Origin of the sequence: Rathayibacter sp. AY1F4 (assembly GCF_002931775.1) — a bacterium.
Lineage (GTDB): Bacteria > Actinomycetota > Actinomycetes > Actinomycetales > Microbacteriaceae > Rathayibacter.
Window position 1 is genome coordinate 90,384 of record NZ_PSVE01000002.1, and the last position, 113,425, is coordinate 203,808.

Below are 113,425 nucleotides of genomic sequence, written 5' to 3' on the forward strand. Positions count from 1 at the left end.
TCGGATCGCTCCACAGGGCGTCCACGGGCCCGCTCACACTCCCTCCACAGGGGCGGGTCCCTCCGATCCCACCCAGGAGTAGGGGTCCGAAGCGTTTTCCACAGTTTCCACACGTGTTAACACTGTTAACGCAGTTCTCTCTTTAATGAAGCCTCGACCGGCAACCTCTCCACAGCGGCTCGGGAGTGCTCGGCGGTCCACCCCCTTCCGAGCTCGTCGAGCCCGGCGGGTACGATGGGCGACGGTCTTCGTCCGCGACTCGTCAGGGGTGTACTCGTGAGGTTCCAAGCCAACCGCGATGTCTTCAGCGAGGCGGTGTCCTTCGCGGTCAAGCTGCTTCCGCAGCGCACGACCCTGCCGATCCTCTCCGGAGTCCTCATCGAGGCGACCGCCGAGGGTCTGACGCTGTCCTCCTTCGACTACGAGGTGTCCGCGCAGACGCAGATCGCGGCCGATGTGGAGGAGACGGGGACCGTGCTCGTCTCGGGACGTCTGCTCGCCGACATCGCGAACCGCCTCCCCAACGCTCCCGTGCGCATCGCCACGGAGGAGTCGCGCGTCTCGGTCTCGGCCGGCTCGGCGCACTTCACGCTCCTGCAGATGCCCGTGGAGGAGTACCCGAGCATCCCCGATATCGACGCCTCCACCGGCCTCGTCCCGGCCGACGCCTTCGCGGCCGCCGTCTCGCAGGTGGCGGTCGCCGCCTCCCGTGACGACGTGACCCCCGTCATCACCGGCGTGCAGCTCGAGATCACCGAGAACACGATCGGCCTCGTCGCGACGGACCGCTACCGCGTCGCCGTCCGCGAGATCGACTGGGACAACGGGGACAACCCCGCGCCCACCCAGCCGCTCACCGCCCTCGTGCCCGCGCGCACGCTGCAGGAGGTCGGCAAGACCTTCGGCCACTCCGGCACCGTCTCCGTCGCGATCACCAACCGCGACGAGCGCGAGCTGATCGCCTTCACCGCGGACCGCAAGACCGTCACCTCGCTGCTGATCAAGGGCAACTTCCCGCCCGTGAAGCGCCTCTTCCCCGCCTCCGTCGAGAACTACGCGGTCATGTCGACCAGCGACCTCATCGAGGCCACCCGCCGCGTCTCGCTCGTCCTCGAGCGAGAGGCGGCCCTCCGCTTCAGCTTCAGCAGCGACGGCCTCACCCTCGAGGCCATCGGCTCGGAGCAGGCGCAGGCGTCCGAGAGCATCGACGCGATCGTGACCGGCGACGACGTGGTCGTCTCGCTCAAGCCGCAGTTCCTGCTCGACGGCCTCGCCGCCGTCCACTCGGAGTTCGTGCGCATCGCGTTCACGAAGACCGAGAACCCCAACAAGCCCGGCCCCGTCCTGATCACCGCGCAGACCTCGCGGGAGCAGCCCGGCAGCGACAGCTACCGCTACCTGCTCCAGCCCAACCTGCTGCTGCGCTGACCACTCCCCGGATCGCAGAGCCGCGACCGCCCCGCTCCCGACGAGCGCCCGCCCGCCGGACAACGAATCCAGGAAGGTTCACCATGCACATCGGACTCGTCGGCCTCGGCAAGATGGGCGACAACATGCGCTCCCGCCTCCGCTCCAAGGGGCTCGAGGTCACCGGCTACGACCGCAACCCCGACGTCTCGGACGCGGCCTCTCTCGACGAGATGATCGCCGCACTCCCCTCGCCCCGCATCGTCTGGGTGATGGTGCCGGCCGGCGAGATCACCGACGCGGTCGTCAAGGACCTGTCGGAGAAGCTCAGCGAGGGCGACCTCGTCATCGACGGCGGCAACTCCCGCTTCACCGAGGACTTCAAGCACGACGCGCTGCTGAAGCCCAAGGGCATCCACTACATCGACGCGGGCGTCTCCGGCGGCGTCTGGGGACTCCAGAACGGCTACGGCCTGATGGTCGGCGGCCCGAAGGAGCTCGTCGAGTACGCCATGCCCGTCTTCGACGCGCTGCGCCCGGAGGGCCCCCGCGAGGAGGGCTTCGTCCACGTCGGCGAGGTCGGCGCCGGCCACTACGCGAAGATGGTCCACAACGGCATCGAGTACGCCCTCATGCAGGCGTTCGCCGAGGGCTACGAGCTCCTCGAGACCCGCAGCGACATCATCAAGGACGTCACCGGCACCTTCAAGGCATGGCAGCGCGGCACGGTCGTGCGCTCCTGGCTGCTCGAGCTCCTCGTCCGCGCCCTCGAGCAGGACCCGGACTTCAAGAACATCGAGGGCTACGTGCAGGACTCGGGCGAGGGCCGCTGGACCATCGAGGAGGCCATCAACAACGCCGTCCCGGTGCCCACGATCAGCGCCTCGATCTTCGCCCGCTTCGTCTCCCGCCAGGAGGACTCCCCCGCGATGAAGGCCGTCGCAGCGCTCCGCAACCAGTTCGGCGGGCACTCCGTCAAGGCCGTCGACTGAGTCGGCTGGTGAGGACTGCCTCCGGCAGTCCTCACGGCGGTCGGCTTCCGGAGGGGGGCGCGTTCCGCAGGGCCGGTGACGGACGGCGGACTGCGGCCCGCCGCCCCCGTGAGGCAGGGATGCTCTCACGGGGGCGGCGGGCCTCCGGCCGCCTCTACCTTGCTACCGACGTCGGGCGGCGAGCCTTCGGCCGCCTCTACCTTGCTACCGACGTCGGGCGGCGAGCCTTCGGCCGCCTTCACGGGCGGGGACGGGGCGCCGCCGATCATGGTGAGCGAGTAGTGGCCCCGGAGGGGAGTACCGGGATCCGCGTCCCGGACGGTTCCGCCGCCGTGCCGGTCGAGTAGCCCGCAGGGGTGTGTCGAGACCGGGGCGCAGGCCTGGCCGGCAGGGGGAGAGCGGATCGCAGGCGCCGGGGCGGCCGGACCGGACCGATCGAGACGGGCGAGTAGCCCGCAGGGGTGCAGGGAAGGCCCGCGACGACGGGTGGAGGAGAGGAGCGCGACGTGCAGGTGACGCAGCTGGCGCTCAGCGACTTCCGGAACTACGAGTCGGTCGACGTCGAGCTCGTGCCCGGACCGAACCTCTTCGTCGGCCGCAACGGCCAGGGCAAGACGAACCTCGTCGAATCGCTCGGCTACCTCTCCACCCTGGGCTCGCACCGCGTGTCGAGCGACCAGGCGCTCATCCGTGCCGGCCGGGACAGCGCCGTGGTGCGCGCCCGCCTCCGCAACGGCGAGCGCGACCTGCTGGCCGAGGTGCAGATCAACCGCTCCTCCCCCAACCGCGCGCAGATCAACCGCGGTGGGATCAAGCCGCGCGAGCTCCCCCGCTTCTTCTCCAGCGTCCTCTTCGCCCCGGAGGACCTCCTCCTCATCCGCGGCGACCCGTCGGCCCGCCGCCGCTTCCTCGACCAGCTGGTGATCCTCCGCTCCCCGCGGATGAGCGCCGTCCAGGCCGACTACGAGCGGGTGCTGCGCCAGCGCAACTCGCTGCTCAAGTCCGCACGGGCGAGCGGCGTCCGCGACCCCTCGAAGCTCGGGACCCTCGACATCTGGGACGAGCGCCTGATCGCGCTCGGGACCGAGATCATGCAGTCGCGCCTCACCCTGGTGGAGGAGCTGAGCGGACCGGTGCGCGCCGCGTACGAGGCGGTCGCCGGTGCCGACCAGCGTCCGGTGCTCCGCTCCCGCCTGAGCATCGAGGGCGCGGTCGACGACGACGGCGAGCCCGTGGACCAGCCGGGCGCCGCGTCACCGGCGGCGGGCGAGGGACTGGCGGAGGCGTTCGCGTCCGCGCTGGCCGGGGTGCGACGCCGCGAGCTCGACCGGGGCGTCTCCCTCGTCGGCCCGCACCGCGACGACGTGCAGTTCGAGCTGAACGCGCTGCCGGCCAAGGGCTACGCCAGCCACGGCGAGAGCTGGTCGTTCGCCCTGGCGCTGAAGCTGGGCGCTGCGGAGCTGCTCCGGCGCGACTCCCCCATGGGCGATCCGGTGCTGATGCTCGATGACGTCTTCGCCGAGCTGGACGCGCGCCGGCGCGAGCGCCTCGCCTCGGTGGTCGCCGACTACGAGCAGGTCCTGATCACCGCGGCCGTCTTCGACGACGTCCCGGAGGCGCTGGCCGCGCACACCGTGCGGATCGAGGCCGGCCGGATCGTCGGCACGGGCGCCGCCGCCGCGCCGATCGCCGTGCCGGAGCCGATCGCTCCCGACTCCGCCTCGTCCGATCCGGTGTCCTCCGACTCCCCTCCTCCCGGTCCCGAGTCCTCCCACTCCTCTTCTCCCGATCCGGTCTCGTCCGACTCCCCTTCTCCTGGTGTCGTCTCCTCCGCCGCGGCCTCCTCCTCGGAGACCGCGTTCCCAGCGCCGGCGTCCACAGATCCCGCGTCCCCAGAGCCGCCCGCCCCGTCGGAGCCGTCCGATGGCTGACTCCCCCCGCCGCGGAGCCCCCGCACCCGACTCCGAGGCCGCCCGCGTCTACCGCCACCTCAAGGAGGTGTTCGGCGCCGACGGCCCGCGCCGCATCCGGAAGACCGTCGAGCGTGCCGAGCCCAAGGGCGACGCGATCCCGTTCGGCAAGGGCCGCGACCCGCACGACCTCGGCGACGTCCTCGACTCCCTCACCGTGAAGCTCGGCTGGACGGCGCCGCTGGCGCAGGGCGACCTGATGTCGTCGTGGACGGCGATCGCCGGCGAGGAGACCGCGAAGCACTCGACTCCGGTGGGCGTCGTCGACGGCGTGCTGACGGTCGCGTGCGAGTCCACGGCGTGGTCGACGCAGCTCCGGCTGATGCGGATCGAGATCATGAACCACATCGCGGTGAACTTCCCCGACGCGGGCATCGCGTCGATCCGTTTCCAGGGCCCGGACGTCCCGAACTGGAAAAAGGGTCCCAGGTCGATTCCAGGGCGTGGTCCGCGCGACACCTACGGCTGAGGACGCATTTTCGGTCGACCGCCGATCTTTCGCGCCTCAGATCGCCGTCCAGCGCTTCGGATCGACCCGGCACGCGGTAGAATGGAGGGCCGCCGAACCGCAGTGACGCCGCCGCGCGGGCGATCTCCAGATCACCGTGCGCGTCGCGACGGACCGTCAGAGGAGAACTCCACAGCTATGACTCACGAGCCGAACGACTCCACGTCACCCGCAGCGAACGACCTGGACGCGAACGGCTCAGCAGCCCCCTCCGCTCCGCACGAGAGCATGTCGACCAAGTCGTCCGGCGACTACGGCGCGAACCAGATCCAGGTCCTCGAGGGCCTCGAGGCGGTCCGCAAGCGCCCCGGCATGTACATCGGATCCACGGGTCCGCGCGGTCTGCACCACCTGGTCTACGAGATCGTCGACAACGCCGTCGACGAGGCGCTCGCGGGCTACTGCGACAACATCGAGATCCTGATGCGCGCCGACGGAGGCGTCACCGTCTCCGACAACGGCCGCGGCATCCCGGTCGACATGCACCCGACCGAGGGCATCTCCACGGTCGAGCTGGTCCTCACCGTGCTGCACGCCGGCGGCAAGTTCGGCGGCGGCGGCTACGCGGTCTCCGGCGGCCTGCACGGCGTCGGCTCCTCCGTGGTCAACGCGCTCTCGACGCGCCTCGACGTCGAGGTCAAGCGCCAGGGCGCCGTGTACCGGATGAGCTTCACCGACGGAGTGCCGGACGCCCCGCTCGAGAAGGGCGAGGCCAGCGACGAGACCGGCACGACGATCACCTTCTGGCCCAACGCCGGCATCTTCGAGACGGTCGAGTTCGACTACGAGACCCTGCGCGCGCGCTTCCAGCAGATGGCGTTCCTCAACAAGGGCCTGCGCATCGCGCTGACCGACCAGAACGAGGTCGAGTTCGAGGGGGAGGGCGAGAACGAGACCGAGGGCGACCGGACCGACGTCTTCCACTACGAGAAGGGCCTCGTCGACTACGTCGAGTACATCAACTCGCTGAAGAAGTCGGACCTCGTGCACTCCGAGATCATCGACTTCGAGTCCGAGGACACCGAGCGCCGCATCTCGCTCGAGGTCGCGATGCAGTGGACCACGGCCTACACCGAGAGCGTCCACACCTACGCGAACACCATCAACACCCACGAGGGCGGCACCCACGAGGAGGGCTTCCGCGCCGCGCTGACCACTCTGGTCAACCGCTACGCGCGCGCGAACAACCTGCTCAAGGAGAAGGACGAGAACCTCTCGGGCGACGACATCCGCGAGGGCCTCACCGCCGTCGTGTCGATCAAGCTCGGCGAGCCGCAGTTCGAGGGCCAGACCAAGACGAAGCTCGGCAACACCGAGGCGAAGGCGTTCGTGCAGCGCGTGGCCGGCGAGCAGCTGGCCGACTGGTTCGACCGCAACCCGAGCCAGGCCAAGGACATCATCCGCAAGGCGATCCAGGCGGCCTCGGCCCGCATGGCGGCGCGCAAGGCGCGCGAGACCGCCCGCCGCAAGGGCCTGCTCGAGGGCGGCGGCATGCCGGGCAAGCTCAAGGACTGCCAGTCCAAGGACCCGTCGATCTCCGAGATCTTCATCGTCGAGGGCGACTCGGCGGGCGGATCCGCGGTGCAGGGCCGCAACCCCGAGACGCAGGCGATCCTCCCCCTCCGCGGCAAGATCCTCAACGTCGAGAAGGCGCGGCTCGACCGCGCTCTCGGCAACAACGAGGTCCAGGCGATGATCACGGCGTTCGGCGCCGGCATCGGCGAGGACTTCAACCCCGACAAGGCGCGGTACCACAAGATCATCCTGATGGCCGACGCCGACGTCGACGGCCAGCACATCACGACGCTGCTGCTGACGCTCCTGTTCCGCTACATGCGCCCGCTGATCGACCTCGGCTACGTGTACCTCGCGCAGCCGCCGCTGTACCGCCTCAAGTGGTCGAACTCCCCGCACGAGTACGTCTACAGCGACCGCGAGCGCGACGCACTGATCGCGCACGGCTCGGCGACCAACAAGCGCATGCCCAAGGAGAACGGCATCCAGCGCTACAAGGGCCTCGGCGAGATGGACTACAAGGAGCTGTGGGAGACCACGATGGACCCCGCCACGCGGACCCTCCTCCAGGTCACGCTCGACGACGCGGCCGCGGCCGACGAGATCTTCTCCACCCTCATGGGCGAGGACGTCGAGTCCCGCCGCTCCTTCATCCAGAAGAATGCGAAGGATGTCCGCTTCCTCGACATCTAGTGGTCGAGGAAGCGGACGTCCTTCGAGAGGCGGCGGCCGGGCGGTCCAGCGGTCCGCCCTCGCGACCACCTCGAACACGTGACGGCGGCCCTCGATGGGCCGCATCCTCGACCAGAACGCGACAGAGGCCCTCACCGGCCCGCACACCGACGACACACCTGACACCCAGCGCGACCGCCGCCCCCGCTCCTCCGGGGCACGGACCCACCTGAGAGACCAGAGACCATGGCAGAAGAACCCACCACCCCCACCGGCCCGGACGAGAGCGACGACATCGTCACCGAGACCGGTGTGGTGATCCACGGTCACGACAAGATCGAGCCGGTCGACCTGCAGCTCGAGATGCAGCGCTCCTACCTCGACTACGCGATGAGCGTCATCGTCGGGCGCGCCCTGCCGGAGGTGCGCGACGGCCTGAAGCCCGTGCACCGGCGCGTGATCTACGCCATGTACGACGGCGGCTACCGTCCCGACAAGGCGTTCTCGAAGTGCTCGCGCGTCGTCGGCGACGTGATGGGCCAGTTCCACCCGCACGGCGACTCCGCGATCTACGACGCGCTGGTCCGCCTGGTGCAGCCGTGGAGCCTCCGCTACCCGCTCGCGCTCGGTCAGGGAAACTTCGGCTCCCCCGGCAACGACGGCGCGGCCGCCCCCCGGTACACCGAGACCAAGATGGCGCCGCTCGCGCTCGAGATGGTCCGCGACATCGACAAGAACACCGTCGACTTCCAGGACAACTACGACGGCCGCACGCGCGAGCCGGCGATCCTGCCGGCCCGGTTCCCGAACCTGCTCGTCAACGGCTCCGTCGGCATCGCGGTCGGCATGGCGACCAACATCCCGCCGCACAACCTGCGCGAGGTCGCCGCCGGCGCCAAGTGGGCGCTCGAGAACCCCGACGCGACGCGCGAGGAGCTCCTCGAGGCGCTGCTGCAGCGGATCAAGGGACCCGACTTCCCCACCGGTGCGCAGATCCTCGGCGTCCGCGGCATCCAGGACGCGTACCGCACCGGCCGCGGCTCCATCACGATGCGCGCCGTCGTCTCCATCGAGGAGATCCAGGGCCGCACCTGCCTCGTCGTCACCGAGCTGCCGTACCAGGTGAACCCGGACAACCTGGCGATCAAGATCGCCGAGCTGGTCAAGGACGGGCGCGTCTCGGGCATCGCCGACATCCGCGACGAGACCTCCGGTCGCACCGGCCAGCGCCTCGTCGTCGTCCTCAAGCGCGACGCCGTGGCGAAGGTGGTGCTGAACAACCTCTACAAGCACACGCCGCTGCAGGAGAACTTCGGCGCGAACATGCTCGCGATCGTCGACGGCATCCCGCGCACGCTCTCGCTCGACGGCTTCATCCGCGCGTGGGTCGACCACCAGGTCGAGGTCATCGTGCGCCGCACCCAGTACCTCCTCGATGAGGCGGAGGCGCGGATCCACATCCTGCGCGGCTACCTCAAGGCGCTCGACGCGCTCGACGAGGTCATCGCCCTCATCCGCCGCTCCCCCACCGTGGAGGAGGCGCGCGACGGCCTGATGGAGCTGCTCGACATCGACGAGGTGCAGTCCCGCGCCATCCTCGACATGCAGCTGCGCCGCCTCGCGGCCCTCGAGCGCCAGAAGATCATCGACGAGCACGACCGGATCCAGGCCGAGATCGAGGACTACAAGTCGATCCTCGCGAGCCCCGAGCGCCAGCGCACGATCATCTCGGACGAGCTCGACGAGATCGTCGACCGCTTCGGCGACGACCGCCGCACCGAGATCCTCTTCGGGTTCGACGGCGACATGAGCGTCGAGGACCTGATCCCCGAGGAGGAGATGGTCGTCACCGTCACCCGCGGCGGCTACCTCAAGCGCACCCGGAGCGACTCCTACCGGGCCCAGCACCGCGGCGGCCGCGGCGTGCGCGGCGCGCAGCTGAAGGCCGACGACATCGTCGAGCACTTCTTCGTCACCACCACTCACCACTGGCTGCTGTTCTTCACGAACACCGGCCGCGTGTACCGCGCCAAGACCTACGAGCTGCAGGAGGCCGGCCGCGACGCCAAGGGCCAGCACATCGCGAACCTGCTCGCGCTCGAGCCGGGGGAGCAGATCGCGCAGATCCTCGACATCCGCGACTACGAGGCGGCCCGCTACCTCGTGCTCGCCACGCGCGACGGCCTCGTGAAGAAGACGGCCCTCTCGGAGTACGACACGAACCGCTCCGGCGGCATCATCGCGATCAAGCTGCGCGACGGCGACGAGCTCGTCTCGGCGCTCCTGGTCGAGGAGGACAGCGACGTGCTGCTGGTCTCCCGCAAGGGCATGTCGATCCGCTTCACCGCGTCGGACGAGGCGCTGCGTCCGATGGGCCGCTCCACCTCCGGAGTCCGCGGCATGTCGTTCCGCGGGGAGGACCGCCTCCTCGACGCGAACGTCGTCAGCGACGAGGGCTTCGTGTTCGTGGTCACCGAGGGCGGCTACGCCAAGCGCACCGCCGTCGACCAGTACCGCCTCCAGGGACGAGGCGGGCTGGGCATCAAGGTGGCCAAGCTGGAGGAGAAGCGCGGCGACCTCGTGGGCGCCATCATCACCGGAGAGGACGACGAGGTGCTCGTCGTGCTCGCCAGCGGCAAGGTGGTACGCTCTGCGGTGGCCGAGGTACCGGCCAAGGGTCGCGACACCATGGGAGTCGTCTTCGCACGATTCGCTGAGGACGACCGCATCATCGCACTCGCCAAGAACACCGAACGCAATCTCGACGCCCAGGACGAGGATCCCGACGCCGCGGCGCCGGCCGAGTCCGCTCCGGTGTCGGAGGAGGATGGGTCCGTAGATGAGTAGCACCGTCGCCGAGAAGCTCGCCAGGAAGTCCGCGAAGAGCCCGGCGGCGAAGCAGGTCCGCCTGAAGCTCGTCTACGTCGACTTCTGGTCGGCCGTGAAGCTCTCGTTCCTGCTGGGCCTGACGCTCGCGATCATCACGATCGTCGTCGTCTACCTGGTCTACACGGTCCTGGCCCAGACGGGCGTGTTCGACGAGGTCAACGGCCTCGTGCAGGACATCGCCGGCGCGGAGGCGTTCGACCTCAACACGATCATCTCGCTGCCGCAGGTCATGGGCTTCGCGATCGTCGTCGCGGTGCTGAACACCATCGTCACCACCGCGCTCGGCGCGATCGTGGCGCTGCTGTACAACCTCAGCGTCAAGATCACCGGCGGCCTCCTGGTGGGCTTCACCAACCAGTAGGGCGCATGGTCCGGCCGATTGGGATTCCTGCTCGATGTCGGGTAGAGTCTCCTCTGGCCATTCCGGGGGTATAGCTCAGGCGGTTAGAGCGCTTCACTGATAATGAAGAGGTCCCAGGTTCAAGTCCTGGTACCCCCACCCGGTCCGAACGGCCCGTCACCTCGCGGTGGCGGGCCGTTCGACTCTCGGAGACGGATCGCCCCGTCTCCGGCCCGGGGCCTTAGCTCAGTTGGTAGAGCGCCTGCTTTGCAAGCAGGATGTCAGGAGTTCGAATCTCCTAGGCTCCACACTTCCTCCCCTCTCGCGGGCGCTCCCCCTTCGCCGGCCCTTCCGGTCCACCGTCCGCCATCCGGGGTGGTCCCGCGTGTCGGCACTTCCGTCGGCGCGATCGCCGGAGGGCTCTCCTGTCGCCCGTCGTGCGGTCCCGCGATCGAGGTCGCCGCTCGGACGGCCGAGCCGCCCGCTCAGCGGTCCACGCAGGCGAGGCCGAGGAACTGCTGGACCGAGAGGGTCTCGGACGTGCCGTCGCGGATGTCGCCGACGATGATCTCGCCGACGGAGAGCGTGTCGAACTGCTCGGCCGTGAAGACGACCGGGCGGGCGAGCACGGAGCGGTCGGTCGCGTAGGCGCCCAGCGCGAGGTCGACGCCGAGCGGGAACCGCTCGATCACCGTGTCGGCCGGCCAGACCGTGGATCCGGAGAGGTCGGTCGCGCCCAGCTGCGTGACCGGTGACGGGGAGACCCAGCGGGTGACCCTCCGCAGCCCGTCGCCGATGGTCAGGGGGGCGGAGTCGGAGGCGGCGAGGTCGAGGCCGTCGACGGACCCCGAGCACACGACGACGACGCCGAGGACCTCGCCCCGCTCGCCGCCCCGTCCGAGCCCGACCGCGGCCGTGGTCACCGGCTCCTCGGAGGCGCACCCCGAGAGCGCCAGGCCGCCGAGCAGCACGACGGTGCTCGCGAGCGCGGCGCGACGGTGCATGGGTCCTCCCGCGGCCACCCTACGCGGGCAGGGCGAGGGCCAGAGCGGCGAGAGCCTGCGGGAGGGAGGGGGCGCCCTCCGCTCGGAAGACCACCTCTCCGGCCGTGTCCCGCACGACGACCGTGGGGGTCGAGCGGATGCCGGCGGCCTCGGCCTCGACGGGGTGGAAGGCCACGTCGCGCTCGCGGATCTCGGCGGCGGGGACGAGCTCCGCGGCGCGCTCCAGCACCGAGCGCGCGGCATGGCAGGCGCCGCAGAAGGCGGAGGTGTAGAGCTCGACGATCACGACGAAGGGAACACCGGGGCGCGGCCGGGGATTCCCGGGCACCGTCAGCGGAGGAGCCAGGCCTCGTTCATGGTGAGGGCCGCGTCGACGAGCTCGACGCGCTCCAGCTCCTCGACGTCGCTCAGGGGGAACCAGGCGGCGGCGTCCGTGGAGCCGTCCACCTCGTGCGTGAGCTCGCCGCCCACGATGCGGGCGCGGTAGACGACGCGGATGGCGTGCAGGGGGCCGGCCTCGGGATCGCTGCGGCGGTGCGCGGGGATCACGTGCGAGTCCACGCCGATGAGGGCCTCGAGCTCGGCACGGTAGCCCGTCTCCTCGAAGATCTCGCGGACCGCGGCGTCGGCGGGCGACTCGCCCTCGTCGATCCCGCCGCCCGGAAGCGTCCAGGCCGACCACGGTTCCTGGCTCCAGTGCGCGAGCAGCATCCGCTCACCGTCGATGATCACGCCGTACGCGGCGACCCGGATGTCCACCGCAGAAGCCTAACCCGGGCATGCGAAGGAGCCGGACCCCCTGAGGGACCCGGCTCCAGCGACGAGAACGTCAGGAAGCGGTCGAGGCCGCGTTCTGCGCGGCGCTCTGCGGCTCGTCCTCGGCGACCCACAGCTCGTCGTCGGCGCGGAACGTCTGCCAGACGGCGTAGCCGATGCCGCCGACCGCGACCAGCGCGGCGCCGATCGCGAAGACCGTGCCGACCTTGCTCTTCTTCTTCGGGGGAGTGGTGAGCTCCTCCCAGCGCGCCTTCGAGATCTCGGCGAGCTTCGCGCGGTTCTTCGAGTCCTTGGCGGCCTCGAAGGCGGCGGCGGCCGTGCCGCCCACAGCGGCGAAGGTCGGGACGACCTTGTGCTTGTAGGCGTTGCGGGCCGAGGAGTAGGTGCCCTCGACGGCCGAGACGCCGTTGTCGTAGACCGGCTTGACGCGCGAGTCGTACGTGTCCTTCACGAAGGGGACGAGCTCCTTCTTGGCGTACTTCGACGCGTGGCGGCGGCTCTTCTCGAGCACGGAGGCCGCGTGCGCCAGCACCTCCTGCTGCTCGCCCCAGACCGCCTCGGCGTTCTTGCGAAGACGCTTGAGGTCCTTCTTGTGCTTACGTGACAGACCCATGTTGGTCCTCCATCGGCTACGAGCAGCGAACGCCTCAATACTGCCACTCATCGATCCGCGTCCGCATCGCGCACCCAGCGCATTGACACCGGGCGTTGCAGGGGCCTACAGACGCGCTGTGCGAGAATCCGAGCATGCCTTTGCACACCGCAGTCGCGACGTTCCACACCAACAAGGGCGACATCGTCGTCAACCTCTACGGGAACCACGCTCCCAAGACGGTCCGCAACTTCGTCGGTCTCGCGACCGGCGACATCGAGTGGACCCACCCCGCCACGGGCGCGAAGACGAAGGAGCCGCTCTACAACGGCACCGTCTTCCACCGCATCATCCCCGACTTCATGCTCCAGGGCGGCGACCCGCTCGGCCAGGGCATCGGCGGCCCGGGGTACCAGTTCGACGACGAGATCAACTCGGAGCTCGACTTCACCCAGCCCTACATCCTCGCGATGGCGAACGCCGGCAAGCAGGCGGGCCGCGGCACCAACGGCTCGCAGTTCTTCATCACCGTGGCGCCGACCACCTGGCTCCAGGGCAAGCACACCATCTTCGGCGCCGTCGCCGACGAGGAGTCGAAGAAGCTCGTGCAGTCGCTCTCGGCGGTCCCCACCGACGGCCGTGACAAGCCGCTCGAGGACGTCGTGATCGAGAGCGTCGAGATCACCGAGGTCTGATCGCCTCATCCACCACTCATTCGAGGGCCGGGTCCGTCAGGGCCCGGCCCTCGTTCTCCCCGGAGGCACGTCCGTGACCCAGGTCCCGCCGAGCAGCACCTACTCCTGCTACCGACACCCCGACCGGCAGAGCTTCGTGCGCTGCCAGCGGTGCGGCCGCACCATCTGCGGCGAGTGCCAGACGCCCGCTCCGGTCGGCGTGATCTGCCCGGACGACATGGCGCAGCAGCGCGCCACCGCGCCGCGCACCCGCGGTCCCCTCCTCTCCCGCGTGCGGGCCATGACCCGCGCCGACCAGCCGACGGTGACCTACGCGATCATCGCGCTCTGCATCGTGCTGTGGATCGTCGAGATCCTCCCCTTCGTCGGCGGGCCGGCGGTCAACGCGCTCCTGTACGCCCCCGCCTACACGCTCCCCGGCTTCGGCGCCGGCTTCGAGCCGTGGCGGATGCTCACCTCGGTGTTCCTCCACAGCACGTCGCTCTTCATCGTCATCCCGTTCCACCTGGTGCTGAACATGTACACGCTGTGGGTGTTCGGCATGGTGCTCGAGCGGATGCTGGGCCGCGGGCGCTACCTCACCCTCTTCCTCCTGAGCGGTTTCGCCGGGTCGGTGGGCGTCCTGCTCCTCGCGAACCCGCTGACCCCGGTGATCGGCGCCTCCGGTGCGATCTTCGGGCTGATGGGCGCGTACCTGGTGATCCTCCGGCATCTGGGCGGTCAGGCGTCGCAGCTGCTGGTGCTGGTCGGACTGAACCTCGTCATCGGCTTCCTGCCCGGGATGAACGTGGCGTGGCAGGCGCATGTCGGCGGTCTGGTGGCCGGCGCGCTCATCGGGCTGGTCTTCACGAAGACCCGGCAGCGCGCCCAGCGCCGCACGCAGAACCTCCTCGTCGGGCTCATCGGAGTCGGACTGGTGGCGATCACCGCGGGCGCCTACGTCCTCGGCTGATCCCGTCCCCTTCCGCAGCGGCGGGTCCGGCAGTGCCTCGCGCACTCCCGGGCCCGCCGCTTCGTCGTTCCCGCGGCGACCGTCTCCACCGCTGTCCACAGGTGCTCTCAACAGGTGGGGAGGAAGTTATCCACAGAGTTGTTAACACTGGGGAGAACGTTCCGGGTGTCCTCCTCGGGAGGACGATCCGGGGACGGCGGCGCGTCCGAGGACCGGCGGACTGGTGCGGATCGGGGCCCTCCTCGCCTTGAGCAGGCCAGCGCGGAGGGGACCGCGGAGTTCTCCACAGGAGATTCCACAGCTGGGGATAATTACAGCGGTGTAGTTCTCCGGCGGACGGCCACCAGGGCCGTCGCCTCACGGTCGTCGTCGCGGTGCAGCGAGGTGGCGAACCCGGCCGCCTGGAACGCGGAGGCACTCGCCGCAGCCTGATCCGCGCCGACCTCGATCACGACGACGCCGTGCGGTGCGAGCCACGCCCGCGCCTCCTGAGCGATGCGGCGGTGCAGGGCGAGCCCGTCCGACCCGCCGTCGAGCGTGAGCATCGGCTCGTGCACCCGGGCCTCCGGCGGCATGAGCGCGATCGCCGCGGTGGGGACGTAGGGGGCGTTGACGACGACGACGTCGATCCGCCCGCGCTCACTCCGGGGGAGAGCGTCGAAGAGGTCGCCCTCGTGGACGTCGGCGCGGCCTGCGAGCGTGCGGCGCGCGCAGGCGACGGCGGCGGGGGAGAGGTCGGCCGCGAGCAGGCGGACGTCCGGCCGCTCCTCCGAGATCGACCGGGCGAGGGCGCCGGATCCGCAGCAGAGGTCGAGCACTACGGCGCCGTCCGGGAGGACTTCCAGGGCGCAGTCGACCAGCCACTCGGTGCGGACCCGGGGCACGAAGACGCCGGGTGCGACGGGGACGCGCAGGCCGCGGAAGGCGACCCAGCCGAGGATGTGCTCGAGGGGCTCGCCCGTCTCGCGGCGGCGGAGCAGCAGCTCGAGGTCGGAGGAGGAGCCGGCGGCCTCCTCGAGCAGGCCCGCCTCCTCCTCGGCGAAGACGCAGCCGGCGGCGCGCAGACGCTCCACCGACGACGAACGCCCCGTCGGCGGACCGGACGGGGCGTCGTTCACAACGGGGGGAGGCTCAGCGCCAGCGCGTCGTCATCAGGAAGCCGATGAACGCGATGCCGAAGCCGATCAGGATGTTGAGGTTGCCGAGATCGGGGATCGGCAGGGTGCCCTGGCTCACGTAGAAGACGATGATCCAGGCGAGTCCGAGCAGCATGAAGCCGAACATCACCGGCTTGAACCAGACCGGATTCGGTGCGTTCTCGCCGGTCCGGGCCTCGTCGCGCTCGGGCTTCGGGCTCTTCGTCGCTCGTGCCATGCCGACCACTGTACCGGGCGGAGGCTCCGGGCCGGGAGCGCCGGGGCTGCACGGGTGCTGTGCGGACTCGCGGAGCGGCCGGTGCGGGCGCTCGAGTGGTCCCCTCGGCCCTCCTCAGGCGGCGACTCGGGAGGGCTCTCCACAGGTCCGGATCGTGCGCCACAGCCGGTCACGGCTCGCGCCTAGACTCGTCGCATGACCGCCCAGAACCCCGACGGGGCGGCTCTGCGGCCGCGAGCGAAGCGACGGAGGGCCCGCCCGGTCCGACGACTCTCGTTCTTCGGAGTCGTCGGCGAGCTCCTGATGACCGCCGGCGTCCTGGTCCTGCTCTTCCTGGCCTGGCAGCTCTGGTGGAACGACGCGGTGATCGCGGGCCGGCAGACGACGCAGGCCGCGGAGCTCCGCGAGACCTGGAGCGACTCCTCGCCGGCACCGCAGCCGACCGAGGCCGCCCCGGCGGAGCCGGTCGTCGCGTCGGCCGCCGCCCTCGACACCTCCTTCGGCAACCTCTACATCCCCCGCTACGGCGAGGGGTGGGTGCGCACGATCGCCGAGGGCATCGACGCCGAGAACGTGCTCGACGAGGGGAGCATCGGCCACTACCCCGGGACGCAGATGCCCGGCCAGGCCGGCAACTTCGCGCTCGCCGCGCACCGCAGCGCGTACGGCGGAGGCATGCACCTGATCGACGAGCTCCAGCTCGGCGACCCGATCTACATCGAGACGGCGGACGGCTGGTACACCTACCGCTTCCGCAACCTCGAGTACGTCCAGCCCTCCGACGTCCAGGTGATCGACCCCGTCCCGTGGACTCCGGACGCGGCTCCGACCGACCGCCTGATCACGCTGACGAGCTGCAACCCGCTCTACTCGACGGCCGAGCGGATCATCGCGTACGGCGTCTTCGACTCGTTCCAGCCGCGGTCCGCGGGGGCCCCCGCCGAGATCGCCGCCTCGCTGGCTCAGGAGGGCTGACCGTGTACGCAGCGCTGTGGCGGCTCCTGCCCGGGCCGTGGTGGGTCCGGCTCCTGATCGTCCTCGTCCTCGTCGCGGCGGTCCTGGTGGCGCTCGACGAGTGGGTGTTCCCCTGGGTGCAGTCTCTCGTGCTCGACCGGAACGTGACCGTCGGCTCGTGACCGCCGGCGCGGCCCCGCGGATCCTGGTCGTCGACCACCACGACAGCTTCGTCTTCACGCTCGTCTCGTACCTCCGCGAGCTCGGTGCCGAGGTCGACGTGGTCGAGGGCGACGACCTCGGGAGGGCGGCGCTCCTGGCTCGCGCGGAGGAGGCGGACGGGGTTCTGGTCTCACCGGGGCCGGGTCGCCCCGAGGACGTCCCCGCGTCGACGGCGCTCGTGCAGCGGGCGGAGGCGACCGGGCGGCCGCTGCTCGGAGTCTGCCTCGGCCACCAGGTGCTCGCCCATGCTCTCGGCGCCCGCGTCACGGAGGCGCCGGAGCTGCTGCACGGCCGGACGTCCGCGGTCCTCCACGACGGAGATCCGCTCTTCGACGGCCTGCCCTCCGGATTCGCCGCGATGCGGTACCACTCGCTCGCGGTCGACGGCGAGAGCCTTCCCGAGGAGCTGCGGGTGACGGCGCGGACACCGGAGGGAGTGGTCATGGCCGTCCGGCACCGGAGTGCTCCGCTCGTGGGCGTGCAGTTCCATCCGGAGTCGGTCCTCACCGAGGGCGGGCGGCGCCTTCTCGAGAACTGGCTGCGCGAGGTGAGGCCGGGCGGAGCGTCCGTATCGGCCGACGACACGCCCGGACTCTCGATCCCGGCTCGATGAGGCGGAATTCGCCGGGCTTATCGGGCTCGTTATCGAGTCGAGAGCATGGAGAATGATCAGCGACCACCGTCCCCCGAACGGGGATGCCGCCCTGAGCGCGTTCTCACGCAGAAATCCGCCATCTGACGGCTAAATGACGGCGGGCGGAGGAGAACGCCGTTACAGGGTATGAGCGCGACCTTGTCCACCCCCTTGCGCACCCCCCGATCAGGTGGCGGGTTTTGACGGGCTCCCGGCGGAGGATGCGACCCCTTTTCCCTGCATAATCAGAGGGCGTCGACAGGGGGTCGGCGCCGCAGAAGAGAAGTCCGGGGGGACCTCATGGTCGCATCGATCTCCTGGGCTTTCTCGGGAATCCGAGAACTCGAGAATCTCGGTCCGCGCATCGTCGTCAAACCCGGCACCGTTCCGAGCATCACCGGTTCGGGATTCGGCACCGCCGATCTGAGCGTCGTGCTGATGACGGTCTCGCCGCTGCGCGTCCTCCGCGGGACGTGGCCGGCCGACGACACCTCCTTCCTCACCTTCAGCTTCCTCATCGACGGCTTCGTGCGCATGGTCGCGCCGGACCGAACGGTGCTGCTGCGTCCGGGCTCGATCTCGTACCAGCAGGGGACCACGACGTTCACGACCGAGTCGACGACACCGGCCACGATCCTCCACCTCTCGCTGCGGGCCGACGAGATGCGCCGCTACGGCTTCGACACGTCGGCCCCGGTCTACGCGCTCGATCCCGACGCCCGGTCCACCCGCGCCGCATACGCCTTCACGACCGCCTTCGCCCTCGCGGCGGAGTCCGGGACGGGGCTGCCCGGCGAGGGCGAGGTCACCGGCTTCGCCCACGTGGTCAAGCAGCTCCTCACCAGCGCGTTCCTCGCGGCGGCGTGCTCGCAGCCCGGCACCACGAGCGTGCGCGCCGCCACGCTCGGGCGCGCGCGCACGGTCATCGACCGGACGCACCGCACGCCGCGCTGCACCCCGGAGGCGGTGGCCGACGCGGTCAACGTGTCCACCCGCTCCCTCCAGCGGCTCTTCGAGGACGCGGGCACCACGGTCGCGAGCGAGATCGAGCGCTCCCGCGTCGCCAGCGCCGTGGAGCTCCTGCGCCGCCGCCCGCGGGAGGTCCCGCTCGAGGCGATCGCCGCCGCGTCCGGATTCTCCTCGGCGGACCACCTCCGCCGTGCGCTCAAGCGCCGCGAGGGGCTCACCCCGAGCGACATCCGCGGCAGGATCGCACGCCCCGCCGACGGATCGGCAGCCGGCGAGGTCGTGCGGCTCCAGCCCCCGCTCGCCGACGCTCGCCGGGCGTAGCCGTTCACCCCGGGGCTGTCGGCCTCGTGGAGCATCGAACCCGACGAGCAACGTCCGGACGAGCCCTCTTCGGCGCGCAGAGCAGCGGCCCGGCCTCCACCGGGCGCCGTCAGCCGCAGCCGCAGCCGCAGCGGGCTGCAGGCCGGGTCAGCCCGCGCAGTATCCGAGCTGGACGGTAGATCCCTGCGGGACGTCGCCCGGAGCCAGGGACTGGGTCGTGATGGGCGGGTTCGCCCGGGTCGCGTCGCAGGTCTCGTCCGGGACCTCGACCCCCACGAGCTGCAGCTTCTCGGAAGCGAGGGTGGCCAGCGCGCTGCTGAGGGGCGTCCCGACGAGGTCGGGGAGCGTGACCTGGCCGGAGGAGACGGTGAGGTCGACCGGCGTGCCCGGGGCAACCTGCTGGCCCGCTCCGGGGGAGGCGGAGAGCACGACGTCGCCCGGGACGGTCGGCGAGTTCTCGCGGGTCTGAGAGCCCTCGACGAAGCCGACGGTGGTGAGCGCGTCGATGGCCTCGGCGAGGCTCCGCCCGACGGTGTCCGGCACGGCGACGGGCTGCGGGCCCTGGGACACGACGATGCGGATGACCGTCTCGGGCGCGACGATGGTGCCCGAGCCCGGATCCGTGCGGATCACCTCGCCCTCGGGGACGGTCGAGCTGTACTCCGCGACCTGGCTCGGCACGAGATCGAGCTCGGTCAGGGTCGACTGGGCGCTATCGTAGGTGGTCTCCGTGAGGGTGGGGACCTCGCGCGACTGCGACGGCAGTGTCGACGCGGGCTGGAGCGTCAGCACCCAGATCACGAGCGCGGCGACGATCACGGCCAGCACGACGATCGAGGACCAGATCCAGAGGACCGGCGGGCGGCGCTGGGTGCGGACGATCGAGTTGTCCTCGGCCAGCTGGCGGAGGGCGAGCTCGGAGTCGTTGACTCCGCCCTGGCTGCGGGCCGCGAAGAGCGAGGTGGTCAGCTCGTCGATCGGGCGGTGGTCGGGGAGGCGTCCGGCGGCGGCGTCGCGCAGGTCGTCGCGGAACTCCGCAGCTCCCTGGAAGCGCTCGTAGCGGTCCTTCGACAGTGCGCGGGCGACGACCGCGTCGAGCGCCGGCGTGACGGCCGGGTTGATGGAGCTCGGCGCCGGCGGCGTCTCGCTGACGTGCTGGTAGGCGACTGCCACCGGGGTGTCGCCGCGGAAGGGCGCACGGCCGGTGAGGAGCTCGAAGAGCACGATGCCGGCGGAGTAGAGGTCGCTGCGGGCGTCGACCTGCTCGCCCTTCGCCTGCTCGGGGGAGAAGTAGGCCGCGGTGCCGAGGATCGCCGTGGTCTGAGCGACCGTGGCGGCCGAGTCGGAGACGGCGCGGGCGATCCCGAAGTCCATCACCTTCACCTGGCCCGACGGGGTCAGCATGATGTTGCCGGGCTTGATGTCGCGGTGGACGACGCCTGCGCGGTGCGAGTACTCGAGGGCGGTGAGGATGCCCTCCGTGATGCGGACGGCCTCGTCCACGTCGAGGGGGCCCTCGGCGATCAGGTCCTTGAGGAGGCGGCCCTCGATGTGCTCCATGACGATGAAGGGCCGGCGCGACTCGGCGCCGTTGTCGTCGAGCGAGACCTCCTCGCCGGCATCGAAGACCCGGACGATCGTGGGATGCGACATGCGCGACGCCGACTGCGCCTCCTGGCGGAACCGCAGGCGGAAGGCGGAGTCGGAGGAGAGGGAGAGCTTCAGCTCCTTGATGGCGACGGTGCGGCCGAGCCGGGTGTCGGTGCCGAGGTACACCTCGGACATCCCGCCGCGGCCGAGCCGGGGCCCGACCTGGTACCGTCCCGCGATCAGGCGACCCTCATCCGTCACGCGCACGCTCCCGCCCTGTACTTCCGTGTGGTGCGGCCCCGAGGAGCCACGGCAAGTGTACCTATGGGCCCCTGGTGTTCCGGGCGGGGGCGCGACGCGACGGCCGCGAGGCGCCGGGCCGGAGCGGTGCCCCGGCCCGGCGCGCCGCCGCTACTCGGAGGGGGTGGGCGTCGAGGTGGCCTTCGAGGTGGGGGTCGGCGCCGGGGTCGGAGCCGGCTCCTCGACGGTGACGGAGAGGGTGGGCGAGGCCGCCGACTCCGACTCGCCGCAGAGCACGGTGTACGTGACGTCGATCGTGCCGGCCGTGGTGCCGGCCTGGATCGTCGCGGTCGTCGAGTTCGACGGGTTGGTGCTCGTCACGCTCGCGCCCTCACCGGTCGCGGTCACCCGGTAACCGCTCACGGAGGTTCCGCTCGGGCACTGGTTGTAGTTGCTCCAGGTGACGTTGAACGTCGCGCCCGCCTCGACGCTGGAGGCGGCGGGGGTGACGGTCGGCACGGCGGTCGGCGCGTCCGGGGTCGCGACCTCGGTGAAGACGGAGACCTCGATGGTCGTGCCCTTCACCACGTTCGCGGTGGGGTTCACGTCCTCGACGAGTCCGACCTGCTCGGCGGTGGGGGCGCTCGGGCCGTCCGCGCGGCGGACGCCCATGCCCAGGGCCTCGAGCTCGGTCTCGACGTCGTCGAAGGAGCGCCCGACGTAGTCGGCCTTGTCGATGACGACCGTGTTCGAGGTCGGCGTCGGCGTGGGGCTCGGAGTCTCGGACGGCGTCGGCGACGGGGCCGTGCTGGTCGTCGCGGTGGGGGAGGCGGCCGGGTCGCTGCTCCCGCCGGTCGTCAGGGCGAAGATGGTGCCCGCGATGACGACGGCGAGGATCACGATGAGGGCGATCAGCGGCCAGGTCCACGGGCTGCGCCTGCGCGGCTCCTCGGCCGGCTCGAGCGGCTCCTCGATCGGCACGAACGGAGCGGCGGCCGCGGCCGCGGCCGCGCCGGAGGGCAGCACCGTGGTCGCCTGCGTCGCGCCCTGGTTGGAGGGGAGGACCGTGGTCGCCTGCGTCGCGGGAAGGTCGCTGAGGACCGCGGGTACGGCCAGCGCCGCTCCGCGCACGTCGCCCGAGCGCAGCGCCTGGGCCGCCCGCGCGAGGTGCGCGGCGGTGGCGGGGCGGTCGGCCGGCTTCTTGGCGATGCAGGAGTAGACGAGGTTGCGCACCGGCTCCGCGACGGTGACCGGCAGCTCCGGCGGGGTGTCGTTGATCTGCGCCATCGCGATGGCGACCTGCGACTCGCCCGTGAAGGGGCGGCGCCCGGCCAGGCACTCGTACGCGACGATGCCCAGCGAGTAGATGTCGGTGGCGGGGGAGGCGGGCTGGCCGCTCGCCTGCTCCGGGGACAGGTACTGGACCGTGCCCATGACCTGGCCGGTCGCCGTCAGCGGGACCTGGTCGGCGATGCGCGCGATGCCGAAGTCGGTGATCTTGACGCGGCCGTCCGGCGTGATGAGCAGGTTGCCCGGCTTCACGTCGCGGTGCACGAGGCCCGCGGCGTGCGCGGCGTGCAGGGCGAGCGCGGTCTGCGCGACGATGTCGAGGACCTTGTCGGTCGAGAGGACGCGCTCGCGCTCGAGGACGGTCGAGAGCGCCTCGCCGGGGACGAGCTCCATGACCAGGTAGGCCGAGCCGTCCTCCTCGCCGTAGTCGTAGACGTTGGCGATGCCCTCGTGGTTGACCAGCGCCGCGTGGCGGGCCTCGGCGCGGAAGCGCTCGAGGAAGCCGGGGTCGCCGAGGTACTCGTCCTTCAGGATCTTGATCGCGATGGTGCGGCCGATGACGAGATCTGTCGCCTGCCACACCTCTCCCATGCCGCCGATGGCGATCCGGGACTGCAGCTCGTAGCGTCCCCCGAAGGTGAGGCCTGTCGTGGGTCTCATTTGTTCAGCACCGCCTCTAGTACCTGTTGTCCGATGGGTGCGGCGATCAGGTTGCCGTACCCGGTCTGGCCGAGCCCTCCACCGTTCTCCACGAGCACGGTGATGGCGTACTGCGGGTCGTCCGCGGGCGCGAAGCCGGTGAACCAGAGGGTGTACGGGTCGTCCCCGCCGTTCTCGGCGGTACCGGTCTTACCGGCCACAGTGACGCCCCCTATTGTTGCATTCGTCGCCGCGCCGCCCTGGACGCTGGCGACCATCATCGCCTTGACGGCGTCCGCGGTCTGCGTGCTCACGGCCCGGCCGAGCGACTTCTCCTGGAACTGCTGCAGCACGCTGAGGTCCTGCGAGCGGATCGAGTCGACCAGGTTCGGCTGCATCACCTCGCCGCCGTTCGCGATCGCCGCGGAGACCATGGCGATCTGCAGCGGCGTCGCGCGCACCTCGTACTGCCCGAAGGCGGTGAGGGCCGTCTGGGCGTCGTCCGTCTTCGTCGGGTAGGTGCTCGCCTCGACCGACATCGGGATCTCGAGCTCGGTGTCGAAGCCGAACTTCTCGGCCTGCGAGCGGATCGCGTCCGCTCCCAGCTGCACGCCCATCTCGGCCATCGGGACGTTGCAGGAGAGCGAGACGGCGGTGGCCAGCGTGACCGTCTCTCCGGAGCCGCAGAGACCGCCTCCGGAGTTGATCACCTGCGACGAGGAGCCGGGCAGCGTGTAGGACTCGACGTTGGGGAAGCTCGAGTCGGCCGTGAAACGGCCGGACTCGAGGGCGGCCGAGGCCACGACGAGCTTGAAGACGGAGCCGGGCGGATTGAGCGAGCCGCCGATCGCCCGGTTCACGAGGGGCTCGGAGGAGTCGTCGTTCAGCGCCCGGTAGGCGGCGAGGACGTCGTCGGTGTCGTGGGAGGCGAGCGCGGTGGGATCGAAGGCGGGCTTCGAGACCATCGCGAGGATGCGGCCGGTGGCCGGCTCCGTCACGACGACGGCCCCCGTGTAGTCGCCGAGCGCGTCGAAGGCGGCCTGCTGGGCGACCGGGTCGATCGAGAGCTCGACCGACGCGCCCTTCGGGTCCTGGCCCGTGACGAGGTTGTTGATCTCGTCGAAGAACTGCGAGTTCGAGGTGCCCGAGAGGTAGTCGTTGAGCGTGCGCTCGATGCCGGTGGTGCCCTGGTTCAGGGTGAAGTAGCCGGTCACGGCGGAGTAGAGCGGGCCGTTCGCGTACTGCCGCTGGAACTTGTAGAGGTCGTCCGACGGCGTCGAGGAGGCGATCGGCTGACCGCCGGCGAGGATCGCACCGCGCTCTGTCGAGAAGCTCTCGTAGAGGGTCCGCGTGTTGCGGCCGTCCTCGTCGAGGGAGTCGGCCTGGATCACCTGGATGGTGGTGGTGGAGAGGAAGAGGGCCACGAACATCGTCAGCACGACGAGGCTCACCCGTTTGAGTTCTCGGTTCATCGACGGATCACACCACCAGACGAGGCTGACTGCGGACTGTGTCGGACAGGCGCAGCAGCACCGCCACGATCATCCAGTTCGCCACGAGGGAGGAGCCGCCGGCGGCGAGGAACGGCGTGGTCAGGCCGGTCAGCGGGATGACGCGGGTGACGCCTCCGATGACGATGAAGCACTGCAGGGCGATCACGAACGAGAGGCCGACTCCCAGGAGGCGCCCGAAGTCGTCCTGCCCGGCGAAGCCGATGCGGAACCCGCGCGAGACCAGCAGGAGGTAGAGGCCGAAGATCGCGAAGAGCCCGGCGAGGCCCAGCTCCTCGCCGAGGCTGGCGATGATGTAGTCGGACTGCGGGACCGGCGTGAGATCCGGCATCCCCTGGCCGAGGCCCGTGCCGAGCAGCCCGCCGTGCGCGAGGCCGAAGAGGCCCTGCACGAGCTGGTAGCTGCCGCCCGGATCCGCCCCGTAGCGCTCGGCGCTGAAGGGCTCGAGCCAGTTGGCGAAGCGGTTGCCCACGTAGTCGAGCGTCTGGCTCGCCAGCAGCGCGCCGCCGAGGAACAGGCCGACGCCGATGAGGACCCAGCTGGTGCGGCCGGTCGCGACGTAGAGCATGACCAGGAACAGGCCGAAGTAGAGCAGAGCCGTCCCCAGGTCGCGCTGGAAGACGATGACGCCCATCGTGACCGCCCAGACCACCAGGATCGGGCCGAGGTCGCGCAGGCGCGGGAAGCGCATCCCGAGGACGGTGCGGCCCACCATCGAGAGGGAGTCGCGGTTGCGCACGAGGTAGCCGGCGAAGAAGACCGCGAGGGCGATCTTGGCGATCTCGCCGGGCTGGAAGCTCGCCACGTCGCCGATCCCGATCCAGACGCGCGCGCCGCTGACCTCGCGGCCGATGAAGGGCAGGAGCGGCAGCAGGAGCAGCACGATCGCCGCGAACCCGGCGACGTAGGTGTAGCGGAACAGCACGCGGTGGTTGCGGATGACCAGCAGCACCACGATCGCCGCCACGACGGCCAGGGCGCTCCAGAAGATCTGCCGCACCGCCACCGACTCCCAGCCGGTCGCGCCGTCGGCGATGTCGATCCGGTAGATCTCGGCGACGCCCAGGCCGTTCAGCACGGTGGCGATCGGGAGGAGGAAGGGGTCGGCCGCGGGGGCCGCGAAGCGCAGCACGACGTGCACGGCGAGCACGAGCGCCGAGAGGCCGGCGCCCAGCGAGACCAGCGTGGTGTCGATCGAGCCGAGGGCGCCGAGCTGCACGAGCACGATCGCGCCGGCGTCGATGAGGCATGCGCCGATCAGGAGCAGGAGCTCGAGATTGCGCAGCTTCTGGCGGAAGAAGCCCTGCCGCTCGGGGGCGGGGCGGGCGGTGGCCGTGGCGGCGTCCGTCATGGTGCTCCGTTCGCGTCCGTGAGGCGCTCGACGATGTCGACCGCGCCGGCGTAGGAGTCGGCGCTGATCGTCTGCTCCAGCTGCTCGACGTCGTAGGCGCGGAGGGAGTCGAGCGGGATGCCCGTGTCCTCCTTCACCTCCGAGAGCGAGAGCGGGCCGACCGACTGCTGGATGCCCTGGTAGATGATCACGGTGTCCCCGTCGGTGCCGACGTAGAAGCGCGACTGCGTCCAGTCGTAGGCGAAGAGGATCCCGAGGAATCCGATGATGAGCACGAGGGACAGGCCGACGAGCCAGGTGATGCGGCGGCGCAGGTGCCGGCGGCGGTCCTCCTCGATCAGCTCGTCGAGGTAGTCCTCGGACGCGGGCTCGAAGTGGGTGGGGCCCTGCGCGGCGGGAGCCCGGGTGTGCAGGCGGAGGCCGGGGATCCGGACGCGGTTCTGCGAGTCGTCGGTGCTGAAGGGCGTGGGCGCGGCGGCCGATCCGACGACCACCGGCTCCTCCACGGGGGCGAGGATGCGCGCGGTGTCGCCCGCCCCGGGGATGTCGAGGACGACGACGGTGACGTTGTCCGGGGCGCCGTGCGAGAGGCTGTCGCGGATCAGGCGGTCGGCCACCTGCTGGGCGGTCTCGTCGCGGCTGAGCTCCTTGAGGATCTCGTCGTGCGGGACGACGCCGGAGAGGCCGTCGGAGCAGATCAGCCAGCGGTCGTGCGGCTCGGTCTCGAGCGTGAGCGTGTCGATCTCGGGGTTGGTGTGCACGTCGCCGAGGACCCGCATCAGGACGGAGCGGCGCGGATGCGTCATCGCCTCCTCCTCCGTGATGCGGCCGGAGTCGACGAGGCGCTGCACGAAAGTGTGGTCGGTCGTGACCTGCTCGAGCCGGCCGTCGCGGAGGACGTAGATGCGGGAGTCGCCGATGTGCGCGATCGCCACCGACTCGCCGACGCGGGCGATCGCGCTGACGGTGGTGCCCATGCCGGTGAGCTCGGGGTGGTCGACGACGGCGTCGGCCAGCAGGGTGTTGGCCGCCAGCAGGGTGCGCTTGAGCTCGTCCTCGGCCTCGTAGGTGGAGGCGTAGACGCGGTCCGCCTCCGCGATGCGCTTGATCGCGATGGAGGAGGCGACGTCGCCGCCCGCGTGGCCGCCCATGCCGTCGGCGACGACGAAGAGCTGCCGGCCCGCGTAGCCGGAGTCCTGGTTGTTCGAGCGGATCCTGCCGACGTGCGAGACGGCGGCGCTCTCGCGCACCGCGCCGTGGCCGGAGCCGCTCTCCGGAGTGGGGGCCACGCGCTACGACCGCCGCAGTTCGAAGGTGGTGGTGCCGACCTTCACGGGCGTGTCCAGCGGCACCTTGGTGGGCGCGCCGACACGGCGGCCGTCGAGGAAGGTGCCGTTGGTGGAGTCGAGGTCCTGGATCATCCACTCGTCGTTCCAGAGGAGCAGGCGCGCGTGGTGGGTCGAGGTGTAGTCGTCGCGGATGACCAGCGTCGACTCGGCGGAGCGGCCGATCGTCAGCGGGTCGCCGGTCAGCTCGAGCTCGGTGCCCCGCTTGGGGCCCGAGGTGATCACGAGGCGCTGCGCCGTGTGGACCGTGGCGGCACCTCCCTGCTCGGCGCGCTCGGCGGCGGCCTCGCGGCTCCTCCGGGCCGAGGGGGCCGATGGGGAGGCGGGCTGCGCGGGCGCGGGAGCCGGGGCGGCCGCAGCGACCACGGGCTGGGCCGCCGTCACGAACGGGGCCTCGGGGGACGCGGCCTGCGCGCCGGGCGGCAGCTTGCGCACGCGCTGCCCGAACAGGTCGGAGCGCAGCGCGTAGACGATGCCGAACACGAAGAACCACAGCAGCGCGAGGAACGCGATGCGCAGGAGGAAGAGAGTGAGCTCGCTCATAGCCGGTCGTCCCAGAATCCCTCGGAGCCGCGTCCGGCTGCCCTGCCGGACGACGGGCGGTCGGTGCGTGCGGGCGCGGAGCCCTGCACGACGCGGTAGACGATCGAGGTGCGCCCGATCGTGATGGTCTGCTCGGGGGCCAGGGGCGCCTGCGTGACGGGCCGGCCGTCGAGCTTGGAGCCGTTCGTGGACCCGAGGTCGTGCACCTGGGCGCGGGAGCCGTCCCAGAGGATCTCGACGTGCTTGCGGGACGTGCCCGAGTCGTCGACGGTGATGTCGGCGTCGCTGCCGCGGCCGATGACGGTGCGCGCCTTCGTGATCGGGTGGCGCCGGCCGTCGATGTCGAGGACGGGCGTGTAGGCGACGGTGCCCTTCACGCTGCGGGAGTCGACCTCGACCATGCCGTCGCTGAGCGCCGGATCGACGGCGAGCGAGATGTCGATCGGGCCGGGGAAGCGGAAGCCCTGCTTGGTGGCGTGCTCGGTGGCGACCGTGGTGAGCTCGTCGATCAGGGTGGCGCCGAGGCGCTGCATCCGGTCGAGGTCGGTCGCGGACATCCGCAGGACCAGGCTGTTGGGGACGAGGATGCGGTCGCGGCTGACCACGGCGGCGGAGGTGTCGAGCTCCCGGCGGAGGGCGGAGGCGAGCTCGACCGGCTGCAGACCCGACTTGAAGGTCCGCGCGAACGCGCCGTTGACGACGCGCTCGAGTCCCTTCTCGAAGTTGTCCAGTATGCCCACAGTCTTCCGATCTTCCGGTTCTTCGCCTTCTCGGCGGTCGCGCACGGATCGAGATGTCTGCGCGCCCGTCGCCGCTTCCTCTTCTTGGTCTGCGCCGCGCACGGCTACGGGCATGTTACTGGGATGGTCTGGATGCGCGATCCTCCGCGGTGGTTTCGCGGCCGGAGTGCCGTGTGCGCGCTCTCACCGGGGCGGCCCGGTGGCGGCTCCCGGGGGAGCGACGGCCCGGGGCGGCGGGTGCCGGTTCGGCTCGGAGGCCGGGGGATGCTACGATTTCTCGTCGGCGCTTCGGTGCCGCTGGTGAGCGCGAGTGGCGGAATAGGCAGACGCGCACGGTTCAGGTCCGTGTGCCCGAAAGGGCGTGGGGGTTCAACTCCCCCCTCGCGCACCAGAATTCATGAGAACCGGAGTTCATGAGAACCGGGTTCGAGAGAACCGGAGAGAAGCCCCCGATCGGATGTCCGGTCGGGGGCTTCTCCCGTTCCCGGGTGCGGGGCGCCGCGGGGCGGGCTCCTGTCGTGTCGTTCTCGCGGACGGCGTCCCGCGGAGGCGCGGTGTTCACCGGGAGGTCGGCGGGAGGTCGTCCGTCGCGGGCACGCTCGCGGGGTGATCGCCCTCCGTGCCGACGTGTCCGCCCTCGATCCGCGGGCGCTGCCCGAGCTGCTCCGACGTCTCCGCCGGCACCGGAGCGTGCAGGTGGGGGAGTGCCAGTGGATCACGGTGCTGCCCGGATCGGGCCCGGTGCTGCTGACGGCGGGCGACCGGCTCGTGCTCGACCTGCTGATCGAGCGGCGCGCGCTGCTCCCCGTGGTGATCGACGCGCTCGAGGCGGAGCTGCGCAGCGGCGGCTTCCGCGAGCGGATCGCGCTGCGCTGGAGCACGCCGGACACGGTGCCCGTGCCGCTGCGCTGACGAGCCGCGGTCAGCGGCGGGTGAGCTCCACGACCGGGATGGTGCGGGTGGTGCGCTTCTCGTAGTCGAGGAAGCCGGCGGAGGCGGTGGTGAAGCGGGCCCAGCCTGCGTCGCGCTCCTCCCCGGCGAGGACGCGCGCCCGGACGTCGACGGTGCCGTCGTCGGGGGTCTCGATCGCCAGGTCCGGGTGGGCGATCATGTTGTGGAACCAGGCGGGGTGCTTCGGCGCACCGGCGGCGGACGCGGCGAGCAGCCAGACGTCCTCGGAGGGGTGCAGCGCCATCAGCGGAGTCACGCGCTCCTCACCGGAGCGGGCGCCGCGGTGGTGCACCAGCACGAGGCTCCTCCCGAAGCCGCCCGTGGTCACGGTCCCGCCGTTCGCGCGGAACTCCTCGATGATCGTGTCGTTCCAGTCGGCCATGCTCGTCCTCCTCGACGCGGTGCCGGCACTCGAGTGCCGGGGTCAGGCGCGGGCGCCCAGAGCGTCCTCGCGGCTGCTGCTCCCACCCGGCGGCTGCGCGCCCCCGGTGACGGCGGCGGGATCCGCCAGCGCCCGCCGCCAGGGTAGCTCCGCGGCGCCGACGAGTTCCAGCCTCGAGCGCAGGGCGGCTCGCTCGATCCGCACGCCGCGCGCGAGGTCGCTCAGGGCCCGGGCGGAGACGCGGGCGGCGAGGCGCTCGCGGTCGACGGTGAGCAGCGAGCCGAGGAAGCCGCCGAGCACGACCGCGGTGGGGTTGAAGAGGTTGATGTAGGTGGACAGGCCCTCCGAGAGCAGGTCGACCTGGCGGGCGACCTCGCCGAGGACGGCGGGGTCGCGGGAGGTGCCCAGGGCGATGTCGAGCTCGTCCTGGTCGAGGACGCGGGCGCCGAGGACGTCGAGGAGGGAGCGCATCCGGACCTCGGCCTCCAGGCAGCCGCGCCGGCCGCAGCCGCAGAGGCGGCCGTTCGTGGCGACGAGGGTGTGGCCCAGCTCGGCCGCGAACCCCGAGGAGCCCTGGAGCGGGACGCCGCCGATGATGACTCCTCCGCCGATGCCGCCCGCGCCGCCGGTGACGTAGACGACGTCGGCCACGCCGTGCGCGGCTCCGAAGAGGGACTCGCCGATGGCGCCGAGGGTCGCGTCGTTGCCGACGGCGACCGGGAGGTCGAGGGCGCGGCTCAGCTGGGTGGCGAGGTCGACGTCGCGCCAGCCCAGGTGCGGGGCGCGGTGGACGAAGCCGGAGTCGGCCTGGACGAGGCCGGGGACGGCGACGCCCGCGCCGACCAGCGTGCGCAGCGACTCCCGCTCGGAGCGGAAGCCCTCGACGATGCCGGTGACGACGCGGACCACCGTGGCCGGGCTCGCGGGCTTGGGGGTGTCGAAGCGGACGCGGCGCAGCAGCTCGCCGTGCAGCCCGACGAGGCCGACGATGATCGCATCGGTGTCGAGGTGGACGCCCACGGCCGCGAACCGGTCGCCGGGGACGACGGTGGCGCTGGGGCGGCCGATGCGGCCGTCCGGCGCGGTGGTCTCCTCCGCCACCCAGCCGAGCTCGCTCAGCTCGCCGACCAGGTTCGCGACGGCGGAGCGGTTCAGCCCGGTGAGGCGGCCGAGCTCGGCGCGGCTGGTGGGACCGGAGCGGTGCACCAGCGTCGCGAGGCTCGCGAGGTTCGTGCGGCGCAGCAGCGCGTTGCTGGAGGCTCCGACTGCTCCTGCCATGATCGCCTGCCTGTCGCTGGACCCCGACGGGTCTCGGATGCACTCGGGCGCGGCTCCCCCGAGGAGAAGCCGCGCCCGAGAACTGTAGAAGAGAAGGACGAGGAGCGCCGCTGGGCGGCGCCCGGCGTTCGCCTAGCGGCCGCCGGCGCGGCGCTTGTTGAAGATGTCGAACGCCACCGCGAGCAGGAGCACGAAGCCCTTGATCGCCATCTGCCAGGCCGCGTCGACCGAGAGGATGGAGAGGCCCATGTTGAGCACGCCCATCACGAGTCCGCCGATGACGGCTCCGACGACGGTGCCGACACCTCCCTGGACGGCGGCGCCGCCGATGAAGACCGCGGCGATCGCGTCCAGCTCGTAGTTCTGTCCGGCCGAGGCGACCGCACCGCCGGCGCGGGCGGTGCTGACGATGCCCGCGACTCCGGCCAGTGCGCCCATGTTGACGAAGATGAAGAAGTTCACCCACTTCGTCTTGACGCCGGACATCATCGCGGCGAACAGGTTGCCGCCCATCGCGTAGATGTGGCGGCCGAAGACCGTCCGGCCGAGCACGAAGCTGTAGGCGAGGATCAGCACGGCGAGCACGATCAGGATGATCGGGGTTCCGCTGTAGCCGGCGAGCAGCCAGGAGAGGGCCATGATCGCGATGACGGCGATGGCCGACTTCGCGACCAGCGAGCCGATGGGCTCGCGGGGCAGCTCGAGGCGGCGGAGGGTCGCGCGGCTGCGGAGCTGCTGGGCCACGAGGACGACGCAGACGATCAGGCCGAGGACCAGGGTGAGCGCGTCGCGCCCGGCGATGCCGCCGAGGACGCCCGGCAGCCAGCCGGCGCCGATCGCGGTGAACTCGGTGGGGAGGCCGTTGATCGTTCCGCCGGTGAGGAGGACGAGGGTGAAGCCGCGGAAGATCAGCATGCCCGCGAGGGTCACGATGAACGCCGGTATGCCGACGAAGGCGACCCAGAAGCCCTGCCATGCTCCGACGGCGGCGCCGGTGACGAGGGCGACGACGACGGCCGCCCACCAGGGCAGGCCCCAGTTGTTCATCGCGATCGCCGAGATGGCGCCGACCATCGCCACGACCGAGCCGACCGAGAGGTCGATGTGGCCGGCGATGATGACCATCACCATGCCGATCGCGAGGATCAGCACGTAGGCGTTCTGCTGGATCAGGTTGTTGACGTTGCCGGGCAGGAGCAGGCGCCCGCCGGTCAGCACCTGGAAGAGCAGGATGATGATGGCCAGCGCGGCGAGGATGCCGTACTGCCGGAGGTTGATGTTCAGCCGGCGCGAGCGCTTGGGCGGGGTGGAGGGCGTGTTGGCGGGCGTGTCCGCCGGCGCTGTGGTGGTCGTGGCGCTCATCGGGCCTGTTCCTTTCCGGCGGTCATGTAGTGCATGAGGTGCTCCTGGGTGGCGTCGGCGCGATCGATCTCGCCCGTGATCCGTCCCTCGGAGATGGTGTAGATGCGGTCGGCGAGGCCGATCAGCTCGGGCAGCTCGGACGAGATGACGACGACCGCCTTGCCCTGGGCCGCGAGCTCGTTGATGATCCCGTAGATCTCGTACTTGGCTCCCACGTCGATGCCGCGGGTGGGCTCGTCGAGGATCAGCACGTCGGGACCGGAGAAGATCCACTTCGAGAGGACGACCTTCTGCTGGTTGCCGCCGGAGAGCTTCCCCGTGACGGCCGAGACGGTCGGCGCCTTGATGTTCATCTTCGATCGGTACGAGTCGGCGACCTTGTACTCGCGGTGCTTGTCGATCACGCCGAGCCGGGCCAGGCGCGAGAGCGCGGCGGCCGAGACGTTGACGGTGATGTCGCCGATGAGGTTGAGCCCGTAGCGCTTGCGGTCCTCGGTCGCGTAGGCGAGGCCGTTGCGGATCGCCTCGTCGACGGTGCGGGTCTGGATCTCCTCGCCGTCCTTGTAGACGCGGCCGGAGATCCCGGTGCCGTAGCTCCTCCCGAAGATGCTCATCGCGAGCTCGGTGCGTCCGGCGCCCATCAGGCCCGCGAAGCCGACGATCTCGCCGGCGCGGACGGTGAAGGAGGCATCGTCGACGACCACGCGATTGATGTCGACGGGGTGGTGGACCGTCCAGTTCTCGACGCGCAGCTTCTCCTCGCCGATCTGCGGGTCGCGCGGCGGGAACATGCTGTTGAGGTCGCGGCCGACCATCGCGCGGATGATCCGGCTCTCGGACGCCTCCTCGCCGGCCATCGGGAAGCTCTCGATGGTGCGGCCGTCGCGGATGATCGTGACGGTGTCCGCGATGGCGCGGATCTCCTTCAGCTTGTGGCTGATGATGATGCAGGTGATGCCCTGCTTGCGGAGCTGGTCGATCAGGCCGAGCAGGTGGTCGCTGTCCTCGTCGTTGAGGGCGGCGGTGGGCTCGTCGAGGATGAGGAGCTTCACCTCCTTGGCGAGGGCCTTGGCGATCTCGACGAGCTGCTGCTTGCCGACGCCGAGCTCGAGGATCTTGGTCGCGGGGCTCTCGGCGAGGCCGACGCGGGCGAGCAGCTTGGCCGCCTCCGCGTTGGTCGCGTTCCAGTTGATGACGCCGCGGGTCGACTTCTCGTTGCCGAGGAAGATGTTCTCGGCGATGGAGAGGTAGGGGCTGAGGGCGAGCTCCTGGTGGATGATCACGATGCCGTCGGCCTCGCTGTCGTTGATCGACCGGTACTGCGCCTCCTCGCCCTCGAACTCGATGGTGCCCTCGAAGCTGCCGTACGGGTACACGCCGGAGAGGACTTTCATCAGGGTCGACTTGCCGGCGCCGTTCTCGCCGCAGATGGCGTGGACCTCGCCGGGCTGGACCGAGAGCGAGACGCCGTCGAGGGCGCGGACGCCGCCGCCGAACTCCTTGACGATGTCGCGCATGATGAGGATGGGACTGGCCAACAGGGCCTCACTTCGTTGGGGGGGAGTGGTGTGCGGACGGGGAGGCGGGGGCGGGGAGGATCGCTCCTCCCCGCCCCCGCCCGACGGATCAGAGTCCGACGTCGCCGGCCTTGAGGAAGCCGGAGTCGACGAGGACCGACTGCACGTCGTCCTTCGTGACGACCTGCGGCTCCAGCAGGTAGGACGGGACGACCTTCTCGCCGTTGTCGTAGGTCTCGGTGTCGTTGACCTCGGGCTCCTCGCCCGCGACGATCGACTGCACCATCTGGAAGACGCGGTCGCCGAGGGTGCGGGTGTCCTTCCAGACCGTCATGGACTGCTCGTCGGCGAGGATCGCCTTGACGTTGGCCTTGTCGGCGTCCTGGCCGGTGATGACCGGGTAGTCGGCGCCGGGGGTGTAGCCGGCCGACTTCAGCGAGGCCTCGATGCCGATCGCCAGGCTGTCGTTGGGGGAGAGCACGACGTCGACCTTCTGGCCGCCGGTGTAGAAGGAGGAGAGGCGGTTGTCCATCTCGGACTGCGCCTTGTCGGAGGCCCAGCCCTGGATGCCGATCGAGGCCCAGTCGTCGTCCGACGCGGGCGACTTGCCCGACGGGACGGTGAGCTTGCCGCTCTCGATGTAGGGCTGCAGGACGTCCCACGCGCCGGAGAAGAAGAACTTCGCGTTGTTGTCGTCGGGGCTGCCGGCGAAGGGCTCGAGGGTGAAGGGGCCCGCGGCGTTCTTCAGGTCGAGGGTCGACTCGATGTACTGGCCCTGGAGCTGGCCGACCTTGTAGTTGTCGAAGGTCGCGTAGTAGTCGACGTCCGCGGTGCCGTTGATGAGACGGTCGTAGGCGATGACGGTGGCGTTCTGCTTCTTCGCCTCGGCGAGGACGGGCGCGAGCGCCTCGCCGTCGATCGCGGCGATGACCAGGATCTTGGAGCCGCCGGCGATCTGGTTCTGGATCTGCGAGATCTGCTGATCGGTCTTGTTGTCGGCGTACTGGAGGTCGACGGTGCAGCCGTCGCCCTCGAGCTGCGACTGGAGGCCTTCTCCGTCGTTGATCCAGCGCTCGAGGCTGCGCGTGGGCATCGAGATGCCGACGGTGCAGTCGCCTTCCGCGCCGGCGCCGGCAGCGGCGCCTCCGGAGTTGGCGGGGCTCGCGGAACAGGCCGCGAGGCCGAGGGAGATGATGCCGGCGGCGGCCAGCGTGGTGATGCCGCGGGAGAACTTCATGGAGTGCATTCCTCTCTGAAAGCAGTGTCCGAGGGAGAGGACGACAAGAGGCGTGCACGTGTGGCGCACGTCGTCGTGTCGTCGCCCGGGAGGGCGGGAGAGCCCCGAGGGGCTTTGTCCACGGAGAGAACATATTCCTTCGATCGGGGGGAGTAAAGCGCGGGCGGCGAATTTGTCCAGGCGATGCCGAAATGTGATCTTCGGGACGCCGATCCCCGCCGTTGCTGCGGGAGAACGCTCTCACCGCTCGGCTCCCGCCCGGCTCGCGCCCCTCCGCCGGGCGCCCGTCGCCGTCCGCGTGAGGGAAACGCGAGGACTCCGGGCCGGGCCGTAGGGGAACCGTGAGGACCGCTCTGAGGGGCCCCCGCGAGGTGTTGCATCGCTTCCTGTGCCGCTTCCCGGCAGGCGTCCGGTCCCGGGCGTCGTCCGCTCCCCGGATGGAGTCCTCCGTGCTCGACCTCGCCTACCTCCTCGGCGTGCTCGCCCTCTTCTCGCTCATCGCTCTCGCCGCGAAGGGGGTCGAGCGGCTGGGCGGACCGCCCCCCTCGGCGACCCGCGGGACCCGCGAGAAGGAGGCGGGCCGGTGATCGTCTTCGACGCCCTCGCGGCCGTGCTGGCGCTCGCCGCCGTCGTCTACCTCGTCGCGGCCCTGATCCGACCGGAGCGCTTCTGATGGATCCGCTCCTCGCCGTCCTCCAGGTCGCGACCGTCGGCCTGGCCGTCGCCCTCCTCCACCGCCCCCTCGGCGACCACATGTTCCGCGTCTACACCTCGACGCGCGATCTCGCCCTCGAGCGCGGCGTCTACCGCCTCATCGGGGTCGACTCCGCGGGCGAGCAGAGCTGGCGCGCCTACCTCCGGGCGGTGCTGGCCTTCTCTCTCGTCGGCGTGATCTTGCTCTACGGGATGCAGCGCCTCCAGGCGGTCCTGCCCGGCTCCCTCGGCCTGCCCGCGGTGCCGGAGGGGCTGGCGTTCAACACCGCAGTCTCGTTCGTCACCAACACCAACTGGCAGTCCTACTCCCCGGAGGCGACCCTCGGCTTCGCGGTGCAGCTCGGCGGCCTCGCCGTGCAGAACTTCGTCTCGGCGGCCGTGGGCCTTGCCGTGGCGGTGGCGCTGATCCGCGGATTCGCGCGCCGCTCCTCCGGAACGCTCGGCAACTTCTGGGTCGACCTCGTGCGCGGCACACTGCGCCTCCTGCTGCCCCTCGCGGTGGTGGCGGCGGTCGTGATGATCGCGGGCGGCGTGATCCAGAACCTGAACGGCCCGCTGACGGTGACCACGCTCACCGGCGGCGAGCAGAGCATCCCGGGCGGCGCGGTGGCCTCGCAGGAGGCGATCAAGCTGCTCGGCACCAACGGCGGCGGCTACTTCAACGCCAACTCCGCGCATCCGTTCGAGAACCCCTCGGCGTGGGTGTCGCTGCTGCAGATCGTGCTGATCCTCGCGATCCCGTTCTCGCTGCCGCGCACCTTCGGCCGGATGGTCGGCGACGTGCGGCAGGGGCGCGCGATCCTCGCGGCGATGGCGACGATCTTCGTCGTGTCGCTCGCGGCCCTCACCGCGCTGGAGGCGGCGGGCGGCGGATCCGCGGCGCAGGCCGCCGGAGCCGCGATGGAGGGCAAGGAGACGCGCTTCGGCATCGCCGGCTCCGCCCTCTACGCGACCGCCTCGACGCTCACCTCGACCGGCGCCGTCAACGCGATGCACGACTCCTTCACCGCGCTCGGCGGCATGCTGCCGATGCTCAACATGATGCTCGGCGAGGTCGCCCCCGGCGGCGTCGGCTCGGGCCTCTACGGGATGCTCGTGCTCGCGGTGCTGGCCGTGTTCGTCGGCGGGCTGCTGGTCGGCCGGACGCCCGAGTACCTGGGCAAGAAGCTCGGCCCGCGCGAGATCAAGCTCGCGAGCCTCTACATCCTCGTGACGCCGACGCTCGTGCTGGCAGGCACGGCCCTGAGCTTCGCGATCCCGGCGGTGCGGGAGGACGTGGAGAGCACGTCGATCCTGAACCCCGGGCTGCACGGGCTCTCGGAGGTGCTCTACGCCTTCACCTCCGCGTCCAACAACAACGGCTCGGCGTTCGCGGGGCTGACAGCGAACACGCCCTGGCTCAACACGGCGCTCGGCGTCGCGATGCTCCTCGGCCGCTTCCTCCCGATCCTGCTGGTGCTCGCCCTGGCCGGCTCGCTCGCGGCGCAGTCGCCGGTGCCCTCCAGCGCCGGCACGCTGCCCACCCACCGGCCGCAGTTCGTCGGCCTCCTCGTGGGCGTCACGGTCGTCGTGACCGCGCTCACCTACTTCCCCGTACTCGCGCTGGGCCCCCTGGCGGAAGGACTGCGACTCCGATGACCACTGCACTCACCGAGGCCCCCGCGGAACCCGCGCGCCCCACCCGCGCCGCCCTCGGGCCGCGCCAGCTCGCCGCTGCCCTCCCCGGAGCGCTGCGCAAGCTCGATCCGCGCCTGATGTGGCGCAACCCCGTGATGTTCATCGTCGAGGTCGGCGCCGTGCTGACCACGGTGCTGGCGATCGCCGAGCCGTTCCTCGGCGGGCCGGAGGAGTCGGGCGGATCGACGGTGCCCGTCACCTTCACGGCCGGCATCGCGATCTGGCTCTGGCTCACCGTGGTGTTCGCGAACCTCGCGGAGTCGGTGGCCGAGGGCCGCGGCAAGGCCCAGGCCGAGAGCCTGCGCGCCACCCGCACCAGCACTCCGGCCCGGCGCGTGGTCGACTACGACCCCGCGGACCCCTCCGCCCTGTCGGCCCGCCTGGTCGAGGTCTCCTCGGCCGAGCTGCAGCTGGGCGACGTGGTCGTGGCGGAGGCGGGCGACCTCGTCCCCGGCGACGGCGACATCGTCTGGGGCATCGCCTCCATCGACGAGTCGGCGATCACCGGAGAGTCGGCGCCGGTCGTCCGCGAGAGCGGAGGCGACCGCAGCGCGGTGACGGGCGGCACGCGAGTGCTCTCGGACCGGATCGTGGTGCGGATCACCTCCCGGCCGGGCGAGACCTTCGTCGACCGGATGATCGGCCTGGTCGAGGGCGCGTCGCGGCAGAAGACGCCGAACGAGATCGCGCTCGACATCCTCCTGGCGAGCCTCTCGATCGTGTTCGTCGTGGTCGTGCTGACCCTCAACCCGATCGCCTCGTTCGCGGGAGCCTCCGTGAGCGTCCCGGTGCTGGTCGCCCTGCTCGTCTGCCTCATCCCGACCACCATCGGCGCCCTCCTCTCGGCCATCGGCATCGCCGGCATGGACCGCCTCGTGCAGCGCAACGTGCTCGCGATGTCCGGCCGGGCCGTGGAGGCGGCGGGCGACGTCACGACGCTCCTGCTCGACAAGACGGGGACGATCACCTACGGCAACCGCCGTGCGGTGGCGTTCCTCCCCCTCGACGGAGTGGCGCAGGCCGCCCTCGTCGACGCGGCCGCCTCCTCCTCGCTCAGCGACCCGACGCCCGAGGGGAAGTCGATCGTCGACCTCGCGGGCGACTCGGGCCGCCCCGCCGTCGAGCCCGCTCAGGCCGCCGTGGTGCCCTTCACCGCGCAGACCCGGATGAGCGGGCTCGACCTCCCCGACGGCTCCTCCATCCGCAAGGGCGCCGGCTCGGCCGTGCGTGCCTGGGTGGAGGAGGAGGGACCGCTGCCGTCCGCGGTCGCGGCGCGCCTCATGGTGCTCGTCGACGGCGTCTCGGAGAGCGGCGGCACGCCCCTGGTCGTCGCGGTGAAGGACGCCCACGGCGCCCGCCTGCTCGGCGTCGTGCACCTGAAGGACGTGGTGAAGGACGGGCTCGCCGAGCGCTTCTCGGAGCTGCGCGCGATGGGCATCCGCACCGTGATGATCACGGGCGACAACCCGCTGACCGCGAAGGCGATCGCGGCGGAGGCGGGAGTCGACGACTACCTCGCCGAGGCGACCCCCGAGGACAAGCTCGCCCTGATCCGGCGCGAGCAGGAGGGCGGCGCGCTGGTCGCGATGACCGGCGACGGCACCAACGACGCCCCGGCCCTCGCGCAGGCCGACGTGGGCGTGGCGATGAACACCGGCACCTCGGCGGCGAAGGAGGCGGGCAACATGGTCGACCTCGACTCCGACCCCACCAAGCTCATCGACATCGTGCGGATCGGCAAGCAGCTGCTGATCACCCGCGGCGCGCTCACCACGTTCTCGATCGCGAACGACGTGGCGAAGTACTTCGCGATCATCCCGGCGATGTTCGCGGGGGTCTTCCCCGGGCTCGCGGTGCTGAACGTGATGCAGCTGCACTCGCCGGCCTCGGCGATCCTCTCGGCGATCGTGTTCAACGCGCTGGTGATCGTCGTGCTGATCCCGCTCGCGCTGCGGGGAGTGGCGTACCGCCCGGTCGCCGCCTCGCGCATCCTCAGCCGCAACCTCCTGGTCTACGGGCTGGGCGGAGTGATCGCTCCGTTCCTCGGGATCAAGCTCGTCGACCTCATCGTCGCCGCGATCCCCGGCTTCTGACCCGCCCGACCCGACCACCGAAGACAGAGAGAAGAGACCATGTTCCGTCCCTACGGTGTCGCGCTGCGCGCGATGATCGTGCTCACCGTGCTGCTGGGAGCGGCGTACCCGCTCGCGGTGCTCGGGATCGGGCAGCTCGCCCTGCCCGCCCAGGCGAACGGCTCGCTGCTGCGCCAGGACGGCGCGGTGATCGGCTCGTCGCTCATCGGCCAGTCGTTCACCGACGCCGACGGAGCGCCCCTGCCGGAGTGGTTCCAGTCGCGTCCCTCCGCCGCGGGCTACGACGCCGCGGCCTCGACCGGCAGCAACCTCGGCCCCGAGAACGCCGACCTGGTCGCGTCCGTCGAGGAGCGCCGGGCCGCGATCGCCGCCTTCGAGGGCGTCGACCCGGCCGCTGTGCCGGCCGATGCGCTGACCACCTCCGCCTCGGGGCTCGACCCCGCGATCAGCCCCGCCTACGCGCAGCTGCAGGCGCCCCGCGTCGCCGCTGCCCGCGGGCTCGACGTGAGTACCGTGCGCGCGCTGGTCGACGAGCACACCGCGGGCCGCGAGCTCGGGTACCTCGGCGAGCCGACGGTGGACGTGCTCGAGCTCAACGCCGCTCTCGCACGGTTGTGACCGCTCCGGTGGCCCCTCCGGCTCGTAGAATCGCGATCGGCTCGTCGGGACCGTCCGGTCGAGCGGATCGACGCCGGTCCCGCGAGCCCGGGACGCCCCGGAGCCGCGAGCACGAGGGGAGGCCGGGAGCATGACGAAGGGCCGCCTGCGCGTGCTCCTCGGAGCCGCGCCCGGAGTGGGCAAGACCTACACGATGCTCGAGGAGGGCCGCCGGCTCGCCGCCGAGGGCCGCGACGTCGTGGTGGCCGTGGTCGAGACGCACGGCCGCTCCGCCACCGCCGCGATGGTCGAGGGGCTGGAGGTCGTGCCGAGGAGGGCCGTCGAGCACCGCGGCGTGCTGCTCGACGAGATGGACCTCGACGCGGTGCTCGCCCGCCGGCCCGAGGTCGCGCTGGTCGACGAGCTCGCGCACACCAACGCCCCCGGCTCCCGGCATGAGAAGCGCTGGGAGGACGTGCGGACGCTCCTCGACGCCGGCATCACCGTCTTCTCGACCGTGAACATCCAGCACATCGAGTCGCTCAACGACGTGGTGCACGCGATCACCGGAGCGCCGCAGCGCGAGACGATCCCGGACGCGGTCCTCCGCGCCGCCGATCAGATCGAGGTCGTCGACCTGGCGCCCCAGGCGCTGCGCGACCGCCTCGCCGACGGCCGCGTCTACCCGCCCGAGCGCATCGACGCGGCGCTCTCCAACTACTTCCGGCTCGGCAACCTGACCGCCCTGCGCGAGCTCGCGCTGCTCTGGCTCGCCGACGAGGTCGACAGCGCGCTCCGCGACTACCGCGTCGAGCACGGCATCGACAGCACCTGGGAGGCGCGCGAGCGCGTGGTCGTGACCCTCACCGGCGGGCCGGAGGGGGAGACCCTGCTGCGGCGCGGCGCGCGGATCGCGGCCCGCGCCTCCGGGGGCGACCTGCTCGCCGTGCACGTGGTGACCCCCGACGGCCTCCGCACTCCCCGGCCGCACGTGCTCGAGGCGCAGCGGGTGCTGGTCGAGAAGCTCGGCGGCAGCTACCACCAGGTGGTCGGCGAGGACGTGCCGCGCACGCTGGTCGAGTTCGCCCGCTCGGTGAACGCGACGCAGCTGGTGATCGGCGTGAGCAGGCGGAGCCGCCTCGCCTCGGCGCTGACGCCCGGCACCGCGTCGACGGTGATCCGCGAGTCCGGCAACATCGACGTGCACATCGTCAGCCACTCCGCCGCCGGGCGCACCGCGGTGCTGCCGAGGCTCGACGGGGCCCTGACGCTGCGGCGCCGCCTCCTGGGACTGGCACTCGCCCTCGTGGGCGGCCCGCTGGTGACCTGGCTGCTCTCGAGCCTCCGCAGCGACGAGTCGATCACGAGCGACGTGCTCTCGTACCAGCTGCTGGTGGTGGTCGTCGCGCTGGTCGGCGGGCTCTGGCCGGCCCTCTTCGCGGCCGTGCTCTCGGGGCTGACCCTCGACTTCTTCTTCGTCGATCCGCTCTACACGATCACCGTCGACGAGCCTCTGCACGCGCTCGCGCTGGTGCTCTACGTGCTGAACGCGGCGCTCGTCAGCGCCGTGGTCGACCGCGCGGCCCGGCGGGCGCGGGCCGCCAAGCGGTCGGGGGCGGAGTCGGAGCTGCTGGCGACGATCGCCGGTGGCGTGATCCGCGGGCAGGGGGCGCTGCAGGCGATCCTCGAGCGCTCGCGCGAGGCGTTCGGGCTGACCGGCGTGCGGCTGCTGCGCGGCGGCGAGCTCGTCGCGGCCGACGGCGAGCCGCAGCCGGACGGCGATCCCGCGCGCATCGCGGTGGGCGAGGGCGCGGTGCTCGAGCTGCACGGCCGCGAGCTGGAGGGGAGCGAGCGGCGGCTGCTCCAGGTCGTCGCCGCCCAGCTGGACTCGGTGCTCGAGAACGCGGCTCTCAGCGAGACGGCCAGCTCCCTCGCTCCGCTGGCCGAGACCGACCGGGTGCGCAGCGCCCTGCTGTCGGCCGTCAGCCACGACCTGCGCCGGCCCCTCGCCGCGGCCACCGCGGCGGTCAGCGGTCTGCGCTCGCCCGAGGTGGTCTGGAGCGAGCGCGACCGGGAGGAGCTGCTCGCCACCGCCGACGAGAGCCTCACCGTGCTCGCCGCGCTGGTCACCGACCTGCTGGACGTGACGCGGCTGGAGGCGGGGGCGCTCGCCGTGGCGCTCGCTCCGCTCGACGCCGCCGACGTGGTGCTCCCCGCGCTCGACGAGCTCGGGCTCGGTCCCGGCGAGGTCGACCTCGACCTCGATCCGGAGGGCCCGGCGCTGCTCGCCGACGCCGTGCTGCTGCAGCGCGTCGTGGTCAACCTGCTCGCGAACGCCGTCCGCTACGCGCCGCCCGGGACCCGGGTGCGCGTGGCCGCCAGCGCCTTCGGCGGGAGCGCGCAGCTGCGGATCGTCGACCACGGCCCCGGGGTGCCCGAGGAGCGCCGCGCGGAGATCTTCGTGCCGTTCCAGCGACTCGGCGACGACGACAACCTGACGGGCCTGGGCCTCGGCCTCGCGCTCTCGAAGGGGTTCACGGAGGGGATGGGCGGCACGCTCGAGACGGAGGACACTCCGGGGGGCGGGCTGACGATGGTGGTGACGCTGCCGCTGGCGAAGGAGACTGCTGCCGCTGCTCCTGCGGCTCACGTCGCTCCTGCCGCCCCGCACGACGGCGGGTCGGGCGCCGCCCCGCACGAGGACTCCGGAGGAGCCGCATGAAGATCCTGATCGCCGACGACGACCCGCAGATCCTGCGCGCCCTGCGCATCACGCTCACCGCCCGCGGATACGACGTGGTGACGGCCGGCGACGGCACCGAGGCGATCAACCGCGCGGTGGACGAGCATCCGGACCTCTACATGATCGACCTCGGCATGCCCCGGCTCGACGGGGTCGAGGTCATCCACGGACTGCGCGGCTGGACGAGCGCGCCGATCCTGGTGGTGTCGGGGCGGACGGGCGCGGCCGACAAGGTGGGCGCGCTCGACGCCGGCGCGGACGACTACGTCACCAAGCCGTTCTCGATGGACGAGGTGCTCGCGCGCATCCGGGCCCTCTCGCGGCGGGTGCAGCCGGCCGACGGCGAGCCGCTGGTTGTGATCGGCGAGGTGACCGTGGACCTGGTGGCCAAGAGCGCGACGCGGGACGGCGTCTCCGTGCGGCTCACCCCGACCGAGTGGCAGGTGCTCGAGATCCTCATCCGCAACGCGGGCAAGCTGGTGACCCGCCGCTCGCTGCTGGCCGAGATCTGGGGCCCCGCGCACGTCACCGACACCGGCTACCTGCGCCTCTACCTCGCGCAGCTGCGCAAGAAGCTCGAGCCCGACCCCGCGCATCCGCGGCACCTGCTGACCGAGGCGGGCATGGGCTACCGCTTCGTGCCCTGACCGGCCTGTGCTCGGCGGGGGGAACCCCGGACCGTCGAGGGAGCCCGCTGGTCGTGGCTCCCGCGACGGTCCGGGATCGCCTCGGCGGAGGGGGGCAGGTCACCAGTCGTGGACGGTGCCGTCGGCGAGTCGGTTGAAGGGCAGGTACGCGCGCACGTAGGGGTACTTCCCGGCGGCGTCGACGTCGAGCTCCACGCCCAGACCGGGGGCGTCGCCCGGGTGCAGCCGTCCCTCGCTCCAGGTGAACGACTGCTGGAAGACGCTGTCGGTCCGCTCGCCGTGCTTCATGTACTCCTGGATCCCGAAGTTGTGGATCGCCAGGCCCAGGTGCATCGCGGCCGCCATTCCCACCGGGGAGACGTCGGTGGGTCCGTGCATCCCGGACTTGATCTGGTACTGCGCGGCGTGGTCGAGGATCCTCCGGAGGTGGGAGACGCCTCCGGTGTGCGTGACCGCGCTCCGGATGTAGTCGATCAGCTGCTCGCGGATGAGGAGCTGGTAGTCCCAGACGGTGTTGAAGACCTCGCCGATCGCCAGGGGCGTGGTGGTGTGCTGCCGGACGAGGCGGAGGGCCTCCTGGTTCTCGGCGGGCGTGCAGTCCTCGAGCCAGAAGAGGTCGTACGGCTCGAGGGACTTGCCGAGGGCCGCGGCCTGGATCGGCGTCATCCGGTGGTGGCCGTCGTGGAGGAGGGGGAGCTCCGGCCCGAACTCGTTGCGGACGGCCTCGAAGACGCGGGGGACGTGGCGCAGGTAGGCGCGCGTGTCCCAGTCCTCCTCGGTCGGCAGGCCGCCGCGCTGCGCCGGCTCGTGGTCGTAGCGCACGCCGGCGTTGCCCTCGAGGACGGCGTTGGAGGCGATGCCGTAGATCGAGGTCAGCCCCGGCACCGCGGTCTGCACGCGGATCGCGCGGTACCCCTGCTCCTGGTGCTCGCGGATGCTGTCGAACAGCTCCGCGTCCGTCCGCCCGGACGCGTGGCCGTAGGCGAGCAGGCCGGTGCGGGACGCGCCTCCGAGCAGCTGGTAGAGCGGCATGCCCGCGGCCTTGCCCTTGATGTCCCAGAGGGCGGTGTCGACCGCCGCGATCGCCGCCATCGTGACCGGCCCGCGGCGCCAGTAGGACGACCGGTAGAGGAACTGCCAGGTGTCCTCGATGCGCGAGGCGTCGCGACCGAGGAGCAGCGGCACGACGTGGTCGGCGAGATAGGAGACCACGGCGAGCTCGCGGCCGTTGAGGGTCGCGTCGCCGAGGCCGGTCAGCCCGTCGTCGGTCGTGAGCTTGAGGGTGACGAAGTTGCGGTCGGGACTGGTGACGACGACCTCGGCCTTGTCGATCTTCATGGGATGCCTTTCGTGGTGGGGGATCGGGTCAGGGGTTCCGGCCGGGAGCGCGGTCCATCGAGAACGCGGCGGTCGAGAGGCCGGGCGCCACGGGCGCGGCCTGCCCCGTGCTCTCGCGGCGCTCGGCTATCTCGGCGACGATCTGCGCGTGCCGGCGGTCGGTCAGCGGGTAGAACGCCATGATCAGCACCGCGAGCAGGGCCGCGACGGCCGGGATGAGGCCGGCGGCGGCGCGGATGCCCCACTCGGCGTGCTCGCTCTGCTCCGCGGCCCCGGCCACGTAGCCGCCCCAGGCCAGCGCGTACGCGGCGAGGGCGCCTCCGACCGCCTGGCCGGTCTTGCGGGTGAAGGAGAACAGGGCGTAGATCGTGCCCTCGGAGCGGATGCCGGTCTTCCACTCCCCGTACTCGACGGTGTCGGCCTCGATCGCCCAGACGAGCATGTTGACGAGCTGGATGCCGACGTAGGCGAGGACCAGTCCGCCGAAGCCGACCGCCACCGCGTCGCCCGGAGCGAGGAAGACGACCGTTCCGCCGCTGATCATGACCGCGACTCCGGCCATGTAGGCGTTGCGCTTGCCGAACCGCCGCACGATCGTCGGGACGAGGGCGGCCAGGCCGAAGGTCAGGGCGAGCTGGATGAGCGACATCGCGGCGTAGAGCTGGACCGATCCGAGCACGTCGCGCAGGTAGTAGAGCTGCACGGTCTGGAGCGCGAGCGTCCCGGTGAGGAACAGGAACGAGCTGAGGCAGAGGAAGAGCAGCGGCCGGTTGGAGCGGAGGGTCGTCATGCTCTGACGGAACGTGACGTGCGCGACGTCGCGCTGGACGCGCTCCTTCGCGGTCAGGATCGTGAAGAGGTAGAGCGCGGAGCCGACGACGACGAAGCTCAGCGTGACGATCGAGAAGAGCGACTGCAGATCGGCGCCGGGGACGACCAGCGGGGCCATGAAGGTGCCGAGCCCGGCCCCCACGATCGCGCCGCCGATGGCGCGGGCGCTGGCGAGCTTCGCGCGCTCGGTGCCGACCTGCGTCATCGCTCCGGCGAGCGAGCCGTAGGGGATGTTGACGAGGCTGTAGGCGAGGCCGAGCGCGGCGTAGCTCAGGTAGGCGTAGAGCAGGGTTCCGCTCTCGCCGATCTGCGGGACGGAGAAGGTCGCGGCGGAGAGCAGCAGGAGCGGGACCGACCCGAACATCAGGAAGGGCCGGAACTTGCCGAAGCGCCTGCTGTAGGTGCGGTCCACGACCCGGCCGGCGAAGACGTCGGCGAACGCGTCGAAGATCCGCACGACGAGCAGCAGCGTGCCCGCCGCGGCCGCGGAGATCCCGGCGACGTCGGTGTAGTAGACGAGCAGGAACATCGTGGCGGTGGTGAAGGCGAGGTTGTTCGCCGTGTCGCCGGCGCCGTAGCCCACGATGCTCAGCTTCGAGAGCTTCTCAGCGGCGGGCGCTCCGGGCGCGGTGGTGAGGGGGGTCATGCGGGCTCCTTTACCCGGGCGCGGACCCGTCGGGATCCGCGCCGCGTCGAGACGGTGCGAGGGTGGCAATCGGTTGCCGACGGCGCCGGAAGGCGCCGCGCGGAGAGGCGGGGTGGAGGTCTAGGCCGCCTGAGCGGCGACCGCGGCGACGAGGGCCGGGTCGTCGGCGAGGCGCGGGTCGACGAGCCGCAGCAGCGCCTCGACGGGCCGGGCGGAGCCGAGGGCGCGGTCGAGGGCGTGGCGCTGCGCGTCGGGCAGGCGCTCACCCTGGAGCAGCAGTGCGATCCAGTCGGCGACGGCACGGAGGGAGGCGGCTCCGCCGTGTCCGCCCGCGCGCTCGGCGAGGAGCACGGGCGCGATCCGGATGCGGAGCTTGGCGGTCGCGTCGGCGCCGATCTGCTCGAGCCGGTGCTCGATCCGGGGGTTGCCGAAGCGCCCGAGGAGGGCGGCGCAGTAGGCGTCCGCGTCGAGACCGGCGGGGAGGCCGGCCGCCGCCTCCGCCCAGAACGCCTCGACGGCACTCCGGCAGGCGGGGTCGGCGATCGCCTCCGCGACGGTGGCGAGACCCCGCCGGCGGCCGGTGGCGGCGAGGAGCGTGTGCGCGCCGTTGAGGAGTCGCAGCTTGCGCCGCTCGAAGGGCTCGATGTCGTCCACGAAGCGGGCTCCGGCGCGCTCCCAGGCGGGCCGGCCGGCGGGGAAGCCGCCGCAGAGGACCCAGTCGCGGAACGGCTCGGTCACGACGGACGCGGCGTCGCTGATGCCGGTGAGCTCGGCCGCCGCCTCCCGGTCCGCCGCCGTGGTGGCCGGGGTGATCCGGTCGACGGAGGTCGACACGAACGAGACGGTGCTGTCGATCCAGTCGGCGAGCGACGGGTCGAGCCGCTCGGCGAGCAGGAGCAGTCCACGGCGCACGAGAGGGCCGCTGCCGGAGAGGTTGTCGCAGGGGACGACGGCGAGCGGGCCGGAGCCGGCGTCGCGCCGGGCGGTGAGGCCGAGGAGGAGGCGGCCGAGCGCGGTCGTCGGCGCTCCTCCCGATCGGAGGGCGGCGAGATCGCTCCGGACGGCGGGGTCGTCCAGGTCGGGGCCGCCGTCCGCGGCGAGACGGTACCCGGCCTCCGTGATCGTCAGCGTGACGATCGCCGTCGCAGGAGCCGCGACGAGCTCGACGAGACGCGCGACGTCCGCGCCGTCGACCGCCTCGACGATGCTGCCCACGACCGTCGCCGAGTCGCCCTCCGGTCCGCGCTCGATCAGCGTGAACAGGCCGTCCTGCGCGGTGAGCTCCTCGGCCGCGCGGGGGCTCCGGCCGGTGAATGCGGCGATGCCCCACTCGTGGTCGTCGTCGACGGCGTGCGTGTACCAGGCCTGATGCGCTCGGTGGAAGGCGCCGAGGCCGAGGTGGACGATGCGGACGGGAGCCGCCGGCAGGCCCGTGGATGCGCGATCGAGTGAGCCTCCTCCGCCGTGCCCGCTCACAGCTTGAAGACCTTCCGCGGCTGGGCGTCGACGAGGTCCAGGATGACGGCGCTCGCCGTCTCGGAGTCGATGCGCCCCTCGGCGACCAGGCGCGCGAGGAACGCGGCGTCCAGCCTCCGCGCCATGTCGTGACGGGCCGGGATGGAGAGGAACGCGCGGGTGTCGTCGATGAAGCCGGAGCTCCGCGAGAAGCCGGCGGTCTCCGTCACGGCGGCGCGGAAGCGCAGCACCGCGTCGGGCGCGTCGAGGAACCACCACGGCGCTCCGAGGAACACCGACGGGTAGTAGCCGGCGAGGGGAGCGAGCTCGCGCGAGTGGGTGCTCTCGTCGATCCCGAAGAGGACGAGGTGGAAGCCCGGTGCGTTGCCGAGCTCCTGCAGCAGCGGGCGGAGGGGCTCGGCGAACCGGGTCGCGACGGGGATGTCGTGGCCGGTGTCGGGACCGAAGCGCTCGAAGGTCGGCCGATCGTGGTTGCGCAGCACGCCGGCGTGGACGGTCATCACCAGGCCGTCGTCGAGGCTCATGCGGGCGGACTGCAGCAGCAGGTGGGCGGCGAGGACGCGGCTGCCCTCGGCGTCGATCGTGCCGGCGCGGGCGCGGGCGAAGAGGGACTGCGCCTCGGCGGGATCGAGGTCGACGGTCAGCGGCTCCAGCACTCCGTGGTCGGCGGAGACGGCGCCGTGGTCGAGGAAGTACCGGCGCCGGGCGCGGAGGGCCTCGAGGAATCCGGGGAAGCTGGACTCCTTCGTTCCGGTGGCGGCGGCCAGGGCGGCGACGCGCTCGGGCCAACCGGGGGTGGAGGGATCGAGGTAGGCGTCGGGGCGGAAGGTCGGCAGCACGCGGCCCGGGAACGCCGGATCCTCCGCCAGCGCCCGGTGGACGGCCAGGTCGTCCAGCGGATCGTCGGTCGTCGCCAGCACCTCGATCCCGAACCGCTCGAAGAGCGCCCGCGGGCGGAAGGCGTCGGACGCCAGCCGGGCCCCGATCGCCGCGAAGAGGGCGTCGGCGGTGGAGGCGTCGGGCTGCTCGGTGATGCCGAACTGCTCGGCGAGGATCGACTGGAGCCAGTAGCCCGAGGCGGTTCCCGCGAAGATCCGCCAGTGCGCGCAGAACGTGCGCCACACCTCCTCCGGGCCGGCGAGGCGCTCGCCTCCCGGGATGCCGAGATCGCCCAGGTCGATCCCGGCGGAGTGGAGCAGCCGGGTGACGTAGTGGTCGTGCCGGAGGAAGAGCTCGGCCGCGTCGGCGAAGGGGCGGTCCTCGAGCAGGAGGCGCGGATCCACGTGCCCGTGCGGGGAGAGGATCGGCAGGGCGGCGACGCTCGCGTGGAGGTCGCGGGCGATCGCCCGGGTCGTCGGGTCGATCGGCAGGAGTCGGTCGGGATCGTTCAGCAGCTTCGTCGGCACGGGGCCATCCAAGTATGGGTACAGAGGAGTGTCAACCGATTGCCACGGCTGGCGCACCGGTTGGCACGCCGGGGCGCGGACCGGGGTCAGGAGTCGCGGCGGGGTCCCGTCGAGGCGCGCGGGACGAACTCCGTCGGCAGGTCGTCGGCCCGCTCCGGAGGCTCCTCGTCGCCGAGCACCCGGCGGACCGCCCGTTCGCCCATCCGGCCCAGCGGTGCGCTGATGGTCGACAGCGGCGGCGAGGTGAAGTCGCTGCCGAAGATGTCGTCGAAGCCGATGATGCTGAGCTGCTCCGGGATCGCGACGCCCGACTCCTGAGCCGCCCGCATCAGTCCGATGGCGACCAGGTCGTTGTAGGCGATCACCGCGCCGACGCCGGAGGCGGTCACCCTCGCGAGCGCGCTCCTCCCGCCCTCGAGGGTCGAGACGCCCGGCCCGATCTCGACGACCGTCATGCCCCGCTGCGGAGCGCGGTCGAGGAGGAGCTCCCATCGCGCGGCGCTCATCCACGAGTCGGGCGGACCGGCGATGAAGGCGAGGGAGCGGTGGCCGAGGGCCGCGAGGTGGTCGAGCGCGGCGTCGATCCCGGAGGCGAGATCGGGCACGATCCCCGCGACGCCGGGGACCACGCGGTTGAGGACGACGACGGGGATGCGCTCGGCCAGCGCGATGATCTCCTCGTCGCTGAGGCGGGTGCTGACGAGGACAAGCCCGTCGGTGGAGGCGGCGATGCGGTCGGCCGCCTCGGCCTCGCGCTCCCCGGACTCCTGCGACTCGGCGAGGATCATCGTGAAGCCGCGGAGCGACGCCGCCCGCTCCGCTCCGCGCACGGCGGGGAAGAAGGCCGGGTTGGTGATGTCGGCCACCAGCAGCCCGAGGGTCGAGGTGCGGCCCGTCGGCAGCGCGCGCGCCATCGGGTTGAGCCGGTAGCCCAGCTCCTTCGCGGCGGTGCGGATCCGCTGCTCGGTCGCGGCGTTCAGCCGTCCGGGCGTGCTCAGCCCGCGGGAGACGGTGGAGGGGGCGACGCCGGCGAGTCGGGCGACGTCGTAGATCGTCGTCGCGGAGCGGCCGCGGCGTCTCGCGGCGGAGGGGCCGGTGGGCGCGTCTTCGCTGGGCACGATCGCGGTCTTCTCTCGAGGGGCACGGCGGCGGACGGGGCGCCGTCCGCCGCCCATGCTGCCACAGGGCCGAGAAGCCCGCCCGGCCCGTCGCTCGCGTCCGGGTCGGGCCGGATCGGGGAGCCCGCGCTCCGGGAGGCCGCCGTCGCCGGTCGGCCGCCCACCGCTCCGGCCCCTCCAGCGCGGGTCCGCGCGGCTCCGCCCCGTCAGCTCCGCTCCGGGAACGCCCCCTCCTCGCGGATCCGCTCGTTGAGCGCCGCCAGGAACACGCCCTCGTCGAGGTCGAGCGGTACCTCGCGTCCCGTCCAGCTCGAGTAGTGGATGGCGTTGGCGAGCCGGACCCCGAGGATCCCCTCCGCCCCGGGTGCGAGCAGCGGCGTGCCGTGCAGGATGCTGTCCGCGAAGTCCTGCAGGACGGCCGTGTGCTGCTCGCCCCAGACCGACGCCGACTCGATCCGCTCCGTCGTGGAGAGGCCCGCGGTGTCGTAGCGACCGCTGAGCAGGAGGCCCACGTCCTCGGCGCTGAGGGCGGCGCTGACCTCGCGCTCGGGGGCGTTCAGCCGGGTGATCGTCGCGACCCGGGAGTCGTCGACGACGATCCGGCCGCGGTCGCCGACGATCTCGAGGCGGTCGGTGCCGATCGGGTCGTGCGTCGTGGTGACCAGCACTCCGGTCGTGCCCCCGCCGAAATCGGCGAGCACCGTCACCTCGTCCTCCACCGCGATGTCGCGGCACCGCCCGTAGCCGGCCTTCGCGACCACCGACTCCGGCACTCCGCACAGCCACTGCCACAGGTCGAGCTGGTGGGGCGCCTGGTTGACCAGGACGCCTCCGCCCTCGCCTCCCCACGTCGCACGCCACTCGCTCTGGTCGAAGTAGGCCTGCGGCCGCCACCAGGTCGTGATGATCCAGTTCGAGCGCAGGATCCGGCCGATCCCGCCCTCGTCGACGACCTCCTTGAGCCGGCGGTAGAGCGGGTTCGCCCGCTGGTTGAACATGATCGCGAAGCGCTGACCGGGACGGGCGGCGGCGGCCTCGTTCAGCTCCGCGACCTGCGCGGCGTAGACACCCGCCGGCTTGTCGACCAGCACGTGCAGCCCGTGCTCGAGAGCGTCGATGCCGATCCCGGGGTGGAGGTAGTGCGGAGTGCAGACGACGACGGCGTCGACCTCTCCGCTCGCGAGGAGGGAGCGGTGGTCGGCGTGGAAGGACGCTCCGGGTGCGAGCGCGGCGGCCGCCGCCTCCCGGGCGGGGTCGACGTCGGCGACGGCGGTGACGACGAGGTCGCGCACCCTGCCGTCGGCGAGGAAGCGGGCGTAGGAGGAGCCCTGGGCGCCGAATCCGATGATGCCGAGGCGGACGGTGGTCATGGGAGGAGTCCTTCGTTCGGGGTGGAGTGGGGGATCCGCGCGGGCGCGCTCGGGGCGTAGGCGGTCTGGACGATCGCGAGCGACCTCGCCGCCTCGCGGGGCGAGATCCAGAAGGGCTCGTCCTCGCCGAGGCGGGCGTAGAAGTCGTGCACGAGCAGCTCGTGCGAGGCGCCCCAGTACGAGCGCCCGCCGGATCGGCGCTCCGTGTCCGGGACGACCTCGACGGATCCGTCGTCGCGCCGCACGGTGAGGGCACCGCGCAGCGAGACGGTGGCGCGCTCGGTGCGCAGGCGGAGCTCGACCGGCTCGTCCCACGCGTTCGCCACGGTCGCGTAGAGGACGCTGCGCGCGCCGGAGGCGTGGGTGAGCACCAGGTCGGCGGTGTCCTCGACCTCGATCGGAAGCAGGCGCGTGGAGGCGGAGCCGCTCACCGCGACCACCTCGCCGAGGAGCCACTGCAGGAGGTCGATGGTGTGGGTCGCCTGGTTCATCAGCATCCCGCCGCCGCCCTCGGCCCGCATCCCGCGCCAGGGGCGGTCGAGGTAGTAGCCGGGAGTGCGGTGCCAGAGCACGGTCGCGGCCGCACCCGTCACGGCGCCCAGGGAGCCGGACGCCAGCAGCTCGCGGAGGCGCTGCACGGGCGGGTTGTAGCGGTTCTGGAAGCAGACGCCGATGCGCGCCCCGCCCCGCTCGGCCGCGGCGATCACCTGCTCGCCCTCGGTGACGGAGGAGGCGAGCGGCTTCTCGAGGAGCACCGCGACGCCGCGGTCCAGGGCCGCGACCGCCAGCGCGGCGTGCGTGCTGTGCGGAGTGCAGACGTGCACGACGTCGGGGCGGACGGAGTCGAGCATCCGGACCGCCTCGGGGAAGCCCGGCACCGCGTGCCTCTCGGCGGCCGCGGCGAGCCGGCCCGGGTCGGTGTCGCAGACCGCCACCAGCTCCGCGCCGGGCGCCGTGCCGATCGCCGCGAGGTGGACGGAGGAGATGTCGCCGCAGCCGATCACCGCCGCGCGGACGGTCATCGCAGGTCGATCCCGAGCGAGGAGGCGAGCCCCCGGAAGGCCCGAGCGGCCACCCCGAACGACTCGGGGCCGGAGAATCCGCCGAGGGCGTCCGTGATCGCGAGGTGCGGCTCCAGCGAGGCGACGCCCGTCCAGCCGTCGTCGCGCAGGGCGGTGAGCGTCTCGCGCAGCTGGCCGTCGCCCTCGCCGGCGGGCACCACGGTGCCGGTCGCGGCCACCGCGTCCTTCACCTGCAGGTAGTCGACGTAGGGCCGCAGCGCCGTCCAGCCGTCGTCGAAGGGCCGCACCCCGCACTGCACGAAGTTCGCGTTGTCCCAGGCGAGGCGCAGGGCGGGCGAGCCGACGGACTCGACCAGATCGAGGATCCGCTCGGGGACGTCGCCGTAGATGTCCTTCTCGTTCTCGTGCAGCAGCACCACGCCCTCGCGCTCGGCGCGATCGGCGAGCCTGCGCATGCGCAGCAGGACGTCGTCGCGGATGCTCTCGACCGGCACTCCCTCGCCCCGGTAGAACGAGAAGACGCGGATGCTCGGCGTGCCGAGGGCGTGCGCGGCGCGGATGACGCGGTCGAGGCGGGCGACCTCGAGCTCGGGATCGAGGGCGACGTCGACCTTGCCGATGGGCGAGGCGACGGCCGAGACGGACTGGCCGCCGCGCTCGAGCACGGCGGCCAGGCGGGCGAGGCGCTCGTCGTCGAGGTCGACGACGTTCCGGCCCCAGGCGCTGCGCACCTCGATGCTGTGCGCGCCGAGCGCTCGGAGAACGGCCACCTGGACGACCGGGTCGGGGTCGATCTCGTCGCCGAAGCCGGAGAGGGTCCAGGGGGCGGATGCGGGGGTGGCTGGTGCGGTCGTCGCGGGTGCGGTGGTCACGGTTCGTGCCTCGTTCTCGTCGTCGGGAACCGGCGGGCAGGAGAGCCGCCGTGCCACGACCATACGCGTATTGGCAACCGATTGACAAGATCGGGGCGCGCACCTAGCGTCGGTCGCGTTCCGGGCCGCGATGTCGGCCCTCCACCTCGAACGGGAGGACCGCCGTGACCAGGATCGGTGTGCAGGCGATGATGCTGAAGGACGCGTTCGCCACGGCGGGAGCGTTCGAGACGCTCCGGGAGGTCCGCGCGATCGGCTACCGCTCCGTCGAGCTCTCGCAGATCCCGCTGACGGCGTCCACGACGGCCGGGCTCCAGCGGGCGCGGGACGAGCTCGGCGTGGAGGTCGCCGCGATCTCGGCGGGACTGGCGCCCGGCGACTCCCCCGGACCCGCGCTCGAGAGCGACCTCGCCGCGGTCGTCGCGGACGCCCGCGCCCTGGGGACCCGCACGGTCCGGATCGGGATGCTCCCCGCCTCCGCCGCGGCCTCGCCGGCGGCGCTGCTCGACTTCTCCGACCGCTGCCAGGTCGCGGCCTCGAGGCTCCGCGACGACGGACTGCGGCTGCTGCTCCACAACCACCACGTCGAGTTCGCACGGCACGACGGCCGGCTCCTGCTCGACGTCGTCGCCGAGCGGGCGCCGCTCCTGGGGCTCGAGCTCGACGTGCACTGGGTGCAGCGGGGCGGACTCGATCCGGTGACGACGCTGCGCAGGTACGGCGACCGCGTCGCCCTGGTGCACCTGAAGGACTACCGCGTCGGGCCCCCCGCCGACCTGTCCGGCGGCTGGTCCGTGCAGGAGTTCACCTCGAACGTGCAGTTCGCCGAGGTGGGGGAGGGCAACCTCGACTTCCCCGCGATCGTCGCGACGAGCCTCGCGCTCGGTGTCGAGCACCTCCTGGTCGAGCAGGACGAGCGCTACGGGTCCAGCGCGCTCGAGTGCCTGCGGACCTCCCACGCGAACCTCGTCGCGATGGGCTTCGGCGACCTGTTCTGAGGAGCGGTCGGGGCTCCTCCCCAGGGGTCGGCGCGAGACGTTGTCCACCGATCCGCCAGGCGGGTCCCCGCCGCGCCGGCCGGGACGGCACGCTCGACCCGTCGACGGAGGAGGTGGGGGCGGTGGTCGTTCCGGACAGCGTGCTCGGCGTGATGGCGCTCGTCGCGCTGGTGGTGCCGGGGGTGCTCTACGCCGCGGTGCGGGTCTGGGCCGCGGGGTTCCGCTGGACGGACCACACGGTCTCCGCGCGCCTGTTCGAGGCGGTCCTGGTGAGCGTCGCGCTGGACGCGGCGTACCTCGTCGTGGCGGGCGAGGAGCTGATGCGCCTCGCGGCCGATCCGCGTGCGGCGGTGCTGCAGGAGCCGGAGGCCGTGGGGTGGTGGGTCCTCCTGCTCGGAGTGCTCGTGCCGGCGGCGCTGGGCTCGGCGCTGCACGTGCGGCTGCGGTGGTGGCGTCCGCCGTGGCGGGTGCTCCGGAGGCGTGGGCTCGGCTGGGTGCGGGTGCCGGCGGGGCGGGCGACGGCCTACGAGAGCGTCCCGACGGCGTGGGACAAGGTGGCGCCGAGGATGAGGGAGACGTGGGTGCGCGTGCAGCTGCCGGACGGTCGACGGGTCGGCGGGTGGATCTCGGTGGCCAGTTTCGCGTCCACCTACCCCCGATCTCGCGACATCTACATCGAGGAGCAGTTCGAGGTGCTCCCCGACGGCGCCTTCGGTGCGAGAGTGGAGGGGACCCGCGGGGTATGGCTCTCCGTGCCCGACCAGTCCGTGGTCGAGTGGACCGAGGACCCCGCTCCGCCCGCCGAGGAGGAGGAACGATGACCGAGAAGACGACGGCGAACTACGGCTCGATGGCCCGAGGCCACCCGCCCGCCTACGGGCGCCCTGCTCCGGCCACCCCTCCGTCCGGCCGGTCGGGGATCTACGTCCCGCCCGCGCATCCCGGCGCCGCCCCCGAGAAGAAGTAGCGGCGTCCGCCTCGCTCAGCGCAGCGGAGGACAATGGAGGGACCCCCAGCGAAGGAGACCACCGTGGATCAGCCGCGCATGAACGTCGAGTCGTTCAACCTCGACCACCGCACCGTCGCCGCGCCGTACGTGCGCCTCGCCGATGCGAAGACGCTTCCCGGAGGCGACCACCTCGTCAAGTACGACGTGCGCTTCACGCAGCCCAACCGCGGGCACCTCGAGATGCCCACCGTGCACTCGCTCGAGCACCTGTTCGCCGAGAAGTCCCGCAACCACTCCGACCGCGTGATCGACTTCTCGCCGATGGGCTGCCAGACCGGCTTCTACCTCCTCCTCTCGGGGGAGCCCGAGCTCTCCGAGGTGCTCGGCCTGGTCGAGGCGACGCTCCAGGACATCACCGAGGCCGACGAGGTCCCGGCGGCCAACGAGACCCAGTGCGGCTGGGGCGCCAACCACTCCCTCGAGGGGGCGCAGGAGGCGGCGCGCACGTTCCTCGCGCACCGCTCGGAGTGGGAGACGGTCACCGCGTGAGCACGGCGATCGTCCTCGTCGCGATGGACGAGGAGGCCGTGCCGTTCCTCGCCGCCGCGACCAGCGCCTCCGAGCCTCGCGCCGTCGGCAACGCGCTGCAGTGGGAGCTCGAGCTCGACTCCCGCGCGGTGCTGCTCGTCCGCACCGGCATCGGTCTCGTCAACGCGTCCGGCGGTCTCACCGCGGCGATCCTGCGGGAGGCCGGCGAGCGGCCGCTCGTGGTGAGCGCGGGGACCGCCGGCGGCCTGGGCGCCGACGTCCGCGTGGGCGAGGTCGTGATCGGCACCGAGCACGTGCAGACCGACGCCGATGCGCGGGCGTTCGGCTACGCGCTCGGGCAGGTCCCGGGGATGCCCGCCCGCTACTCCGGGGACGACGCGGCGCTCGCCGCGGAGCTCGAGCTGCCCGAGGGGCCGCCGGTGCGCCGCGGCCTGATCGTCTCGAGCGACGTCTTCGTCTCCAGCGCCCATGTGGACCGCGTGAGGAGCGACTTCCCCGGCGCGCTCGCCACCGACATGGAGTCGGTCGCACTCGCGCAGACGGCGCACGTGCACGGGCTGCCGTTCGTCTCGGTCCGCGGGATCTCGGACCTCTGCGCCCCCGGCGAGTTCGAGGCGCACGTCGACGACGCGGCCGACCGCTCCGTCGCCGTGGTGCGGGCGCTGCTCGTCGGGCTCGGCGACCGGGACTGACGGACGGGCGGCCCTCCGCGACAGCGCGGGAGGGCCGCCCCGAGGGGTCAGTCGTTGCCGACGTGCTGGTCGCCGGCCTCCTGGGCCTTGTCGACCTGGCCGGCGAACTTCCCGCCGGTCGCGGAGTCGGCGGCGTCGCCCGCCGTGTCGAGTCCCTTGTCGGTCAGCTCCTCGCCCTTGTCGCTGCTCAGGGCGTTCTTCGCCTTGTCCGCGAGTCCTCCGAGATCCACCATGGGGTCGTTCCTTCCGTCGATGAGCGCCCGTCGAGCAACGGGCCGTCGCCAGTCTCCGCCGCTCGGCGAGGGTCTGCGCGGGGGTTGCGGCTCGCAGCCGCCCCGAGGACGATGCACCGGCACCCGGCCCGCCCCATCAGCCCGCTGCGCCGAGCCCCGTCACCGCACCGGCGATCGCCGTCGTCTCCTCGCCGTCCGGCCAGCGCAGCCGCACGCCCGGCTCCGTGACGACGCTGCCCACCGCGGCCGTCGCGGTCCAGGGCGTGCCCATCCGCGACTCCCCCCGCCGGTCGGCGGTGATCATCGCGAAGCCGGGGAAGCAGCCGAGCCAGTCGGCGGTGCCGGCCGCCTCGGGGACGGGGACCGCCGCGAGGTCGATCACCGCTCCTCCTCCGCTGGCCTCGGCGAGCATGCCGACCGTCCCCACCAGCCCGGCCATGCTCACGTCCTTCGCCGCCCTCGGCCGCGCGAGTCCGACGGAGGCCGCCATCGCCCGGAGCTCCTCCGCGCGCCGGGACGACGTCGAGTCCCACTGGGCGCCCGCGAAGCCGGGTCGCCAGCCGCCGCCGAGGTCGGCCGTCAGCGAGAGCTCGTCGCCCGGAGCGGCAGCGCCCGGCACCGGCGCCGCGGCACGGCCGAGACCGGTCACGCTCAGCGCCGCCGGCACTCCGAGCTGCGTGTGCCCGCCGAGCACGGGGACGCCCCAGGCGGCGGATGCGGCCCGCAGACCGCTCACGATGCGCGCGGCGGCGGCGGCGTCGCGAGCGCCGATCGCGTCCATCAGCCCGATGCCGGTCGCGCCCATCGCGGTGAGGTCGTTGACGTTGACCAGCACGGAGCACCAGCCCGCCCACTCCGGGTGGCGCTCCACCATGGACGGGACGATCGCGTCGCAGACGGCGACCAGGTCGCTGCCCGGGACCGGTGCTCCGTCGTCGCCGACGAAGCCCGCCCCACCGAGGCCCCCCTCGGCCGCCAGCGGAGCCAGCAGGGCGCCGAGGGCCGCCTTGGCCGCGGTCGCCGCCCGGTCGAGCCGGTCGATCGGCCAGCGCATCCGGGCGTGCTCGACTCCGGCGACGGTGCTCGTGCCGATTCTCCGCCAGCCGAGCCGCCGGAACAGCACCTCGTTGCGCAGCTGCACCGAGGCCTCGAAGCGGAGCACCCCGCGCGCCTCCGCCTCGGCGCAGGCCGCGCGCACGAGGGCGGCGCCGATCCCGGAGCCGCCCCGCGCCTCGCGCGCCACCACCAGGCGGCTGCCGGTCCACCAGCCCAGATCGCGTCCGCCGCCCACAGGCGCGAGCCGGACCCCGCCGAGCACCGCGCCGTCCGGCGCCACCGCGACGAGCACCACCGAGCGCGGATCGTCGTCGGCGTCGTCGTGGTCGTCGCCCGCGAACAGCCCCTGCTCGGAGACGAAGACCTCGCGCCGCAGGGCCCGGTGGGCGGCGAGCTCGCGCTCCTCCGCCCGCACCACCGTGAACGCGGGCGCGACCCGCACGCCCTCGAGGATCGAGAGCTCCACCATCAGGCGCCGGCCGTCTTCAGGACGCCGCACGCCCCGCACGCCGCGCAGCCCGCGCTCTGGCCGCTGCTCAGCATCCCGGCCTCGATCAGGAGCGCGGCGACCTCGGCGCTGACCCGCTCCAGCAGCGACCCGGCCGGCGGGAGCACGTGGTCGACCTCGGTCGCCAGGGTCCCGCGCAGCGGACGGAAGGGCACCACGAAGGGGTAGACCCCCATCCCGATCAGCTCGCGAGCGCTCGCGACCAGCTCGTCCGGGTCCTCGCCGAGGCCCACCAGGAGGTAGGTCGAGACCTGGTTGCGGCCGAAGATCCGCACCGCCTCGCGCCACGCCCAGCGGTACTCGTCCAGGCTCACCCGCGCCTTGCCCGGGGTCCAGCGCTGCCGCACCGCGTCGTCCATCGACTCCACGTGGATGCCGATCGAGACGGCGCCCGCGTCCTTCAGCGCCTGCAGCGCCGAGACGTCGGAGGGCGGCTCGCACTGCACCTGGATCGGCAGCCCGGGGACCGCCGCGAGCACCGCGCGGACGCAGCGCGCGAGGTGGGCCGCTCCGCGGTCGCGGCCCTTGGAGGTGCCGGTGGTCATCACCATCTGGCGCACGCCGTCGAGGCGGACCGCCGCCTCCGCGACCTCGGCGAGCTGTGCCGGGGTCTTGACCGCGATGGTCGCACCGGCGTCGAGCGAGGCCTCGATCGCGCAGAAGCGGCAGCGCTCCGCCTCGTCGTAGCGCATGCAGGTCTGGACGACGGTGGTCGCGAGGATGTCGCGGCCGTGCAGCCGGGCGATCTTCTCGTAGGAGACGCCGTCGGCGGTGTCGAGATCGTAGAAGCGAGGGCGGCGGACGGGAGTCACGTCCAGGCCGATGTCGGCGCCCTCGAGCAGGAGGCGGTTCCCGCTCACCACGTAGGGGCTGTCGGGATTCACCGGGATCGCGGCGCCCAGGCCGCCGAGCATCACGTGCCCGTCGTCGCTCGGGCCGGCGCCGGCCTCGCGGTGCACCGGTGCCTCGACGCGGATGCCCTGCAGGGCGATGTCGACGCGGGTGCGGAGGGCGGAGGGGCCGGTGCGGCGGATCCCGGTCGAGTGCGCCCCGCCCGCGGAGTGCGCCCCGCCGGCCGAGTGCGGGCCGCCGGCCGGATGCGCCCCGCCCGTCGCCGGCGGCGAGGACGCGGGGGAGGGACTGCGGAGATCGGTCACGAGGACTCCTTCGTGGCACCGCGGAGCGGGCCGGACGGGCCGCGCACAGCGGCGGCCGGGATGTCGGTGCGGTCGTCTCGCCCCCAGTCAAGGCGCATCGTGTTTCGCCCTCGTGACGGGAGGAACGCGGTCTCGTTACGGATCCGCCGTCACGGGAGCTTCTTCCGGTGGAAACCACTCCGAAACATCCCGGCCGTTGACTGGACGCGTTCCACTCCGCACCACTGCTCCACCCCGGCGGACGTCTTCCCGCGTCGTCTCAGCGCATCCCGCCGGAGCCATGCACTCGCACGCCGCTTCGGCGGACCGACACCAGGAGGAACCATGTCCGTCTCCCAGGAGATCGAAGACCAGGTCAGCGCCAACATCGAGAAGTCGCGCTCCGAGATCGCCCACCCGGCGCTCCCGAAGGGCAGCAACCTCTACGGCTCCACCAAGGTCTTCCCCGACTACCAGGCCGAGCCTGGGGAGTCGTACCTGACCCTCGTGCACGGCATCGCCCACGAGTCCTCGGTCAGCTTCGTCGCGGTGCTCCAGGCCACCCGCGCGGCGCGCAAGGGCTACGAGTCCGCGCTCTACTTCTACGGGCCCGGCACCATCAACGCGATGGCCACCCGCGGCTTCCCGACGGTCGGCGACTCCGGATTCCCCGGCGAGCAGAACCTCAACAACGCCATCGAGACCTTCGTCCAGGAGGGGAACCGCGTCTTCGTCTGCCGGTTCGGCATGGCGCTGCACGGCCTCCGCGAGGAGGACCTGATCGAGGGCTGCATCCCCTGCCACCCGCTCGACGTGCAGGACGCGCTCATCCACTACGCCCGCAAGGGCGCGATCATCAACTCCACCTACAACCTGTAGGCGATCGCGATGACCCTCGTCGGATCGGTCGCTGCGAACTTCACCCGCGACCTGGAGCAGAACTACGCGCTCATCGCCTCCCTGGCCGAGGAGGCCCGCGAGAGGGGGGTGCGCTTCCTCGTGCTCCCCGAGGCCGCGATCGGCGGCTACCTCTCCTCGCTCGGCAACCACGGCGACACGGTCACCACCACCCGCCGCTCCCTCCCGCCGGCGGTGCGCCTGCACGGGCCGGAGCTGCGGCGGGTGCAGGAGATCGTCGGCGACCTGATGGTGGCGATCGGCTTCTGCGAGCTCGACGACGACGGCGAGACCCGCTACAACGCGGCCGCGCTGCTGGACGGCGGGCAGGTGTACGGCAGCTACCGGAAGGTGCACCAGCCGCTGGGCGAGCACCTCTCGTACTCGCCGGGCCCGGGCTACGGCACCTTCGAGACGCCGGTCGGCCGGGTGGGACTGCAGATCTGCTACGACAAGGCGTTCCCCGAGGCGGCGCGGTCGATGGCGCTGGACGGGGCCGAGATCATCGCCTCGCTCTCGGCGTGGCCGGCCGCTCGGACGGCGACCGCCGAGAACCTGCAGGAGGACCGCTGGACCTACCGGTTCAACCAGTTCGACATCGCCCGCGCCCTCGACAACCAGGTGTTCTGGCTCGCCTCGAACCAGTCGGGGACCTTCGGCTCGCTCCGCTACGTCGGGAACGCGAAGGTCGTCGATCCCGGCGGCAACGTGCTCGCGACGACGCTGCTCGGAGCAGGCGTGGCCGTCGCCGACATCGACGTGCGCGGCACGTTCGAGGCGATGCGCGGCGGGATGTTCCACCTGCGCGACCGGCGGCCCGACGCCTACGACATCGACCGCGTTTGGAACGGAGGACTCGTCCATGCCTGAGATGACCTTCCACGTCCGTTGGCCGGACGGCTCGGAGGAGCGCTGCTACTCGCCGAGCCTGGTCGTGCACGAGTTCCTCGGGACCGGGACCGCCTACTCGCTCGAGGACTTCGTCGCCCGTTCGAGCGAGGCGCTGCGCATCGCGTCGGACCGGGTGCGGGAGCGGTTCGGGTTCGCCTGCACCTCCGCGATGCAGCAGGAGTCCGACATCCTCCGCACGGCGCAGCGCTTCGAGGGCGGCACGGTCAGGGTGCTCGCGATGGAGCCGCCCGCCCCGGCCGGGCAGCGGGTGCGGCCGTGAGTGCCGCGATCGAGCCCGGGCGCCACGTCGAGGTCGCGGTGGTCGGAGGCGGGCAGGCCGGGCTCTCGATCAGCCGGCACCTGGTCGACGACGGCATCGAGCACGTCGTGCTCGAGCGCGCGAGCATCGGCCACGACTGGGTCGACCGCCGCTGGGACGCCTTCACCCTCGTCACGCCGAACTGGCAGTGCCGCCTCCCCGGGTACCCCTACGACGGGCCGGACCCGGACGGATTCATGACGCGCGACGAGGTGCACGCGTGGGTGCGCCGCTACGCGCAGAGCTTCGACGCCCCGGTGGTCGAGGGCGTGGAGGTGAGCCGGCTGCGCAAGCGCGCCGGGGGAGGGTTCGAGCTGGTCACGAGCGCGGGCTCGATCACGGCCGACCAGGTCGTCGTGGCGACCGGCGGCTACCACCGCCCGGTCCTCCCCGCCGTCGCCGCGCGGCTGCCGGCGGACGTGCTGCAGCTCCACTCCGCGGACTACCGCTCGCCGGAGGCGCTCCCGCCCGGCGGCGTGCTCGTCGTCGGCTCCGGGCAGTCGGGCGCGCAGATCGCCGAGGACCTCTTCCTCGCCGGGCGCGACGTCCACCTCGCCCTCGGCAGCGCACCGCGGGTGGCGCGCTTCTACCGGGGCCGCGACTGCGTCGCCTGGCTCCAGGACATGGGCGTGTACGACGTGCCCGTCCACGCGCAGGTCGGCGGGCTCACCAAGCGGGAGTCGACCAACCACTACGTGACGGGGCGCGGGGGCGGGCGGGACATCGACCTGCGCGCCTTTGCCCGCGACGGGATGCACCTCTACGGCCGGCTGGCCGAGGTGGAGGGGTCGCGGCTGCGGTTCGCCCCCACGGCGGAGGCCTCGCTCGACTACGCGGACTCGGTCGCGGAGTCGATCAAGGACGACATCGACCGCTACATCGCGGCGCACGGCATCGACGCTCCCGAGGAGGCCCGCTGCCGTCCGGTCTGGCGGCCGGAGTCCGAGGCGACAGAGCTCGACCTCGCGGGCATCGGCAGCGTCGTCTGGGCGGTCGGGTTCCGCTCCGACTACCGCTGGGTCGAGATCGGCGTGTTCGACGGCTCCGGCCATCCCACCCACCGGCGCGGAGTGACGAGCGTGCCGGGCCTGTCGTTCCTCGGGCTGCCGTGGCTGCACACCTGGGGGTCCGGCCGCTTCGAGGCGATCGCCCGCGACGCGGGGCACCTGGCGGAGGAGGTCCGGCGCGTGCGCGAGGCGGGGCGCTTCACGCGCGAGCACGAGCCGGATCTCGCCGGATAGCCTCCTCGCATGGCGGAGACGGTGATGGGTGCGGTCGCAGCGCACTTCGGTCGCGACATCGACCGCACCCTCGCCAAGCTCGCCGGCATCATCGCCCACGCGCGCGAGCGCTCGGTCGACCTGCTGGTGCTCCCGGACGCGACCCTCGGCGGCTACCTGCTCGACCTCCAGCATCCCGGGCCGGACCTGCCGCCGAGCCTCGAGCTCGACGGGCCGGAGGTCGCCCGCGTGGCCGAGCTGGCGGGCGATCTCACCGTGTGCTTCGGGATCGCGGAGCGGGCGCTCGAGGGCGGGCGCGAGCTCCGCTACGACACCGCGGTCTGCGTGTACGGCGGGCGTGTGATCGGCACGCACCGCAAGGTCCACCTGCCGCTGGGCGAGTCCGAGGCGTACCTGCCGGGCAGCGGCTTCGCCGCCTTCGACTCGCCGGTCGGGAGGATGGGGATGCTGATCGACTTCGACAAGACCTTCCCGGAGTCCTCGCGCTCGCTGGCCCTGGACGGCGCGGAGGTTCTGGCCTGCCTCAGCGCGTGGCCCGCGAGCGTGACCGACCGCTCCGATCGGATCCGCAACGACCGCCAGGCCCACCTGTTCGATCTCTACGACTGCGCCCGCGCCGCCGAGAACCAGGTCTACCTCGTCTCCTCGAACCAGACCGGCGTGCTCGGCGGCCTGCGGTTCCTCGGGCAGGCGAAGGTCGTGGATCCGGCGGGAGAGATCATCGCGAAGACCTGGGCGAAGGGCGGGCTCGCGCTGGCCTCCGCCGACGTCGCCGGCTCCGTCGCCCGCGCCCGCCGCACGATGCACCACCTCCGCGACCGCGCGGAGCACGCCTACCGGAGCTGAGATGCGGATCTGCCTGCTGACCTACTCCACCCGGCCGCGCGGCGGAGTGGTGCACACCCTCGCCCTCGCCGAGGCGCTCGCGCGCGCCGGACACGACGTCACGGTCCGCACGCTCGCCCGAGGCGGCGACGACTCCTTCTTCCGCCCCGTCGATCCGTCCGTGACCGTGCGCGTGGTGCCCTTTCCGCACCGCGAGGGCGAGCCGGTCGGCGCCCGCATCGTCCGGTCCATCGCCGCGATGGCCGAGGCCCTGCGGGGCGAGGACGCCCCTGTCGTCCACGCGCAGGACTGCATCTCGGCCAACGCGGCGCTCGCAGCCGGACTCGCACCGATCCGCACGATCCACCACCTGGACGACTTCACCACCCCGGAGCTGCGCGCCTGCCACGACCGCGCCGTCCGGCTCCCCCGGGCCCGGCTGTGCGTGTCCGCCGCGGTCGCCGAGGAGGTGCGCGCCGGCTGGGGGCTGCTGCCCGAGGTGATCCCGAACGGTGTCGACGCGGCCCGGTTCGCGGCCGCCGTCGACGATCCGCTCACCGGGGCATGGCGCGTCGAGCTCGGCCCGTACCTCCTCGCCCTCGGCGGCATCGAGCCGCGGAAGGGCAGCATCGAGCTGCTCGAGGCGTGGGCTCTGCTGCGCGAGCGCGGCCACGACGTCGCGCTGGTGCTCGGAGGCGGCGAGACCCTGTTCGACTACCGCGAGTACCGGACCGCCTTCGACTGGAGGGCGGTCGAGCTCGGGGTCGCACCGGTGATCCTCGGCACCGTTCCGGAGGAGAGGCTCGCTCCGCTCGTCGCCGGCGCCTCCGCGCTGGGCTTCGTCTCGGTGAAGGAGGGGTTCGGGCTGGCGGCGATGGAGGCGCTCGCCGCGGGGGTGCCGGTCGTGGCGCGGGAGCTGCCGGTGATCCGCGAGGTGTTCGGGGACGCGGTCCGCTACGGGCGGGACCCCGCCTCCTTCGCCGACGCGCTGGAGGAGGCCCTGACGCTGCCCTCGCCGGACGGTCGGGCCCTGGCCGCCTCGCACTCCTGGGACGACGTCGCGGCCGCGCATCTGCGGTTCTACGAGCGGGTGCTCGACGGATCGGTCCAGGACTCAGGAGGAACTCCTCCGGACGGGCCGGGATCCGCGAGAACAGGCGCCACCGGATGACTCCGTCCTGCACCGTGCACACGATCGGGCGCCGCCGGTGACCCGGAAGTCGATCTCGCGCATCCTCACCGGTCTCGCCGACGCCGATCCCGACCGGATCGTCGCCGTGGCCGACGAGGGCGCGCTGACGGCGGGGGAGCTCGACCGCGAGAGCACCCGCCTCTCCCGCGCCTACCGCGATCTCGGCGTCCGGACCGACGACCTCGTCACCGTCTCGCTCCCGAACTCGCTGGACGCGCTCGTCGTCTGCGCGGCGGTCTGGAAGGCGGGCGCCGTGCCGCAGCCGGTCTCGACCGGGCTGTCGGCGGCGGAGCGCGCCGAGGTGGAGCGGATCGCGCGGCCGGCGCTCGTCATCGGCGCGCCCTCCTCCTCCGCCGTCCCGTGGCGCGCGGGCGGCTGGCGGCCCGGGCCGGAGGTGCCGGCCGGCCCGCTCGAGGACCGGTGGGCCTCGTCCTGGAAGGCGCCCACCTCCTCCGGCAGCACGGGGCGGCCGAAGGTGGTGCTCGCCGCGGGCCCGGCGCTGCTGGATCCGGACGCGCCGGTCGCGCCGTTCCTGCCGCGCGAGGGCGTGCAGCTGGTGAGCGGCCCTCTGATGCACTCGGCGACCTTCACCTACGCCTTCCGCGGGCTGATGACCGGGCAGCGCCTGGTGCTGCTGCCGCGGTTCGACGCCGCCCGGGTCCTCGCGGCGATCGAGGAGCACCGCGTGACCTGGACCCTGCTCGTCCCGACCACGATCCGCCGCCTGCTGGCCGCGCCTGAGCGGTCGAGGGCGGATGTGTCCTCGCTCGCGACGGTGCTGCACCTCGGAGCGCCCTGCGCGCCCGCCGACAAGCGGGCGCTGATCGGCTGGCTCGGCCCGGAGCGGGTGGTCGAGGTCTACGCGGGCAGCGAGTCGAACGGGCTGACGATGATCACGGGCCGAGAGTGGCTGGCGCACCCGGGCAGTGTCGGGCGGCCGATCGGCGGGACGACCCTGCGCATCCTGCGGGAGGACGGCACGGAGGCTCCGACCGGCGAGCTCGGCCGCATCTGGCTGCACCGCGGCGAGACTCCGGCCTACCGCTACCTCGGCGCCGGCTCGCGGCGGACGGAGGAGGGCTGGGACACCCTCGGCGACGTCGGCCGCGTCGACGGGGACGGGTGGCTCTGGGTGGTCGACCGTGCCGACGACCTGATCCTCCGGGGCGGAGTGAGCCTCTGGCCGGCGGAGGTCGAGCGGGTTCTGGAGGCGCTGCCCGGAGTCCGCGGGGCGGTCGCCTTCGGCGTGCCGGACGCGGAGCTGGGGCAGGCGGTGGAGGCGGTCGTCGACGTGGGCGAGGCGGGCGTGGACCCGGCCGGCCTGCTCGCTCGGGCGAACGCCGAGCTGGGCGCCGAGCGACGCCTCCGGGCCCTGCGGATCGTGCACGAGTCCGTCCGGAGCGATGCGGGCAAGGTCCGTCGCTCCGCGCTCGCCCCCGCGGCGGAGACGCTCGGGATCCGCCGTTCCGCCGGCGCCGCGGAGGGGCCAGAGTAGGCCCTGCGCCCCCGCGCACCGAGCCCAGGGAGACCCGATGAAGTACATGCTGATCATGCGCGCGACCGATGCGGCGAAGGAGGCCTACGCCTCCATCCCGTTCGACGAGATCATCACCCGGATGGGGCAGTACAACGAGGCGATGATCGAGGCGGGCGTGCTGCTCTCGGGCGACGGCCTGTCCGACGACGTCGCCTCCTCCGGCTTCGTGGTCGACTTCTCCTTCGAGCCGCCGACCGTCGTCGACGGCGCCTACGGCCCGACCGAGTCGCTCTTCAACGGCTTCTGGATCATCGGGGTCGACTCGAAGGAGCAGGCCCGCGAGTGGGCGCTGCGCTGCCCGCTGGTGCCCGGCAACCGCCTCGAGGTGCGCCGGATCACCGACGAGAGCGACTTCGCGGAGTTCGCCGACAACGAGTACGTGCAGAAGGAGGCCGGCTGGCGCGAGGACGAGGCGGCCCGGGCCGCGGGCGCCTGACGCCGCGTCCTGCGGGCGGCCGCGTCCGTCGGGCCCCGCCCGCCGTCGAGCCGCTGCCGTGATCGCCGAGGCGCCGCTCCGTCGGCGGTGTCTCGGCGGCAGGGCGGTGTCTCGATCCCGCCGACGCTCACGCCTCCGTGACGACGCCCGCCTCGACGTGCCAGTGCCGCGTCAGCTGCACCGTCTCGAGCATCCGCCGGTCGTGGGTGACCAGCAGCAGTGTGCCCTCGTACGCCTCGAGCGCCTCCTCCAGCTGCTCGATGGCGACGAGGTCGAGGTGGTTGGTCGGCTCGTCGAGCACCAGGAGGTTCGTGCCGCGGGCCTGGAGGAGCGCCAGAGCGGCCCGCGTCCGCTCGCCCGGCGAGAGCTCGCCGACGCGGCGGCCGACGTGGTCGGCCTTCAGCCCGAACTTCGCCAGCAGCGTGCGGACCTCGGCGGTCGGCCACTCGGGCACCAACGCCTCGAACGCGTCCGCGAGCGGCACCTCGGCGGCGAGCATCCCGCGGGCCTGATCGATCTCGCCGATCGCCACGCTCGCTCCGAGGGAGGCGCCGCCCTCCTCCGGCTCGGCGCGGCCGAGGAGGAGCGACAGCAGCGTCGACTTGCCGGAGCCGTTGGGCCCGGTGATGCCGATCCGGTCGCCCGCGTCGACCTGGAGCGACACCGGCCCGAGCGTGAAGGCGCCGCGGCGGGCGACCGCGCCGTTCAGCGTCGAGACGACCGAGCTCGAGCGCGGGGCGCTGCCGATCGTGAAGGCGAGCTGCCACTCCTTGCGCGGCTCCTCGACCTCCTCGAGCCGCGCGATCCGGCTCTCCATCTGGCGCACCTTCTGCGCCTGCTTCTCGCTCGACTCCGCCGAGGCCTTGCGGCGGATCTTGTCGTTGTCGGGGGCCTTCTTCATCGCGTTGCGCACGCCCTGGCTCGACCACTCCCGCTGGGTGCGGGCGCGGGAGACCAGGTCGGCCTTCTGCTCGGCGAAGTCCTCGTACTTCTCGCGGCGCTGGCGGCGCGCGGTCTCGCGCTCCTCCAGGAACGCGTCGTAGCCGCCTCCGTAGACCCGGTTGGTACCCTGCGCGAGATCGAGCTCGAGCACGCGGGTGACGCTGCGGGCGAGGAACTCGCGATCGTGGCTCACGAGGACCGCGCCGCCGCGGAGCCCGCGGACGAAGGCCTCCAGGCGCTCCAGGCCGTCGAGGTCGAGGTCGTTGGTCGGCTCGTCGAGCAGCACCACGTCGAAGCGCGAGAGCAGCAGCGCCGCGAGGCCCACCCGCGCCGCCTGCCCGCCGGAGAGGGAGGTCATCGTCGAGGAGGCGGCTGCGGCTCCGAGCGACAGGCCCAGGTCGGCCAGGACGACCGGGGTGCGCTCGTCGAGGTCGGCCGCGCCGCTCGCGAGCCAGCGGTCGAGTGCGAGGGCGTAGCGGTCGGCGATCGAGCCGTCGGGATCGGGGTCGGCCAGGGCGGAGACGGCGGCGTCGAGCTCGGCGGAGGCCTCGGCGCAGCCGGTGCGGCGCGCGATGTAGCCGGCCACGGTCTCGCCCTCGCGGCGCTCGTGCTCCTGCGGCAGCCAGCCGACGAAGGCGTCGCCCGGCGAGAGCACGACGGAGCCCTCGAGCGGAGCCGTCTCGCCGGCGAGGATGCGCAGGAGCGTCGACTTGCCGGCTCCGTTCGCCCCCACGACGCCCACCACGTCCCCGGGGGCGACCGTCAGGTCGAGTCCGTCGAACAGGGTGCGGTGCGCATAGCCTCCGGAGAGGCCCTTGGCGACGAGGGTGGCGGTCACCGGTCCAGCGTAGGCGCGGGCGACTCGCTAGACGGCCTGGTGATCAGCCGGTCTAGGATGTGCGGATGAGCGACACGAGCCTGCGGAGCGGCGCCGGGTACTGGTACCCGGACGAGTCGTCCACCCGCCGTGCGGTCGAGGTGCTGAGCGCCATGCGCACGTACCGCGTCTCCGAAGTCTCGATGCGCCGCCGCACGCGCGAGCGGATGGCGATGGGCGAGACGGACCTGATCGCCATCCAGTACCTGCTCCGCCAGCAGCGCAAGGGCGAGCTGGTGACCGGAAAGGATCTGGCCTCGCACCTCTCCATCTCGTCCGCGTCGACCACGGTCCTCATCGACCGCCTGGTCCGCAGCGGCCACCTCGTGCGCAAGCCCAACCCGACCGACCGGCGCGGGATCGTCGTGGAGGCGACCGTCGACAGCGACGACGAGGTGCGCGCCACGCTCCAGGAGATGCACCGCCGGATGCTCGAGATCGCCGAGGACCTGGACGCCCCCGAGGCCGAGGTCGTCGTCAACTTCCTCCGCCGGATGAGCGCGGCCGTCGACCAGATCGACGCGGAGCACGGAGACGGGCACGATACGGACGAAGCGGACGACGCGGAACCCTCCGCAGCGAAATAGCTAGACGGACTAGTAATAAGCCGAGGGGCCTATAGTCTGGCGGCATGGGTCAATTCCTCTACGGCACTCCTCCCGCCGTCATCGAGATCGAGGACCGGACCCTGGCCCACCTCCAGATCGTGATCTACGCGAAGTTCCGCCGCGACGAGCGCTTCAGCCTCACCCTCGACTCGATGCCCGAGGGCGCGCGGGGCCGCCACTCCTTCTGGATGAACCCGAACATCGCCCTGCAGTTCCACTTCGCGGGGAGCCGGCAGCCGACGATCAACCCGACCTGGGTCGAGCTCCTGATGGACGCGGCGAACAGCGGCGGCGGGCTGCGCCTGCTCACCGAGCCCCCGTCCTGACCCGGTCCCGGTGAGGCCGACCCGGCCCGGACGACCGCGGAGCTCCCTGCACGACGGTGGATCCGCAGCACCGGCCTCCTGCGACAGCGCACGTGCCCCCGGCCGCCCCGTCTCCTAGGGTGGAGCGGGCGCCTCGGGGCGCGGAGGGCGGGGGACATGCGCAGGACGGTCATCGGAGCGACGGCACTGGCCGGGGTGCTCGCGCTCGCGGGGTGCTCGGCGCCCGCTCCGGCTCCCACGGTCACGGTCACCGTGTTCGCCACGGCGACGCCGACTCCGGTGCCGGACCCGACCGTCACGGCGGCGCTCCCGCAAGCGACGGCCACGGTCTTCGCGCCGGTCCCCGAGGCGACGGTCACCTTCACTCCGAACGCGACGCCGGACATCCCCGAGACGGCGTTCGCCGTCGACAACGGCGCGGTTCCCGGGGCGAACGGCGAGCCGACCCGCGACGGCGCGGGCGACATCGTGAGCTACACCGTGGTGCAGGACGACACGTTCTTCGACATCGCGCAGCGCTTCGGGATCCCGGTGCAGCAGCTGCTCCGGATGAACCCGACGATCGCCGGAGCCGGCGAGGCGGTCTACATCAACGCTGTCGTCAACCTCGACGCGAGCACGCTGGGCTGAGCGGAGCGGCGAGCCGCGGAGGCGGCCGCCCGGAGCGACCCGGCTACTGCGACTTCGGCAGGACGTGGAACGCGACGGCCAGCGATCCCGAGATCATCAGGATGCCGCCGACGAAGAGGAATCCGGCGATGTCGGGCAGCAGGAACGAGTTGCCGAGAACGAGGATCCCGCCGAGGAACAGCACGAACGAGAGGACGACGCCCAGACCAGTCATGCCCTCATCGTACGCAGGTCACGGGAGCAGGAGGTCCGCGAGCTCCTCGGCACCGGACACCAGCGCGATCGTCCCGACCGCCTCGAGCGGCGATCCGTAGCCCCACTCGACCATGATCGTCGGCACACCGTGGGCGGCGGCGCCTTGCACGTCGTGCTCGCGGTCGCCCACCATCACCGGCGCCGAGAGGTCGACGCCGAGCTCGCGGAGCCGGCGCAGCGCCTCCTCCACGACGTCGGCCTTGGCGCTGCGGACCTCGTCCTCGGAGGCGCCGCAGATCACCGTGAAGTACTGCGCCAGTCCGTAGTGCTCGAGGATGCGCGTGGCCGCCGACTCCGGCTTGGAGGTCGCGAGCGAGAGCGGCACGCCGGCCTCGGCGATGCGCGCGAGCACCTCGGGCAGCCCCGGGTAGACCGAGGAGTCGAACAGCCCGCCCGCGTTGTAGCGGCGGCGGTAGACCACGAGCGCGGCCTGCGCCTCCTCGACGGTCATCCCGCCGAGCTCGCGGAACGCCTCGAGCAGCGGAGGGCCGACGTAGGCCAGCAGCTCGGCCGGAGCGGGCACGGGGCGGCCCAGCTCGACGAAGGTCTCGACGAGGGTGCCGGTGATGCCGGGGGCCGAGTCGGTGATCGTGCCGTCGAGGTCGAACAGGATGCAGGACCAGGTGCCGGCTCGCGCGTCGAGGCCGGTGGCGGCGAGGGTCGTGTCGGACATGGCGGGCTCCTGACCTCGGAGGACGGGGTGACGCCGGCGCTGCCCCGCCGAGGGCCACACTCTACGGCCGTTCGGCGTCGAGAGCCCTTTCGACGAACGAACGGGTGACGACCTGGGCGATCGAGCCGGGGTCGAGCTGCACGGCGACGAAGTCGGCGGTGCGGATCAGCGCGAAGGCCTCGCGTCCGGGGAGGACCAGCATCTGCACCCGCGGATGCTGCTGTCGGGGGACCGCGGTGCGCACCTCGTCCGTGGAGGTGAACAGCGGCAGGACCTGCTCCCCGGTGGTCGTCGCGACGGTGCGGACGTGCGGCACGCCTCCGGGCTGGGAGCCTGTGACGTCGACCACGAGTGAGCCGTCGAGGCAGGCCTCGAGCAGCCGGTCGACGGCCTCGGCGGTGGGAGCGGCGACGAGCGCCTCCAGCGCTTCCCGGGCCTCCGCATTGCGGTACGGACCGGGTCGCGCCGGGCGTGCTGGGGGTCCGCCTCGTCGTGCCATGACTCCACGCTAACGAAGACCGGGGCGTGATCGGAATCGCCGGGACCGGTTCCCGGGAATGCGCGCGATCGGTGTCCGGAATCGTTACGGCCGTCTGCGGACACCGTGTCCTCTATTCCACGGCTGGTGGCGAACAGCTCGATTCCGCCGTGATTGCCTCCGCTTATCCTGAACATTCCCCTCGACATGGCGCGAGAAAGGCACGAATGGCGCCATTCATGGCGCACTCGATTGTGAAAGGGGGTAATGTCTCTCCCGGTCCGGGTCGAGACAGTCCGGTCCCGCGAACTCCAGGAGGAAAAGTGGCCCAGAAGATCACGCTTGTCGACGATATCGACGGAACCCTTATCGATTCCGGTGACGGCGGTACCGTCCGCTTCAGCATCGAGGGTGCCAACTACGAGATCGATCTCGGCCCCGACAACATCGCCGAGCTCCACTCGGCGCTCGAGAAGTTCGTCTCGAGCGCCCGCCGCGTCGGCTCGCGCCCCGCGGCCGCCACGAGCGTCGCGACCGCCACCAAGAGCGACCCCAAGCAGCTCAAGGCCATCCGCGAGTGGGCGAACGCCAACGGCCACCCGGTCTCCGACCGCGGACGCATCCCCTCCGAGGTCCAGGCCGCCTACCAGGCCGCCCACAAGTAGCGGCCGCCGGGCTCTCGGCCCGGTGAGACGCCGCATTCCCGGGCCTCGCGCCCGGTGAGCGGAAGGCCCCCGTGATCCGATCGCGGGGGCCTTCGCCGTGCCTGTCAGAACAGGCGGGTGTGGGAGTCGTCGGTGCCGCGCATGGCCTCGTAGTCGAGCACCACGCAGCGGATTCCGCGGTCCTCGGCGAGAGTCCGCGCCTGCGGCTTGATCTCCTGAGCGGCGAAGACTCCCGTCACCGGGAAGAGGTGCGGATCGCGATTCATCAGCTCGAGATAGCGGGTGAGCTGCTCCACTCCGTCGATCTCGCCGCGGCGCTTGATCTCGACGGCGACGGCGGCTCCCGAGGAATCGCGGGCGAGGATGTCGACCGGGCCGATCGCGGTCATGTACTCGCGCCGGACGAGAGTGTGCCCCTCTCCGAGGAGGCCGATCTGCTCGGCGAGAAGGCGCTGGAGATGCGACTCCACTCCGTCCTTCACGAGTCCCGGATCGACGCCGAGCTCGTGCGCCGAATCGTGCAGCACCTCGTGGATCGAGACGACGAGAGCGTCGCCGGTCTTGCGGTGCGCGACGGTCCACTGCTGCGTCACTCCCGCGGCGCGCGCCTCCTCGTCGGGCTCGCCCGTGACCAGCGTGCAGGGCGGGCTCATCCAGTTCAGCGGCTTGTAGGAGCCGCCGTCGGAGTGGATGAGGACGCTCCCGTCGGCTTTGACGAGCAGGAGGCGGGTGGCGAGCGGGAGGTGGGCGCTGAGACGGCCGGTGTAGTCGACGGAGCAGCGCGCGATGACGAGACGCACCCGTCGAGGATAGACGGCGCGGCTCCGCCGGGCTCCCGGCTCAGCGCGCGGCGACGGGAGGCCGGCGGCCGAGCGGAGGAGCGGGCGGCGGCACCGAGAGCGAGGCGCGCAGCGCGACGGCGAACTCGGCCGGCGCCTCCGCCCACGGGTGGTGGCCGCTCGACTCGATGACGGCCAGGCTCGCCTGCGGCAGGAGCGCGGTGAGCGCCTCCAGAGCGGCGACGCCCGTCACCGGATCGTCCTCGCCGCCGAGGACGACCGCGGGGCAGTCGAGGCGCTGCAGAGCGTCGCGGATCGCCGCGGTGTCGTCGGAGCCGGCAGGAGTCGTGTGCTCCGCGCGGGGACCGGCAGCCCGGTCGTCGATCCCGAGCCAGGCGGTGCCGGGGGCGATCAGGAGCAGGTGGGCGACGCGCTCGGGCGCGTCCACGGCAGCGAGCAGGACGGCGCGGCATCCGGAGTCGTGCGCGGCGAGATCGAGCTCGTCGACGCCGAGGTGACGGCGCAGGTCCTCCACGTCGGCGGCCGTCGTGGCCGGGGGAGCGGGAGGCAGCTCCGCGGAGCCGCCCACTCCGCGCGGGTGCATCACGAGGACGCGGCGCGTGCAGGCGATCGAGGCGAACGAGCCGAGATAGGAGGGGTGGCGCTCCGGCTCACCGGGGACGACCACCAGGGGCCGCCCCTGACCGGCTCCGTGCTCGTCGACGTGGAGCAGGGCGCCGTCGCGCGCTCGGTACCGCATCCGCTCCCCCTCCGCCGCCGTCCTGGGAAGCCTAGGGGGAGGCGCATCGGGGCGCCCGGGCCGCACGGGGGCTTGCGGCGGCGGGTGGAGCGGGGCGGTCAGCTCCGCCGGCTACGGGCGGCGGGGGAGGCGAGCCCGGCCACGACCACCAGGGCCAGCACCAGGAAGAGGGCGTTCAGCAGGCCGTAGTGCTCGCCGAGGAAGCCGATCGCCGGCGGTCCGACCAGGAACGCGACGTAGCCGAGCATCGCCACCGCGCTGACACGGGCGGCCGAGTGCGGCCCCTCCGCCGCGGCCGACATGCCCACCGGGAAGCCGAGCGAGCAGCCCAGACCCCAGGCGACCGCGCCGACGACGACGAGCGCGTCGACCGGGGCGAGGATGAACAGCAGGATGCCGACGATCGCGAGCCCGGCGGAGGCGCGCAGCACCGGGACCCGGCCGAAGCGGTCGAGCACGGGTCCGCCGATCACGCGTCCGACCGTCATGGCGGCGACGAACACGCCGAACACGACGGCGGCGGTGGTCTTGTCGGTGCCGTGGCCGTCGACCATCGCCAGGGTCAGCCAGTCGTTCGCGGAGCCCTCGGCGAAGGCCATGCCCAGCATGATCAGGCCGATGAGGACGAGGCGCCCGTCCCGCCAGACGCCCAGGGAGGCGGCGACGCGCTCGCGGACCGGCGGCTTCACCGTGGTCGCCGCGCCGGAGGTGTCGAGCTCCTCGCGGACCGGGACGAAGCGGATCGCGACGACCGCGGTCACGGCGATCACCACGGCGATCGCGCCGAGGTGGGCGGCGACGGGGACGGCCAGGGCGGAGGCGCCCGCGCCGATCAGCGCGCCGGCCACCGTGCCGAGGCTGAAGAAGGCGTGGAACAGGGGCAGGAGCGTCTTGCCGAAGGCCTTCTCGTTGGCGGCTCCCTCGACGTTCATCATCACGTCGACCGCTCCGTTGCCGAAGCCGAGCATCGCCATGCCGGCGAAGGCCGCGGGGAGGACGCCGATCACGTCGGCCGAGACGCCCAGCACCGCGAGGCCCGCCGCCGAGACGGTCAGGCCCAGCACCATCCCGCGCCGGGCGCCGATCGCGCCCATGACCGGCGTCGACAGCGCGAGTCCGATGATCGCGCCGATCGACATCGAGAGGATCAGCAGGCCGACCCCGGCGGTCGAGAGCTGGAGCTCGTCGCGGATGGCGGGCGTGCGCGAGACCCAGGTGGCGATCGAGATGCCGCTGAGGACGAAGATCGTGAAGACGGCGTTGCGCCAGGCGACCAGCTGAGGGCGCGTGAGCGCGGACGTCGAGGTCATGGCGGTTCTCCTGGTGCGGGCGGGACCCGGGCGCCGGGTCGAGAGGCACGGTCGAATCGATTCGAAGCGAGCCGGTCTAAGCTATCCGGAACCCCGGGGACGGTCAACCGACGACGAGCGCGCCGCCCCCACGAGGAGGAACGTGGAACCCCGCAAGAGCCCCCGGCCGACGCTCGCCCGCGTCGCGAGCCGGGCCGGAGTGTCCCCCTCCACCGCCTCGCTGGTCTTCAGCGGCTCCGGCCCCGTCTCGGAGGCCACGAAGGAGCGGGTGCTGCGCGCGGCGTCCGAGCTCGACTACGCCGGTCCCGACCCGCGGGCGCGCTCGCTCCGGCGCGGCCGCTCCGGGATCGTCGGGGTCGTCGTCGACGAGCGGATGCTGCACGCGTTCCGCGACCCGATCAAGATCGCCATGCTCGACGGGATCGCCGACGTCCTCGGCGGAGTCGACGCCGGGATCCTGCTGCTCACCGAGACGGGCGACGGCGCGGGCCTGCTGGCGACCGCCCCGGTCGACGCGATGATCCTGGTCGGCTGCAGCCCGTCGGTCGACGACTCCGTCGCCGTGCTGCGCCGCCGGGGTGTGCCCGTGGTCGTCGTCGAGGGCCTCTCGGAGCTGGGCGGCGCCGTGATCTCGCTCGACAACCGCGAGGCCAGCCGCACCCTCGCGGAGCACCTGCGCGAGCTCGGCCACGAGCGGGTCGCGGTGGTCTCGCTCCCGTTCGCGAAGGACCGCCGCCGCGGCGCGATCCCGCCGGGCTGGCGCTCGAGCCCCAGCATCACTCCGGTCGACCGGCTCCTCGGAGTGCAGGACGTCTTCCCGGAGGCGTCGGTCGTCGCCGCCGCAGCGAGCTCGGTCGACGAGGGCGTCGCCGCGGGTCGCACTCTGCTCGAGGGAGCGGAGCGGCCGACCGCGGTCGTCGCGCAGAGCGACCTGCTCGCCGCGGGCGTGATCCTCGCGGCCGAGGAGCGCGGGCTCCGCGTGCCCGAGGACCTCTCGGTGGTCGGCTTCGACGGCGTGCAGGTGCCCGGTCTCGCGGCCGAGTACGACCTCACGACGATGGCCCAGCCCGCGGTCGAGAAGGGCCGTGCGGCGGGACGGGCCGCGGTCGCGCTCCTGGCCGACGAGGAGGCGGAGGCGGTCTGCTTCCACGCCGTCTTCCACCGCGGGAACACCAGCGCACCGCCACGCTGACCGGAGTTGTCCACAGGCTTCTCCACAGGGGAGGAGTGCGGTCAGCGGAGCCAGACGTCGCTGCGGACCCGGAGCCCGAGGGTGACCGCGCGGGCGCCGAGGAAGCCGACGGCGAAGGCGAGCCAGAGCGCGAGGAGGCGCCATTCGGCGGGCGCGGCGGGGGCGAGCAGGGCGAGCGGGACGAAGACGGCGAGGTTCGCGAGGCCGCTGAGCGCCAGGTAGCGGCCGTCGCCGGCGCCGATCAGCACGCCGTCGAGCACGAAGACGTAGCCGCCGAGCGGAGCGGTGAGGCCCACGACGGCGATCGCCGCGGGCAGCAGCCGCAGCACCTCCGGGTCGCTCGAGAAGACGTACGGCAGGACACCGCTCAGACCGGTGACCAGCGCTCCGAGCACTACTCCTGCACCGATTCCCCAGGTCACACAGCGTTTCGTGACGGCTCGGGCCTGCTCGGCGTCGCCCGCGCCGAGGAGGCGGCCCAGCAGAGCCTGCGCGGCGATCGCCACCGCGTCGAGGGCGAAGGCGACCGTCGAGAACAGCGTCATCGCCACCTGGAAGGCGCCCAGCTCCTCCGCCCCGAGCGAGGTGGCGGTCGCGACCGCGAGCAGGATCGCCGCGCGGAGGCTCGCGGTGCGCAGCAGCATCCAGCCGCCGGATCCCGCGGAGGAGGCCAGGCCCGCGAGGTGCGGCCGCAGCGGCGCGCCGACCCTCCGGGCGAGCCGCAGCGCGACTCCCGCGTAGGCCGCGAGCATGGCCCACTGCGCGATCACCGTCCCCAGTGCGGAGCCGGTTATCCCCAGGCCGGCCGGGTAGATCAGCACGGCGTTGAGAGCGGCGTTGAGGGCGAATCCGCCGGCGGCGATCACCAGCGGCGTGCGGGTGTCCTGGAAGCCGCGGAGGAGCCCGGTGAGCGCGAAGACGCCGAGCATGGCGGGGATCCCGGCCATGCTCACCGCCAGGTACCGCACGCCCGCCTCGGCCACCGCCGGCCCCGCGCCGAAGAGCGCCACGACGGCCGGAGCGGTCAGCGCGCCCACCACGGCGATGCCGGCGCCGAGGAGCAGGGCCAGCCAGCCGCCGTCGATCCCGGCCGCCACGGCCCTCCGCTCGTCGCCCTCGCCGAGGGCCCGGCCGACCCGCGGAGTGGTGCTGTACGCGAGGAAGACCATCAGGCCGACGATCGTCTGCAGCACCGTGCCGCCCAGCGCGAGCCCGGCGAGCGGGACGGCGCCGAGGTGGCCCACCAGGGCGGAGTCGGTGAGCAGGAACAGCGGCTCGGCGACCAGCGAGCCCAGCGCCGGGACGGCGAGCCGGAGGATGCTGCGGTCGAGGGCGGAGGTCACCGCTCGACGCTAGCGGCTGCCGCAGCTCCGGGACGGGCGTACCGTGGGCGGGATGCAGCGCTTCGGGATCGGGCTGGCGGCCGTGGGCCGGCCGGCGTACATCACGGCAGGGCGCGACGACGACCTCGGCCCTGCGGCCGAGCGGAGCGTCGACGCGTTGCGGGAGCGCACGCACCTGCTGCTCGACGCGGCGTGGGACGCCGGCGTCCGCTTCCTCGACGCCGCGCGCTCCTACGGGCGGGCGGAGGAGTTCCTCGGCGGCTGGCTCGCCCGGCACCCCGAGCGGCGGGCGGCGCTCACGATCGAGTCCAAGTGGGGCTACGAGTACGTCGGCGGGTGGGCGATGGACGCGCCGGTCCACGAGCGCAAGGAGCACTCGGTCGCGATGCTCGACCGCCAGTGGCCGCTCACGCTCGACGCGCTCGGCTCGGCGCCCGACTCCTACCTCGTCCACTCGATCACTCCCGAGAGCCCGGCCCTCACCGACCGCCCGCTGCTGGACCGCCTCCGCGGCCTCGCCGGCTCCGGAGTGCGGGTCGGCCTCTCGACGAGCGGACCCGAGCAGGCGCGCGTGATCGAGCTCGCCCGCGCGATCCCGGAGTCGCCGTTCAGCGCGGTCCAGAGCACCTGGAACCCGCTCGAGCAGTCCGCGGGCCGGGAGCTCGCCGCCGCGCACGACGACGGCTGGCTGGTGGTGGTCAAGGAGGCCCTCGCCAACGGGAGGCTCGTGGCGCACCCGATCGAGCACGCCGGCGGCGCGCCGGACGCCGTCGCCCTGGGGGCCGCCCTCGCGCAGCCCTGGGCCGACGTCGTGCTGAGCGGCGCGGCGACTCCGGAGCAGCTGCGGGCCAACCTGCGCGCGCAGCCCCTGGAGCTCGCGGAGCTCCCGGCGCTCGCCGTGGATCCGGCCCGCTACTGGGCCGAGCGCTCCGCTCTCGACTGGACCTGAGAGCACTCGAACGAAGTGAGGCGTGCGCTCCGGCGCCGCACGGGATAGCGTTCCTCTCAGCGCCCCGTCTGCCCTCTCTGCGAGGGCTGGCGCGCGGATCGGCCCTCGTGATATCGCCCGAGGGGATCCGCCCCGGCCCGCCACCCCTCTTCGAGTGCGGGCGAATCGAGCTTTCCTCCGCACCCTTCCGAGCACCTCCGCCGGTCCTAGCGTGACGCGCAGGTCGTCGATGCGGCCGGCTCGCCACCACCCCCAGGCGAGCGTTCGATCCTCGATCCGACGCCCAGCGGAGTGCCCCCATGTCCCGTGCCCGAACAGTCCTCCTCGTCACCGCCGCCCTCGTCGCGGGCCTGCTCACGGTGCCGAGCGCCGCGTCGGCCGCGACTCCCGGAACCACTCCCGTGACGGGCTTCGAGAGCGGCTCGGCCGCGCTCACGACGGTGACGGGCACGGCCTCCACGGCCGTCTCCGACGACAGCACGGAGGGCGACTCGTCGCTCGAGGTCTCGTACGACGTCACCGGGGGGCTCGCCGAGCTCGGCTTCGACCCGCTGCAGGCGCCCGTCATCCCCGCGCCCGCCTCGGCCCTGACGGTCGACCTCCGCGGCGACGGCTCCTACAACACCGTCTACCTGCGGGTCCGCGACACGAGCGGCGAGACTTTCGTGCACCGCGTCGACGCGATGCGCTCGACCCAGTGGCAGACGCTCACCGTGGACCTGACCGCGGAGCCGACGGCCCGCGACGGCGGCGACGGCAACGGAGTCATGGACGCGCCGCTCACCGTGGCCGGCGTCCTCGTGGTCCGCAACGGCGAGCAGCCGCCGACCGGCACCTTCGCCCTCGACGACCTGCGCGCGGACACCACCGGCTGGACCCTCCCCGTCGCCGCCTCGACCTACGTCGCCGCCGGGGCGAGCGCCGCACTCTCCTTCGACGCCGGATCCGCGGGCGACTGGGAGCTGCGGCTCGCGGACGCCGCCGGGCTCTCGCGCACCCTCGCCGGCACGGCCGCCGCGGCGGGACCCGTCGCCGTCGACTGGGACGGACGCGACGACTCCGGAGCCGCGATGACCGGCGACGTGCGCGCGGTGCTCCGCCAGGACGACTCGGCCGACGGCTCCCTCGGCGCCGCGACGACGACCGGCGTCCCGTTCCTGCTCACCCTGGCCGCGGCCGACGACCCCGACGCGACCTCGGTGGTCGAGGCCTTCGACGGCGGAGACGCCGGCTGGGGAGTCGCCACCGGATCCGCCACCCTGCGCCGCGCCTCCGCGGCCGGGGGCGGCGCGGCCGGCACCGAGGGCACCGACGCGCTCGCGGTCGACTACGACCTCACCGACGGCATGGCCGGCATCACGCGGACCGCTCCGCTCGACGTCGCCACAGGCCCGGTCACGGGGCTGAAGGTCGACCTCAAGGGCGACGGCAGCTACAACACGGTCTACCTCCGCGTCACCGACGCGAGCGGCGAGGCGTTCACCTACCGGATGGACGCGATGCGGCAGACCACCTGGACCACGGTGCCCATCGACCTCACCCAGGACCCGGTGCTCGCCGAGGGAGGCAACGCCGACTCCGTGCTCGATATGCCGCTGACGCTCACCGGCTTCTACGTCGTGCGCAACGGCGAGCAGTCCGCCACCGGCTCGCTCGTGCTCGACAACCTGCGCGCGGTGAGCAGCCGGTGGACGATGCCCGTCGCCGACACCGAGTTCCTCGTGCCGTCGGAGGGCGGAGTCGCCAGCCTCGCGTTCTCGGCCGCCACGGCCGGCGACTGGATGATCGTCCTCCGCGACGGCACCGGCCGCAGCCGCTCCCTCACCGGCACCCTCGCGGAGCCCGGCGAGACCGCCGTGCAGTGGGACGGGAAGGCGGACGACGGACAGGAGATGGACGGCCCGATCCGCAGCACCTTCCTGCAGGACTCGACCCCGGACGGGCAGTTCTCCGCGTCGCGGACCCGCTCGGCGACTCCGACCCTGCTGACCGTCGCCGCGGCGCAGCCGTCGACGACCAGCGTGGTCGAGGGCTTCGAGGGCGCGGCGTCGGGCTGGAGCGTCGCGATGGGCTCGGCGGCGGTCTCGCGCACCAGCGCGCAGAAGACCCAGGGCTCCTACGCCCAGCGGATCGACTACGACGTCTCGTCGGGCCTGGTCGAGACGGTGCAGAGCACCCCCGCGACCGTGATCGCGAAGCCGGCCTCGTCGCTCCGGATCGACCTCAAGGGCGACGGCACCTACAACACCGTCTACACGCGCCTCCGCGACGCCTCGGGCGAGACCTTCACCTACCGGCTCGACGCGATGCGCTCGACGGCGTGGGCGACGATCGACGTCGACCTCACTGCTCCGGCCGCGCTGATCGAGGGCGGCGACGGCGACCAGGTGCTCGACTTCCCGGTGAAGCTCTCCGGCGTGATCATCGTGCGCAACGGCAGCCAGCCCGCGACCGGGACCGTCGTGCTCGACAACCTGCGCACCCTCGCCACCGGCTGGTCGCTGCCGACGGCCGCGACCGCGTTCTTCACCCCCGGCGCCTCGGCGACCACCTCGTTCTCCTTCACCGCGGCCGGCCCGGGCGACCACCGCCTCGAGCTGCGCGACAAGGAGGGGCGCCTGAAGACGATCACCGGGCGTGCGGCCGCGGCCGGCCCGGTCACCCTGACCTGGGACGGCTCGGACGACTCCGGGACCCGCATGCGCGGCGACGTCAGCGGCGTCTTCTCGCAGGACGGGACGGACGACGGCGTCCTCGCCTCGAACGCCACCCGCAGCGGCATCCCGCTCCTGCTGACCCTCGCCGAGATCGACGCGGACGCGAGCCTCGCGCAGTCCTTCGACTCCGCCGGGACCGACTGGGTGCAGGCCGCCGGCACCGCGACCCCCTCGACCTCGGCCACCCGCACGGAGGGCTCGGGCGCGCTGAAGATCGCCTACGACCTCTCCCGCGCGGACGCCGAGATCGAGACCGCGACGACTCCGGTGCCGCTGCTCACGCAGCCCGCGACCGCGCTCAAGGTCGACCTGCTCGGCGACAGCAGCTGGAACACCGTGTTCCTCAAGCTGCGGGACGCGACCGGCGAGATGTTCTTCTACCGCGTCGACGCGATGAGCCTCAGCCGGTGGACGACCGCGACGATCGACCTCCGGTCGCCCGCCGCGAACACCCACCTCGGCAACGACGACGGCGTGCTCGACTACCCGGTCTCGCTGGTGCGGATCAACGTGGTGCGGAACGGCGCCTCGGCCCCCGCCACCGGCACCGTCGTGCTCGACAACCTGCGCGTCCTCGACAAGGACTGGACGCTGCCGACCGCGAGCGCCGCGCGCTTCTCGCGCGAGAACGCCGCGACCACGACCGTCCGCTTCACCGCGGGTGGGCCCGGCGACTACGCCCTGGTGCTGCGCGACAGCGCCGGCCGCACCCGCACCTTCGGCGGGACCGCCGCCGCCGCGGGCGAGATCACCGCGACCTACGACGGCACCGACGACAGCGGAGCCGCGATGGCGGGCAGCATCGCCGGCCGCCTCACCTGGGACACGACCGCCGACGGCGCGCTCTCGGGAGCCGCCACGGCGACCCGCCCCTACCTCACCGGAGTGAGCGCCCGGGTCACCGAGGCGTCGCCCACGTCGATCAGCGGCATCAACAGCTTCCTCACCGAGCAGGACTCGCCCGTCGAGGCCGACCGGCAGGCCGCCCTCCTCGAGGACGCGCAGGTGCGCTGGGCCCGCGAGGAGTTCGAGTGGAAGCGCGTCGAGCCGCGCAAGGGCTTCTACGACTGGGCGAAGTTCGACCAGGCCGTCGCGATCAGCCAGGCGCGCAACGTCGACATGATCGGCAAGCTCGCCTACTCGGCGCCCTGGGCCTCGTCGGCCCCGGCCGGCACCGCGGCGGAGGACGCGCAGTACTACCCGCCGCGCAGCAACGCCGACTTCGCGTCGTACGCGGCGGCGACCGTGGCCCGGTACAAAGACCGCGTGCACGTCTGGGAGGTGTGGAACGAGCCGAACACCGACTACTACTGGCGCGGAGGCGCCACGGCCGGCCAGTACGGCGAGATGCTGAAGGCCGCGTACACGGCGATCAAGGCCGTGGACCCGACCGCGACCGTGCTGGTCGGCGGGCTCGACCAGTTCAGCGATCCGTTCATGGCCGGGGTGCTGGCGGCCGGGGCCGGCGACTCCTTCGACGGACTCGCGATCCACACCTACACGGTCGACGGGGCGCCGGAGACCGGAGCGATCCCGACCTACCTCGACGCGGCGCAGAACTTCCTCACCCGCAGCGCGCCGGGCCGGAGCCTGTGGATCACCGAGGTCAGCTGGGCGACCTGCACCACCTGCGTCGGCGCCACCAGCGAGGCCGATCAGGCGTCGTACCTCTCGCGCTCCTACCTCGACGCTGCGGCCCGCGGGATCAAGGCGATCGCCTGGTACAACCTCGTCGGAGGCCCCGACCCGCAGGCACCGCTGGACACCTTCTCGGTGACCGAGCGCTCCGGCCGGCAGAAGCCCGCGTACGCGGCGCTGAAGGAGGTCGGCGCGGTCCTCGCGACCGGCACCGCGGTCGGCCGGGCGAGCGCGACCGCCTCCGCCTCGCCGGTGACGGTCGACGACCTCTCCTCCACGAGCGGATGGGCCGTGGCGCCGATCGGCGGCGGGACCGCCTCGCTGGCCGCGACGTCGACCGGCTACTCCGGCTCGGGCGCGCTGAAGCTGACGTACGACTTCTCCGGCGCCTCGAAGGGCGCGCAGCTCCACACCTCGCGCACCCTCCCCGGCTCGCCGACGGCGGTCTCGGTCCGGGTCAGCGGCGACGCGAGCACCAGCCCCGTCTACCTGAAGCTGCAGGACGCGACCGGGGAGACCTTCCAGGGCCTCGTCGGCAACGTCGGCGGCTCGCCGTGGCAGAAGATGACGCTGTTCTCGGACGGGCTGAACGCCAACTACACGCACTCCGGCGGTGACGGCGACGGGGTGTGGGACTACCCGGTGAAGCTCGTGGACGCCTTCGTCTACAAGGCGACATCGGGCGTCTCCGCCGGCACGGTCTCGATCGACGACGTGACGGCCGACTACGGAGTGAACCTGCACGGGACGGTGCTGCAGACGCCGACCGAGACGGTGCAGGCGCTCTACACCGCGGGCCCGTCGACGGCCTCGGTGCAGGTCTCGGGGGCGACGGTGTCGATCCGGACCACCGCGGGCAGCACAGCGCTGGCCGTCGCCGACGGCCACGCGACCGCGACGCTCGGCCGGACGCCGGCGTTCGTGGTCTCGGCGCCCGCGGTGACCCGCCCCGGCGGCACGACGACCCTCGACTGGATGACCGGCGACGGCGCGACGACCAGCGTCGCGGTACTCACGGCGTCCGGCGGAGTCGCGAAGCAGCTGACCTCGTCGATCCGCCACCCCGCGGGTCGGCAGACCCTCGCCTGGGACGGACGCCTGACCAACGGCGCCGTCGCCCCGGCCGGCTCGTACAGCATGCGGATCACGACGACGACGCTCGACGGGCGCACCAGCGTGCAGAAGGTCGCGTTCACGCAGCCCTGACGCGGGTCGCTGCGGGACGGCCGCTCCTCGACTCTCCAGAAGTTGTCGCACTCGGGTGTCGAGTGCGACAACTTCTGGACAGCGGGGGAGCGGCGGCCGGCGCTCAGAGGGCGGCGAGGATGGCCGCGGCCGTCGCGGCGTCCGTCACGAGCGTGTTGATCAGCGAGCCGCGGACGGCGCCGATGATGCTCGCGGTCTTCTCGGCCCCGACCGCCACGCCCACGGCGTGCGGCACGGCGGCCAGGTCCTCGCGCGAGACGCGGACCATCCGGTCGCTGCCCGGGAACTCGAGGGCGCTCCCGTCGGCGTGGAAGAAGTTGAGGCAGACGTCGCCCGCCGCGTCGTCGAAGAGGCCCTCGTCCGAGGGCAGGCCCGACGACAGGTTGTCGCGCGTCGCCGTCGGTGCGCCGATCCCGAGCAGAGCGCCCTTCGCGGTGCTCCACAGCGTCCGCACCTCGAGGAAGGCGGGGTCCTCCTCGAGGCCGGAGCGCATCGCGGGACTCGGGAACGACTGGGCGAAGAGGAAGCTGGACCGCGCTCCGCTGGCTTCGGCTGCCATCCGGGTGATCTCGTTGGTCTGGAACCAGGGCTGCGGCTCCGCCTGCCCGCCCACGGCCGGGACCATGGTGACCCCGGGGAGCCGGGGGAGCAGGCCCGACCGGGCGATGTCGTGCACGGTCCGGCCGAGGGACATCAGCAGGGCGTCGCCGCTGCGCAGCTCCATCTCGGCGAGGGCGGCGGCCACGGGGACCGCGAGGTCGCGGCCGAGCGTGGAGGCGTGCGTGACCGCGGCCAGGTGGACGGAGCGGAGCCCCAGGGCGTCGCGCAGGGCGTCGGCCGTGCCGGCGGTCGCGTCCTCGAACGGGTCGACGACGGTGATGCGCACGAGGCCGAGCCGGCGGGCCTCCGCGATGAGGCGGCTCACCGTGGGGCGGGAGACGTCGAGGCGGGAGGCGATCTCGACCTGGGTGGCGTCCTCCACGTAGTACATCCGCGCCGCCTGGAAGACGACGTCGAGCGGGAACCTCTCGTTCCGGGACGACGGGGAGGGCGGAGTCACGTGCGACATTCTCTCCTGTTCCCGGCCGCTCCGCAGAGGGGCCGTCGGCCGCGACCGCCGGCCCGGAGGGGGGCCGGGCCGGCGGTCGCGGACGTCATTCGGTCGGGATCACTCCGAGAGGGTGAAGGGCTCGGTGACCTTGTCGGCGTTGTCCTTGGTGATCAGGATGCAGTCGAAGGCCTGCTTCTCCTCCGAGGCGCCGGTCTCGCCGGTGCGGAGGAAGGAGTCGGCCTGCTTGACGGCCTCCGCGGCGAAGGTCGCGACGGGCTGGAGCACGGTGTACTGCAGCTCGCCGGCCTTGACCGCGTCGATCGCGTCGGGGGAGCCGTCGAAGCCGCCGACCTTGACCTGGTCGAGCTTGCCCGCCTCCTTGAGCGCGGCGATCGCGCCGAGCGCCATCTCGTCGTTGCCGGAGATGACGCCGGTCACGTCGGGGTTCGCCTGCAGGATCGACTGCATCTTGTCGTGGCCCTGCGTGCGGTCCCAGTTGCCGACCTGGTTCGCGACCTCGACGAGGCCGGGGTACTGCGAGATGACCGTGGCGTAGCCGTTGGAGCGGGTCTGCGCGTTGTTGTCGGAGGGGGATCCGAACAGCTCGGCGTAGTTCCCGGTGTCGCCCACGTCGGCCACCCACTGCTGGGCGCCGAGCGCGGCTCCCTGCGCGTTGTTCGAGACGAGCTGCGCCTTCGCGAGCCCGGTCTCGTTGATCTCGGCGTTCACGAGGATCACCGGGATGCCGGCGGCGTCCGCCTTCTTCACCGCTCCGACCGATCCGTCGGCGTTCGCCGGGTCGAGGATGATCGCGACCGACTTGTTCGTGATGGCCGTGTCGATGAGCGTGCTCTCGGTGTTCGTGTCGCCCTTGGAGGCGCCCACGTTCGCGGTGTAGCCCAGCGACTCCGCCTCGGACTTCGCCACATCGCCCTCGGTCTGCCAGTAGGGGTTGGCGGGGTCGTTGACGATGATCGAGATCAGCCCGCCCTCCGAGGAGCCCGTGCCCGCGGAGGACCCGGAGGAGGAGGCGCCCGAGTCGGAGGAGCATCCGGAGAGGACGAGGGTGAGCCCCGCGCCCGCGGCGAGCACCGTTGCCAGCTTGCGGTTCATTGTTGTTCCTTTCACTGTGGTCCGATCGGCGGTGGCCGATCGAGGTCTTCTCGGGCGGATCGGCCTAGGCGGCCGGGGTGCCCGATGTCTGGGGGACGGGCAGGGGTGCGCCCGAGTCGGAGGCGGGCCGCGGGCCGGAGCCGGCCCCGCCGCGCCGGGGCCTCCCGCGGTACTGCACCGCGTTCAGCAGGACGGCGAAGACGATCACCGCGCCGGTGAAGACGGTCTGCCAGTACGACGAGACGCCGATGATCACGAGGCCGTCGGAGAGGAAGCCGATGACGAACGCGCCGAGCAGCGTGCCGCGGACCGTGCCGACTCCTCCGGTGAGCGCGGCGCCGCCGATCACGACGGCGGCGATCGCGGTGAGCTCGTACGAGCTGCCGGCGGTGGGGCTGGCGCTGGTGAGCTCGGAGGAGAGGATGAGCCCGGCGATCGAGGCGAACAGGCCCGACAGCACGTAGACGCGGACCTTCACCCGCTTCACCGGGACGCCCGAGAGCTCGGAGGCGCGCTCGTTGCCGCCCGAGGCGTAGAGCCAGCGGCCGAACACCGTGCGGTTCAGGAGCAGGCTGACGACGACCGCGACGACGATCATGATCACGACGCCGATCGGCAGGCCGAGCAGGCGGTTGAAGCCCAGCCAGTCGAATCCGGTGTTGCCGAGCTCGGGCTGCCCCGCCAGATCGTTGTAGGTGAGCCCGTCGGTCATCAGCAGGCCCACGCCGCGGACGACGTAGAGCATGCCGAGGGTGGCGACGAACGGCGCGACCTTGAACCGCGCCACGAGGACGCCGTTGACCAGGCCGATCAGCGCTCCGGCTCCGCAGGAGAGCACGACGACCACCCAGAGAGCGGGGTAGAGCGTCACTCCGCCGATCTGCACCCCCTGCATCAGGAATCCGGCGATCACGCCCGAGAAGCCCAGGGTGGAGCCGACCGAGAGGTCGATGCCGCCGTTGAGGATGACGAGGAGCATCCCGATAGCGAGGATCGCGTAGACCGCGACGTGCGAGGACATCGTGAGGAGGTTGCCGACCGTGAAGTAGTTCGGCGAGAGGATCGAGAACACGACGATGATCGCGATCAGGGCGAAGAACGCGCGCCCCTGCAGCAGCAGTCGTCCGAGGTCGAACCCGTCCTTGAAGAGCGCGGGGCGTCGCTGCCCGGTCGCGGTGGAGGTCATTGAGGGCTTCCGTTCGGTAGTGGTCACGAGATCACGGCCTCACCGGAGGCGGCCATGATGTCTTCTTTGGAGACGTCCGAGCCGAACTCGGCCGAGATCCGGCCGCGGCTCATCACGACGATCCGGTGGGCGATGCTCAGGCACTCGCCCACCTCGGAGGTGGTGTAGACGACGGCGAGGCCCTCGCGGGCGCGCTCGGCGAGGAGCTTGAAGACCTCGGCCTTGGCGCCGATGTCGATGCCGCGGCTGGGCTCGTCGAGGAGGATGACGTCGGGGCGGGTGGCGAGCATCTTGCCGATGACGACCTTCTGCTGGTTGCCTCCGGAGAGGGAGCCGATCATCGCCTCGCCGCCCGCGGTCTTCACGTGCACCGTCCGGATGGAGTCGGCGACGAGGTCCGCCTCGCGGCGGGGGGAGAGGAAGAGGCCCCTCACGAAGGAGCCGATGCTCGCCAGCGAGAGGTTCCGCCCGACGGTCATGGTCTGCACCAGGCCGTCGCGCTGGCGGTCCTCGGGCACGAGGCCCAGGCCCGCGTCGATGCGCTGCGCGATCGACATCCCGGCGAGGTCCCGGCCGTCCTTGGAGACGGTGCCGGCCGTCACGGCGGTGCGGCCGGCGACGGCCTCGAGCAGCTCGGTGCGCCCCGCCCCCATCAGTCCGTAGAGGCAGACGATCTCGCCCTTGCGGACGTCGAGGTCGATCCGGTCGACCACGTCGCGGCCGGGGACGGACGGGTCGGCGACGCTCACGCCGCGCACCGAGAGGGCGACGTCGCCGAACGCGTAGCCGGTGGGCGGGGAGCCGAGGTCGAAGCCCTCGCCGACCATCGCCCGCACGACCCAGGCGAGGTCGATGTCGGCGGCCGGCGCGGTCGCGGTGACCGAGCCGTCGCGGAGGACGACGGCGTGGTCGGTGATCTCGAGCGCCTCCTCGAGGTGGTGCGAGATGTAGACGATCGAGACGCCCCGGGCGGTGAGGTCGTGGATGACGGTGAAGAGCACCTCCACCTCGGCGGCGCTGAGAGCGCTGGTCGGCTCGTCCATGATCAGGATCCGCGCGTCGACCGAGAGGGCTCGGGCGATCTCGATCAGCTGCTGCTGGCCCAGGCGGAGGTCCGAGACGAGCGTCAGCGGGTCGATGTCCTCGCCCAGCTCGTCGAGGACGGCGCGGGCACGGCGGGCCTCCTCGGCGTAGTCGACGCCGGAGGGGCCGGTGATCTCGCGGCCGAGGAAGATGTTGTCGCGCACCGAGAGGTTGGGGGCGAGGCTCAGCTCCTGGTGGATGATCGAGACGCCGTGCTCGCGGGCGTCGACCGTGTCCTCGAAGGCGACCGGGACGCCGTTCAGGACGATCCCGCCCGAGGTGGGCTGCTCGACTCCGGACAGGATCTTCATCAGCGTCGACTTCCCGGCGCCGTTCTCGCCGAAGAGGGTCGTGACCTGGCCGCGGTGGACGGAGAAGCCGACGCCCTTGAGCGCGCGGGTGGCTCCGTAGGTCTTGACCACGTCGACGGCCTCGAGCACGACCTCGCCGATGCCGGGGACGGGGGCCGGCGCGCTCACTGGACCACCAGCTCGGACGGTGTGACGAGCCACCCGGCGGGGTTGATCAGCTGGAAGGCTCCGGTCACCTGGATCGTCCTGCCCTCGAGCGCGGTCGTGTCCACCGGGCCGAGGACCGTGGTCTTCAGCTGCTCGTTGAGGGCGCTCGCCGCGTCCTGGTAGGCGATCTGGTTGGTGAACTGGCCGAACTCGATGGTGCCGGTCGCGTCGCGGAGGTCGGTGCCGTTGATCGCCGGGCCGGTCTGCACGCGGATGAGCACGTCGGCGGGGACGCCCTCGACGGTGACGGGGTAGATGCCGTTCTGTCCTGCGCCGACCGTGCCGGTGAAGGTGGTCGAGAACTCGGGGCCGGTGCCGCCCGGGACTCCGTACTGCGCGGCGGCGGCGGTGCTGTCGGCCGCGATCGCCGCGGCGAGGGTGGGGGCGTCGACCGCGCGCTCGGCGATGCCCTCCTGGACGACCGGGAAGTTCTCGGCGGCCCACGCCTCGGCGGAGAAGGCGGCCGGGCCGGCGCCGAGGTCCGAGTCGGCACCGACGACCTTGGTGCTGAACGCCATCGCGGCGATCGCCACGACGACGACGCCGCCGAGGATCAGCGTGCGGCGCGGGAGGCGGCGCGCGCCCCGGGCCGGGACGGCGCTCATCGCCGCACCGCCGTGATCGGCGAGCGCCCGCCGATCGGGAGCCGGCTCGGGGCGGGAGGGAGTGCACGCATCATCGCGGAGGTCCATTCACTGGTCGGGGAGTGCTTCAGCGACGACGTCCGGGGGGCGGCTCCGTCGCTGCGGGAGACCGAGCGCGTCGGCCTCCGAAGGAGAAATTATGTTCACCACACAATTTCCGCAAGGTCCGAGACCGGATTGCTCCTCGATCCGCAGGCCGGATCCAGGAACAGAAATTCTGTTCTTGACAACTGTTCCGGATCGCGTAGGTTCTGGAAGGCCGCGACGAAGCGGCCCCGCGAACCGACGGAGGCTCCCCCATGACCACCACGACCCCTTCCCCGCAGACGCTGGGAGACACCGGCTCCGACGTGCCCGACACCATGCGCGCCGTCGTCGTCCACGGCCCGGAGGACTACCGCCTCGAGACCGTGCCCGTGCCGGTCCCCGCCGAGGGCGAGCTCCTGCTGCGCGTCGACGCCGTCGGCGTCTGCGCGAGCGACCTGAAGTGCTACCACGGCGCCGCCAAGTTCTGGGGCGACGAGAACCGCCCCGCCTGGGCCGAGCGCGACCGGATCGCCGGACACGAGTTCGTCGGCACGGTCGTCGCCGGCGACGACGCGGCACTCGCCAAGCGCGGCGTCGCGCTCGGCGACCGCATCGCCTGCGAGCAGATCGTCCCCTGCTGGGAGTGCCGCTACTGCCTGATGGGCGCCTACTGGATGTGCGGACCGCACGACATGTTCGGCTTCAAGGGCTTCGACGGCGCGATGGCCGAGTACGTGCGGGTCCCGACCCGCGCGCTCACCCACCCGGTCAGCCGCGACCTCGCCCCGCAGGTCGCCGCGTTCTGCGAGCCCCTGTCCTGCGCGATGCACGCGGTCGAGCGCGGCGGCATCACGTTCGACGACGTCGTCGTCATCGCCGGCGCCGGCCCGATCGGCCTCGGCGCGATCGCGGGCACCCGCCAGAAGAACCCGAAGCTCGTCATCGCCCTGGACATGAGCGACGACAAGCTGGCCCTCGCCACCAAGGCGGGCGCCGACATCGTGATCAACATCACGAAGCAGGACGCGGTCGCCGTCGTCAAGGAGCTCACCGGCGGCTACGGCGCCGACGTCTACATCGAGGCGACCGGGCACCCGTCGGCCGTCTCGCAGGGCCTCAACCTCCTGCGCAAGCTCGGCACCTACGTCGAGTACTCGGTCTTCGGCTCCAACGCCTCCGTCGACTGGTCGATCATCAGCGACGACAAGGAGCTCAACGTCCTCGGCGCCCACCTCGGCCCGAACTGCTGGCCCGCCGCGATCAAGCTGCTCGAGAGCGGCGTCCTGCCGATGGACGAGATCTGCACGCACCAGTTCCCGCTGGAGCAGTTCCAGGAGGCGCTCGACCTCGTCGCCGACAGCGCGGGAGGGTCGGTCAAGGTCTCCATCGTGCCGTCGCTGACCGAGGCGGTCGTCGCGGCGGATGCGCGGAGCTGACCCGCATGACGACGATCTACGACGATCCCGACGAGTTCGCCGAGGACCAGCTCGCCGGCTTCCTCGCCCTCTACGCCGACCGACTCCGAGGAGTGCCGGGAGGCGTCGTCACGCACCGCACCGAGGGCGCCGCGCCCCAGGTGGCGGTCGTGATCGGCGGCGGTTCCGGCCACTACCCCGCCTTCTGCGGCACCGTCGGCCCGGGCCTGGCGACGGGCGCCGTGGTGGGCAACATCTTCACCTCGCCCTCCGCGGCGCAGGCGTACTCCGTCGCGAAGGCGGCCGACCAGGGCCGGGGCGTGGTGTTCAGCTTCGGCAACTACGCCGGCGACATCATGAACTTCGGCATCGCGGCCGAGCGCCTGCGCAAGGAGGGCGTCGACACCCGGATCGTCGTGGTCACCGACGACATCGCGTCAGCCGAGGAGATCGAGAGGCGCCGCGGCATCGCGGGCGACTTCTCGGTGTTCAAGGCGATGGGAGCCGCGGCCGCGGAGGGTCTGACCCTCGACGAGGTCGAGCGGGTGGGGAACGCCTGCAACGCCGCCACCCGCACACTCGGCGTCGCGTTCTCGGGCTGCACGATGCCCGGTGCCGCCGAGCCGCTGTTCAGCGTGCCGGAGGGGCACCTCGGCCTGGGACTCGGCATCCACGGCGAGCCGGGCATCCGCGACGTCGAGCTGCTGCGCGCCGCCGATCTGGCCGACCTCTTCGTCGACCGGCTGCTCGCCGACCGGCCGGAGGGAGGCGCGACCCGCGTCGCTCCGATCCTGAACGGGCTCGGCACCACGAAGTACGAGGAGCTGTTCCTGCTCTGGCGCCACATCGCGCGGCGCCTCGAGGAGGCCGGCGTGCAGACCGTCGAGCCCGAGGTCGGCGAGCTCGTCACGAGCCTCGACATGGGCGGCGTCTCGCTGACCCTGCAGTGGCTCGACGACGAGCTGGAGCGCTTCTGGCGCGCCGACGCGTACACGCCGGCGTACCGCCGCGTCGCGGCTCCCGTCGCCGCCCTCCTCGTCCCCGCGAGCGGCGCCGACGCCGAGGCCGGAGCGGAGGAGTCCGCCCCGCCGGCGACCGCCGCCGCCGTCGCCCTGGCCGCAACGGTGCGCGAGGCGCTCGCCGCCGTCCACGAGCTGCTGCGGCGCGAGGAGGAGACGCTCGGCCGGATCGACGCGGTCGCGGGAGACGGCGACCACGGCCGCGGGATGCTCAAGGGCATCGGAGCCGCGACCCGGCGCCTCGACCGGATCGACGGGGGTGCGGGCGGAGCCTGGCTCCTCTCGCGCGCCGGCCAGGCCTGGGCGGAGCAGGCCGGCGGCACGTCCGGCGTGCTGTGGGGGGCGGCGCTCGAGGCGCTCGCCGCCTCGCTGACGGACTCCCGTGAGGAGTACCCGCCCGCCGCCGTCGTCGACGGCGTCGACGCCTTCGCGGAGTCGATCGTCGACCTGGGGCGCGCGAGCGAGGGGGACAAGACCATGCTCGACGCCCTCCTCCCGTTCGCCCGCACCCTGCGGGAGCGCGTTCACTCGGGCTCCCCGCTCGTCGAGGCGTGGCGGGAGGCGGCCGGGACCGCCGTCGCCCGCGCCGCGGCGACGGCGGACCTGCGGCCGAAGGTCGGCCGCGCACGACCCCTGGCCGAGAAGAGCCTGGGCACACCGGACGCCGGAGCGACGTCGATGGGGATGATCCTGACCACGGTCGGGGACGTCCTCGGCGCGCGCGCGTCCGCGAGCAGAGGAGTACCGGCATGAGCCGCACCTACCGGATCGTCGTCGGATCGGACGACGCGGGCTTCGACTACAAGGAGGCGCTGAAAGCGGATCTGCTGGCCGACGACCGCGTGTCGCTGGTGACCGACGTCGGCGTGGACGCCGCGACCCATACCGACTACCCCGACATCGCGGTCACGGCCGCCCGGATGGTCGCCGACGGCGCCGCCGACCGCGCGCTGCTGATCTGCGGCACGGGGCTCGGAGTCGCGATCGCGGCCAACAAGGTGCCGGGGATCCGCGCGGTCACCGCGCACGACTCCTTCTCGGTGGAGCGCTCGGTGCTCTCCAACGACGCGCAGGTGCTGTGCATGGGGCAGCGGGTGATCGGACTCGAGGTCGCCCGGCGGATGGTCCGCGAGTGGCTGGGCTACGAGTTCGATCCGTCGAGCGCGTCGGCGGGCAAGGTCGCGGCGATCTGCGGGTACGACGGCAGCGCGCCGGTCGGGGTGGACGCCTGAGGGCGGGGAGGGCCCGCGGGCGGGATCAGTCCCGGCCGCGCCGTCCGAGGCGGTGCACGGTGTCCCGGGTCTCGCGGTAGAGCCGGCGGTAGTCGGAGTAGGCCTCGTCGTGGAACGCGGCGGTCGCCGGATCCGGACGGAGCCTCGCCGCCGGCGGGTTCCACGCGTCGATGTCGACCTCGGTCACGAGCCCCGCGGCGAGTACGGCCGAGCCGTAGGAGGCTCCGATCGACACCGTCGGGATCACCTGCTCGAGGCCGCAGACGTCGCTGACGATCTGCGGCCAGAGCGGCGTGGACGCTCCTCCGCCCGCCCCCACGAGGCTCTCGACCGGGACGCCGTGCCCGGTCAGCACCTCGAGGTGGTGCCGCACGGCGTAGGCCGTCGACTCGAGGACGGCGCGGTAGAGGTCGCCGCGGGTGTGCGAGAGCGAGAGCCCGATGATCACGCCGCGCGCCTCGGGATCGGCGATCGGGGAGCGCTCGCCCGCGAAGTAGGGGAGCGCGAGCAGCCCGTTCGCCCCGGTCCCGGAGCGCTCGGCCTCGTCGAGGAGCTCGGCCCGGTCGGCGCCGGTGAGCCGGCGCACCCAGTCGGTGACGGCGCCGGAGGTGGCCGTGCCCCCGGCGGCGGTCGGCTCGCCGGGCCCGGCGCCGACGGTCGTCCACAGACCGTCGAGCGGAGCGGGCTCGGCCATCGGCGCGACCAGGAACATCGTCGTCCCGTACTGCAGGAACACCCGGCCGGGGCGCCGCTTCCCCGCGCTCAGCGACTCCGACCACGCGTCGATGCTCCCGAAGACGACCGGGACGCCCTCGGGCAGCCCGGTCTCCGCGGCGGCCCGCGGGGTCACGCGGCCCGCGGTGTCGCCGGGCCAGCCGAGCCTCGGCAGCGCGAGCCCGGGCGCGAGCAGCTCGGCCCACTCCGGGATCCAGGCCTCCGCCGTCACGTCGTAGAGCGGCGTGCACTGGCTGGCGGAGTGGTGGTCGAGGACGTACTCGCCGGTCAGCAGCTCGACGATCCGCGAGGAGGGCATGGTGAAGCGCGCGGCGCGCGCCCAGAGCTCCGGCTCCGAGCGCGCGGCCCACGCGAGCTTGAGCCCGGCGGCCTGCGCCGAGAGCCCCGAGCCGGTCCGCGCCCGCATGGCGCTCTCGCCGCCCAGCAGCGCGTGCACCTCATCGATCAGGCCGACCGCGCGGGTGTCCACGCCGTAGAGGATCGCGGGGCGCAGCGGCCGGCCGTCGGCGCCGGTCAGCAGGACGCACGGCCCCATCCCGCTGACGCCGACGGCGACCACGTCGGACCCCGGCGCGGCGGCCCTGAGCTCGGCGGCCAGCCCGCGGAACTCGTCCCACCAGACGTCGGAGTCCATCTCGACGAGCCCGCGGCCGGGCCGGTCGACGGAGTGGGCGCGGGACGCCTCCGCGACGACGGCGCCGTGCGCGTCGACCAGGACCGCCTTGCTGCTCGAGGTGCCGATGTCGACTCCGAGGACGACCTCCACGCTGCGACCTCCCTCGGCTCCGGCGGCCGCGGCCACCGCCATGGAGCTTACGGGCGGGCCCGGTCGTCCTTCCCGCCGTCGCGCTCTCCGGGAGCGTCCTCCCGGAGGATCCCGAGGAACGCGGCGAAGGCGCCGTGCGCGTCGACCGAGTCGTCGAGGAGCCACTGCAGCTGCAGTCCGTCCATCACGGCCACGAGGAGCGCGGCGGCGTGGTGGGGCGGGAGGCTCGCCCCGTCCCCGGAGCCGGCCGCCTGCTCGAGCTCCTCGCTGTACATCCCGCGCACCCGCGCGTAGCGCTCGAGGAAGAAGGCGTGGGCCGGGTGGTCGCGCGCGACGGCCTCGCCGGAGACGGTCGTGAACACCTCGGTGATCGACGGCTCCTCGAGCACCTGGTCGAAGAGGGAGCGGAGGGAGTCGAGCAGCTCGTCGCCGCGGGTGTGCGCGTGCTGGTCCGCGTGCTCCCGGTCGCGCTGCTCCAGCACGGCGATCAGGAGCTCGTCCTTCGTGGCGAAGTGGTGCCGCAGCCCCGTGAAGGTAATCCCGGCCTCCTCCGCGATGCCCCGCATGGAGGCGCCGCTGAAGCCGAGCTGCGCGAAGACGCGTCGCGCGGCGCTGAGGATGTTCGCGCGCTGGGCCGCGGACTTCGCGTAGGGCCCGCGCGCTCCGGTGCTCGCCACGAGGTCAGCATACGCATTTCGGCCAAAATGTTGCACGTGAGCTGTTTTGTGGGTTAGCTTCTCGCTGTTCGACGATGACGCGGATTGGATCGCCATGGCCCTCACCCCCCAGCACCGACCGATGACGGCCCTGGCCGACACCTGGATCGGGGTCAACTTCTGGTCCCGCGCGGGCGGACCCCTGATGTGGCGCTCCTTCGATCCGGAGCTCGTGGCCGAGGAGCTGCAGACGGTCGCCGACCACTCGCTGACGATGACGCGCTCGTTCTTCTTCTGGCCCGACTTCCACCCGGAGCCGTACCGCATCGACGAGGACCTGTGCGACTCCTTCGCGACCTTCCTCGACCTGCACCTTGCAGCAGGGCTTCGGACCATCCCCACCTTCCTCGTCGGCCACATGTCCGGCGAGAACTGGGACCCGGCCTGGCGCAACGGGCGCGACCTGTACCAGGACGTCTGGATGGTGGGCCGCCAGGCCTGGTTCATCCAGGAGATGACGCGCCGCTTCGCCGAGCACCCCGCGGTCGCCGGCTGGCTGATCTCGAACGAGATGCCCCTCTACGGCGGCGGCGGCGGGCTGATGAGCCCCGCCGAGCAGGTCGACCAGGGCGCCGTCCGGACCTGGGCGGAGCTGATGGTCGCCGCCGTGCGCGCCGCCGGCGGGCACCAGCCCGTCTCCCTGGGCGACGGCGCGTGGGGCGCCGAGGTCATGGGCCAGGACAACGGCTTCCGGCTGAGCTGGTCGGCGCCGCTGTCCGACTGGCTGGGCCCGCACTCGTACCACATGAGTGACGACCCGGTCCGGCAGAACCTCATCCCCGCCGTCAACGCCGAGCTGTGCGCGCCGTTCGGCAAGCCCGTGCTGCTGGAGGAGTTCGGCGTGACCACCGAGTTCTCGGCCGACGCGAACGCGGCCGACTACTACCGCCAGGTGCTCCACTCCACGCTCGCCGCGGGCGCCACCGGCTGGCTCGGCTGGAACAACACCGACTTCGACCTCGACGACCAGGCCCCCTACACGCACCGCCCCTTCGAGCTGCACTTCGGGCTGACCACGGTCGACGGCACTCCCAAGCCCGCGTTCGGCGAGCTCGCCTCCTTCGCCGCGACCGTGCGCGAGCACGGACTGGACCACTGCCGCCGCGCCGACTCCCGGACCGGCCTGGTCGTCAGCGCCTACCTCGACGGCGGCTACCCGTTCTGGGGGCCGGAGGAGGCGCCCGCGATGCGCGACGCGATCATCGAGGGGTACATCGCGGCGCGGCTCGCCGACCTCGCGCCGGCGATCGTCCGCGACGCCGCCGACCTCCCCGCGCTGCCGCTGCTGCTCGTGCCCTCGGCGAAGGCGATCACCACGCCCGGAGCCCGCGCGCTCGAGGCGGCGGCCCGCGCCGGCTCCACCGTGTGGGTCACCTTCTGCTCCGGGGACACCCTGAACCAGCGCGGCTGGTGGTGGCCGGGCGTCGACGCGACCTTCGGCGTCCGCCACGCGGCGCGCTACGGGCTCGCCGAGCCGGTCGCCGGAGACTCCGTCTCCTTCACGTTCGAGCGGGACTTCGGCTCGATCCGGGCCGGGGAGGAGCTCGTCCTCCCGGTCGGCGGCTCGAGCGTCGCCCGGGCCCGGCTCCCGATCACGGCCGACGACGACCGCGTCGTCGCCCGCGACGGCGAGGGCCGCCCGGCGATCGTCCTCCGGGAGGTCGGCGAGGGGAGGCTGGTGCTCTGCACCTATCCGCTCGAGCTGTTCGCGGCGCGCACCCCCTTCGTCGACCGCGGCGACCTCGTCCGCCTCTACGACGCGCTCGCCGAGATCGCCGACGCCCGCGGGGAGGCCGCCGTCTCCGCCCCCGACGTCTACGCCGACCTGCTCCTGCGCGAGGACGGCGTCCGGTTCGCCGTCGTCGTCAGCGAATCGGAGGAGGAGCGCGACGTGGTCGTGCGCGTCGGCGCCGACCGCCGGCCCCTCCTCCTCCGCCCCTTCGGCGCCGCGATCCTCCCCTTCGGACCGCTCCCCGCCTCCTGAGCACCGTCTCCGCACTCCCCGCACCGCCCTCGATGATGAGAAAGGCACCTCCCGCCATGACCCCCCACCAGCCGCGCCGCCGCCCCGCCCGCCGCGCGATCCTCGCCGTGATCGCCGTCACCGGCCTCGCCCTCGGCACCACCGCCTGCTCGACGAACGGCGGCACCGGCTCGAGTGCCGCCGACGCCGACAGCATCTCCACCCTCAGCCTCTACACGGCCGACAGCCCGAGCGGGCGGTGGCTCGCGTCGATGGCTGAGAAGTTCGAGGCCGAGTCCGGCATCGCGGTGACGAACGAGTTCGTCGTCCAGACCGACCTGCCGACCACCTACGGCAAGAGCGTCGTCGCCGGCACCGAGCAGGACCTGGTCATGACGAACCTGGTCGGCGACCCCACCACCTGGCTGCAGAACGGCGCCACGGTCGACGTCACCTCGTACATCGACGACTGGGGCCTCGGCGACGTCTTCTCGGACAGCGCCCTCGGCTCCTGGACGAACAAGGACGGCCAGGTGCAGGCCTTCCCGCTCGAGGGCTACAACTGGCCCATGTGGTACAACATGGACCTCTTCGAGAAGGCCGGGATCGACAGCCCGCCCACCACCTGGGACGAGCTGATCGCCGACTCGAAGGCCCTCCGCGCCAGCGGCGTCCAGCCGTTCGTGGTCGGTGCCGCCGACTACCCGGCACCCGCCGTCGTGACGCTGGTGGCCCTCTCGCTCCTCAGCGAGGAGGACGTGACCGCGCTCTACGAGAGCGGCGACTGGTCCGGAGAAGCGGGTCAGAAGATCGTGAACGGGCTCATCGAGCTGCGCGACGCGGGCGTCTTCGCCGACGACTCCGCCGGGCTGAAGTACCCCGACCAGACCGCGTCCTTCGGCGCGGGCCAGGCGGCGATGCTCTTCGACGGGAGCTGGGGCTACAGCAACGCGCAGAGCTCGTTCCCCGACGCCGACATCCGGCTCGGCGGGTTCCCGCTCGCCGACGGCAGCCCGATCTCGAAGCCCGTCAGCTTCGCCGGGCAGTCGACCGGCGTCTGGGTCAGCCCCAACGGCCAGAAGAAGATCGACGCCGTCCAGAAGTACATCTCCTTTCTCTACCAGCCGGAGAACCTCGCGCAATTCGTGGACATCGGCTTCGTCTCCCCGGCCCGCGACGGCTACCTGACCCTGGACGAGTCGGCCCTGCCGCCGCTCAACGTGGCCTCGCAGAAGGAGCTGCCCTCGACCACCACCGTCTACCAGCCGACCTACAACCTGCTCTCCCCGACCGTCACCTCCGCCTTCTTCCGCGCGAGCACGCAGGCCTTCGTGGCCGGCACCAGCGCCGAGCAGCTCACGCAGACCCTGGAGCAGGCGTGGCAGGCGCAGTAGCGGTCGCCGCCGTGCCGCGGGTGCGCAGCCCGCGGCGCGGCGGCCTCGGCCAGGTGCTCGAGGTCTCGCCGGCGCTGGCCTGGTACGGCGCGTTCATGGTGGTCCCGCTGGTCGCGATGATCGTGCTCAGCTTCTTCACCTGGAACAGCCTGGTCGCCACTCCGGTGTACAGCGGCTTCTCGAACTACGCCGACCTCTTCCAGGACAGCATCCTGCGGGTCGCCGTGGTCAACACCGTCCTCTACGTCGGCGTCGGGCTCCTGCTGATCATCCCGCTCGGGTTCCTCCTCGGGTTCTTCCTCAGCCGCCGACCGCCGGGTCACGCGATCCTCTCCATCGTCTTCTTCACGCCGTGGATCGTCTCTGCGTCGGCCCGGGCGATGATGTTCACCGGCCTCTACCAGCCCCGAGGGGCGATCAACAGCGTCCTCTCCGCGGTCGGCCTGGGCGATCTCCAGCGGCTCTGGCTGGCCGATCCGTCCACCGCGCTCTGGGCCGTGATCGGCACGGAGGCGTGGGCCGGCATCGGCGCGACCGCCGTGATCTTCTCGGCCGCCCTCGGACGGATCCCCGACGAGGTCTACGAGGCGGCCCGCCTCGACGGGGCCGGCGTCGGTCGCGAGATCCTCTCGATCGCGCTGCCGATGTCGAAGGACTTCGTCGGCCTGATGACGATGCTGCAGTTCCTGTGGCTCTTCCTCGGCTCCGCGGGCACCGTGCTGCTCCTCACCAACGGCGGACCGGGCTCGAGCACGATGACCCTCGCCTTCTACCTCTACGACCAGGCCTTCGTCTCCGGCCGGATCGGCTACAGCCAGGCGATCGGCGTCGTGGGCCTGCTGGTCGGCCTCCTCGGGATGGGCATCATCCGCTTCGCCTTCCGCACCAAGGAGTGACCCCGTGCGCACCTCACGCCTCCGCAGCGCTCTCGGCTGGACCGCCGCCTACCTCCCGGTCCTCGTCTACGCCGCGCTCATCCTCGTCCCGCTCTACTACCTGCTGGTCAGCGCCTTCAAGACCACGAGCAGCATCGCGCTCGACCCGCTCGGGCTCCCCGGCGGCTTCTCGCTCGAGAAGTTCCTCGACGCGGACGCCGCCGTGCAGCTGTTCGCCGCCTCGGGGAACTCGCTCGCAGTGACGATCGGCGCGGTGCTGCTGACGATCCTCCTCGCCGCGCCGGCCGCCCACGGCATCGCCCGCCGCGCGACGCGGTTCTCGGCCGGAGCGCAGCTGGCGTTCGGGCTGGCGTTCCTCATCCCGCAGTTCGCCGTGCTCGTGCCGACGTACCTGCTGGCCGTCCGCACCGGGCTGATCGCCGTGCCGCTGGTGTTCCTGGTGCTGTTCTACGCCGCGATGAACGTGCCGCTCGCGGTGCTCCTGCTGATCCCCTTCTTCACCGCCGTCCCGAAGGAGATCGAGGAGTCGGCCGAGCTGGACGGAGCGGGGCTGGTGCAGCGGCTCCGGCACGTCCTGATGCCGATCGTCGCGCCGGGCCTCACGACGGTGGGGATCCTGTGCTTCCTAGCCGCGTGGAACGAGTACATCTTCGCCCAGGTGATCACCACGAACGCCTCCTACACGGTGCAGGTCGCTCTGCCGCTGCTGCGCAGCGAGGGCGCGTTCCAGGGGGCGGACGTCGACCTGGCACGCCTCGCGGCGGGCGTCCTGATCAGCGTGGTGCCGGTCTTCGTGCTCTACGCGATCCTCCGCGGCCGGCTGATCGACGCGTTCGCCGCGGGAGCGGTGAAGGGGTGACGCGCGCGGGACGGGCGAGGAGAATGCGGCGATGACGATGCGGGCGCGGATCCTGGCCGCGGTGCTGCGGCTGCCGGCCGCGACCGGGCGGGCGGAGGTCGCGCGCGGCGTCCGCCTCCAGATGCGCGACGGGGTCGAGCTGCTCGCGGACGTGTGGACGCCGGCGCCCGGCGGGGAGGCGTCGCGGGCCGCCGTGCTCGTGCGGACCCCGTACGACCGGCGCGGGCTCGACGCGATCGCCGAGCTCCTGGCGCGGAGGGGCCACCCGGTGGTGGTGCAGAACTGTCGCGGCACCTTCGGCTCGGGCGGCCGCTTCGTCCCCTTCCGCGACGAGGCGGCCGACGGCGCCGACACCCTCGGCATTCTGCGGGCGCGCGGCTGGGCGACGAGGCCCGTCGCCCTGATCGGCGCGAGCTACCTCGGGCACACCGCCCACGCCGTCGCCGCCGAGGCCGACGCCCTGGTGCTGGCGGTGACGGCCGCCGACTTCCGCTCCACGGTCATCCACCCCTCCGAGGTGTTCGCGCTCGAGACGGGGCTCATCTGGAGCGCCGGCCTGCTCACGCAGGAGCAGCCGCTGCTGCGCCGCACGCTCGCGCGCCTCGCGATCCGCCGGCGCATGCCGCGGGCGCTCCTGGCACGCGCGGAGGACGCCGACCGCCTCCTCCTCGGTCACCACTACCCGCCGTACCAGGACTGGGTGGAGCACGACGCGCCCGGCGACCCGTGGTGGGAGCCCGTCGACCACCGGCCGGGTCTGGGCGCGCTCGCTCCCTCCGTGCTGATCGGGGGCTGGTACGACCCGTTCCTGCTCGGGCTGCTCGAGGACCACCGCGCGCTGGTGGCGGCCGACCGGCCGACGCGGCTCGTGATCGGGTCGTGGACGCACGGCTCGCCCGGCGTCCTCGCCGCGCTGCTCCGGGAGTCGATGCGCCTCCTCGGCCCGGAGGCGGCCCCGGCGTCGTCGCCGGTGACCGTGCACGACCGGGGCGCGAGGCGCTGGGCGGACCTCGCGAGCTGGCCGCCCGCCACCCGGCAGCGCGCCCTCGCCCTCGACGGCGGCGGCCGCCTGACCGCGCGGCCGACGGGGAGCACTCGAGTGCAGTGGCGCGTCGATCCGCTCGACCCTCCGCCTCCCGCCGGCGGCCGGACGCTCACCCCCGACTTCGCCGGCCGCCGCGGTCAGCGCACCCGCGAGCGGCGGGCCGACGTCGCCGTCTTCTCGACGCTCCCGCTCCGGCGAGCGGTCGTCCTCGCCGGAGCGCCCTCCGTGACCCTCCGCGTGCTCGCCGACGGTCCGGAGGAGTGGTCCGTGCGCCTCTGCGACGTCGACCGGCTCGGCGTCTCGCGCAACCTCTGCGACGGCTACCTGCGTCCGACCGGAGCCGGCGGGGAGCGGACGCTGAGCATCCCGCTGTCGCCCCTCGCGCACACGGTCCGGCGCGGCCACCGGCTTCGTCTTCAGATCACCGGTTCGGGTCATCCCGTCCATCCCGCGCTCGCCGCCGACAGCGGGAGCCGCACGGTGCTCTCCGGCCCCGGCGCGCGCAGCGAGCTGCTGCTCCCGGTCCTCGAGGGCGGCTGGGAGGCCGCGGACGCGGAAGCGCACCGCCCCCGGAGAGACGGTGCGCTTCTGCGTCGGATCAGACCGCGACGAGCCAGGTGAGCTGCGAGTGCGGCTCGACGATCAGCGGGCCCAGCTCCCTGTTGAACTCGGCTCCGTAGTCGGCCGAGATGTGCGCCTGGAAGGCGTCCTCGTCGCGGTAGACCTCGTAGACGAAGAACCGGGCCGGATCGTCCTCCCGCCGGTAGGGCGTGAACTCGACATTGCCCGGCTCCCGGCGGACCAGGACGGCGAGGTCGGCGATCATGGCGGCGACCGTCTCCTCGTGACCGGGCTTCGCGGTGAACTCGGCGTAGAGGATGCGGGCGCTCATGCCGTCGCCGCCCCGGTCATGATCGCGACCGCGTCGGTCATCGAGTGCGACTGCGGGGTGATCGTCGCGGCCTTCTTGCCGAGGCGCTGGATGTGGATCCGGTCGGCCACGTCGAACACGTGCGGCATGTTGTGGCTGATCAGGATGACCGGGATGCCGCGGTCGCGCAGATTGCGCACGAGCTGCAGCACCTGGTTCGACTCGCGGACTCCGAGGGCGGCGGTCGGCTCGTCGAGGACGACGACCTTCGAGCCGAACGCGGCGGCGCGGGCGACGGCCACGGCCTGGCGCTGACCTCCGGAGAGGTTCTCGACCGGGACCGTGACGTCCTGGAGGGTCGAGATGCCCAGCTCGGTCAGCTCGGCGCGCGCCTCCTTGCGCATTCCGGCGGTGTCGAGCATCCGGAAGACGGAGCCGAGGATCCCCTTCTTGCGCTTCTCGCGGCCGAGGTAGAGGTTCGAGGCGACGTCGAGCGCCGGGGAGACGGCGAGGTTCTGGTAGACCGTCTCGATGCCGGCGCCGCGAGCGTCCTGCGGGCGCTTGAAGGTCACCGGCTGCCCGTCGAGGAGGATCTCGCCCTCGTCGGGGATCTCGGCGCCGGTGAGGCACTTGATCAGCGTCGACTTCCCAGCGCCGTTGTCGCCGATGATGGCGAGGACCTCGCCGGGGTAGAGCTCGAGGCTCACGCCGTCGAGCCCGACCACGCGGCCGAAGGTCTTGACGAGGCGCTTGGCCTGCAGGACGGGGGTGCGGGCGGCGGCGGGAGCGGTGCCCGCGGCGTCGATGAGGGTCACTTGCGAACCTTCCGGATCCACTGGTCGACCGAGACGGCGACGATGATGAGGACGCCGACAGCGAGCGTCTGGTAGAGGACGTCGAGCCCGGCGAGCGAGAGCCCGTTGCGGAAGACGCCGACGATGAGGGCGCCGAGGAGCGTGCCCCAGACCGTGCCGCGCCCGCCGAAGAGGCTGGTGCCGCCGATGACGACCGCGGTGATCGAGTCGAGGTTGAGGTCGGCTCCGGCGTTCGGGCTCGCCGCGTTGGTGCGGCCGATCTGGATCCACGCGCCGATGGCGAGGATTGCGCCGGCGGCGAGGTAGACGCTCATCAGGACGCGGTTCACGCTGATGCCGGCCAGGCGGGCGGCCTCCTTGTCGTCGCCCACCGCGTAGACGTGGCGGCCCCAGGCGGTCTTGCCGAGGATGAACGCGATCACGATGTAGACGAGGAGCATCAGCAGGACGCCGTAGCTGATGCGGACGCCGAGGATGTCGAAGGTGCCGCCGGTGGAGGGCAGCAGGGCCGGCATGTCGGTGCCGCGGACCGTCGAGCCGCTCGAGTAGAGGAGCGTGAGCGCGACGAAGATGTTGAGCGTGCCGAGGGTGACGATGAACGGGGGGAGCCGGAGCTTCGTCACGAGCAGGCCGTTGAAGGCGCCCGCCGCGAGGCCGACGACCAGGCCCAGGAGCAGGGCGACGACCGCCGGGAGCCCGTTCTCGGTCGCGGTCTGCGCGATGACCATTGAGGTGAGGACCATGACCGCGCCGACCGAGAGGTCGATGCCGGCGGTGAGGATGATCAGCGTCTGCGCGACGGCGAGGGTGCCGACCACCGCGACCTGCTGCGTGATGAGCGAGAGGTTCGACGGGTCGAGGAAGCGGTCGTTCAGGAGCCCGAAGACGATGACGGCCAGGACGAGGACGACCGCCGGGCTGACGGCCGGATAGCGGTGCAGGACTCCGCGGACGCGGTCCAGCGGCGTGCGGCGGTCGAGGAACTCGCTCGCGAGGTCGAGTGCGGAGGTCGGCGGATTCGGGTCGGTGGTCTTCTGAGCCACGATGGCCTTTCTGGAGTCGCTGGGAGCGGGAGGAGGAGGGCGGGGCGCCGGAGCGCCCCGCCCGCGGTGGGCTACTCGCCCCAGCAGATCCCGGCGGCGTCGTCGGAGGTGATGCTGTCGAGGCCGTCGACGGGGGTGTCGGTCACCAGCTGCGAGCCGGTGTCGAAGAAGTCGAGGCCCTCGCTGGTGCTGGGCTTGGTGCCGTCCTCGGCGAGCTGGGCGATCGCCTCGACGCCGAGCTGGGCCATCTTCACCGGGTACTGCTGCGCGGTGGCGCCGATGAGACCCTCCTTGACGTTCTTCACGCCGGCGCAGCCGCCGTCGATCGAGACGAGCAGGACGTCCTTCTCCTTGCCCGCGGCCTGGAGGGCCTGGTAGGCGCCGTAGGCGGCGGGCTCGTTGATCGTGTAGACCACGTTCACGTCGGGGTTCTTGGACAGGAGCGTCTCCATGGCGGTGCGGCCGCCGTCCTCGGCGCCCTGGGTGGCCTCGTTGCCGACGATCTCGTAGTCGCCGCCGCTGTAGCTGCCGGTCTTCGCCTCGTCGCCGTTGGTCTGGTCGTCGGCGACGTCGATCCCCATGCCGGTGAGGAAGCCCTGGTCGCGGTTGTAGTCGACCGAGACGACCTTGTCGTCGAAGAGGTCGAGCATCGCGATGGTCGCCTTCTTCCCGTCGAGCTGCGCGGCGGTCCACTCGCCGATGGCCTCGCCGGCCTTGAAGTTGTCGGTGGCGAAGGTGATGTCGACGGCGTCGGCGGGGTCGGGCGCCGTGTCGAGGGCGATGACGAAGAGACCGGCGTCGCGCGCCTTCTGGATGGCGTCGACGACGGAGGGGCCGTTCGGGGTGATCAGGATGCCCTTGTCGCCCTTCGAGATCGCGTTCTCGATGGCCTGGATCTGGGTGTCCTCGTCGCCGTCCTCCTTGCCCGCGGCGAGCGTGAGGTTCACGCCGGCGGAGGTGGCCGCCTCCTTGGCGCCGTCCTCCATCGCGACGAAGAAGGGGTTCGTCGTCGTCTTGACGATGAGGGTGACGCCGACGCCGTCTCCGCTGCCGGCGGTGGAGCCGGCGTCGGACGAGCCGGGGCCGGAGCTGGAGCAGGCGGTCATGCCCAGGGCCGCGAGGATCGCGACGGAGCCGAGGCCGATGTACCGGGTGAGGCGAGGGGAACGGTTCGTCATTGAAAGTCCTGTTCATAAGGCGGGAGCAGCCTCCCGACAACGATGTCAGAGGTAGGTCTATCGGTTCGGTGACGCTAAGGTCAAGCGATCCTCCAGAAAGCGAGACCCGACCGTGACATCGTTGTCAGATCGAAGCGGCGCCGGTGCAGGCCGCCGTCCGACCATGAAGCACGTCGCCGCTCTGGCCGGAGTGGGCATCAAGACGGTCTCCCGGGTCATCAACGGCGAGCCGAACGTGTCGGCCGCCACGATCGAGCGGGTGCAGGCCGCCGCCTCGCAGCTGCAGTACCAGCCGGATCTGCACGCCGGGAACCTCCGCCGCTCCAACGGGCGCACCAACACGCTCGGACTGCTGGTGGGCAGCGTGGCGAACCCCTTCTCGGGTGCTCTCCACCGTGCCGTCGAGGATCTCGCGAACGAGCGCGGGGTCGCGGTCTTCGCCTCGAGCCTCGATGACGACCCGGCCCGTGAGCGCTCCTCGGTGAACGCCTTCGTCTCGCGGCGCGTCGACGGGCTCATCCTGACCACGGTCGCGCCCAGCCAGGCCTACCTGGGCGTCGAGGTCGACCGCGGCACGCCTGCGGTGTTCGTCGACCGCGTCCCCTCGGGGATCACGGCGGACGCGGTGATCACCGACAATGCCGCCGGCATCGCCCGCGCAGTGGGGCACCTCGCCTCCTTCGGGCATCGCCGCATCGCGTTCCTGGGCGACCGGCCCGAGATCTTCACCGCGCAGGAGCGGGAGCGCGGCTTCCTCGAGGAGATGAGCCGGCTCGGCCTGCCGGTGCCGCCCGCGTACGTGCGCCACGGCGCCCACGACGAGCACGCGGCGGAGGAGATGGCGACCGATCTGCTCGACCTCGAGGTGCCGCCGACCGCGATCGTCGGCGGGCAGAACCTGATCACGATCGGCGTGCTCGCCGCGCTCCGCCGTCGTGGCGCGCACGGAAGGGTCGCCCTGATCGGCTTCGACGACATCCCCCTGGCGGAGCTCCTCGAGCCCGCCGTCTCGGTGATCGCGCAGAACCCCGCGGTCATCGGGCGGACGGCCGCCGAGCGGGTGTTCCTCCGCCTCGACGGCGAGGACGAGCCGGCGCAGACGTTCGTGATCCCCACCGAGCTGATCGCCCGCGGCTCCGGCGAGGTGCCCTGCCCCGTCTGAGAGGCGGTAGGACGGGATCTGATCTTTCTCGCAGACCGCTCTTGAATTGTCCGGAGGACAGTCCGTAGATTGCCCAGCAATTGACAACGTTGTCACTCGTGACACGCGCAACGAAGGGCGTTCTTCCGTGCTTTCTCCTCATCGCTCGCTCCCACGGCGCAGCGGCCTGGTGGCCGTCGCCGCCGCGCTCTGCCTCGTCGGCGGCGGGCTCTCCGTCCCCGCTGTCTCCGCCGCTCCGCTCGACGCGGCAGCGGAGACCTACCGTCCGGCGATCCACTACTCGCCGACGAAGAACTGGATGAACGACCCGAACGGGCTCGTGTACTACGAGGGGGTCTACCACCTCTACTACCAGTACAACCCGCAGGGGACGCGCTGGGGGAACATGAGCTGGGGCCACGCCACCAGCACCGACCTCACGCACTGGACCGAGCAGCCGCTCGCGATCCCGGGCGATGCGGAGTCGGACATCTTCTCCGGCTCGATCGTCGTGGACAAGGACAACACCTCCGGATTCGGCACCGCCGAGAACCCGCCCCTGGTGGCGATGTACACGGCCGCGTACAAGACGGGGGAGCAGGCGCAGGCGCTCGCGTACAGCACCGACGCCGGGCAGACGTGGACGAAGTACGAGGGCAACCCGGTCATCGACCGGGACCAGAACGACTTCCGCGACCCGCACGTGTTCTGGTACGACGGAGGCACTGCGGAATCCTCCTACTGGGTGGTCGTCACCGTGGAGGCCGACGACCACAAGGTCCTGCTCCACAAGTCGACCGACCTCAAGAACTGGACCGAGCTCAGCGAGTTCGGCCCGGCGAACGCGACCGGCGGCGTCTGGGAGTGCCCGGACCTGTTCCCGCTGGCGGTCGACGGCGACCCGTCGAACATCAAGTGGGTCATGGTCGTCAACCTCAACCCGGGGGCGGTGGGCGGCGGCTCCGGCGGCCAGTACTTCGTCGGCGACTTCGACGGCACCACCTTCACCTCCGAGTCGACCGTCGGCTCCGACACCCTCCCCGAGGGCACGACCGTCGCCGGGTTCGACGACGGGACGTACAACGGCTGGACCGTGGACAACGAGCCCGGCAACTGGAAGAACGGGCCCTTCGGCTCCGCCCCCGCCACCGGTCCGATCGACGGCCAGCAGACCGTCACCGGCTTCTCGGGGACGGGACTGATCAACGGCTTCAACGACGGCGACTGGCCGGTCGGCACGATGGAGTCGCCCGACTTCACGGTGGACCAGGACCACCTGAACTTCCTCGTCGGCGGCGGGAACCACCCGCACGTCGACGGCACGCAGCTCGCCAACGACCCGCCCGCCGGGAGCGAGCTGCTCTTCGAGGGCTTCGAGTTCCCGGACCAGCAGGGCCTCGCGGACAACGGCTGGGCAGTGACCGGCGACCTCGCCGACGGCACCAACCCCTCGACCAGCGGCGGCGAGTTCTTCCTCGGCCAGAAGCGGATCAACACCTTCGACGGCGGACCGAAGGGCGACGACAACCTCGGCACTCTGACCTCGCCGGAGTTCACGATCGACAAGAGCCACCTGAGCATGCTCGTCGGCGGAGGCTTCCGCCCCGAGGGAGACGCCCAGACCCTCGAGATCCAGCTCGTCGTCGACGGCGAGGTCGTGCAGACCACCGCCGGCACGAACGACGGCGCCCTGAACTGGAAGAGCTGGGACGTCTCGGCCTACCAGGGGAAGGCGGCGCGGATCGTCGTCGTGGACGACGCGACCGGCGGCTGGGGTCACCTGACGGTCGACCACATCGTGCTCGCCGACACCCCGGCGCAGGTCCGCTCCAACGAGACGAGCGTGAACCTCGTCGTCGACGGGGAGATCGTCCGCACCGCGACCGGCAGCGACAGCGAGACGCTGGACTGGAAGAGCTGGGACGTCGCGGACCTCGCCGGCCGCGCGGCGCACCTGCAGGTCGTCGACAACAACCGCGCCGGCTGGGGCCACATCCTCGCCGACCAGTTCATGCTGTCCGACGAGCCCGCGCAGAGCCGCCTCGTCGACTACGACTGGCTCGACTGGGGCCGCGACTACTACGCAGGGGTCACCTTCGACAACGCGCCCGACGACAAGCGGATCATGATCGCGTGGATGAACAACTGGCAGTACGGCGAGGCCATCCCGACCGGGACCTGGCGGGGAGCGATGGCCCTCCCGCGCGAGCTCTCCCTCGAGACCGTCGACGGCGCCCCGAAGCTCGTGCAGAAGGTCGTCGATCAGACCGCGGCCCTCGAGCGCGGAGACGAGGCGTTCACGCTGGGCGCCACGGCCGTCGCCGATGGTGAGACCGCACTCCCGGCTGCCGCCGAGGGCAGCGTCTACAAGCTCGACGCCGTCTTCAGCGCCGGGGACGCGGACTCCTTCGGCCTCTCGGTCCGCAACTCCGCTGACGGCTCCCAGCGCACGCCGATCACCTACGACGTCGCGTCCGGTCAGCTGAGCGTCGACCGCACCCGCTCGGGCGACGTCGGCTTCGACGCCGACTTCCCGTCGGTCGAGACCGCCCCCGTGGCGCTCGACGACGGCGAGCTGCACCTCGAGCTCTACGTCGATCACGCCTCCGTCGAGACGTTCGCGCAGGGCGGACGCGCCACGATCACCGACCAGGTCTTCCCCGACCCGAGCAGCACGGGAGTCTCGCTCCTCTCCTCCGGAGGGACGGCGCGCCTCGAGAGCCTGACGGTCACGCCGCTCACTCCGTCGATGTTCACCGACCCCGCGGCGGTCGCCTCCCTGACCCCCGCGGGCGCGGCGCAGACCGTCGAGGCCGGAGCGGCGATCGCCGGCCTCGGAGTCACCGCAGCGAACGCGGCCGGCGAGCCGGTGGCGGGCGCGGACGTCGCGTACACGATCGAGGGTCCGGCACGCTTCGCCGACGGAGGCACGACCGCCGCCGCGACGACCGGCGCCGACGGCTCCGCTCCGCTCCCCGCGGCCACGGCGGGCCCCGGCACGGGTGCCGTCTCGATCACCGCGGTCTCGGGAGGCGTCAGCCGACTCCTCCCCGCCGTCACCGTCGTCGCCCCGGCGACCCGGGTCGACGTCGACGTGACGATCACCGGCGTGAAGCGCGGCGGCTCGGTCGTGCTGACCGCCACCGCGACGAACGAGGGGAGCACGCCGGTCCGTCTCAGCATCCCGACGGCCTTCGGTGAGCTGAAGGTCACCTCGCTGGCGGCGGGCCGCACGAAGACCGTCTCGGTGGACACGCACCTCTCCCGGGTGCCGTCGGGCTCGTTCCGCGTGACGGCGACCGCACCGGACGGGACCCGGGAGACCTTCCGGGTGGCATACCGCGGCACCGGCAAGTAGCGGCGAGTAGCGACGAGGAGGGGGGCGGCGGCTCGGGGCTGGACCCCGGGCCGCCGCCCCTCTCCTGCGCCCGCTGCCGGATCGCGCGTCCGCGCACCACGCCCGGTCTCCCGCCGCGAGGGCGGGCGCCGATCCGTCACGAACGGTCGTCAGGCACGCCCGGAAGCGACCGTTCGTGACGCCTCGATCGCGGGCCGCGGAACGTGTGCGGGGAACGCCGGACGGAGAGGGGCCGTCAGGCGAGCGGCTCGCGGTCGCGCGTCAGCGGGGCCGCCCGCAGCGCCCGCATGTAGATCCCGTACCGCCGCAGCTGGCCGGCCGCCGCCGCGGCGCGTCCGGGGCGCAGGCCGGACAGCCGGTACACGAGCATCCGCGACGCCATCCCCGCGAGCACGACCGCCCGCCAGACCTGCTGCTGCAGGTCCGAGCGCGCCATCCGCCAGCCGTAGAGGTCGAAGAGGTTGACGATCCAGGCGGTGCCGACGCGGCCGTCGACGCCGCTCGAGGAGCCGCCCATCGCGTGCAGGGCGTGCAGGCGCGGATCGAGGACCACGCGCAGGCCCTCGGCGCGCAGGCGGAGGCAGATCTCGACGTCCTCGGCGTACATGAACCAGCGGTCGGTGAGTCCGCCGACGCGGTCCCAGACGGCCAGCGGGATCATCAGGCAGCCGCCGCTCACCCAGTCGACGTCGCGCGGGCGGCCGTGCAGGTCGGCGGCGAACAGGTAGTGGCCCTCGAAGGAGGGGAAGCGCCGGCCGAGGCGCGAGAGGCCGGTCTGGTGCAGGAGCATCCGGCGGACCGTGGGGGCGTGGCCGGCGGCGACGATCACGACGTCCTCGCCCTCGTTCTCGAGGAGGGGGGAGACGGCGCCGATCGTCGGATCGCTGTCGAGGAGTGACGCGAGCGAGCCGACGACCTCCGCCGAGATCTGCGCGTCGGGGTTCAGCAGCAGCAGGTGCCGGCCGGTGGCGCGAGCGGCGCCGAGGTTGACGGCCCGCGAGAATCCGGCGTTCTCGGTGTTCTCGACGACATGGACGTCCGGGTACTCGGCGCGCAGCACGGCGACCGTCTCGTCGCGCGAGAGGTTGTCGACCACCAGGATCTCGACGCTCTCGTCGCGGCCGGCGAGCGCATCGAGGCAGGAGCGGATGACGCCGATGCTGTTGTAGGTGACGATCACGATCGACACGGACGGCCCGCTCACGGCAGCACCGCCACCATCGCGGCGCGCAGCCGGGCGACCACGGCGTCCCAGCTGTAGTACTCGAGCACCGGAGCCGGATCGAGCGGTTCGGGCGGGTCGGCGACGAGCTCGCGGATCGACGCCGCGATCGCCGGCACGTCGCGCGGATCGACCAGGCGGGCGTGCTCGCCGAGGATCTCGCGGAACACGGGGATGTCGCTGGCGAGGATCGGCGTGCGGCAGGCCAGGGCCTCGAGGGTCGGCAGGCCGAAGCCCTCATCGAGGGTGAGGAAGAGGAACAGTGCGGCGTTCTCGTAGAGCCAGCGCAGCTCCTCCGTCTCGATCCGCCCGAGCAGGCGCACCGAGCCGTCGTCGAGCGCGGCGCGCACGGCCGGAGGGAACTCGGTGCGCACGCCCGAGGCCTCGCCGACGACGAGGAGCGGGAAGGAGGGGGCGAGCACTCCCGAGGCGAGAGCGGCCTCGATCGTGGTCGCGAGGTTCTTGCGCGCGTTGAGGCGGCCGACGGCGAGGAGGAAGCCGTCGAGGCCGTCGACGCCGGCGGGCGCCACGGGCTCCGCGGCGGCGAACGCCCGGTTGAGGCCGAGGCCGACGGGCACGGCGCTCGTCGCGGCGGACGTGCGGACGATGCGGCGCGACTCCGCGACGCTGCTCGCGATCACCACGTCGGCGCGGCGGACGCTGAGCGGCATGAGCGAGAAGTAGGCGCGCTCCTTCCGCGTGAACCACTCCGGATTCGTGAGGAAGAGGAAGTCCTGGATGAACACCGCGGACCGCCCCAGAAGGGGGGTGAAGTTGTGCGCCAGCGTGATGTCCGGACGCAGTCGAAGAGAGAGCAGAGAAAGTTCGATAACGGCGCTGATCCCCTGCGGCCGGAGTCTTGTCGGCACTACTCGGGCGAGTCCCGTTAAATCCCGTCTCGCCGTCTCCACCCCCGTCAGGGGGACGGCAATGACAAGGGAATCCTCAGGAAAGAGTCGCGCCCAGGAGAAGGTGATCTCTCGCATGACCTCACGGTTGGAGATCGGGCCGCGAATCCACCAATTACCATCGAGCAGGACCCGTAGGGATCCTCGGTGCGAACCTGTGCCGGGCATTCGACCCCTGTCTGGGAATGGGTTCTCATGGATGTCCCGACTGTAGCGAACGGACTCCTGCACCGGACGCCCACGAGTACCGGCCCGAGGGTCGCCGCACCGAGGAGAGGGCCCCATGAGAGCTCGACGCCGCACTGCACTCGTCCGCTGGGCCGTCGCCGCGCTGGGGGCTGTCGTGGTGCTCAACGCGGTCGTCGTCGCCCAGACGCAGGTGGGCTCGGACGCGACCGCCGACTTCCTGAGCTCGGTCACGGCGCTGACCAACATCCTCTCGGTGGTCGCCTTCGCGATCGCGGGTCGGAGCGCCTGGCGATCCGCGCGATCCGGGGGCAGGAGGAGTGCTGCGGCGCACGGGGAGTCGCGGGCGATCACAGCGATGCGCACCCTCAACACCGCCACGCTGCTGAGCATGTCGGGCCTGTTCCTGGTGATCTACGGGCCCGCCGTGCTCGGCGACCCGGCCCAGCTGAACCCGAGCACGGTGGTCCTGCACGTGCTCGTGCCGGCGCTCGCGCTGGTCGAGCTGCTCGCCGTCCCGGGCGCCCGCCCGGTCGACCTCCGGCTGGTCTGGGCGGTGATGGTGTTCCCCGTCCTGTGGTTCGCCTACACCTTCGCCCGGGGCGCTCTCACGTCGCGCTACGTGTACGAGTTCCTCGACCCGGAGCTCTCCGGCGGGGAGCGGATCATCGTCGGGATGACCGTCCTGATCCTCTCGATCTTCTTCCTGATGGGTGTCGCGATCCTGTCCCTCCAGCGGTGGCGGACGGCGGTCCGTTCGCCGCTAGTATGAGCGCCAATACCCGCCTTCGGGGGTGCGAGTTAGGCCGTCGAACGAATGCTGTGCACCGTCGCATACGCCTGGTATTGCGACAGCAGATTTCGTCCGGCGATCGCCTGCGACGAGGCGACGCACAACAAAGGGAGAACCGGGACATGGG

The 113,425-nt window shown here is 72.3% G+C and carries 102 protein-coding genes, 3 tRNA genes and 1 pseudogene (1 of these 106 running past the window's edge); 56 read left to right on the forward strand and 50 right to left on the reverse strand.

Annotation, left to right across the window (positions count from 1 at the left end; genetic code table 11):
* The first annotated feature begins 276 nt into the window (after positions 1-276).
* From dnaN to C5C59_RS01415, 9 genes and pseudogenes are all read left to right on the forward strand, one after another.
* A complete protein-coding gene (gene dnaN, locus C5C59_RS01375) occupies positions 277-1,428 on the forward strand; it encodes a DNA polymerase III subunit beta (RefSeq protein ID WP_104237765.1) in 1,152 nt (383 codons plus the stop codon).
* 83 nt (positions 1,429-1,511) lie between these two features.
* Positions 1,512-2,399 carry a phosphogluconate dehydrogenase (NAD(+)-dependent, decarboxylating) gene (gene gnd / locus C5C59_RS01380; RefSeq protein WP_104222677.1) on the forward strand — a complete coding sequence of 296 codons (888 nt, stop codon included), beginning with the start codon at positions 1,512-1,514 and terminating at the stop codon, positions 2,397-2,399.
* Positions 2,400-2,905: 506 nt separating this feature from the next.
* Positions 2,906-4,066, forward strand: a pseudogene (recF, locus tag C5C59_RS01385) (DNA replication/repair protein RecF); the annotation flags it as partial.
* A 256-nt stretch (positions 4,067-4,322) separates the two neighbouring features.
* Complete coding sequence (locus C5C59_RS01390) at positions 4,323-4,838, forward strand: DUF721 domain-containing protein (RefSeq protein WP_104237766.1); 516 nt, start codon at positions 4,323-4,325, stop codon at positions 4,836-4,838.
* Between the two features lie 267 nt (positions 4,839-5,105).
* The gene (gyrB, locus tag C5C59_RS01395) at positions 5,106-7,085 is read left to right on the forward strand and encodes a DNA topoisomerase (ATP-hydrolyzing) subunit B (RefSeq protein WP_208543372.1); all 1,980 of its coding nucleotides are present in this window, start codon (positions 5,106-5,108) and stop codon (positions 7,083-7,085) included.
* A 225-nt stretch (positions 7,086-7,310) separates the two neighbouring features.
* The gene (gene gyrA, locus C5C59_RS01400; protein WP_104222674.1) at positions 7,311-9,911 is read left to right on the forward strand and encodes a DNA gyrase subunit A; all 2,601 of its coding nucleotides are present in this window, start codon (positions 7,311-7,313) and stop codon (positions 9,909-9,911) included.
* Positions 9,904-10,314, forward strand: a complete 411-nt coding sequence (locus C5C59_RS01405; RefSeq protein WP_104222673.1) for a DUF3566 domain-containing protein — start codon at positions 9,904-9,906, stop codon at positions 10,312-10,314. Before gyrA ends, C5C59_RS01405 begins: the two co-directional genes overlap by 8 nt.
* A gap of 64 nt (positions 10,315-10,378) precedes the next feature.
* Positions 10,379-10,452, forward strand: a tRNA-Ile gene (locus tag C5C59_RS01410).
* Positions 10,453-10,528: 76 nt separating this feature from the next.
* Positions 10,529-10,601, forward strand: a tRNA-Ala gene (locus C5C59_RS01415).
* Positions 10,602-10,778: 177 nt separating this feature from the next.
* Here the strand turns inward: C5C59_RS01415 and C5C59_RS01420 are convergent.
* From C5C59_RS01420 to C5C59_RS01435, 4 genes are all read right to left on the reverse strand, one after another.
* Positions 10,779-11,297, reverse strand: a complete 519-nt coding sequence (locus tag C5C59_RS01420) for a hypothetical protein (RefSeq protein WP_104237767.1) — start codon at positions 11,295-11,297, stop codon at positions 10,779-10,781.
* Positions 11,298-11,316: 19 nt separating this feature from the next.
* Complete coding sequence (locus tag C5C59_RS01425) at positions 11,317-11,583, reverse strand: thioredoxin family protein (RefSeq protein WP_104222728.1); 267 nt, start codon at positions 11,581-11,583, stop codon at positions 11,317-11,319.
* Positions 11,584-11,627: 44 nt separating this feature from the next.
* On the reverse strand, positions 11,628-12,056 hold the full coding sequence (locus C5C59_RS01430) for an NUDIX hydrolase (protein ID WP_104237768.1): 429 nt from the start codon (positions 12,054-12,056) through the stop codon (positions 11,628-11,630).
* Positions 12,057-12,126: 70 nt separating this feature from the next.
* Positions 12,127-12,687: a hypothetical protein gene (locus C5C59_RS01435; protein ID WP_104232995.1), complete on the reverse strand. Its 561-nt coding sequence runs from the start codon at positions 12,685-12,687 to the stop codon at positions 12,127-12,129.
* 134 nt (positions 12,688-12,821) lie between these two features.
* Here C5C59_RS01435 and C5C59_RS01440 point away from each other — a divergent pair, with 134 nt between their 5' ends.
* A complete protein-coding gene (locus C5C59_RS01440; RefSeq protein ID WP_104222669.1) occupies positions 12,822-13,361 on the forward strand; it encodes a peptidylprolyl isomerase in 540 nt (179 codons plus the stop codon).
* Between the two features lie 73 nt (positions 13,362-13,434).
* Positions 13,435-14,313 carry a rhomboid family intramembrane serine protease gene (locus tag C5C59_RS01445; protein ID WP_104222668.1) on the forward strand — a complete coding sequence of 293 codons (879 nt, stop codon included), beginning with the start codon at positions 13,435-13,437 and terminating at the stop codon, positions 14,311-14,313.
* A gap of 311 nt (positions 14,314-14,624) precedes the next feature.
* On the opposite strand, the gene C5C59_RS01450 is transcribed toward C5C59_RS01445, so the two are convergent.
* Both C5C59_RS01450 and C5C59_RS01455 read right to left on the reverse strand, forming a co-directional pair.
* Positions 14,625-15,386, reverse strand: a complete 762-nt coding sequence (locus C5C59_RS01450; protein ID WP_104237769.1) for a putative protein N(5)-glutamine methyltransferase — start codon at positions 15,384-15,386, stop codon at positions 14,625-14,627.
* A gap of 58 nt (positions 15,387-15,444) precedes the next feature.
* Complete coding sequence (locus C5C59_RS01455) at positions 15,445-15,687, reverse strand: cell division protein CrgA (protein WP_104222667.1); 243 nt, start codon at positions 15,685-15,687, stop codon at positions 15,445-15,447.
* 195 nt (positions 15,688-15,882) lie between these two features.
* Here C5C59_RS01455 and C5C59_RS01460 point away from each other — a divergent pair, with 195 nt between their 5' ends.
* The 4 genes from C5C59_RS01460 to C5C59_RS01470 all read left to right on the forward strand — a co-directional run bounded on the left by C5C59_RS01460 (position 15,883) and on the right by C5C59_RS01470 (position 18,787).
* Positions 15,883-16,662, forward strand: a complete 780-nt coding sequence (locus C5C59_RS01460; RefSeq protein WP_104237770.1) for a class E sortase — start codon at positions 15,883-15,885, stop codon at positions 16,660-16,662.
* Positions 16,663-16,664: 2 nt separating this feature from the next.
* On the forward strand, positions 16,665-16,823 hold the full coding sequence (locus tag C5C59_RS17115) for a hypothetical protein (protein WP_167299010.1): 159 nt from the start codon (positions 16,665-16,667) through the stop codon (positions 16,821-16,823).
* Positions 16,820-17,476 (forward strand): aminodeoxychorismate/anthranilate synthase component II, encoded by a 657-nt coding sequence (locus C5C59_RS01465; protein ID WP_104237771.1) that lies wholly within the window; start codon positions 16,820-16,822, stop codon positions 17,474-17,476. Before C5C59_RS17115 ends, C5C59_RS01465 begins: the two co-directional genes overlap by 4 nt.
* A gap of 321 nt (positions 17,477-17,797) precedes the next feature.
* Complete coding sequence (locus C5C59_RS01470) at positions 17,798-18,787, forward strand: helix-turn-helix domain-containing protein (protein ID WP_104237772.1); 990 nt, start codon at positions 17,798-17,800, stop codon at positions 18,785-18,787.
* 147 nt (positions 18,788-18,934) lie between these two features.
* Here the strand turns inward: C5C59_RS01470 and pknB are convergent, their stop codons facing one another.
* The 7 genes from pknB to C5C59_RS01505 form a co-directional block, all read right to left on the reverse strand.
* Complete coding sequence (gene pknB / locus C5C59_RS01475) at positions 18,935-20,638, reverse strand: Stk1 family PASTA domain-containing Ser/Thr kinase (protein WP_104237778.1); 1,704 nt, start codon at positions 20,636-20,638, stop codon at positions 18,935-18,937.
* A 150-nt stretch (positions 20,639-20,788) separates the two neighbouring features.
* On the reverse strand, positions 20,789-22,567 hold the full coding sequence (locus C5C59_RS01480) for a protein kinase (RefSeq protein WP_104251208.1): 1,779 nt from the start codon (positions 22,565-22,567) through the stop codon (positions 20,789-20,791).
* Positions 22,564-24,018: a penicillin-binding protein 2 gene (locus C5C59_RS01485; RefSeq protein ID WP_104238016.1), complete on the reverse strand. Its 1,455-nt coding sequence runs from the start codon at positions 24,016-24,018 to the stop codon at positions 22,564-22,566. Before C5C59_RS01485 ends, C5C59_RS01480 begins: the two co-directional genes overlap by 4 nt.
* A gap of 7 nt (positions 24,019-24,025) precedes the next feature.
* On the reverse strand, positions 24,026-25,408 hold the full coding sequence (locus C5C59_RS01490; protein WP_104225777.1) for an FtsW/RodA/SpoVE family cell cycle protein: 1,383 nt from the start codon (positions 25,406-25,408) through the stop codon (positions 24,026-24,028).
* Positions 25,405-26,697 carry a Stp1/IreP family PP2C-type Ser/Thr phosphatase gene (locus C5C59_RS01495; RefSeq protein WP_244229533.1) on the reverse strand — a complete coding sequence of 431 codons (1,293 nt, stop codon included), beginning with the start codon at positions 26,695-26,697 and terminating at the stop codon, positions 25,405-25,407. Before C5C59_RS01495 ends, C5C59_RS01490 begins: the two co-directional genes overlap by 4 nt.
* A gap of 3 nt (positions 26,698-26,700) precedes the next feature.
* Positions 26,701-27,297 carry an FHA domain-containing protein gene (locus C5C59_RS01500; protein WP_104225776.1) on the reverse strand — a complete coding sequence of 199 codons (597 nt, stop codon included), beginning with the start codon at positions 27,295-27,297 and terminating at the stop codon, positions 26,701-26,703.
* Entirely contained in the window at positions 27,294-28,037 is a 744-nt protein-coding gene (locus tag C5C59_RS01505; RefSeq protein ID WP_104225775.1) for a DUF3662 and FHA domain-containing protein, read from the reverse strand. Before C5C59_RS01505 ends, C5C59_RS01500 begins: the two co-directional genes overlap by 4 nt.
* Positions 28,038-28,341: 304 nt before the next feature.
* Between C5C59_RS01505 and C5C59_RS01510 the strand changes: the two genes are divergently transcribed.
* Both C5C59_RS01510 and C5C59_RS01515 read left to right on the forward strand, forming a co-directional pair.
* Positions 28,342-28,428, forward strand: a tRNA-Leu gene (locus C5C59_RS01510).
* A 215-nt stretch (positions 28,429-28,643) separates the two neighbouring features.
* Positions 28,644-28,949, forward strand: coding sequence for a hypothetical protein (locus C5C59_RS01515; protein WP_104238015.1), 306 nt, complete (start codon positions 28,644-28,646; stop codon positions 28,947-28,949).
* A 10-nt stretch (positions 28,950-28,959) separates the two neighbouring features.
* On the opposite strand, the gene C5C59_RS01520 is transcribed toward C5C59_RS01515, so the two are convergent.
* The 5 genes from C5C59_RS01520 to chvE all read right to left on the reverse strand — a co-directional run bounded on the left by C5C59_RS01520 (position 28,960) and on the right by chvE (position 34,764).
* On the reverse strand, positions 28,960-29,370 hold the full coding sequence (locus C5C59_RS01520; protein WP_104238014.1) for a nitroreductase/quinone reductase family protein: 411 nt from the start codon (positions 29,368-29,370) through the stop codon (positions 28,960-28,962).
* 42 nt (positions 29,371-29,412) lie between these two features.
* Positions 29,413-30,648 carry an ROK family transcriptional regulator gene (locus tag C5C59_RS01525; protein ID WP_104222655.1) on the reverse strand — a complete coding sequence of 412 codons (1,236 nt, stop codon included), beginning with the start codon at positions 30,646-30,648 and terminating at the stop codon, positions 29,413-29,415.
* A gap of 132 nt (positions 30,649-30,780) precedes the next feature.
* On the reverse strand, positions 30,781-32,010 hold the full coding sequence (gene mmsB / locus C5C59_RS01530; protein ID WP_104222654.1) for a multiple monosaccharide ABC transporter permease: 1,230 nt from the start codon (positions 32,008-32,010) through the stop codon (positions 30,781-30,783).
* Positions 32,007-33,527: a multiple monosaccharide ABC transporter ATP-binding protein gene (gene mmsA / locus C5C59_RS01535; RefSeq protein ID WP_104222653.1), complete on the reverse strand. Its 1,521-nt coding sequence runs from the start codon at positions 33,525-33,527 to the stop codon at positions 32,007-32,009. Before mmsA ends, mmsB begins: the two co-directional genes overlap by 4 nt.
* Positions 33,528-33,636: 109 nt before the next feature.
* Entirely contained in the window at positions 33,637-34,764 is a 1,128-nt protein-coding gene (gene chvE, locus C5C59_RS01540; RefSeq protein WP_374952918.1) for a multiple monosaccharide ABC transporter substrate-binding protein, read from the reverse strand.
* A 437-nt stretch (positions 34,765-35,201) separates the two neighbouring features.
* Between chvE and C5C59_RS17120 the strand changes: the two genes are divergently transcribed.
* The 7 genes from C5C59_RS17120 to C5C59_RS01570 all read left to right on the forward strand — a co-directional run bounded on the left by C5C59_RS17120 (position 35,202) and on the right by C5C59_RS01570 (position 43,235).
* Complete coding sequence (locus C5C59_RS17120; protein ID WP_167299012.1) at positions 35,202-35,351, forward strand: hypothetical protein; 150 nt, start codon at positions 35,202-35,204, stop codon at positions 35,349-35,351.
* The gene (gene kdpF, locus C5C59_RS01545; protein ID WP_068209492.1) at positions 35,348-35,437 is read left to right on the forward strand and encodes a K(+)-transporting ATPase subunit F; all 90 of its coding nucleotides are present in this window, start codon (positions 35,348-35,350) and stop codon (positions 35,435-35,437) included. The genes C5C59_RS17120 and kdpF overlap by 4 nt, the downstream gene beginning before the upstream one ends.
* The gene (gene kdpA, locus C5C59_RS01550; RefSeq protein ID WP_104238013.1) at positions 35,437-37,116 is read left to right on the forward strand and encodes a potassium-transporting ATPase subunit KdpA; all 1,680 of its coding nucleotides are present in this window, start codon (positions 35,437-35,439) and stop codon (positions 37,114-37,116) included. The genes kdpF and kdpA overlap by 1 nt, the downstream gene beginning before the upstream one ends.
* The gene (gene kdpB / locus C5C59_RS01555) at positions 37,113-39,248 is read left to right on the forward strand and encodes a potassium-transporting ATPase subunit KdpB (protein ID WP_104238012.1); all 2,136 of its coding nucleotides are present in this window, start codon (positions 37,113-37,115) and stop codon (positions 39,246-39,248) included. Before kdpA ends, kdpB begins: the two co-directional genes overlap by 4 nt.
* A gap of 39 nt (positions 39,249-39,287) precedes the next feature.
* Positions 39,288-39,866 (forward strand): K(+)-transporting ATPase subunit C, encoded by a 579-nt coding sequence (kdpC, locus tag C5C59_RS01560; protein WP_104238011.1) that lies wholly within the window; start codon positions 39,288-39,290, stop codon positions 39,864-39,866.
* 130 nt (positions 39,867-39,996) lie between these two features.
* Entirely contained in the window at positions 39,997-42,567 is a 2,571-nt protein-coding gene (locus C5C59_RS01565) for an ATP-binding protein (protein WP_104238010.1), read from the forward strand.
* Positions 42,564-43,235, forward strand: a complete 672-nt coding sequence (locus C5C59_RS01570) for a response regulator (RefSeq protein ID WP_104222647.1) — start codon at positions 42,564-42,566, stop codon at positions 43,233-43,235. The genes C5C59_RS01565 and C5C59_RS01570 overlap by 4 nt, the downstream gene beginning before the upstream one ends.
* Before the next feature lie 99 nt (positions 43,236-43,334).
* On the opposite strand, the gene manD is transcribed toward C5C59_RS01570, so the two are convergent.
* The 8 genes from manD to C5C59_RS01610 all read right to left on the reverse strand — a co-directional run bounded on the left by manD (position 43,335) and on the right by C5C59_RS01610 (position 53,314).
* Positions 43,335-44,573 (reverse strand): D-mannonate dehydratase ManD, encoded by a 1,239-nt coding sequence (gene manD / locus C5C59_RS01575; protein WP_104238009.1) that lies wholly within the window; start codon positions 44,571-44,573, stop codon positions 43,335-43,337.
* Positions 44,574-44,601: 28 nt separating this feature from the next.
* Entirely contained in the window at positions 44,602-46,050 is a 1,449-nt protein-coding gene (gene uidB / locus C5C59_RS01580) for a glucuronide transporter (protein WP_104238008.1), read from the reverse strand.
* A 120-nt stretch (positions 46,051-46,170) separates the two neighbouring features.
* On the reverse strand, positions 46,171-47,526 hold the full coding sequence (locus tag C5C59_RS01585; RefSeq protein ID WP_258062519.1) for a mannitol dehydrogenase family protein: 1,356 nt from the start codon (positions 47,524-47,526) through the stop codon (positions 46,171-46,173).
* Positions 47,523-48,932, reverse strand: coding sequence for a glucuronate isomerase (uxaC, locus tag C5C59_RS01590; protein ID WP_104238007.1), 1,410 nt, complete (start codon positions 48,930-48,932; stop codon positions 47,523-47,525). Before uxaC ends, C5C59_RS01585 begins: the two co-directional genes overlap by 4 nt.
* A gap of 86 nt (positions 48,933-49,018) precedes the next feature.
* On the reverse strand, positions 49,019-50,050 hold the full coding sequence (locus tag C5C59_RS01595; protein WP_181134797.1) for a LacI family DNA-binding transcriptional regulator: 1,032 nt from the start codon (positions 50,048-50,050) through the stop codon (positions 49,019-49,021).
* A 206-nt stretch (positions 50,051-50,256) separates the two neighbouring features.
* Positions 50,257-51,420, reverse strand: a complete 1,164-nt coding sequence (locus C5C59_RS01600) for a Gfo/Idh/MocA family protein (RefSeq protein ID WP_104238005.1) — start codon at positions 51,418-51,420, stop codon at positions 50,257-50,259.
* Positions 51,417-52,442 carry a Gfo/Idh/MocA family protein gene (locus C5C59_RS01605; protein WP_104238004.1) on the reverse strand — a complete coding sequence of 342 codons (1,026 nt, stop codon included), beginning with the start codon at positions 52,440-52,442 and terminating at the stop codon, positions 51,417-51,419. Before C5C59_RS01605 ends, C5C59_RS01600 begins: the two co-directional genes overlap by 4 nt.
* The gene (locus C5C59_RS01610; protein WP_258062520.1) at positions 52,439-53,314 is read right to left on the reverse strand and encodes a sugar phosphate isomerase/epimerase; all 876 of its coding nucleotides are present in this window, start codon (positions 53,312-53,314) and stop codon (positions 52,439-52,441) included. Before C5C59_RS01610 ends, C5C59_RS01605 begins: the two co-directional genes overlap by 4 nt.
* A 164-nt stretch (positions 53,315-53,478) precedes the next feature.
* Here C5C59_RS01610 and C5C59_RS01615 point away from each other — a divergent pair, with 164 nt between their 5' ends.
* From C5C59_RS01615 to mtnN, 5 genes are all read left to right on the forward strand, one after another.
* Complete coding sequence (locus tag C5C59_RS01615) at positions 53,479-54,312, forward strand: sugar phosphate isomerase/epimerase (RefSeq protein WP_258062521.1); 834 nt, start codon at positions 53,479-53,481, stop codon at positions 54,310-54,312.
* Positions 54,313-54,434: 122 nt separating this feature from the next.
* The gene (locus C5C59_RS01620) at positions 54,435-55,133 is read left to right on the forward strand and encodes a DUF6338 family protein (RefSeq protein ID WP_104238002.1); all 699 of its coding nucleotides are present in this window, start codon (positions 54,435-54,437) and stop codon (positions 55,131-55,133) included.
* Positions 55,130-55,279 carry a hypothetical protein gene (locus C5C59_RS17125; RefSeq protein ID WP_181134798.1) on the forward strand — a complete coding sequence of 50 codons (150 nt, stop codon included), beginning with the start codon at positions 55,130-55,132 and terminating at the stop codon, positions 55,277-55,279. The genes C5C59_RS01620 and C5C59_RS17125 overlap by 4 nt, the downstream gene beginning before the upstream one ends.
* Positions 55,280-55,312: 33 nt before the next feature.
* Positions 55,313-55,810, forward strand: a complete 498-nt coding sequence (locus C5C59_RS01625; protein WP_308470742.1) for an S-ribosylhomocysteine lyase — start codon at positions 55,313-55,315, stop codon at positions 55,808-55,810.
* Positions 55,807-56,502: a 5'-methylthioadenosine/S-adenosylhomocysteine nucleosidase gene (gene mtnN / locus C5C59_RS01630; protein ID WP_258062522.1), complete on the forward strand. Its 696-nt coding sequence runs from the start codon at positions 55,807-55,809 to the stop codon at positions 56,500-56,502. The genes C5C59_RS01625 and mtnN overlap by 4 nt, the downstream gene beginning before the upstream one ends.
* Positions 56,503-56,549: 47 nt before the next feature.
* Here mtnN and C5C59_RS01635 read toward each other — a convergent pair whose 3' ends face one another.
* From C5C59_RS01635 to C5C59_RS01645, 3 genes are all read right to left on the reverse strand, one after another.
* On the reverse strand, positions 56,550-56,735 hold the full coding sequence (locus C5C59_RS01635) for an antitoxin (RefSeq protein WP_104238001.1): 186 nt from the start codon (positions 56,733-56,735) through the stop codon (positions 56,550-56,552).
* Between the two features lie 136 nt (positions 56,736-56,871).
* Complete coding sequence (locus C5C59_RS01640) at positions 56,872-58,260, reverse strand: MSMEG_0567/sll0787 family protein (protein ID WP_104238000.1); 1,389 nt, start codon at positions 58,258-58,260, stop codon at positions 56,872-56,874.
* Complete coding sequence (locus C5C59_RS01645; RefSeq protein WP_104237999.1) at positions 58,260-59,456, reverse strand: MSMEG_0568 family radical SAM protein; 1,197 nt, start codon at positions 59,454-59,456, stop codon at positions 58,260-58,262. Before C5C59_RS01645 ends, C5C59_RS01640 begins: the two co-directional genes overlap by 1 nt.
* 324 nt (positions 59,457-59,780) lie before the next feature.
* On the opposite strand from C5C59_RS01645, the gene C5C59_RS01650 reads away from it, so the two are divergent.
* From C5C59_RS01650 to C5C59_RS01685, 8 genes are read left to right on the forward strand one after another with little or no spacing between them, the layout of a single operon-like run.
* Positions 59,781-60,314 (forward strand): MSMEG_0572/Sll0783 family nitrogen starvation response protein, encoded by a 534-nt coding sequence (locus C5C59_RS01650; protein WP_104237998.1) that lies wholly within the window; start codon positions 59,781-59,783, stop codon positions 60,312-60,314.
* 9 nt (positions 60,315-60,323) lie between these two features.
* Positions 60,324-61,202 carry a carbon-nitrogen hydrolase family protein gene (locus C5C59_RS01655; protein ID WP_104237997.1) on the forward strand — a complete coding sequence of 293 codons (879 nt, stop codon included), beginning with the start codon at positions 60,324-60,326 and terminating at the stop codon, positions 61,200-61,202.
* On the forward strand, positions 61,195-61,503 hold the full coding sequence (locus tag C5C59_RS01660; RefSeq protein ID WP_104222634.1) for an MSMEG_0570 family nitrogen starvation response protein: 309 nt from the start codon (positions 61,195-61,197) through the stop codon (positions 61,501-61,503). The genes C5C59_RS01655 and C5C59_RS01660 overlap by 8 nt, the downstream gene beginning before the upstream one ends.
* Positions 61,500-62,783, forward strand: a complete 1,284-nt coding sequence (locus C5C59_RS01665) for an MSMEG_0569 family flavin-dependent oxidoreductase (protein WP_219812431.1) — start codon at positions 61,500-61,502, stop codon at positions 62,781-62,783. The genes C5C59_RS01660 and C5C59_RS01665 overlap by 4 nt, the downstream gene beginning before the upstream one ends.
* Positions 62,784-62,792: 9 nt before the next feature.
* Positions 62,793-63,629 carry a carbon-nitrogen hydrolase family protein gene (locus C5C59_RS01670; RefSeq protein WP_104237996.1) on the forward strand — a complete coding sequence of 279 codons (837 nt, stop codon included), beginning with the start codon at positions 62,793-62,795 and terminating at the stop codon, positions 63,627-63,629.
* Position 63,630: 1 nt separating this feature from the next.
* Positions 63,631-64,779 (forward strand): MSMEG_0565 family glycosyltransferase, encoded by a 1,149-nt coding sequence (locus C5C59_RS01675; RefSeq protein WP_104237995.1) that lies wholly within the window; start codon positions 63,631-63,633, stop codon positions 64,777-64,779.
* 37 nt (positions 64,780-64,816) lie between these two features.
* Positions 64,817-66,295 (forward strand): AMP-binding protein, encoded by a 1,479-nt coding sequence (locus tag C5C59_RS01680; RefSeq protein WP_104237994.1) that lies wholly within the window; start codon positions 64,817-64,819, stop codon positions 66,293-66,295.
* A gap of 37 nt (positions 66,296-66,332) precedes the next feature.
* Positions 66,333-66,773 carry a YciI family protein gene (locus C5C59_RS01685; RefSeq protein WP_104237993.1) on the forward strand — a complete coding sequence of 147 codons (441 nt, stop codon included), beginning with the start codon at positions 66,333-66,335 and terminating at the stop codon, positions 66,771-66,773.
* Between the two features lie 127 nt (positions 66,774-66,900).
* On the opposite strand, the gene C5C59_RS01690 is transcribed toward C5C59_RS01685, so the two are convergent.
* The gene (locus tag C5C59_RS01690) at positions 66,901-68,553 is read right to left on the reverse strand and encodes an ABC-F family ATP-binding cassette domain-containing protein (RefSeq protein ID WP_104237992.1); all 1,653 of its coding nucleotides are present in this window, start codon (positions 68,551-68,553) and stop codon (positions 66,901-66,903) included.
* Positions 68,554-68,618: 65 nt separating this feature from the next.
* On the opposite strand from C5C59_RS01690, the gene C5C59_RS01695 reads away from it, so the two are divergent.
* The 3 genes from C5C59_RS01695 (at position 68,619) to C5C59_RS01705 (ending at position 70,156) form a co-directional block, all read left to right on the forward strand.
* The gene (locus C5C59_RS01695) at positions 68,619-69,179 is read left to right on the forward strand and encodes a MarR family winged helix-turn-helix transcriptional regulator (RefSeq protein WP_104233013.1); all 561 of its coding nucleotides are present in this window, start codon (positions 68,619-68,621) and stop codon (positions 69,177-69,179) included.
* A 44-nt stretch (positions 69,180-69,223) separates the two neighbouring features.
* On the forward strand, positions 69,224-69,526 hold the full coding sequence (locus tag C5C59_RS01700) for a hypothetical protein (protein ID WP_068250131.1): 303 nt from the start codon (positions 69,224-69,226) through the stop codon (positions 69,524-69,526).
* A gap of 156 nt (positions 69,527-69,682) precedes the next feature.
* The gene (locus C5C59_RS01705; RefSeq protein WP_104237991.1) at positions 69,683-70,156 is read left to right on the forward strand and encodes a LysM domain-containing protein; all 474 of its coding nucleotides are present in this window, start codon (positions 69,683-69,685) and stop codon (positions 70,154-70,156) included.
* 43 nt (positions 70,157-70,199) lie between these two features.
* Here C5C59_RS01705 and C5C59_RS17130 read toward each other — a convergent pair whose 3' ends face one another.
* The 3 genes from C5C59_RS17130 to C5C59_RS01715 all read right to left on the reverse strand — a co-directional run bounded on the left by C5C59_RS17130 (position 70,200) and on the right by C5C59_RS01715 (position 71,583).
* Positions 70,200-70,370, reverse strand: a complete 171-nt coding sequence (locus tag C5C59_RS17130) for a hypothetical protein (RefSeq protein WP_159911733.1) — start codon at positions 70,368-70,370, stop codon at positions 70,200-70,202.
* Between the two features lie 18 nt (positions 70,371-70,388).
* Entirely contained in the window at positions 70,389-71,084 is a 696-nt protein-coding gene (locus C5C59_RS01710; RefSeq protein WP_104222626.1) for an HAD hydrolase-like protein, read from the reverse strand.
* Positions 71,085-71,145: 61 nt separating this feature from the next.
* Complete coding sequence (locus tag C5C59_RS01715; RefSeq protein ID WP_104222625.1) at positions 71,146-71,583, reverse strand: SseB family protein; 438 nt, start codon at positions 71,581-71,583, stop codon at positions 71,146-71,148.
* A gap of 302 nt (positions 71,584-71,885) precedes the next feature.
* On the opposite strand from C5C59_RS01715, the gene C5C59_RS01720 reads away from it, so the two are divergent.
* Entirely contained in the window at positions 71,886-72,227 is a 342-nt protein-coding gene (locus C5C59_RS01720; protein WP_104237990.1) for an Lsr2 family protein, read from the forward strand.
* Positions 72,228-72,331: 104 nt separating this feature from the next.
* Here the strand turns inward: C5C59_RS01720 and nucS are convergent, their stop codons facing one another.
* The 3 genes from nucS to C5C59_RS01735 form a co-directional block, all read right to left on the reverse strand.
* Positions 72,332-73,027: an endonuclease NucS gene (gene nucS / locus C5C59_RS01725; protein ID WP_104237989.1), complete on the reverse strand. Its 696-nt coding sequence runs from the start codon at positions 73,025-73,027 to the stop codon at positions 72,332-72,334.
* 40 nt (positions 73,028-73,067) lie between these two features.
* Entirely contained in the window at positions 73,068-73,766 is a 699-nt protein-coding gene (locus tag C5C59_RS01730; RefSeq protein ID WP_104237988.1) for an alpha/beta fold hydrolase, read from the reverse strand.
* A gap of 98 nt (positions 73,767-73,864) precedes the next feature.
* Entirely contained in the window at positions 73,865-75,076 is a 1,212-nt protein-coding gene (locus C5C59_RS01735; RefSeq protein ID WP_104237987.1) for a sugar MFS transporter, read from the reverse strand.
* 142 nt (positions 75,077-75,218) lie between these two features.
* Here C5C59_RS01735 and C5C59_RS01740 point away from each other — a divergent pair, with 142 nt between their 5' ends.
* Positions 75,219-76,268, forward strand: coding sequence for a LacI family DNA-binding transcriptional regulator (locus C5C59_RS01740; RefSeq protein ID WP_258062523.1), 1,050 nt, complete (start codon positions 75,219-75,221; stop codon positions 76,266-76,268).
* Positions 76,269-76,309: 41 nt separating this feature from the next.
* On the opposite strand, the gene C5C59_RS01745 is transcribed toward C5C59_RS01740, so the two are convergent.
* Positions 76,310-77,611 carry an MATE family efflux transporter gene (locus C5C59_RS01745; protein WP_104237985.1) on the reverse strand — a complete coding sequence of 434 codons (1,302 nt, stop codon included), beginning with the start codon at positions 77,609-77,611 and terminating at the stop codon, positions 76,310-76,312.
* A gap of 52 nt (positions 77,612-77,663) precedes the next feature.
* Here C5C59_RS01745 and C5C59_RS01750 point away from each other — a divergent pair, with 52 nt between their 5' ends.
* Entirely contained in the window at positions 77,664-78,560 is an 897-nt protein-coding gene (locus tag C5C59_RS01750) for an aldo/keto reductase (protein WP_104238019.1), read from the forward strand.
* Positions 78,561-78,859: 299 nt separating this feature from the next.
* On the forward strand, positions 78,860-84,121 hold the full coding sequence (locus C5C59_RS16965; RefSeq protein ID WP_146082809.1) for a carbohydrate binding domain-containing protein: 5,262 nt from the start codon (positions 78,860-78,862) through the stop codon (positions 84,119-84,121).
* Between the two features lie 103 nt (positions 84,122-84,224).
* Here the strand turns inward: C5C59_RS16965 and C5C59_RS01760 are convergent, their stop codons facing one another.
* The 5 genes from C5C59_RS01760 to C5C59_RS01780 form a co-directional block, all read right to left on the reverse strand.
* A complete protein-coding gene (locus C5C59_RS01760) occupies positions 84,225-85,181 on the reverse strand; it encodes a sugar-binding transcriptional regulator (RefSeq protein WP_219812430.1) in 957 nt (318 codons plus the stop codon).
* 108 nt (positions 85,182-85,289) lie between these two features.
* Positions 85,290-86,285, reverse strand: coding sequence for a D-ribose ABC transporter substrate-binding protein (locus tag C5C59_RS01765; RefSeq protein WP_104237983.1), 996 nt, complete (start codon positions 86,283-86,285; stop codon positions 85,290-85,292).
* Between the two features lie 64 nt (positions 86,286-86,349).
* Complete coding sequence (locus C5C59_RS01770) at positions 86,350-87,471, reverse strand: ABC transporter permease (RefSeq protein ID WP_104237982.1); 1,122 nt, start codon at positions 87,469-87,471, stop codon at positions 86,350-86,352.
* A gap of 23 nt (positions 87,472-87,494) precedes the next feature.
* Positions 87,495-89,033, reverse strand: a complete 1,539-nt coding sequence (locus C5C59_RS01775; protein WP_104237981.1) for a sugar ABC transporter ATP-binding protein — start codon at positions 89,031-89,033, stop codon at positions 87,495-87,497.
* Positions 89,030-89,677, reverse strand: a complete 648-nt coding sequence (locus tag C5C59_RS01780) for a DUF2291 family protein (RefSeq protein ID WP_104238018.1) — start codon at positions 89,675-89,677, stop codon at positions 89,030-89,032. Before C5C59_RS01780 ends, C5C59_RS01775 begins: the two co-directional genes overlap by 4 nt.
* 338 nt (positions 89,678-90,015) lie before the next feature.
* Here C5C59_RS01780 and C5C59_RS01785 point away from each other — a divergent pair, with 338 nt between their 5' ends.
* The 3 genes from C5C59_RS01785 to C5C59_RS01795 are packed head-to-tail and all read left to right on the forward strand — an operon-like array spanning position 90,016 to position 93,409.
* Positions 90,016-91,179, forward strand: coding sequence for a zinc-binding dehydrogenase (locus C5C59_RS01785; RefSeq protein ID WP_104237980.1), 1,164 nt, complete (start codon positions 90,016-90,018; stop codon positions 91,177-91,179).
* 5 nt (positions 91,180-91,184) lie between these two features.
* On the forward strand, positions 91,185-92,930 hold the full coding sequence (locus C5C59_RS01790) for a dihydroxyacetone kinase family protein (RefSeq protein ID WP_104237979.1): 1,746 nt from the start codon (positions 91,185-91,187) through the stop codon (positions 92,928-92,930).
* The gene (locus C5C59_RS01795) at positions 92,927-93,409 is read left to right on the forward strand and encodes a ribose-5-phosphate isomerase (protein ID WP_104237978.1); all 483 of its coding nucleotides are present in this window, start codon (positions 92,927-92,929) and stop codon (positions 93,407-93,409) included. The genes C5C59_RS01790 and C5C59_RS01795 overlap by 4 nt, the downstream gene beginning before the upstream one ends.
* A 25-nt stretch (positions 93,410-93,434) precedes the next feature.
* Here the strand turns inward: C5C59_RS01795 and C5C59_RS01800 are convergent, their stop codons facing one another.
* Both C5C59_RS01800 and C5C59_RS01805 read right to left on the reverse strand, forming a co-directional pair.
* On the reverse strand, positions 93,435-94,910 hold the full coding sequence (locus C5C59_RS01800) for an FGGY-family carbohydrate kinase (RefSeq protein ID WP_258060355.1): 1,476 nt from the start codon (positions 94,908-94,910) through the stop codon (positions 93,435-93,437).
* Positions 94,911-94,957: 47 nt separating this feature from the next.
* Positions 94,958-95,587 carry a TetR/AcrR family transcriptional regulator gene (locus tag C5C59_RS01805; RefSeq protein ID WP_219812429.1) on the reverse strand — a complete coding sequence of 210 codons (630 nt, stop codon included), beginning with the start codon at positions 95,585-95,587 and terminating at the stop codon, positions 94,958-94,960.
* 94 nt (positions 95,588-95,681) lie between these two features.
* Here C5C59_RS01805 and C5C59_RS01810 point away from each other — a divergent pair, with 94 nt between their 5' ends.
* The 5 genes from C5C59_RS01810 to C5C59_RS01830 are packed head-to-tail and all read left to right on the forward strand — an operon-like array spanning position 95,682 to position 102,404.
* Positions 95,682-97,610, forward strand: a complete 1,929-nt coding sequence (locus tag C5C59_RS01810) for a cellulase family glycosylhydrolase (RefSeq protein WP_104237976.1) — start codon at positions 95,682-95,684, stop codon at positions 97,608-97,610.
* A gap of 56 nt (positions 97,611-97,666) precedes the next feature.
* Positions 97,667-98,983 carry an ABC transporter substrate-binding protein gene (locus C5C59_RS01815; RefSeq protein WP_104251209.1) on the forward strand — a complete coding sequence of 439 codons (1,317 nt, stop codon included), beginning with the start codon at positions 97,667-97,669 and terminating at the stop codon, positions 98,981-98,983.
* Complete coding sequence (locus C5C59_RS01820; protein WP_104238953.1) at positions 98,968-99,879, forward strand: carbohydrate ABC transporter permease; 912 nt, start codon at positions 98,968-98,970, stop codon at positions 99,877-99,879. Before C5C59_RS01815 ends, C5C59_RS01820 begins: the two co-directional genes overlap by 16 nt.
* A 4-nt stretch (positions 99,880-99,883) precedes the next feature.
* Entirely contained in the window at positions 99,884-100,738 is an 855-nt protein-coding gene (locus tag C5C59_RS01825) for a carbohydrate ABC transporter permease (RefSeq protein WP_104238954.1), read from the forward strand.
* A gap of 31 nt (positions 100,739-100,769) precedes the next feature.
* Positions 100,770-102,404 carry a CocE/NonD family hydrolase gene (locus tag C5C59_RS01830; RefSeq protein WP_104238955.1) on the forward strand — a complete coding sequence of 545 codons (1,635 nt, stop codon included), beginning with the start codon at positions 100,770-100,772 and terminating at the stop codon, positions 102,402-102,404.
* Here the strand turns inward: C5C59_RS01830 and C5C59_RS01835 are convergent.
* The 4 genes from C5C59_RS01835 to C5C59_RS01850 all read right to left on the reverse strand — a co-directional run bounded on the left by C5C59_RS01835 (position 102,382) and on the right by C5C59_RS01850 (position 105,690).
* A complete protein-coding gene (locus C5C59_RS01835) occupies positions 102,382-102,675 on the reverse strand; it encodes a putative quinol monooxygenase (RefSeq protein WP_104238956.1) in 294 nt (97 codons plus the stop codon). The two genes, C5C59_RS01830 and C5C59_RS01835, sit on opposite strands and share 23 nt — an antisense overlap.
* The gene (locus C5C59_RS01840) at positions 102,672-103,469 is read right to left on the reverse strand and encodes an ATP-binding cassette domain-containing protein (protein WP_104238957.1); all 798 of its coding nucleotides are present in this window, start codon (positions 103,467-103,469) and stop codon (positions 102,672-102,674) included. Before C5C59_RS01840 ends, C5C59_RS01835 begins: the two co-directional genes overlap by 4 nt.
* Positions 103,466-104,512 carry an ABC transporter permease gene (locus C5C59_RS01845; RefSeq protein WP_104238958.1) on the reverse strand — a complete coding sequence of 349 codons (1,047 nt, stop codon included), beginning with the start codon at positions 104,510-104,512 and terminating at the stop codon, positions 103,466-103,468. Before C5C59_RS01845 ends, C5C59_RS01840 begins: the two co-directional genes overlap by 4 nt.
* A gap of 71 nt (positions 104,513-104,583) precedes the next feature.
* Positions 104,584-105,690 (reverse strand): substrate-binding domain-containing protein, encoded by a 1,107-nt coding sequence (locus tag C5C59_RS01850; RefSeq protein ID WP_104238959.1) that lies wholly within the window; start codon positions 105,688-105,690, stop codon positions 104,584-104,586.
* Positions 105,691-105,853: 163 nt separating this feature from the next.
* Here C5C59_RS01850 and C5C59_RS01855 point away from each other — a divergent pair, with 163 nt between their 5' ends.
* Together C5C59_RS01855 and C5C59_RS01860 are read left to right on the forward strand one after the other, a co-directional pair.
* Entirely contained in the window at positions 105,854-106,852 is a 999-nt protein-coding gene (locus C5C59_RS01855; protein ID WP_104238960.1) for a LacI family DNA-binding transcriptional regulator, read from the forward strand.
* 298 nt (positions 106,853-107,150) lie between these two features.
* Positions 107,151-110,189: a GH32 C-terminal domain-containing protein gene (locus C5C59_RS01860; RefSeq protein WP_104238970.1), complete on the forward strand. Its 3,039-nt coding sequence runs from the start codon at positions 107,151-107,153 to the stop codon at positions 110,187-110,189.
* A gap of 235 nt (positions 110,190-110,424) precedes the next feature.
* Here C5C59_RS01860 and C5C59_RS01865 read toward each other — a convergent pair whose 3' ends face one another.
* Together C5C59_RS01865 and C5C59_RS17135 are read right to left on the reverse strand one after the other, a co-directional pair.
* Positions 110,425-111,378, reverse strand: coding sequence for a glycosyltransferase family 2 protein (locus tag C5C59_RS01865; protein WP_181136089.1), 954 nt, complete (start codon positions 111,376-111,378; stop codon positions 110,425-110,427).
* An 11-nt stretch (positions 111,379-111,389) separates the two neighbouring features.
* The gene (locus tag C5C59_RS17135) at positions 111,390-112,280 is read right to left on the reverse strand and encodes a glycosyltransferase family 1 protein (RefSeq protein WP_181134800.1); all 891 of its coding nucleotides are present in this window, start codon (positions 112,278-112,280) and stop codon (positions 111,390-111,392) included.
* A gap of 322 nt (positions 112,281-112,602) precedes the next feature.
* Between C5C59_RS17135 and C5C59_RS17140 the strand changes: the two genes are divergently transcribed.
* Both C5C59_RS17140 and C5C59_RS01880 read left to right on the forward strand, forming a co-directional pair.
* Positions 112,603-113,277 (forward strand): Pr6Pr family membrane protein, encoded by a 675-nt coding sequence (locus C5C59_RS17140; protein WP_181134801.1) that lies wholly within the window; start codon positions 112,603-112,605, stop codon positions 113,275-113,277.
* 143 nt (positions 113,278-113,420) lie between these two features.
* Positions 113,421-113,425, forward strand: the 5' end (the start) of a protein-coding gene (locus C5C59_RS01880; protein WP_104238963.1) for a glycosyltransferase. Its footprint extends 1,129 nt past the window's final position; 5 of the gene's 1,134 nt are visible here — the first part of the coding sequence; its start codon is at positions 113,421-113,423; its stop codon lies off the right edge, out of view.

What these genes read in the sequence shown, in the direction of transcription:
- C5C59_RS01520 (WP_104238014.1), bottom strand. Translation starts at nt 29,370, where the DNA reads ATGGCCGACTGGAACGACACGATCATCGAGGAGTTCCGCGCGAACGGC.
- C5C59_RS01750 (WP_104238019.1), top strand. Translation starts at nt 77,664, where the DNA reads ATGCAGCGCTTCGGGATCGGGCTGGCGGCCGTGGGCCGGCCGGCGTAC.
- C5C59_RS01470 (WP_104237772.1), top strand. Translation starts at nt 17,798, where the DNA reads ATGGTCGCATCGATCTCCTGGGCTTTCTCGGGAATCCGAGAACTCGAG.
- uidB (WP_104238008.1), bottom strand. Translation starts at nt 46,050, where the DNA reads ATGACCCCCCTCACCACCGCGCCCGGAGCGCCCGCCGCTGAGAAGCTC.
- C5C59_RS17125 (WP_181134798.1), top strand. Translation starts at nt 55,130, where the DNA reads ATGACCGAGAAGACGACGGCGAACTACGGCTCGATGGCCCGAGGCCAC.
- C5C59_RS01780 (WP_104238018.1), bottom strand. Translation starts at nt 89,677, where the DNA reads ATGAGCGCCGTCCCGGCCCGGGGCGCGCGCCGCCTCCCGCGCCGCACG.
- C5C59_RS01710 (WP_104222626.1), bottom strand. Translation starts at nt 71,084, where the DNA reads ATGTCCGACACGACCCTCGCCGCCACCGGCCTCGACGCGCGAGCCGGC.
- C5C59_RS01650 (WP_104237998.1), top strand. Translation starts at nt 59,781, where the DNA reads ATGTCCGTCTCCCAGGAGATCGAAGACCAGGTCAGCGCCAACATCGAG.
- chvE (WP_374952918.1), bottom strand. Translation starts at nt 34,764, where the DNA reads ATGAAGTTCTCCCGCGGCATCACCACGCTGGCCGCCGCCGGCATCATC.
- C5C59_RS01655 (WP_104237997.1), top strand. Translation starts at nt 60,324, where the DNA reads ATGACCCTCGTCGGATCGGTCGCTGCGAACTTCACCCGCGACCTGGAG.
- C5C59_RS17130 (WP_159911733.1), bottom strand. Translation starts at nt 70,370, where the DNA reads ATGACTGGTCTGGGCGTCGTCCTCTCGTTCGTGCTGTTCCTCGGCGGG.
- C5C59_RS01625 (WP_308470742.1), top strand. Translation starts at nt 55,313, where the DNA reads ATGGAGGGACCCCCAGCGAAGGAGACCACCGTGGATCAGCCGCGCATG.
- C5C59_RS01700 (WP_068250131.1), top strand. Translation starts at nt 69,224, where the DNA reads ATGGGTCAATTCCTCTACGGCACTCCTCCCGCCGTCATCGAGATCGAG.
- gyrB (WP_208543372.1), top strand. Translation starts at nt 5,106, where the DNA reads ATGTCGACCAAGTCGTCCGGCGACTACGGCGCGAACCAGATCCAGGTC.
- C5C59_RS01835 (WP_104238956.1), bottom strand. Translation starts at nt 102,675, where the DNA reads ATGAGCGCCCGCATCCTCTACGCCGAGTTCACCGCGAAGCCCGGTCAC.
- C5C59_RS01670 (WP_104237996.1), top strand. Translation starts at nt 62,793, where the DNA reads ATGGCGGAGACGGTGATGGGTGCGGTCGCAGCGCACTTCGGTCGCGAC.
- C5C59_RS01405 (WP_104222673.1), top strand. Translation starts at nt 9,904, where the DNA reads ATGAGTAGCACCGTCGCCGAGAAGCTCGCCAGGAAGTCCGCGAAGAGC.
- C5C59_RS01815 (WP_104251209.1), top strand. Translation starts at nt 97,667, where the DNA reads ATGACCCCCCACCAGCCGCGCCGCCGCCCCGCCCGCCGCGCGATCCTC.
- C5C59_RS01485 (WP_104238016.1), bottom strand. Translation starts at nt 24,018, where the DNA reads ATGAACCGAGAACTCAAACGGGTGAGCCTCGTCGTGCTGACGATGTTC.
- gyrA (WP_104222674.1), top strand. Translation starts at nt 7,311, where the DNA reads ATGGCAGAAGAACCCACCACCCCCACCGGCCCGGACGAGAGCGACGAC.
- C5C59_RS01850 (WP_104238959.1), bottom strand. Translation starts at nt 105,690, where the DNA reads ATGACGAACCGTTCCCCTCGCCTCACCCGGTACATCGGCCTCGGCTCC.
- gnd (WP_104222677.1), top strand. Translation starts at nt 1,512, where the DNA reads ATGCACATCGGACTCGTCGGCCTCGGCAAGATGGGCGACAACATGCGC.
- C5C59_RS01500 (WP_104225776.1), bottom strand. Translation starts at nt 27,297, where the DNA reads ATGAGCGAGCTCACTCTCTTCCTCCTGCGCATCGCGTTCCTCGCGCTG.
- C5C59_RS01715 (WP_104222625.1), bottom strand. Translation starts at nt 71,583, where the DNA reads ATGGCACGACGAGGCGGACCCCCAGCACGCCCGGCGCGACCCGGTCCG.
- C5C59_RS01490 (WP_104225777.1), bottom strand. Translation starts at nt 25,408, where the DNA reads ATGACGGACGCCGCCACGGCCACCGCCCGCCCCGCCCCCGAGCGGCAG.
- C5C59_RS01460 (WP_104237770.1), top strand. Translation starts at nt 15,883, where the DNA reads ATGACCGCCCAGAACCCCGACGGGGCGGCTCTGCGGCCGCGAGCGAAG.
- mmsB (WP_104222654.1), bottom strand. Translation starts at nt 32,010, where the DNA reads ATGAGCGCCACGACCACCACAGCGCCGGCGGACACGCCCGCCAACACG.
- C5C59_RS01440 (WP_104222669.1), top strand. Translation starts at nt 12,822, where the DNA reads ATGCCTTTGCACACCGCAGTCGCGACGTTCCACACCAACAAGGGCGAC.
- C5C59_RS01830 (WP_104238955.1), top strand. Translation starts at nt 100,770, where the DNA reads ATGACGATGCGGGCGCGGATCCTGGCCGCGGTGCTGCGGCTGCCGGCC.
- C5C59_RS01685 (WP_104237993.1), top strand. Translation starts at nt 66,333, where the DNA reads ATGAAGTACATGCTGATCATGCGCGCGACCGATGCGGCGAAGGAGGCC.
- manD (WP_104238009.1), bottom strand. Translation starts at nt 44,573, where the DNA reads ATGAAGATCGACAAGGCCGAGGTCGTCGTCACCAGTCCCGACCGCAAC.
- C5C59_RS01675 (WP_104237995.1), top strand. Translation starts at nt 63,631, where the DNA reads ATGCGGATCTGCCTGCTGACCTACTCCACCCGGCCGCGCGGCGGAGTG.
- C5C59_RS16965 (WP_146082809.1), top strand. Translation starts at nt 78,860, where the DNA reads ATGTCCCGTGCCCGAACAGTCCTCCTCGTCACCGCCGCCCTCGTCGCG.
- C5C59_RS01860 (WP_104238970.1), top strand. Translation starts at nt 107,151, where the DNA reads ATGAACGACCCGAACGGGCTCGTGTACTACGAGGGGGTCTACCACCTC.
- C5C59_RS01660 (WP_104222634.1), top strand. Translation starts at nt 61,195, where the DNA reads ATGCCTGAGATGACCTTCCACGTCCGTTGGCCGGACGGCTCGGAGGAG.
- C5C59_RS01730 (WP_104237988.1), bottom strand. Translation starts at nt 73,766, where the DNA reads ATGCGGTACCGAGCGCGCGACGGCGCCCTGCTCCACGTCGACGAGCAC.
- C5C59_RS01570 (WP_104222647.1), top strand. Translation starts at nt 42,564, where the DNA reads ATGAAGATCCTGATCGCCGACGACGACCCGCAGATCCTGCGCGCCCTG.
- C5C59_RS01635 (WP_104238001.1), bottom strand. Translation starts at nt 56,735, where the DNA reads ATGGTGGATCTCGGAGGACTCGCGGACAAGGCGAAGAACGCCCTGAGC.
- C5C59_RS01695 (WP_104233013.1), top strand. Translation starts at nt 68,619, where the DNA reads ATGAGCGACACGAGCCTGCGGAGCGGCGCCGGGTACTGGTACCCGGAC.
- C5C59_RS01855 (WP_104238960.1), top strand. Translation starts at nt 105,854, where the DNA reads ATGAAGCACGTCGCCGCTCTGGCCGGAGTGGGCATCAAGACGGTCTCC.
- C5C59_RS01795 (WP_104237978.1), top strand. Translation starts at nt 92,927, where the DNA reads ATGAGCCGCACCTACCGGATCGTCGTCGGATCGGACGACGCGGGCTTC.
- mmsA (WP_104222653.1), bottom strand. Translation starts at nt 33,527, where the DNA reads ATGCGCGACATCGTCAAGGAGTTCGGCGGCGGCGTCCGCGCCCTCGAC.
- C5C59_RS01785 (WP_104237980.1), top strand. Translation starts at nt 90,016, where the DNA reads ATGACCACCACGACCCCTTCCCCGCAGACGCTGGGAGACACCGGCTCC.
- C5C59_RS01735 (WP_104237987.1), bottom strand. Translation starts at nt 75,076, where the DNA reads ATGACCTCGACGTCCGCGCTCACGCGCCCTCAGCTGGTCGCCTGGCGC.
- C5C59_RS01605 (WP_104238004.1), bottom strand. Translation starts at nt 52,442, where the DNA reads ATGACCGTCCGCGCGGCGGTGATCGGCTGCGGCGACATCTCCTCCGTC.
- C5C59_RS01705 (WP_104237991.1), top strand. Translation starts at nt 69,683, where the DNA reads ATGCGCAGGACGGTCATCGGAGCGACGGCACTGGCCGGGGTGCTCGCG.
- C5C59_RS01390 (WP_104237766.1), top strand. Translation starts at nt 4,323, where the DNA reads ATGGCTGACTCCCCCCGCCGCGGAGCCCCCGCACCCGACTCCGAGGCC.
- C5C59_RS01525 (WP_104222655.1), bottom strand. Translation starts at nt 30,648, where the DNA reads ATGGCAGGAGCAGTCGGAGCCTCCAGCAACGCGCTGCTGCGCCGCACG.
- C5C59_RS01640 (WP_104238000.1), bottom strand. Translation starts at nt 58,260, where the DNA reads ATGGTGGAGCTCTCGATCCTCGAGGGCGTGCGGGTCGCGCCCGCGTTC.
- C5C59_RS17120 (WP_167299012.1), top strand. Translation starts at nt 35,202, where the DNA reads ATGGAGTCCTCCGTGCTCGACCTCGCCTACCTCCTCGGCGTGCTCGCC.
- C5C59_RS01480 (WP_104251208.1), bottom strand. Translation starts at nt 22,567, where the DNA reads ATGAGACCCACGACAGGCCTCACCTTCGGGGGACGCTACGAGCTGCAG.
- C5C59_RS01435 (WP_104232995.1), bottom strand. Translation starts at nt 12,687, where the DNA reads ATGGGTCTGTCACGTAAGCACAAGAAGGACCTCAAGCGTCTTCGCAAG.
- C5C59_RS17140 (WP_181134801.1), top strand. Translation starts at nt 112,603, where the DNA reads ATGAGAGCTCGACGCCGCACTGCACTCGTCCGCTGGGCCGTCGCCGCG.
- C5C59_RS01600 (WP_104238005.1), bottom strand. Translation starts at nt 51,420, where the DNA reads ATGACCACCGTCCGCCTCGGCATCATCGGATTCGGCGCCCAGGGCTCC.
- C5C59_RS01765 (WP_104237983.1), bottom strand. Translation starts at nt 86,285, where the DNA reads ATGAACCGCAAGCTGGCAACGGTGCTCGCCGCGGGCGCGGGGCTCACC.
- C5C59_RS01420 (WP_104237767.1), bottom strand. Translation starts at nt 11,297, where the DNA reads ATGCACCGTCGCGCCGCGCTCGCGAGCACCGTCGTGCTGCTCGGCGGC.
- kdpC (WP_104238011.1), top strand. Translation starts at nt 39,288, where the DNA reads ATGTTCCGTCCCTACGGTGTCGCGCTGCGCGCGATGATCGTGCTCACC.
- C5C59_RS01770 (WP_104237982.1), bottom strand. Translation starts at nt 87,471, where the DNA reads ATGACCTCCACCGCGACCGGGCAGCGACGCCCCGCGCTCTTCAAGGAC.
- C5C59_RS01810 (WP_104237976.1), top strand. Translation starts at nt 95,682, where the DNA reads ATGGCCCTCACCCCCCAGCACCGACCGATGACGGCCCTGGCCGACACC.
- kdpB (WP_104238012.1), top strand. Translation starts at nt 37,113, where the DNA reads ATGACCACTGCACTCACCGAGGCCCCCGCGGAACCCGCGCGCCCCACC.
- C5C59_RS01565 (WP_104238010.1), top strand. Translation starts at nt 39,997, where the DNA reads ATGACGAAGGGCCGCCTGCGCGTGCTCCTCGGAGCCGCGCCCGGAGTG.
- C5C59_RS01790 (WP_104237979.1), top strand. Translation starts at nt 91,185, where the DNA reads ATGACGACGATCTACGACGATCCCGACGAGTTCGCCGAGGACCAGCTC.
- kdpA (WP_104238013.1), top strand. Translation starts at nt 35,437, where the DNA reads ATGGATCCGCTCCTCGCCGTCCTCCAGGTCGCGACCGTCGGCCTGGCC.
- C5C59_RS01455 (WP_104222667.1), bottom strand. Translation starts at nt 15,687, where the DNA reads ATGGCACGAGCGACGAAGAGCCCGAAGCCCGAGCGCGACGAGGCCCGG.